102 protein-coding genes and 1 pseudogene (2 of these 103 cut by a window edge) are annotated in these 112861 nt (G+C 63.1%); 54 read left to right on the forward strand and 49 right to left on the reverse strand.

Going from position 1 to position 112861, the window contains the following annotated elements:
- On the forward strand, positions 1–1127 hold the 3' portion of the coding sequence (locus tag ACFY68_RS06860; RefSeq protein WP_387524867.1) for an amino acid permease. Its footprint begins 229 nt before the window's first position; 1127 of the gene's 1356 nt are visible here — the last part of the coding sequence; the start codon falls outside the window, past its left edge; its stop codon occupies positions 1125–1127.
- Between the two features lie 136 nt (positions 1128–1263).
- Here the strand turns inward: ACFY68_RS06860 and ACFY68_RS06865 are convergent, their stop codons facing one another.
- From ACFY68_RS06865 to gatC, 5 genes are all read right to left on the reverse strand, one after another.
- Positions 1264–2307 carry a calcium/sodium antiporter gene (locus ACFY68_RS06865; RefSeq protein WP_387525317.1) on the reverse strand — a complete coding sequence of 348 codons (1044 nt, stop codon included), beginning with the start codon at positions 2305–2307 and terminating at the stop codon, positions 1264–1266.
- A gap of 61 nt (positions 2308–2368) precedes the next feature.
- On the reverse strand, positions 2369–2743 hold the full coding sequence (locus ACFY68_RS06870; protein ID WP_387524870.1) for a septal ring lytic transglycosylase RlpA family protein: 375 nt from the start codon (positions 2741–2743) through the stop codon (positions 2369–2371).
- A 140-nt stretch (positions 2744–2883) separates the two neighbouring features.
- Complete coding sequence (gene gatB / locus ACFY68_RS06875; protein ID WP_346611979.1) at positions 2884–4329, reverse strand: Asp-tRNA(Asn)/Glu-tRNA(Gln) amidotransferase subunit GatB; 1446 nt, start codon at positions 4327–4329, stop codon at positions 2884–2886.
- Between the two features lie 11 nt (positions 4330–4340).
- Positions 4341–5792 (reverse strand): Asp-tRNA(Asn)/Glu-tRNA(Gln) amidotransferase subunit GatA, encoded by a 1452-nt coding sequence (gene gatA / locus ACFY68_RS06880; RefSeq protein WP_387524873.1) that lies wholly within the window; start codon positions 5790–5792, stop codon positions 4341–4343.
- Between the two features lie 15 nt (positions 5793–5807).
- Positions 5808–6095 (reverse strand): Asp-tRNA(Asn)/Glu-tRNA(Gln) amidotransferase subunit GatC, encoded by a 288-nt coding sequence (gatC, locus tag ACFY68_RS06885; RefSeq protein WP_346611977.1) that lies wholly within the window; start codon positions 6093–6095, stop codon positions 5808–5810.
- Positions 6096–6299: 204 nt separating this feature from the next.
- On the opposite strand from gatC, the gene mreB reads away from it, so the two are divergent.
- The 8 genes from mreB to tldD all read left to right on the forward strand — a co-directional run bounded on the left by mreB (position 6300) and on the right by tldD (position 17407).
- Entirely contained in the window at positions 6300–7337 is a 1038-nt protein-coding gene (mreB, locus tag ACFY68_RS06890; RefSeq protein ID WP_003255163.1) for a rod shape-determining protein MreB, read from the forward strand.
- 204 nt (positions 7338–7541) lie between these two features.
- On the forward strand, positions 7542–8558 hold the full coding sequence (gene mreC, locus ACFY68_RS06895; protein WP_387525320.1) for a rod shape-determining protein MreC: 1017 nt from the start codon (positions 7542–7544) through the stop codon (positions 8556–8558).
- Positions 8558–9046, forward strand: coding sequence for a rod shape-determining protein MreD (gene mreD / locus ACFY68_RS06900; RefSeq protein ID WP_346611976.1), 489 nt, complete (start codon positions 8558–8560; stop codon positions 9044–9046). Before mreC ends, mreD begins: the two co-directional genes overlap by 1 nt.
- A 33-nt stretch (positions 9047–9079) precedes the next feature.
- Positions 9080–9691 carry a Maf family protein gene (locus ACFY68_RS06905; RefSeq protein WP_387524881.1) on the forward strand — a complete coding sequence of 204 codons (612 nt, stop codon included), beginning with the start codon at positions 9080–9082 and terminating at the stop codon, positions 9689–9691.
- 54 nt (positions 9692–9745) lie between these two features.
- Positions 9746–11203, forward strand: coding sequence for a ribonuclease G (gene rng / locus ACFY68_RS06910; protein ID WP_346611974.1), 1458 nt, complete (start codon positions 9746–9748; stop codon positions 11201–11203).
- Between the two features lie 88 nt (positions 11204–11291).
- Positions 11292–15101 carry a YhdP family protein gene (locus ACFY68_RS06915; protein ID WP_387524884.1) on the forward strand — a complete coding sequence of 1270 codons (3810 nt, stop codon included), beginning with the start codon at positions 11292–11294 and terminating at the stop codon, positions 15099–15101.
- 12 nt (positions 15102–15113) lie between these two features.
- Entirely contained in the window at positions 15114–15965 is an 852-nt protein-coding gene (locus ACFY68_RS06920) for a carbon-nitrogen hydrolase family protein (protein WP_387524887.1), read from the forward strand.
- Positions 15966–15967: 2 nt separating this feature from the next.
- Entirely contained in the window at positions 15968–17407 is a 1440-nt protein-coding gene (tldD, locus tag ACFY68_RS06925) for a metalloprotease TldD (protein WP_346611971.1), read from the forward strand.
- Positions 17408–17532: 125 nt separating this feature from the next.
- Here the strand turns inward: tldD and yjgA are convergent, their stop codons facing one another.
- Positions 17533–18054 (reverse strand): ribosome biogenesis factor YjgA, encoded by a 522-nt coding sequence (yjgA, locus tag ACFY68_RS06930; RefSeq protein ID WP_346611970.1) that lies wholly within the window; start codon positions 18052–18054, stop codon positions 17533–17535.
- Between the two features lie 265 nt (positions 18055–18319).
- On the opposite strand from yjgA, the gene pmbA reads away from it, so the two are divergent.
- From pmbA to ACFY68_RS06960, 6 genes are all read left to right on the forward strand, one after another.
- Complete coding sequence (pmbA, locus tag ACFY68_RS06935) at positions 18320–19666, forward strand: metalloprotease PmbA (RefSeq protein ID WP_387524892.1); 1347 nt, start codon at positions 18320–18322, stop codon at positions 19664–19666.
- A gap of 128 nt (positions 19667–19794) precedes the next feature.
- Entirely contained in the window at positions 19795–20196 is a 402-nt protein-coding gene (locus ACFY68_RS06940) for a FagA protein (protein ID WP_387524895.1), read from the forward strand.
- A complete protein-coding gene (locus ACFY68_RS06945; RefSeq protein WP_387524898.1) occupies positions 20189–21565 on the forward strand; it encodes a class II fumarate hydratase in 1377 nt (458 codons plus the stop codon). The genes ACFY68_RS06940 and ACFY68_RS06945 overlap by 8 nt, the downstream gene beginning before the upstream one ends.
- A gap of 27 nt (positions 21566–21592) precedes the next feature.
- On the forward strand, positions 21593–22054 hold the full coding sequence (locus ACFY68_RS06950; protein WP_387524901.1) for a hypothetical protein: 462 nt from the start codon (positions 21593–21595) through the stop codon (positions 22052–22054).
- Between the two features lies 1 nt (position 22055).
- Entirely contained in the window at positions 22056–22667 is a 612-nt protein-coding gene (locus ACFY68_RS06955) for a superoxide dismutase (RefSeq protein WP_346611965.1), read from the forward strand.
- A gap of 11 nt (positions 22668–22678) precedes the next feature.
- Positions 22679–23572, forward strand: a complete 894-nt coding sequence (locus ACFY68_RS06960) for a ZIP family metal transporter (RefSeq protein WP_387524904.1) — start codon at positions 22679–22681, stop codon at positions 23570–23572.
- 42 nt (positions 23573–23614) lie between these two features.
- On the opposite strand, the gene ACFY68_RS06965 is transcribed toward ACFY68_RS06960, so the two are convergent.
- The 12 genes from ACFY68_RS06965 to ACFY68_RS07020 form a co-directional block, all read right to left on the reverse strand.
- Positions 23615–23935: a helix-turn-helix domain-containing protein gene (locus ACFY68_RS06965; protein WP_387524907.1), complete on the reverse strand. Its 321-nt coding sequence runs from the start codon at positions 23933–23935 to the stop codon at positions 23615–23617.
- On the reverse strand, positions 23928–24299 hold the full coding sequence (locus tag ACFY68_RS06970; RefSeq protein WP_387524910.1) for a type II toxin-antitoxin system RelE/ParE family toxin: 372 nt from the start codon (positions 24297–24299) through the stop codon (positions 23928–23930). Before ACFY68_RS06970 ends, ACFY68_RS06965 begins: the two co-directional genes overlap by 8 nt.
- 89 nt (positions 24300–24388) lie before the next feature.
- Positions 24389–24661, reverse strand: a complete 273-nt coding sequence (locus tag ACFY68_RS06975; RefSeq protein ID WP_387524913.1) for an HPr family phosphocarrier protein — start codon at positions 24659–24661, stop codon at positions 24389–24391.
- A 20-nt stretch (positions 24662–24681) separates the two neighbouring features.
- Positions 24682–25536: an RNase adapter RapZ gene (rapZ, locus tag ACFY68_RS06980; protein WP_387524916.1), complete on the reverse strand. Its 855-nt coding sequence runs from the start codon at positions 25534–25536 to the stop codon at positions 24682–24684.
- A gap of 2 nt (positions 25537–25538) precedes the next feature.
- The gene (ptsN, locus tag ACFY68_RS06985; RefSeq protein WP_346611960.1) at positions 25539–26003 is read right to left on the reverse strand and encodes a PTS IIA-like nitrogen regulatory protein PtsN; all 465 of its coding nucleotides are present in this window, start codon (positions 26001–26003) and stop codon (positions 25539–25541) included.
- 12 nt (positions 26004–26015) lie between these two features.
- Positions 26016–26324, reverse strand: a complete 309-nt coding sequence (gene hpf / locus ACFY68_RS06990; protein WP_016485037.1) for a ribosome hibernation-promoting factor, HPF/YfiA family — start codon at positions 26322–26324, stop codon at positions 26016–26018.
- Positions 26325–26403: 79 nt separating this feature from the next.
- Complete coding sequence (locus ACFY68_RS06995; RefSeq protein WP_387524920.1) at positions 26404–27897, reverse strand: RNA polymerase factor sigma-54; 1494 nt, start codon at positions 27895–27897, stop codon at positions 26404–26406.
- A gap of 174 nt (positions 27898–28071) precedes the next feature.
- The gene (gene lptB / locus ACFY68_RS07000) at positions 28072–28797 is read right to left on the reverse strand and encodes an LPS export ABC transporter ATP-binding protein (RefSeq protein WP_346611958.1); all 726 of its coding nucleotides are present in this window, start codon (positions 28795–28797) and stop codon (positions 28072–28074) included.
- Positions 28798–29322 (reverse strand): lipopolysaccharide transport periplasmic protein LptA, encoded by a 525-nt coding sequence (gene lptA / locus ACFY68_RS07005; RefSeq protein ID WP_346611957.1) that lies wholly within the window; start codon positions 29320–29322, stop codon positions 28798–28800. It abuts the gene before it with no gap.
- A complete protein-coding gene (gene lptC, locus ACFY68_RS07010; RefSeq protein WP_387524924.1) occupies positions 29309–29881 on the reverse strand; it encodes an LPS export ABC transporter periplasmic protein LptC in 573 nt (190 codons plus the stop codon). The genes lptA and lptC overlap by 14 nt, the downstream gene beginning before the upstream one ends.
- An 8-nt stretch (positions 29882–29889) precedes the next feature.
- Positions 29890–30414 (reverse strand): KdsC family phosphatase, encoded by a 525-nt coding sequence (locus tag ACFY68_RS07015; protein WP_387524926.1) that lies wholly within the window; start codon positions 30412–30414, stop codon positions 29890–29892.
- Positions 30415–30429: 15 nt separating this feature from the next.
- On the reverse strand, positions 30430–31404 hold the full coding sequence (locus tag ACFY68_RS07020) for an SIS domain-containing protein (protein WP_387524929.1): 975 nt from the start codon (positions 31402–31404) through the stop codon (positions 30430–30432).
- Positions 31405–31651: 247 nt separating this feature from the next.
- On the opposite strand from ACFY68_RS07020, the gene ACFY68_RS07025 reads away from it, so the two are divergent.
- The 10 genes from ACFY68_RS07025 (at position 31652) to hisC (ending at position 39604) form a co-directional block, all read left to right on the forward strand.
- Positions 31652–32461, forward strand: coding sequence for an ATP-binding cassette domain-containing protein (locus ACFY68_RS07025; protein WP_043213285.1), 810 nt, complete (start codon positions 31652–31654; stop codon positions 32459–32461).
- Positions 32461–33258, forward strand: a complete 798-nt coding sequence (gene mlaE / locus ACFY68_RS07030) for a lipid asymmetry maintenance ABC transporter permease subunit MlaE (protein WP_346611953.1) — start codon at positions 32461–32463, stop codon at positions 33256–33258. The genes ACFY68_RS07025 and mlaE overlap by 1 nt, the downstream gene beginning before the upstream one ends.
- Positions 33258–33743: an outer membrane lipid asymmetry maintenance protein MlaD gene (gene mlaD, locus ACFY68_RS07035; protein WP_346611952.1), complete on the forward strand. Its 486-nt coding sequence runs from the start codon at positions 33258–33260 to the stop codon at positions 33741–33743. The genes mlaE and mlaD overlap by 1 nt, the downstream gene beginning before the upstream one ends.
- Positions 33744–33752: 9 nt before the next feature.
- Positions 33753–34400, forward strand: a complete 648-nt coding sequence (locus ACFY68_RS07040; protein WP_346611951.1) for an ABC transporter substrate-binding protein — start codon at positions 33753–33755, stop codon at positions 34398–34400.
- The gene (locus tag ACFY68_RS07045) at positions 34397–34699 is read left to right on the forward strand and encodes a lipid asymmetry maintenance protein MlaB (RefSeq protein ID WP_387524934.1); all 303 of its coding nucleotides are present in this window, start codon (positions 34397–34399) and stop codon (positions 34697–34699) included. The genes ACFY68_RS07040 and ACFY68_RS07045 overlap by 4 nt, the downstream gene beginning before the upstream one ends.
- 118 nt (positions 34700–34817) lie before the next feature.
- Complete coding sequence (locus tag ACFY68_RS07050) at positions 34818–35057, forward strand: BolA family protein (RefSeq protein ID WP_019471361.1); 240 nt, start codon at positions 34818–34820, stop codon at positions 35055–35057.
- A gap of 23 nt (positions 35058–35080) precedes the next feature.
- On the forward strand, positions 35081–36346 hold the full coding sequence (gene murA, locus ACFY68_RS07055; protein ID WP_346611949.1) for a UDP-N-acetylglucosamine 1-carboxyvinyltransferase: 1266 nt from the start codon (positions 35081–35083) through the stop codon (positions 36344–36346).
- 117 nt (positions 36347–36463) lie between these two features.
- Positions 36464–37099, forward strand: coding sequence for an ATP phosphoribosyltransferase (gene hisG / locus ACFY68_RS07060; protein WP_387524939.1), 636 nt, complete (start codon positions 36464–36466; stop codon positions 37097–37099).
- Between the two features lie 130 nt (positions 37100–37229).
- Positions 37230–38555 carry a histidinol dehydrogenase gene (hisD, locus tag ACFY68_RS07065; RefSeq protein ID WP_387524942.1) on the forward strand — a complete coding sequence of 442 codons (1326 nt, stop codon included), beginning with the start codon at positions 37230–37232 and terminating at the stop codon, positions 38553–38555.
- 2 nt (positions 38556–38557) lie between these two features.
- Positions 38558–39604, forward strand: a complete 1047-nt coding sequence (gene hisC, locus ACFY68_RS07070; protein WP_387524944.1) for a histidinol-phosphate transaminase — start codon at positions 38558–38560, stop codon at positions 39602–39604.
- Between the two features lie 57 nt (positions 39605–39661).
- Here the strand turns inward: hisC and ACFY68_RS07075 are convergent.
- A pseudogene (locus tag ACFY68_RS07075) lies at positions 39662–40501 on the reverse strand (alkaline phosphatase family protein); the annotation flags it as partial.
- A gap of 141 nt (positions 40502–40642) precedes the next feature.
- On the opposite strand from ACFY68_RS07075, the gene ACFY68_RS07080 reads away from it, so the two are divergent.
- The 4 genes from ACFY68_RS07080 (at position 40643) to ACFY68_RS07095 (ending at position 43498) form a co-directional block, all read left to right on the forward strand.
- Complete coding sequence (locus tag ACFY68_RS07080; protein ID WP_387524947.1) at positions 40643–41293, forward strand: FadR/GntR family transcriptional regulator; 651 nt, start codon at positions 40643–40645, stop codon at positions 41291–41293.
- Positions 41294–41306: 13 nt separating this feature from the next.
- Positions 41307–42584 (forward strand): CynX/NimT family MFS transporter, encoded by a 1278-nt coding sequence (locus ACFY68_RS07085; RefSeq protein WP_387524950.1) that lies wholly within the window; start codon positions 41307–41309, stop codon positions 42582–42584.
- A 119-nt stretch (positions 42585–42703) separates the two neighbouring features.
- Complete coding sequence (locus ACFY68_RS07090; RefSeq protein ID WP_387524953.1) at positions 42704–43174, forward strand: nuclear transport factor 2 family protein; 471 nt, start codon at positions 42704–42706, stop codon at positions 43172–43174.
- A 39-nt stretch (positions 43175–43213) separates the two neighbouring features.
- Positions 43214–43498 carry a GIY-YIG nuclease family protein gene (locus tag ACFY68_RS07095; protein ID WP_387524956.1) on the forward strand — a complete coding sequence of 95 codons (285 nt, stop codon included), beginning with the start codon at positions 43214–43216 and terminating at the stop codon, positions 43496–43498.
- On the opposite strand, the gene yejK is transcribed toward ACFY68_RS07095, so the two are convergent.
- Positions 43499–44506 (reverse strand): nucleoid-associated protein YejK, encoded by a 1008-nt coding sequence (yejK, locus tag ACFY68_RS07100; RefSeq protein ID WP_346611941.1) that lies wholly within the window; start codon positions 44504–44506, stop codon positions 43499–43501. It abuts the gene before it with no gap.
- 393 nt (positions 44507–44899) lie between these two features.
- Between yejK and ACFY68_RS07105 the strand changes: the two genes are divergently transcribed.
- A complete protein-coding gene (locus tag ACFY68_RS07105) occupies positions 44900–45181 on the forward strand; it encodes an HU family DNA-binding protein (protein WP_012316055.1) in 282 nt (93 codons plus the stop codon).
- A 51-nt stretch (positions 45182–45232) separates the two neighbouring features.
- On the opposite strand, the gene rlmF is transcribed toward ACFY68_RS07105, so the two are convergent.
- The 5 genes from rlmF to ACFY68_RS07130 all read right to left on the reverse strand — a co-directional run bounded on the left by rlmF (position 45233) and on the right by ACFY68_RS07130 (position 51743).
- A complete protein-coding gene (gene rlmF / locus ACFY68_RS07110; protein WP_387524961.1) occupies positions 45233–46183 on the reverse strand; it encodes a 23S rRNA (adenine(1618)-N(6))-methyltransferase RlmF in 951 nt (316 codons plus the stop codon).
- Between the two features lie 171 nt (positions 46184–46354).
- The gene (locus ACFY68_RS07115; protein WP_346611938.1) at positions 46355–49201 is read right to left on the reverse strand and encodes a valine--tRNA ligase; all 2847 of its coding nucleotides are present in this window, start codon (positions 49199–49201) and stop codon (positions 46355–46357) included.
- Between the two features lie 183 nt (positions 49202–49384).
- The gene (locus tag ACFY68_RS07120; RefSeq protein WP_346611937.1) at positions 49385–49762 is read right to left on the reverse strand and encodes a DNA polymerase III subunit chi; all 378 of its coding nucleotides are present in this window, start codon (positions 49760–49762) and stop codon (positions 49385–49387) included.
- 5 nt (positions 49763–49767) lie between these two features.
- Positions 49768–50199: a DNA polymerase III subunit chi gene (locus ACFY68_RS07125; protein ID WP_387524966.1), complete on the reverse strand. Its 432-nt coding sequence runs from the start codon at positions 50197–50199 to the stop codon at positions 49768–49770.
- A gap of 50 nt (positions 50200–50249) precedes the next feature.
- Complete coding sequence (locus ACFY68_RS07130; protein ID WP_387524969.1) at positions 50250–51743, reverse strand: leucyl aminopeptidase; 1494 nt, start codon at positions 51741–51743, stop codon at positions 50250–50252.
- Positions 51744–52032: 289 nt separating this feature from the next.
- Here ACFY68_RS07130 and lptF point away from each other — a divergent pair, with 289 nt between their 5' ends.
- Positions 52033–53148: an LPS export ABC transporter permease LptF gene (gene lptF, locus ACFY68_RS07135; protein ID WP_387524972.1), complete on the forward strand. Its 1116-nt coding sequence runs from the start codon at positions 52033–52035 to the stop codon at positions 53146–53148.
- A complete protein-coding gene (gene lptG, locus ACFY68_RS07140) occupies positions 53141–54202 on the forward strand; it encodes an LPS export ABC transporter permease LptG (protein ID WP_346611933.1) in 1062 nt (353 codons plus the stop codon). Before lptF ends, lptG begins: the two co-directional genes overlap by 8 nt.
- 169 nt (positions 54203–54371) lie before the next feature.
- Here the strand turns inward: lptG and ACFY68_RS07145 are convergent, their stop codons facing one another.
- From ACFY68_RS07145 to arcD (ACFY68_RS07205), 13 genes are all read right to left on the reverse strand, one after another.
- Positions 54372–54860 carry an RDD family protein gene (locus ACFY68_RS07145; protein WP_387524975.1) on the reverse strand — a complete coding sequence of 163 codons (489 nt, stop codon included), beginning with the start codon at positions 54858–54860 and terminating at the stop codon, positions 54372–54374.
- Positions 54861–54949: 89 nt separating this feature from the next.
- On the reverse strand, positions 54950–55162 hold the full coding sequence (locus ACFY68_RS07150; RefSeq protein WP_012316046.1) for a cold-shock protein: 213 nt from the start codon (positions 55160–55162) through the stop codon (positions 54950–54952).
- 357 nt (positions 55163–55519) lie between these two features.
- The gene (gcvT, locus tag ACFY68_RS07155; protein ID WP_387524978.1) at positions 55520–56641 is read right to left on the reverse strand and encodes a glycine cleavage system aminomethyltransferase GcvT; all 1122 of its coding nucleotides are present in this window, start codon (positions 56639–56641) and stop codon (positions 55520–55522) included.
- A gap of 27 nt (positions 56642–56668) precedes the next feature.
- Positions 56669–58045: an L-serine ammonia-lyase gene (locus ACFY68_RS07160; RefSeq protein WP_387524981.1), complete on the reverse strand. Its 1377-nt coding sequence runs from the start codon at positions 58043–58045 to the stop codon at positions 56669–56671.
- Between the two features lie 142 nt (positions 58046–58187).
- Positions 58188–61043: an aminomethyl-transferring glycine dehydrogenase gene (gcvP, locus tag ACFY68_RS07165; protein ID WP_387524984.1), complete on the reverse strand. Its 2856-nt coding sequence runs from the start codon at positions 61041–61043 to the stop codon at positions 58188–58190.
- Between the two features lie 10 nt (positions 61044–61053).
- Positions 61054–61437 (reverse strand): glycine cleavage system protein GcvH, encoded by a 384-nt coding sequence (gene gcvH / locus ACFY68_RS07170; protein WP_387524987.1) that lies wholly within the window; start codon positions 61435–61437, stop codon positions 61054–61056.
- A gap of 312 nt (positions 61438–61749) precedes the next feature.
- Positions 61750–62955, reverse strand: a complete 1206-nt coding sequence (gene gltS / locus ACFY68_RS07175; RefSeq protein WP_387524990.1) for a sodium/glutamate symporter — start codon at positions 62953–62955, stop codon at positions 61750–61752.
- A gap of 153 nt (positions 62956–63108) precedes the next feature.
- Positions 63109–64617 (reverse strand): sigma-54-dependent transcriptional regulator, encoded by a 1509-nt coding sequence (locus ACFY68_RS07180; RefSeq protein WP_387524993.1) that lies wholly within the window; start codon positions 64615–64617, stop codon positions 63109–63111.
- Between the two features lie 167 nt (positions 64618–64784).
- Positions 64785–65153 (reverse strand): DUF5064 family protein, encoded by a 369-nt coding sequence (locus tag ACFY68_RS07185; protein ID WP_387524996.1) that lies wholly within the window; start codon positions 65151–65153, stop codon positions 64785–64787.
- A 55-nt stretch (positions 65154–65208) separates the two neighbouring features.
- Positions 65209–66138, reverse strand: a complete 930-nt coding sequence (arcC, locus tag ACFY68_RS07190) for a carbamate kinase (RefSeq protein WP_346611925.1) — start codon at positions 66136–66138, stop codon at positions 65209–65211.
- Positions 66139–66222: 84 nt separating this feature from the next.
- Positions 66223–67233 (reverse strand): ornithine carbamoyltransferase, encoded by a 1011-nt coding sequence (locus ACFY68_RS07195; protein ID WP_012270693.1) that lies wholly within the window; start codon positions 67231–67233, stop codon positions 66223–66225.
- Positions 67234–67302: 69 nt separating this feature from the next.
- Positions 67303–68556: an arginine deiminase gene (arcA, locus tag ACFY68_RS07200; RefSeq protein ID WP_346611924.1), complete on the reverse strand. Its 1254-nt coding sequence runs from the start codon at positions 68554–68556 to the stop codon at positions 67303–67305.
- Between the two features lie 33 nt (positions 68557–68589).
- Positions 68590–70017 (reverse strand): arginine-ornithine antiporter, encoded by a 1428-nt coding sequence (gene arcD / locus ACFY68_RS07205; RefSeq protein ID WP_387525000.1) that lies wholly within the window; start codon positions 70015–70017, stop codon positions 68590–68592.
- Positions 70018–70443: 426 nt separating this feature from the next.
- Between arcD (ACFY68_RS07205) and arcD (ACFY68_RS07210) the strand changes: the two genes are divergently transcribed.
- A complete protein-coding gene (arcD, locus tag ACFY68_RS07210; protein ID WP_387525003.1) occupies positions 70444–71871 on the forward strand; it encodes an arginine-ornithine antiporter in 1428 nt (475 codons plus the stop codon).
- On the opposite strand, the gene ACFY68_RS07215 is transcribed toward arcD (ACFY68_RS07210), so the two are convergent.
- The 6 genes from ACFY68_RS07215 to gap form a co-directional block, all read right to left on the reverse strand.
- Positions 71851–72264, reverse strand: coding sequence for a YbaN family protein (locus tag ACFY68_RS07215; RefSeq protein ID WP_387525006.1), 414 nt, complete (start codon positions 72262–72264; stop codon positions 71851–71853). The genes arcD (ACFY68_RS07210) and ACFY68_RS07215 overlap by 21 nt on opposite strands.
- Positions 72265–72318: 54 nt before the next feature.
- Positions 72319–72912 carry a biliverdin-producing heme oxygenase gene (locus ACFY68_RS07220; protein WP_387525009.1) on the reverse strand — a complete coding sequence of 198 codons (594 nt, stop codon included), beginning with the start codon at positions 72910–72912 and terminating at the stop codon, positions 72319–72321.
- Between the two features lie 204 nt (positions 72913–73116).
- A complete protein-coding gene (locus ACFY68_RS07225) occupies positions 73117–75702 on the reverse strand; it encodes a TonB-dependent receptor (protein WP_387525011.1) in 2586 nt (861 codons plus the stop codon).
- Positions 75703–75828: 126 nt separating this feature from the next.
- Positions 75829–76791: a FecR family protein gene (locus ACFY68_RS07230; RefSeq protein WP_387525014.1), complete on the reverse strand. Its 963-nt coding sequence runs from the start codon at positions 76789–76791 to the stop codon at positions 75829–75831.
- A gap of 90 nt (positions 76792–76881) precedes the next feature.
- The gene (locus ACFY68_RS07235; protein WP_387525017.1) at positions 76882–77394 is read right to left on the reverse strand and encodes an RNA polymerase sigma factor; all 513 of its coding nucleotides are present in this window, start codon (positions 77392–77394) and stop codon (positions 76882–76884) included.
- Positions 77395–77883: 489 nt separating this feature from the next.
- Positions 77884–78885 carry a type I glyceraldehyde-3-phosphate dehydrogenase gene (gene gap / locus ACFY68_RS07240; protein WP_387525020.1) on the reverse strand — a complete coding sequence of 334 codons (1002 nt, stop codon included), beginning with the start codon at positions 78883–78885 and terminating at the stop codon, positions 77884–77886.
- Between the two features lie 264 nt (positions 78886–79149).
- On the opposite strand from gap, the gene edd reads away from it, so the two are divergent.
- The 11 genes from edd to ACFY68_RS07295 all read left to right on the forward strand — a co-directional run bounded on the left by edd (position 79150) and on the right by ACFY68_RS07295 (position 92500).
- Complete coding sequence (gene edd, locus ACFY68_RS07245; RefSeq protein ID WP_346611915.1) at positions 79150–80976, forward strand: phosphogluconate dehydratase; 1827 nt, start codon at positions 79150–79152, stop codon at positions 80974–80976.
- Positions 80973–81932 (forward strand): glucokinase, encoded by a 960-nt coding sequence (locus ACFY68_RS07250; RefSeq protein WP_387525023.1) that lies wholly within the window; start codon positions 80973–80975, stop codon positions 81930–81932. Before edd ends, ACFY68_RS07250 begins: the two co-directional genes overlap by 4 nt.
- Before the next feature lie 165 nt (positions 81933–82097).
- Positions 82098–82823, forward strand: a complete 726-nt coding sequence (gltR, locus tag ACFY68_RS07255; RefSeq protein WP_346611913.1) for a two-component system response regulator GltR — start codon at positions 82098–82100, stop codon at positions 82821–82823.
- Positions 82804–84258, forward strand: coding sequence for an ATP-binding protein (locus ACFY68_RS07260; RefSeq protein WP_346611912.1), 1455 nt, complete (start codon positions 82804–82806; stop codon positions 84256–84258). The genes gltR and ACFY68_RS07260 overlap by 20 nt, the downstream gene beginning before the upstream one ends.
- A gap of 215 nt (positions 84259–84473) precedes the next feature.
- Positions 84474–85700, forward strand: coding sequence for an AGE family epimerase/isomerase (locus ACFY68_RS07265; protein ID WP_387525026.1), 1227 nt, complete (start codon positions 84474–84476; stop codon positions 85698–85700).
- Between the two features lie 104 nt (positions 85701–85804).
- Entirely contained in the window at positions 85805–87091 is a 1287-nt protein-coding gene (locus ACFY68_RS07270) for an ABC transporter substrate-binding protein (protein WP_346611910.1), read from the forward strand.
- 147 nt (positions 87092–87238) lie between these two features.
- The gene (locus tag ACFY68_RS07275; protein ID WP_387525029.1) at positions 87239–88147 is read left to right on the forward strand and encodes a carbohydrate ABC transporter permease; all 909 of its coding nucleotides are present in this window, start codon (positions 87239–87241) and stop codon (positions 88145–88147) included.
- On the forward strand, positions 88140–88985 hold the full coding sequence (locus tag ACFY68_RS07280) for a carbohydrate ABC transporter permease (RefSeq protein WP_387525032.1): 846 nt from the start codon (positions 88140–88142) through the stop codon (positions 88983–88985). Before ACFY68_RS07275 ends, ACFY68_RS07280 begins: the two co-directional genes overlap by 8 nt.
- A gap of 3 nt (positions 88986–88988) precedes the next feature.
- A complete protein-coding gene (locus ACFY68_RS07285; protein WP_387525035.1) occupies positions 88989–90143 on the forward strand; it encodes an ABC transporter ATP-binding protein in 1155 nt (384 codons plus the stop codon).
- 41 nt (positions 90144–90184) lie between these two features.
- Positions 90185–91528: a carbohydrate porin gene (locus tag ACFY68_RS07290; protein ID WP_387525038.1), complete on the forward strand. Its 1344-nt coding sequence runs from the start codon at positions 90185–90187 to the stop codon at positions 91526–91528.
- 117 nt (positions 91529–91645) lie between these two features.
- Positions 91646–92500 (forward strand): D-hexose-6-phosphate mutarotase, encoded by an 855-nt coding sequence (locus ACFY68_RS07295; RefSeq protein WP_387525041.1) that lies wholly within the window; start codon positions 91646–91648, stop codon positions 92498–92500.
- Here ACFY68_RS07295 and hexR read toward each other — a convergent pair.
- Positions 92493–93356 carry a DNA-binding transcriptional regulator HexR gene (hexR, locus tag ACFY68_RS07300; RefSeq protein ID WP_172960401.1) on the reverse strand — a complete coding sequence of 288 codons (864 nt, stop codon included), beginning with the start codon at positions 93354–93356 and terminating at the stop codon, positions 92493–92495. The genes ACFY68_RS07295 and hexR overlap by 8 nt on opposite strands.
- A 211-nt stretch (positions 93357–93567) precedes the next feature.
- On the opposite strand from hexR, the gene zwf reads away from it, so the two are divergent.
- Genes zwf through ACFY68_RS07315 form a run of 3 tightly spaced genes read left to right on the forward strand, consistent with a single transcriptional unit; the run spans position 93568 to position 96435 of the window.
- A complete protein-coding gene (gene zwf, locus ACFY68_RS07305; RefSeq protein WP_387525044.1) occupies positions 93568–95037 on the forward strand; it encodes a glucose-6-phosphate dehydrogenase in 1470 nt (489 codons plus the stop codon).
- Positions 95024–95737, forward strand: coding sequence for a 6-phosphogluconolactonase (gene pgl / locus ACFY68_RS07310; protein WP_387525047.1), 714 nt, complete (start codon positions 95024–95026; stop codon positions 95735–95737). Before zwf ends, pgl begins: the two co-directional genes overlap by 14 nt.
- 17 nt (positions 95738–95754) lie before the next feature.
- Positions 95755–96435, forward strand: coding sequence for a bifunctional 4-hydroxy-2-oxoglutarate aldolase/2-dehydro-3-deoxy-phosphogluconate aldolase (locus ACFY68_RS07315; protein WP_346611902.1), 681 nt, complete (start codon positions 95755–95757; stop codon positions 96433–96435).
- Positions 96436–96668: 233 nt separating this feature from the next.
- Here ACFY68_RS07315 and leuA read toward each other — a convergent pair whose 3' ends face one another.
- The 3 genes from leuA to xseA form a co-directional block, all read right to left on the reverse strand.
- Positions 96669–98342, reverse strand: a complete 1674-nt coding sequence (gene leuA / locus ACFY68_RS07320; protein ID WP_387525050.1) for a 2-isopropylmalate synthase — start codon at positions 98340–98342, stop codon at positions 96669–96671.
- A gap of 320 nt (positions 98343–98662) precedes the next feature.
- On the reverse strand, positions 98663–99490 hold the full coding sequence (locus ACFY68_RS07325; RefSeq protein WP_387525052.1) for a peptidoglycan DD-metalloendopeptidase family protein: 828 nt from the start codon (positions 99488–99490) through the stop codon (positions 98663–98665).
- Positions 99491–99493: 3 nt separating this feature from the next.
- Complete coding sequence (xseA, locus tag ACFY68_RS07330) at positions 99494–100873, reverse strand: exodeoxyribonuclease VII large subunit (protein WP_387525055.1); 1380 nt, start codon at positions 100871–100873, stop codon at positions 99494–99496.
- A 293-nt stretch (positions 100874–101166) separates the two neighbouring features.
- Between xseA and ACFY68_RS07335 the strand changes: the two genes are divergently transcribed.
- From ACFY68_RS07335 to tadA, 5 genes are all read left to right on the forward strand, one after another.
- Positions 101167–101724, forward strand: a complete 558-nt coding sequence (locus ACFY68_RS07335) for a sugar ABC transporter ATPase (RefSeq protein WP_387525058.1) — start codon at positions 101167–101169, stop codon at positions 101722–101724.
- A gap of 86 nt (positions 101725–101810) precedes the next feature.
- Positions 101811–103280, forward strand: a complete 1470-nt coding sequence (gene guaB / locus ACFY68_RS07340) for an IMP dehydrogenase (protein ID WP_346611897.1) — start codon at positions 101811–101813, stop codon at positions 103278–103280.
- A 78-nt stretch (positions 103281–103358) separates the two neighbouring features.
- The gene (gene guaA, locus ACFY68_RS07345) at positions 103359–104936 is read left to right on the forward strand and encodes a glutamine-hydrolyzing GMP synthase (RefSeq protein WP_387525061.1); all 1578 of its coding nucleotides are present in this window, start codon (positions 103359–103361) and stop codon (positions 104934–104936) included.
- A gap of 176 nt (positions 104937–105112) precedes the next feature.
- On the forward strand, positions 105113–106495 hold the full coding sequence (locus ACFY68_RS07350; RefSeq protein ID WP_387525064.1) for a multicopper oxidase family protein: 1383 nt from the start codon (positions 105113–105115) through the stop codon (positions 106493–106495).
- Positions 106495–106974 carry a tRNA adenosine(34) deaminase TadA gene (gene tadA / locus ACFY68_RS07355; RefSeq protein WP_387525067.1) on the forward strand — a complete coding sequence of 160 codons (480 nt, stop codon included), beginning with the start codon at positions 106495–106497 and terminating at the stop codon, positions 106972–106974. The genes ACFY68_RS07350 and tadA overlap by 1 nt, the downstream gene beginning before the upstream one ends.
- Before the next feature lie 110 nt (positions 106975–107084).
- Here tadA and mltF read toward each other — a convergent pair whose 3' ends face one another.
- Positions 107085–108542 carry a membrane-bound lytic murein transglycosylase MltF gene (mltF, locus tag ACFY68_RS07360; RefSeq protein WP_346611893.1) on the reverse strand — a complete coding sequence of 486 codons (1458 nt, stop codon included), beginning with the start codon at positions 108540–108542 and terminating at the stop codon, positions 107085–107087.
- Positions 108543–108845: 303 nt separating this feature from the next.
- Here mltF and purL point away from each other — a divergent pair, with 303 nt between their 5' ends.
- On the forward strand, positions 108846–112745 hold the full coding sequence (gene purL, locus ACFY68_RS07365) for a phosphoribosylformylglycinamidine synthase (protein WP_346611892.1): 3900 nt from the start codon (positions 108846–108848) through the stop codon (positions 112743–112745).
- Positions 112746–112748: 3 nt separating this feature from the next.
- Positions 112749–112861 carry the beginning of a divalent cation tolerance protein CutA gene (gene cutA, locus ACFY68_RS07370; RefSeq protein ID WP_387525072.1) on the forward strand. The gene runs 199 nt beyond the window's last position, so 113 of the gene's 312 nt are visible here — the first part of the coding sequence; it begins with the start codon at positions 112749–112751; the stop codon falls past the right edge of the window.

Raw genomic sequence — 112861 nt, forward strand, 5'->3', positions numbered from 1 at the left:
GTTTCAGCCACTTCGCCCACCAGTACTGGAGCGAGTTCGCAGGCTTCGTCTCGGGCTGGAACTACTGGGTGGTGTATGTGCTGGTGGGCATGGCCGAGCTGACGGCCGTGGGCATCTATGTGCAGTACTGGTGGCCGGAGTTTCCCACCTGGGCCACGGCGGCGATCTTCTTCGTGGTGATCAACCTCATCAACCTGACCCAGGTGAAGGTCTACGGTGAGATGGAGTTCTGGTTCGCCTTGGTCAAGGTGGTGGCCATCGTCAGCATGATCGGCTTTGGTGCCTGGCTGCTGACCAGTGGCCACGGCGGTCCGGATGCCAGCGTGGCCAACCTGTGGCAATACGGTGGGTTCTTCCCCAACGGTGTCACCGGCCTGATCATGGCGCTGGCGGTGATCATGTTCTCCTTTGGTGGCTTGGAGCTGGTGGGCATCACTGCCGCCGAAGCGGACAATCCGCGCCTGAGCATCCCCAAGGCAACCAACCAGGTGGTGTACCGCATCCTGATCTTCTACATCGGTGCGCTGGCAGTGCTGCTGTCGCTGTACCCGTGGCAGAAGGTGGTGCAGGGCGGCAGCCCGTTCGTGATGATCTTCCACGAACTGGACAGCGATTTGGTGGCGACCATCCTCAACATCGTGGTGCTGACTGCCGCGCTGTCGGTCTACAACAGCTGCGTGTACGCCAACAGCCGCATGCTGTTCGGCTTGGCCAGCCAGGGTGATGCGCCACGCCAGCTGCTCAAGGTCAGCCGCAGCGGCGTGCCACTGACGGCGCTGGGCGTGTCGGCCTTCGCCACGGGCATGTGCGTGCTGATCAACTACCTGATGCCGGGTGAGGCGTTTGGCCTGCTGATGGCGCTGGCGGTATCGGCGCTGGTGATCAACTGGGCGAGCATCAGCATCACCCACCTGAAGTTTCGCAAGGCCAAGTTGGCGGCGGGTATCAAGCCGTTTTACCAGAGCTGGGGGCACCCGTTCACCAACTACCTGTGCCTGGCGTTCATCGTGCTGATTCTGGTGGTGATGTACCTGACCCCGCCGATTCGGATTTCGGTAATGTTGATTCCGGGGTGGATTGCGCTGTTGTATGTGGCGTTTCGCTTGAAGAAGGCGCGGCAGGCTTGAGATAGGGGGGGCGAGGCGCATGTCTTGAATGATGTAGCGCTCTTGAGATCGAGCGCCGCCCGCGCGGCGCTGGATTTCATAGGCGCCGAATAACCCAAGGCATGCATTTCGCTGCCGCGACACGACCTTCCCGCTGTTAGTGCTGCCGCCGCCAGGCACGGACGGTGGTGTACAGCAGCACCAGCCCAAGCACTGGCAGAACGTAGAACAGCATCAACCGCTCCAGCCGGCCGGCCAGCGGCATGCCCATGGTAAAAGCCGCCACGTGCAGGCCGTAGGCCAGGTACAGGCACAGAAACACCAGCCCTTCAGCGCGGGTGATGCGGTAGCCGGAGTAGAACACCGGCAAACTCAGCGCCGCGACGCCAAGCATCACCGGCAGGTCGAAACCCAGTGCGTTGGGCGAGATGGTCAGCGGTGCTGGCGTGATTAGTGCCGTCAGGCCAAGCACCGCCAGCAGGTTGAACAAATTACTGCCAATCACCGTACCCACGGCGATCTCGCGTTCGCCGCGCAGGGCAGCGATCAATGCTGCGGCCAATTCGGGCAGGGAGGTGCACACGGCAACCACGGTCAGGCCGATGATGCGCTCAGACAAGCCAAGGTCAGTCGCCACCTCGACCGCCGCTTCCAATAGCAGATGCCCTGCCAGGCTCAACAAGCCGAGGCCGAAGGCGATCTGCAGCAGCGTGCCGGACCAGAAGCGACCGGCGCTGCTGGTGAGTGGGCGCGGGGCAGGGTAGGTGCGGGCATAGTGTCGCGATTGGTGCCAGAGCATGGCCAGGTAGCCCGCCAGGCCAAGCAGCAGCAACAACCCCTCGACCCGGCCGAGGTGGCCGTTGGCTGCCAGCGCATATACCAGCCCGCTGGCGAGGATCATCAGTGGAATGTCCAGGCGCACCAGTTGGCGCGATACCCGCAACGGGATGATCAGTGCTGCCAGGCCGAGAATCACCAGCACGTTGAAGATATTGCTGCCGATCACGCTGCCCACGGCCACGTCGGGCGCGCCCTGGTAGGCGGCCTGCAGGCTTACGGTCAGTTGCGGCGCGGTACTGCCGAACGCCACCAGGCTCAGGCCGATGATCAATGGCCGAACGTGCAGGCGCTGGGCCAGGCGCAGGGCGGCGCGCACCATCAGTTCGGCGCCGCCCACCAGCAACAGCAGGGCTACGCCCAGTTGCAGGAGGCTGAAAGTGGGAAGGGTGGCCAGGTCGAAAATGGTGTGGGCTCCAGTTGGGTCAGTCGCTCAGACCTTGTACCCGGACGCGCGCCGTTCCGCTACGGAGCATGCCGATTTTTTCTGCTGCAGCACGTGACAGGTCGATCAGCCGACCGCGTGTGTGCGGGCCGCGGTCGTTGATGCGGACCACTACGCTGCGCTGGTTGGCGAGGTTGGTGACCAGTACCCGGCTGCCGAAGGGCAGGCTGCGGTGGGCAGCGGTGAGGCCGTGCTGGTTGAACGGTTCGCCGCTGGCAGTGCGTTTGCCATGGTGGCGCGAGCCGTAAAAGGAGGCGGTACCGGTCTGGTTGTAGCCGCGGGGGTCGATGTCGTGGCTGGCGCAGCCGGCCAGGAAGGAGAACAGGGCCAGGGTTGTAAGGGATCTTCTTAGCAAATCGGATGCTCCGGTGCTGCTGTTGGGGCCGCTGTGCGGCCCATCGCGGATAAATCCGCTCCTACACAGGTACAGCGTAATTGCTGGTAGGAGCGGATTCATCCGCGATCGAGGGCAACGCCCTCGCCGCTTTTTTCAGCTCACCCTTCGAGCTTGGCCTTGAGCAATTGGTTCACTTGCCCCGGGTTGGCCTTGCCCTTCGACGCCTTCATCGCCTGGCCGACGAAGAAGCCGAACATCTTGCCGCGCTTGGCCTCGTCGGCGGCGCGGTACTGTTCAACTTGATCGGCGTTGGCAGCGAGCATCTCGTCGAGCATCTTGTCGATTGCACCGGTGTCGGTGACCTGCTTGAGGCCCTTGCTTTCGATAATGCTGTCGGCATCGCCTTCACCCGCGGCCATGGCCTCGAACACGGTCTTGGCGATCTTGCCGCTGATGGTGTTGTCGCGGATGCGCAGCAGCATGCCGCCGAGCTGCTCGGCGCTGACCGGCGCCTGGTCGATTTCGATACCCAGCTTGTTCAGCAGGCTGCCCAGCTCGACCATGACCCAGTTGGCAGCCAGTTTTGCATCGCCGCCAATCTTCACCACCTGCTCGAAGTAGTCCGCCTGTTCGCGGCTGGAGGCCAGCACGTTGGCGTCGTAGGCCGACAGGCCGTACTGGCTCTGGAAGCGCTCGACCTTTTGTGGCGGCAGCTCTGGCAGGCCGGCGCGAATGGTTTCGAGGAAGCTGTCCTCGATGACCACCGGCAGCAGGTCCGGATCGGGGAAGTAACGGTAGTCGTTGGCTTCCTCCTTGCTGCGCATGGAGCGGGTCTCGTCCTTGTTCGGGTCGTACAGGCGGGTTTCCTGGATGACCTTGCCGCCGTCCTCGATCAGGTCGATCTGGCGCTGGATCTCGCTGTTGATCGCGCGCTCGATGAAGCGGAACGAGTTGACGTTCTTGATTTCGCAGCGGGTGCCGAACTCGGCCTGGCCCTTGGGCCGGATCGAGACGTTGCAGTCGCAGCGCAGCGAGCCTTCGGCCATGTTGCCGTCGCAGATGCCCAGGTAGCGCACGAGTGCATGGATAGCCTTGACGTAGGCCACGGCTTCCTTGGCGCTGCGCATGTCCGGCTCAGAGACGATTTCCAGTAGCGGGGTGCCGGCGCGGTTCAGGTCGATACCGGTAGAGCCGCTGAAGTCTTCGTGCAGGCTCTTGCCGGCGTCTTCTTCGAGGTGCGCGCGGGTTACCCCGATGCGCTTGATGGTGCCGTCTTCAAGGGCGATGTCCAGGTGACCCTTGCCGACGATCGGCAGGTCCATCTGGCTGATCTGGTAGCCCTTGGGCAGGTCAGGATAGAAGTAGTTCTTGCGCGCGAACACGTTGCGCTTGCCGATTTCAGCATCGATCGCCAGGCCGAACATGCAGGCCATGCGCACGGCTTCCTGGTTCAGCACCGGCAGTACGCCGGGCATGCCCAGGTCAACCAGGCTGGCCTGGGTGTTCGGCTCGGAGCCGAACGTGGTAGCGCTGCCGGAGAAGATCTTCGACTGGGTGGCCAGCTGGGTATGAATTTCCAGCCCGATCACAACTTCCCATTGCATGTGTGAATTCCTCAGAAGCCGTTGGGGGCGCGGGTGTGCCAGTCGGTGACTTGCTGGTAACGGTGCGCGACGTTGAGCAGGCGGCCTTCCTGGAAGTACGGGGCCAGCAGCTGCACGCCGACCGGCAGGCCATCGACGAAGCCGGCTGGCATCGACAGGCCCGGCAAGCCCGCCAGGTTGGCGGTAATGGTGTAGACGTCCTCGAGGTAGGCGGCGACCGGGTCGCTGCTCTTGGCGCCGAGCTTCCAGGCCGGGTTAGGCGTGGTCGGGCCGAGGATCAGGTCGACGCCTTCGAAGGCGGCCATGAAATCGTTCTTGATCAGGCGGCGGATCTGCTGCGCCTTGACGTAGTAGGCGTCGTAGTAGCCGGCCGACAGGGCGTAGGTGCCGACCATGATGCGGCGCTGCACTTCGGCACCGAAGCCTTCGCCACGGGAGCGCTTGTACAGGTCGGTGAGGTCTTTGGGCTCTTCGCAACGATAGCCGAAGCGCACGCCGTCGAAACGCGACAGGTTGGACGAGGCTTCGGCGGGCGCGATCACGTAGTACGCCGGGATGGCGTGCTGCATGTTCGGCAGGCTGATTTCCTTGACCACCGCGCCGAGCTTTTCCAGCTCCTTGACGCTGGCTTGCACCAGTTCGGCGATGCGCGGGTCGAGGCCGGCACCGAAGTATTCCTTCGGCAGGCCGATGCGCAGGCCTTGCAGCGAGGCGTTGAGGTTGGCGCTGTAATCCGGCACCGGCTCATCGATGCTGGTGGAGTCCTTGGTATCGAACCCGGCCATGCCTTGCAGCAGCAGCGCGCAGTCTTCGGCGGTGCGAGCCAGCGGGCCACCCTGGTCGAGGCTGGAAGCGTAGGCGATCATGCCCCAGCGCGATACCCGACCGTACGTCGGTTTCAAGCCGGTGAGGTTGGTCAGTGCAGCCGGCTGCCGGATCGAGCCGCCAGTGTCGGTGCCGGTGGTGGCCGGCAGCAGGCGCGCGGCGACCGCTGCAGCCGAGCCACCGGACGAGCCGCCAGGTACATGCTCGAGGTTCCACGGGTTTTTCACCGCGCCATAGTGGCTGGACTCGTTGGCCGAACCCATGGCGAACTCGTCCATGTTGGTCTTGCCCAGAGTGACCATGCCGGCTTCGGCCAGCTTGGCGACCACGGTCGCGTCATACGGCGCCTTGAAGTTGTCGAGCATCTTCGAGCCGCAGCTGGTGCGTACGCCGTTGGTGCAGAACAGGTCCTTGTGGGCGATGGGCGCGCCCAGCAGCGCACCGGTCTCGCCAGCGGCACGACGGGCATCGGCGGCACGGGCCTGGCCCAGGGCCAGCTCCTCGGTGACGCTGATGAAGCTGTTGAGTTGCGGGTCGAGTTGCTGAATGCGCGCCAGCAGTGCGCCGGTCAGCTCTTCGGAAGAAAACGACTTGTCGGCGAGTCCGCGAGCGATCTCGGCCAGGGTCAATTGATGCATGGCAGGCTCTATCCCTTACTCGATGACTTTGGGAACCAGGTACAGACCGCTTTCGGTCGAGGGTGCGATGGCCTGGTAGGCATCACGCTGGTTGCGTTCGGTGACCTGGTCGGGACGCAGGCGCTGGCTGGCCTCCAGGGGGTGGGCCAGGGGCTCGATGCCAGTGGTGTCGACCGCTTGCATCTGGTCGACCAGCCCGAGAATGCTGTTCAGTGCATCGGTAATGCGTGGCAGCTCGCCTTCATTCAGGCCCAGACGGGCCAGATGGGCGATCTTTTCCACGTCGCAGCGTTCAAGCGCCATGGGGATCTCCAGAGGATACAAAGAACGGAATAGGGTCCGTGATGAGGAACATGTCGGCATTTTGGCGGTCATACGGCCGCGATCATCTGCTGGCGTGCTCGGAAAAACGACCAATTTAACATATTGGCTCCTTGCCCAAAATCCCTGCCATTGTTAGAGTTTGCCGCACTTTTTTACCCACGCTTTCCCCAGGGTCACTTTCCCATGTTCAAGAAACTGCGTGGCATGTTTTCCAGCGATCTCTCCATCGACCTGGGTACTGCCAACACCCTTATTTACGTGCGTGAGCGCGGTATCGTCCTGAATGAGCCCTCGGTTGTTGCCATCCGTACCCACGGCAACCAGAAAAGCGTCGTCGCCGTCGGTACCGAAGCCAAACGCATGCTGGGCCGTACGCCTGGCAACATTGCTGCCATTCGTCCGATGAAAGACGGCGTCATCGCCGACTTCAGCGTTTGTGAAAAAATGTTGCAGTATTTCATCAACAAGGTTCACGAAAACAGCTTCCTGCAGCCCAGCCCTCGCGTGCTGATCTGCGTGCCGTGCAAGTCGACCCAGGTAGAGCGCCGCGCCATTCGCGAGTCGGCCCTGGGTGCCGGTGCCCGTGAAGTGTTCCTGATCGAAGAGCCGATGGCCGCTGCCATCGGTGCCGGGCTGCCGGTCGAAGAAGCGCGTGGCTCGATGGTCGTCGATATCGGTGGCGGTACCACTGAAATCGCCCTGATCTCGTTGAACGGCGTGGTCTACGCCGAATCCGTCCGCGTTGGCGGCGACCGTTTCGACGAAGCCATCGTCACCTACGTGCGCCGTAATTACGGCAGCCTGATCGGCGAATCCACCGCCGAGCGCATCAAGCAGGAAATCGGTACCGCCTACCCGGGTGGCGAAGTGCGCGAAGTCGACGTACGCGGGCGCAACCTGGCCGAAGGCGTGCCACGTGCCTTCACTCTGAATTCCAATGAAGTACTGGAAGCCCTGCAGGAATCCCTGGCGACCATCGTCCAGGCGGTCAAGAGCGCCCTGGAGCAATCGCCGCCAGAGCTGGCTTCCGACATCGCCGAGCGTGGCCTGGTGCTGACCGGTGGTGGCGCGCTGCTGCGTGACCTCGACAAGCTGCTGGCCCAGGAAACCGGCCTGCCGGTAATCGTCGCCGAGGACCCGCTGACCTGTGTCGCCCGTGGCGGCGGTCGCGCCCTGGAGATGATGGACAAGCACGCGATGGACCTGCTCTCCAGCGAGTGATAACCGCTGCATCTGAGCGCCCGGTTTACAGGTAGCACATGCAGTGCTACCTGTATGTGCTGGGCTGGCGTCCGTTCGGGCGTCGTTTCCGTCAACCCGCAACCAGGCTGGTGCGTTGTCCCATGTCCAATGACCTCCTGAGTCGTCCACGAGGAACGGCCCATTAAACCGCTTTTCTCCAAGGGCCCTTCACTGGGCGTTCGCCTGCTCGTATTGGTGGTGCTGTCGGTAGCGCTGATGGTGGTCGACGCACGCTTCGACATGCTCAAGCCCGTGCGCAGCCAGATGGGCCTGGTGCTGATGGAATCGTACTGGATCACCGACCTGCCGCAGCGCATGTGGCAGGGCGTGGCCGGCCAGTTCGGCAGCCGTACCGAACTGATCGCGGAAAACGAGAAGCTCAAGACCGAAGCCCTGCTCTTGCAGGGGCGCCTGCAGAAGCTGGCGGCCCTGACCGAGCAGAACGTGCGCCTGCGCGAGTTGCTCAACTCTTCGGCGCTGGTCAACGAGAAGGTCGAGGTGGCCGAGCTGATCGGGGTCGACCCCAACCCGTTTACCCACCGCATCCTGATCAACAAGGGGGAGCGCGACGGCGTGTTCCTTGGCCAGCCGGTGCTCGATGCCCGTGGCCTGATGGGCCAGGTGGTCGAGCTGATGCCCTACACCTCTCGCGTATTGCTGCTGACCGACACCACCCACAGCATCCCGGTGCAGGTCAACCGTAACGGCCTGCGCGCCATCGCCAGCGGCACCGGTAACCCGGAGCGCCTGGAACTGCGCCACGTAGCCGACACGGCCGACATCAAGGAAGGCGACCTGCTGGTGAGCTCCGGTATGGGGCAGCGTTTCCCGGCCGGCTACCCGGTGGCTACCGTCAACGAAGTGATCCACGACTCCGGTCAGCCGTTCGCCATCGTCCGCGCCATCCCGACCGCCGCACTCAACCGCAGCCGCTACATGCTGCTGGTGTTCAGCGACCGGCGTTCACCGGAACAGCGCGCCACCGACGCAGCGCTTGCCCAGGAAGAAGCCGACCGCAAGGGGGCAGCGAACCCTGCCCAGCCCGCCGTAAGCGGTGACCAGGCTGCACCTGCCGGCACGCCCGCACCCGCCGCACCCGCCACACCCGCCACACCGGCCCCGGCCGCTGCAGCACCGGCGGCAGCGCCTGCCAGCCCTGCCGCAGCGCCTGCGGCACCTGCACAACCCCGGAGGCAATGATGGCCAAAGCGCGCCGTAATCACGGTTGGGTCATCTGGCTGACGTTCGCCATCGGCCTGCTGCTCAGTGTTTCGCCCATGCCGCAATTCCTTGAAGTGTTCCGGCCAATGTGGCTGGCGATGCTGGTGTCGTTCTGGACGCTCACGCTGCCGAACAAGGTCGGCATGACCACCGCGTTCGTCCTCGGCCTGGCCGAGGACGTGCTTTACGGCACGTTGCTTGGGCAGAACGCGCTGATCCTCACCCTGATCACCTTCCTGGTGCTGTCCCTGCAGCAGCGCCTGCGGATGTTCCCGATGTGGCAGCAGAGCCTGGTGATCCTGGTGATCTTCGGCATTGCCCAGCTGATCCAGCTGTGGCTCAGTGCACTCACCGGCAACCGCCTGCCAACCTTGGCCCTGGTCTGGTCGGCGGTCATCAGCGCCTTGCTCTGGCCCTGGATCAGTTTCGCCCTGCGCGATCTGCGCCGGCGCTTGCATATCAACTGACGGCGCTGCCACCACTGACAGGGAGATGTCTGCATGAAACCACTTTACCTGGCCTCCGGCTCACCCCGTCGACGTGAACTGCTAACCCAGATCGGCGTGCCGTTCACCGTCACCAGCGCCCCCATTGATGAAACCCCGCTGCCCGCTGAAAGCGCCGTGGCGTATGTCGAGCGCCTGGCCAAGGCCAAGGCCGAAGCTGGCCTGGCCCAGCTCGACGGCCCGGCTGTGGTACTTGGGGCAGATACGGCAGTGGTGCTCGATGGTCGTATTCTCGGCAAGCCGGAAAACCGCGAAGATGCCTTGGCCATGCTGGCCGACCTGGCGAACCGTGAGCATCAGGTGCTCACTGCCGTGGCGCTGAGCGACGGCCAGTGCAGCCTGAGCGTCTGCGTCACCAGCAACGTGCGTTTTCGCGCCATCACCGCTGAAGAGGCCACGCGCTATTGGGCCAGCGGCGAACCGGCGGATAAAGCCGGCGGCTATGCCATCCAGGGCCTGGGCGCGGTATTCGTGACCGGCCTGCAGGGAAGCTATTCGGCGGTGGTCGGTTTGCCCTTGAGCGAAACGGCCGAACTGCTCGCCCAATTCGGTATTGCCTGCTGGCAGGTACCGGCGCTTTCGCCAGAGGTAACAAAGCAGCAGTAGCCAGCCCGGCACCCGCGATCCATCATTACCGAAGACCTTTGACGAGAGCCTGCCATGAGTGAAGAGATCCTGATCAACATCACCCCGATGGAGTCACGTGTGGCGGTGGTGGAAAACGGGGTGTTGCAGGAAGTGCACGTCGAGCGTACCCAGCGCCGCGGCATCGTCGGCAATATCTACAAGGGCAAGGTGGTGCGAGTGCTGCCGGGCATGCAGGCGGCGTTCGTCGATATCGGCCTGGAGCGCGCTGCGTTCATCCATGCCTCGGAAATTTCCCAGCGCGAAGGCTCTGCCGTCGAGACCATCACCGCCCTCGTGCATGAGGGCCAGGCCCTGGTGGTGCAGGTGACCAAGGACCCGATCGGTACCAAGGGCGCGCGCCTGACCACCCAGCTGTCGATCCCGTCGCGCTACCTGGTGTACATGCCGCGCAGCAGCCATGTCGGCATTTCGTTGAAAATCGAAGACGAAGCCGAACGTGACCGCCTCAAGCAGGTGGTCAGCGACTGCATGGACAGTGAAGATATCAAGAATGCCGGTGGTTTCATCCTGCGGACCGCAGCCGAAGGCGCGCGTGCCGAAGAGATCCTGCAGGACATCCGCTACCTGCGCCGCCTGTGGGAGCAGATCGGCAGCCAGATCCAGACCTGCGGCGCGCCCACGGTCATCTACGAAGACCTTGGCCTGGCCCTGCGCACCCTGCGTGACCTGGTCAACCCGAAGATCGAGAAAATCCGCATCGATTCGCGGGAAACATTCCAGAAAACCACGCAGTTCGTCGGCGAGCTGATGCCGGAGATCGCCGACCGTCTGGAACATTACCCTGGCGAGCGGCCGATTTTCGACTTGTACGGCGTCGAAGATGAAATCCAGCGCGCGCTGGACCGCAAGGTACCGCTCAAGTCCGGTGGCTACCTGGTGGTCGACCCCGCCGAAGCGATGACCACCATCGACGTCAACACCGGCGCCTTCGTCGGCCACCGCAACCTCGAAGAGACCATCTTCAAGACCAACCTGGAAGCGGCCACGGCCATTGCGCGGCAGCTGCGCCTGCGCAATATCGGCGGCATCATCATCATCGACTTCATCGACATGGAGGACGAGGAGCATCAGCGCCAGGTGCTGCGTACCCTGGAGAAGCAGCTCGAGCGCGACCACGCCAAGACCAACATCATCGGCATCACCGAACTGGGTTTGGTGCAGATGACCCGCAAGCGCACCCGCGAGAGCCTTGAGCAGGTGCTGTGCGAGCCGTGCGTTGCCTGCCAGGGCCGGGGCAAGCTGAAAACCCCCGAAACCATCTGTTATGAAATCTTCCGCGAAATCCTCCGCGAAGCGCGCGCTTATCAGGCTGAAGGCTACCGGGTACTGGCCAACCAGAAGGTGGTTGACCGGCTGCTCGACGAGGAGTCTGGGAACGTCGCAGAGCTGGAAGCCTTCATCGGTCGAACCATTCGCTTCCAGGTCGAGTCGATGTACTCGCAGGAACAATACGATGTGGTGTTGCTCTGAGGCTTTCCGATACGCGCCATAGGTGGGTCGGGCTGGCAAAAGCGGCGCTACCAGCCATCATGGATAAACGACCTGGAGGGCAGTGGCCATGGGACGTCTGAACCGCGTTCTTGTCGCCTTGACCCGCTGGGGCCTGGGTATCTGTGCACTGCTGGCCGTGTTGGTGGCGCTGTACGTGAGCCTCGGGCGCGAGCTGGTGCCACTGGTGGCCGAGTACCGCGCCGACCTTGAAAGCAAGGCCGAGCAGGCGTTGGGCCTGCCGGTGCATGTGGGTGCACTCGAAGGGCGCTGGAGTGGCCTGGCGCCGGTGCTGCGTGTGCGTGACCTGCAGTTGGGCGAGGGCGCCTCGGCGCTGCGCCTGGATGACGTAAAGCTGGTGCCCGACCTGTGGGCCAGCCTGACGTCTCGCGAAGTGCGCCTGGCGCATATCCAGTTGGCTGGCTTGCAACTGATCCTGCGCGAAGACGAGCAGGGCGGCTGGGCCCTCGAAGGGTTGCCGAAAAAGGACGACGCGCCACTGGACCCTGAAGCGGTGCTGCAGCAACTGCGCCAGTTGGGGCGCATTGACGTCTTCGACAGCCAGGTCACCCTGCAGCCCTGGCAGCGTGATCCGCTGACCCTGACCTATGTCAGCCTTGGCCTGCAGGCCGGTCCCTCGCGCCAGGCGCTGGACGTGCGCGCAACTTTGCCAGACGGCCAGCCATTGGCAATCAACCTGCGCAGCCGCGCCACCGCCAAGGCTTGGCGTGACGCCCAGGTCGAAGCGTACCTGAGCCTGCCGCAAAGCGATTGGGCACGCTGGCTGCCACCACGCGTGCTGGGCCAGTGGCAGGCGCAGGCGCTGCGTGCTGGTGGTGAGTTCTGGGTCGACTGGCGCAAAGGCCAACTTGAACAGGCGGTGGTCCGCCTCAATGCGCCTCAACTGCGGGGAGCGTATGCCGAGCGCAAGGCGGTCACCCTGGACAACCTGGCCGTGTCGGCATGGTTCCAGCGCCGTGAGCAAGGCTTCGATGTGGTCGTCGACTCGCTTGCCGCCAGCATCGGCAAAGACCGTTGGGAGTCGCACCTGCAGCTGCGTCAGCGCCCCGGCGAAGACCCCGCAGGCGAGACCTGGCAGGTGCAGGCGGACCGCCTCGACCTCACCCCGCTCACCCCGCTGATCAATGCCTTGGCGCCGTTGCCTGACAACCTCATGGCCGTAGTCGATGCCTTGAAGGTGACCGGTGCCGTGCGCAATGTGCGCCTGGATATCCGCCCCAAGGCTGAAGGCAACGAGCGGCTGCAGTTCGCCGCCAACCTGGAGAAGGTCGGCTTTGACGCCTATCACGGCGCCCCGGCGGCAGGCAATGTGAGCGGTAGCATCAGCGGCGACCTGGGGCATGGCGAGCTGCGCCTGGATACTGACGCATTCATGCTGCACCTGTACCCGATCTTCGCCAAGCCCTGGCATTACCAGAAAGCCAACGCACGCTTGACCTATGCCCTGGACAAAGACGGCTTCACCCTGGTCGCCCCTTACCTCAAGGTACTCGGCGAGGAGGGCAAGATCGCCGGCGATTTTCTGATCCGCCTGCTGTTCAAGGAGGGCAGCGAGAGCTACATGGACTTGCGCGTCGGCATGACCGAGGGGGATGGCCGCTACACCGCCAAATACCTGCCCGAGGTGCTCAGCCCGGCGCTCGACGAGTGGCTGCGCAGCGCCATCGTCAAAGGTAACGTTGATCAAGGCTACTTCCAGTACCAGGGCTCACTGAACCACGGTGCCAGCCCTGAAGCCCGCAGCATAAGCCTGTTCTTCAAGGTGCACGACGCCGCACTGGACTTCCAGCCTGGCTGGCCGCAGGTGCAGCATGTGGACGGTGATGTGCTGATCGAGGACAGCGGCGTGCGCATCACGGCCAGCAAAGGGCTGTTGCTGGATACCCAGGTCAGCGATGTAAGCGTGAATATCCCCCATGTCGACGGCGAGCAGCATAGCCACCTGTACCTCGATGGCAATTTCGACGGCAAGCTTGGCGATGGCCTGAAAATTCTCAAGGAAGCGCCGATCGGTACGGGTGAAATCTTTGCCGGCTGGGAGGGCGAGGGGCCGCTCAAGGGCAAGGTCAAACTCGATATCCCGCTGGCCCATGGTGAGAAGCCGAAGGTGCTGGTGGACTTCGCCACCGCCGATGCCCGGCTCAAGGTGGCACCGCCGAGCCTTGAACTGAACCGCCTGAAAGGCGACTTCAGTTTTGATATCGACAAGGGCTTGAGCGGCAAGAACATCGCCCTGCAGGCATTCGGCAAGCCTGTGACCGCGCAGATCAGCGCCGAAGGGCAGCCCGGCCAGATGCAGACGCGCATCAACGCCAGTGGCCAGGTGTCGCTACAGGCCCTTACCGACTGGTTGAAGTTCAAGCAGAACTTGCCAGCTTCCGGCGATATTCCGTACCAGTTGCAGGTCAACCTGGGCAGCCGCGACAACAGCCTCAGCGTCAACTCGTCGCTCAAGGGCCTGGCCATCGACCTGCCAGCACCGTTCGGCAAGGCAGCGGCCGATACCCGCGACAGCCGTTTCAGCATGAACCTGCAGGGCACGGAGCGGCGTTTCGATGCGGCGTATGCCAACCTTGCCCGCTTTGCCTATGCAGCACCGAGCGACAAGCTGGACCAGGGCCGTGGCGAGTTGCTGCTGGGCACCGGTGAAGCGCAGGTGCCAGCGGGCCAGGGCTTGCGCGTGCGCGGGCGCCTCGAAAGCCTGGACCTGGAACCGTGGCAGGCGCAGATGGCACGGTTTGCTGGTGACGACCCTGGCGGTAATGCCCGGCAGAATCTGCAGAGCGTCGACCTGAGCATCGGCCAACTGAAAGCCTTCGGCATGGACCTCAACCAGGCCGTGGTGCGCCTGGCCCGTGGTGGCCCCGCGTGGGATCTGCGCCTGGACAGCAAAGAAGTCATCGGTAACGCACGCCTGCCGGATGCCAAGGCCGCAGCGATGACCGTGCGCCTGCAAACCCTGCGCCTGCCGGCAGCCGACCCGGCAGAAGCACAGGCCGAAGAAGGCCCCGACCCGCTGGCCTCGTTCGACCCGCGCAAGGTGCCGGCGCTGGACCTGACCATCGACAAGCTGTACCGCGGTGACGACCTGTACGGCAACGTGGCGCTGAAGCTGCGCCCGACGGCTCGTGGTGTGGCGGCGCAGGACATCGACCTCGACTTCAAAGGCCTGCACATCGACGGCAGCGGCGGATGGGAAGGGCAAACGGGTGCCACCAGCAGTTGGTACAAGGGCCGCCTGGATGGCAAGAACCTGGCCGATGTACTCAAGGCTTGGGGCTTCGCGCCCACCGTGACCAGCCGTGACTTCCGCCTGGACGTGGATGGCCGTTGGCCGGGCTCGCCGGCCTGGGTTGGCCTCAAGCGCTTCTCGGGGAGCATGGATGCGGCCCTGCGCACTGGCCAGTTCGTTGAGGTGGAGGGCGGAGCCCAGGCCCTGCGCGTGTTCGGCCTGCTCAACTTCAACTCCATCGGCCGGCGCCTGCGGCTGGACTTTTCCGACCTGTTCGACAAGGGCCTGGCCTATGACCGGGTCAAGGGCCTGCTGGTGGCCAGTGACGGCGTCTATGTCACACGCGAACCGATCAGCGTGACCGGCCCTTCGAGCAACTTTGAGCTCGACGGCACCCTGGACATGGTTCGCGACCGGGTCAATGCCAACCTGCAGGTGTCCCTGCCAGTCACCAATAACCTGCCGCTCGCAGCCCTGATTGTGGGCGCGCCAGCGGTCGGTGGCGCGCTGTTCCTGGTTGATCGGCTGATCGGTGACCGCGTTTCGCGCTTCGCCAGCGTGCACTATCGCGTCGAGGGGCCGTGGAAAGAGCCTAGAATCACCTTTGTGAAACCCTTCAACAAGTAGTCAGGAGTGCCCATGAAGGTAGCGGTCATCCAGATGGTCAGCCAGGACGATGTGCTGGCCAACCTGCAGCGTGCGGGTGCCTTGCTCGAGCAGGCGGCACTCGGTGGAGCGCAGCTGGCGGTGCTGCCCGAGAACTTCGCGGCAATGGGCCGAAAGGACGCTGCCGCGATCGGCCGTGCCGAAGCACTGGGTGAAGGCCCGATCCTGCCATGGTTGAAACGCACGGCACGCGACCTCAGATTATGGATAGTGGCCGGCACTTTGCCGCTGCCGCCTGCCGACCAGCCCGAGGCCAAGGCGCATGCCTGCTCGCTGCTGATCGATGAGCACGGCGATGTGGTGGCGCGCTACGACAAGCTGCACCTGTTCGACGTGGATGTGGCTGATAACCGTGGCCGTTACCGCGAGTCCGACGACTACGCCCATGGCGCTCAGGTAGTGGTGGCCGATACCCCGGTCGGGCGTTTGGGTTTGACCGTATGCTATGACCTGCGCTTCCCCGAGTTGTACAGCGCCCTGCGCGCTGCCGGCGCGGAGCTGATCACGGCACCGGCCGCGTTCACTGCGGTCACAGGGGCTGCGCATTGGGAAGTGCTGATTCGCGCCCGGGCCATAGAGACCCAGTGCTATGTGTTGGCTGCAGCCCAGGGCGGCACCCATCCAGGCCCGCGGGACACCCACGGCCACGCGGCGATCATCGACCCCTGGGGGCGGATCGTCGCCGAACAGGCGCAAGGCGAAGCGGTATTGCTCGCCGAGCGCGACAGTAATGAACAAGCGTCCATTCGGGCGCGCATGCCGGTTGCCTCGCACCGGCGCTTTTTCTCGCAGGACGCCTTGCGGCCTGCGCACACCTCGGAGTGACTATGAGCCAGATGTTATCCACCGTCAGCGATCAGCTCCTGGCCCCAGGCGGACTGACCCTGGACAGCCTGCAGGCTGTGCTGGGCGAGCTGGCAGGCCCCGGCATCGACGCCGCCGACCTGTATTTCCAGGGCCAGATCTCGGAGACCTGGGCGCTGGAGGACGGCATCGTCAAAGAGGGCAGCTTCAACCTCGACCAGGGCGTCGGGGTGCGTGCCCAGTCGGGTGAAAAAACCGGTTTTGCCTACAGTAACGCGATCAACCTCGAGGCGCTGACCTCCGCTGCCCGTGCCGCCCGGTCGATTTCCCGCGCGGGCCAGAATGGCACCGTTCAGGCTTTCCGCAGCCAGGACGTCACGGCCCTGTATGCCCCTGATAACCCGCTGGACGTGCTTAGCCGCGCCGAAAAGGTCGAGCTGCTCAAGCGTGTGGATGCTGCTACGCGCGCGCTGGACCCGCGTATCCAGCAGGTCAGCGTGAGCATGGCCGGGGTCTGGGAGCGCATTCTGATTGCCGCCGCCGACGGTAGCCTGGCTGCCGATGTGCGGCCGCTGGTGCGCTTCAACGTCAGCGTCATCGTCGAACAGAACGGCCGCCGTGAGCGCGGCGGGCAGGGCGGTGGCGGGCGTACCGACTACCGCTTCTTCACCGAGGAGCGGGTCATGGGTTATGCCCGTGAGGCGCTTCGTCAGGCGCTGGTGAACCTTGAGGCGATCCCCGCGCCGGCCGGCACCTTGCCTGTGGTGCTAGGTTCGGGCTGGTCGGGCGTGCTGCTGCACGAAGCGGTCGGGCATGGCCTGGAAGGCGATTTCAACCGCAAAGGGAGTTCGGCGTTCAGTGGCCGGATTGGTGAGAAGGTCGCTTCGAGCCTGTGCACCATCGTCGACGATGGCACCCTCGAAGGCCGCCGTGGCTCGTTGAGTGTCGACGACGAAGGTACCCCGACCGAATGCACCACGCTGATCGAGAACGGTGTGCTCAAGGGCTACATGCAGGACAAGCTCAATGCACGGCTTATGGGCATGGCCGTGACCGGCAATGGCCGGCGCGAATCCTACGCCCACTTGCCGATGCCCCGCATGACCAACACTTACATGCGTGCCGGCGAAAGCGACCCGCAGGAAATCATCGCCTCGGTGAAAAAAGGCATCTACTGCGCCAACCTGGGCGGCGGGCAAGTGGATATCACCAGCGGCAAGTTCGTGTTCTCGACCAGCGAAGCCTACCTGATCGAAGACGGCAAGATCACTGCACCCGTGAAGGGCGCCACGCTGATCGGCAACGGGCCTGAGGCCATGAGCCGGGTATCGATGGTCGGTAACGACCTGGCGCTGGACAGTGGCGTGGGCACATGCGGGAAAGATGGGCAGTCGGTGCCGGTGGGCGTTGGCCAGCCGACGCTGAAGCTGGACGCGATCACTGTGGGCGGCACGGGGGCTTGATGGCGCTGGGGGGCTTTGTGGGAGCGGGCTTGCCCCGCGAAGAAGCTCACGCGGTAGTGGCTGGCACCGGCTTCGCCGGTGTTCGCGGGGCAAGCCCGCTCCCACAGGCCCCCACTTCCCAGGCGTCAGCGCAGGCCGCGCTGAAGCTCGTCGAGGTCGCGGATGTACTTGAAGACCTTACGCGCAGCGGCAGGCGGTTTGTTTCGCGCTTTTTCGTGCTGGGCGTGACGGATCAACGAGCGCAGCTGCTGACGGTCAGTGTCGGGGTACTCGTTGACGAAGCGCTCAAGGTCTTCGTCGTTACCGTCGATCAGGCGGTCGCGCCAGCGTTCCAGGCTGTGGAAGCGCTCGTTGTACTGGCGGCTGGAGCTGTCGATCTGGTCGAGCACCGCGTGGATGGCGTCCAGGTCCTGGTCGCGCATCAACTTGCCGACGAACGACATGTGCCGTTTGCGTGCGCCATGGGCGGTGTGCTTGCAGGCTTCGGCCAGGGCCTTGCGCAGCTCGTCGGTCAACGGCAGGCGTGCCAGGGTATCGGCCTTGACCGTGGTCAGGCGTTCGCCGAGTTCGACCAGCGCATGCAGCTCGCGCTTGATCTGGGTTTTGCTTTTTTCGCCGTCGAAGGCGTCGTCGTATGAATCAACCATGGTGGCAGTCCGCTTGGGTTGTATGAAAAGTCGCCGAGCGGCGTTCAGGCAAGGCGAAAACAGGCGAGGAACGGTCGGAGTCGCGCTCGACTTTACTGATTGTAAATGAGCATTCCGAGCCTGTTTTCAACGCAGCATGAGCGTCGCGCAGGCACTTTTCATACAAGGCATAGAAATTGCCGCCATCATAACCAGTCGGGGGCCGCTTGTCCGGCCCGGTCGTAGAATGACCCCCGCCGAACGCAGAATTTGAGTGGAGAAAACCATGAGTGCAGTCCAGAGCGTAGGCCCGAAAGACCTGCCAGCGTTGCAGGAGCAGGTCGAAGCGATCATCGCCGAGGCGCGCCGGCAGGGCGCCAGTGCCTGCGAAGTGGCGGTATCGCTGGAGCAAGGCCTGTCCACCACGGTGCGTCAACGCGAGGTCGAGACGGTCGAATTCAACCGCGATCAGGGCTTTGGCATCACCCTCTATGTTGGCCAGCGCAAAGGCTCGGCCAGCACCTCGGCCAGCGGCCCGGACGCCATTCGCGAAACCGTTGCCGCTGCCTTGGCCATTGCCAAGCACACCTCCGAAGACGAGTGCTCGGGCCTGGCTGATGCGGCGCTGATGGCCCGCGATATCCCCGACCTGGACCTCTACCATGACTGGGACATCGAGCCTGAGAAAGCCATCGAGATGGCGCTGGCCTGCGAGGCGGCAGCATTCGATGCCGACCCGCGCATCCTCAACGCCGATGGCACTACCCTCAATACGCACCAGGGGTGCCGCGTGTACGGCAACAGCCATGGTTTTATCGGTGGCTACGCATCGACCCGGCACAGCCTGAGCTGCGTGATGATCGCCGAAGGCGAGGGGCAGATGCAGCGTGATTACTGGTATGACGTGAACCGCCAGGGCAACTTGTTGGCCGACCCGCGCAGCATTGGCCAGCGCGCCGCAGAGCGCGCCGCCAGCCGCCTGGGTGCGCGCCCGGTGAAAACCTGTGAAGTACCTGTGCTGTTCTCTGCCGAGCTTGCCGGCGGCCTGTTCGGCAGCTTCCTGTCGGCTATTTCCGGCGGCAATCTGTACCGCAAATCGTCCTTCCTCGAGGGGGCCATGGGCCAGCGCCTGTTCCCTACCTGGCTGACCCTCGATGAGCGCCCACACATCCCGCGTGCCTTGGGCAGTGCCGCGTTCGACGGTGATGGCCTGGCGACTTATGCCAAACCGTTCGTCGACAAAGGCGAATTGGTCTCGTACCTGCTGGGCACTTACTCCGGTCGCAAGCTGGGGCTGCCGAGCACGGCCAACTCGGGTGGGGTGCACAACCTGTACGTCACCCACGGCGTTGAGGACCAGGCAGCACTGATTCGGCGCATGGGTCGCGGCTTGTTGGTCACCGAGCTGATGGGCCACGGCCTGAACATGGTCACTGGCGATTATTCCCGCGGTGCTGCGGGCTTCTGGGTCGAGAATGGCGAGATCCAGCACGCGGTGCAGGAAGTCACCATCGCCGGCAACATGAAGGACATGTTCCAGCAAATTGTCGCAATTGGCAGCGATCTTGAAACTCGTAGCAACATTCATACGGGCTCGGTGCTGATCGAGCGGATGACCGTTGCAGGTAGCTGAACACTCGGCGTTGCGAGCATGCTCCAGAAACCCGGCCACCGCGCCGGGTTTTTTCTTTCATCAATCCACACTTGAAGTGATTCTGTTTATCACTTAATAATGAATATCATTATCCAGTAACTCCGGCGATGATGTTCATGAAAACCGTCCTCCACGAACTGCCCTACCTGGAAAACTGGCGCTGGCTCAGCCGGCGCATCCGTTGCGCGCTCGAACCTGACGAGCCGCGTCTGATCGAGCACTACCTGGCCGAAGGCCGCTACCTGGTGTGCTGTACCGAAACCTCGCCATGGACGGTGGCGCTGACCTCTTTCCGCCTGCTGCTGGATACCGCGTGCGACCGCATGCTGCCGTGGCATTGGCGCTGCCTGTGCCTGGACCAGGCCTGGCGCCCGTTGCTCGACCTGCGCAACCTCGACCGCCGCGAACACAACCTGCGTTGGCAGACCTACGCCCTGCAACTGGCCAACTGCCGGTTGCTGCCATCGATTTCTCCCGATGAACTGATGCAAGGATTTGATGATGAGTGATACCCGTATCGAGCGTGACAGCATGGGTGAGCTGCAGGTGCCGGCCCAGGCCCTGTACGGCGCCCAGACCCAGCGCGCGGTCGACAACTTCCCGATCAGCGGCCAGCGCATGCCGGCCCAGTTCATCCGTGCCCTGCTGCTGGCCAAGGCCGCAGCGGCCAAGGCCAACATCGAACTGGAGCAGATCAGCGCAGGGCAGGGCCAGGCCATCGTCAAGGCGGTCGAGCAACTGCTGGCTGGCGATTTCATCCAGCACTTCCCGGTCGACGTGTACCAGACCGGCTCCGGCACCAGCTCGAACATGAATGCGAACGAGGTGATCGCGACGCTTGCCAGCCGCCTGCACAGTGAGCCGGTCAATGCCAACGACCACGTCAACTGTGGCCAGAGCAGCAATGACATCATCCCGACCACCATTCACGTCAGTGCCGCGCTGGCACTGCATGAGCAGCTGCTGCCGGCACTGGGTCACCTGGTGCAGGTAATCGAGGCCAAGTCGGTGCAGGTGCATCAGTACGTTAAGACCGGCCGTACCCACCTGATGGACGCCATGCCGGTGCGCATGAGCCAGGTGCTCGACGGTTGGGCTGCGCAGGTCAACGCTGCCAAGGCACATATCGAAGCGACCTTGCCGAGCCTGCAGGCCCTGGCCCAGGGCGGTACCGCCGTAGGTACCGGGATAAACGCCCACCCGGAGTTCGCCGCCGGTTTCGCCCGTCAGCTGAGCGCCTTGACCCGGGTCGAATTCACGCCGGGGCAAAACCTGTTCGCCCTGATCGGCTCGCAGGACACCGCTGTTGCGCTGTCTGGCCAGCTAAAGACCACTGCCGTGGCGTTGATGAAGATTGCCAACGACCTGCGCTGGATGAACTCCGGCCCGCTCGCAGGTCTGGGTGAAATCGAACTGCAAGGCCTGCAGCCGGGCTCATCGATCATGCCAGGCAAGGTCAACCCGGTAATCCCGGAAGCCACTGCCATGGTCGCTGCCCAAGTGATCGGTAACGACGCGACCATCGCTGTAGCAGGCCAGTCGGGCAATTTCGAGCTCAATGTGATGCTGCCGGTCATCGCCCGCAACCTGCTTGAGAGCATCGAGCTGATGGCCAACGCCGGCCGCCTGCTGGCCGACAAGGCCATCGCCACCTTCAAGGTCAACGAAGGCAAGCTCAAGGAAGCACTGGCCCGCAACCCGATCCTGGTCACCGCGCTGAACCCGATCATCGGCTACCTCAAGGCCGCCGAAATCGCCAAGACCGCCTACAAGCAGGGCCGGCCGATCATCGACGTGGCGCTGGAGCACACCGACCTGTCGCGCGATCAGCTCGAGGCGCTGCTGGACCCGGAAAAACTCACTGCTGGCGGCATCTGATCCGCGCCAGCGCGCAGGAGGCAAGTCATGCAGCACTGGAAACGCACCACGGAAATCGCCAACCGCTTGTTTGAACAAGGCGAGCTGGTCGATGCGAGGGAGTACTACCTGCAAGCCCTGGCCCTGGCCCAGGTGCTGTTCGAGCGCTGGCATGACATCGACGAAGCGGTGGCGGCGTTCGTCATCGCCCACCACAACCTGGCCGATCTGCACCTGCGGCTGAACCAGCCGCAGGAAAGCGCCGATTACCTGTGCGCCGCTCATCAGCGCCTGCTTCAGGCCAGCCAGGAGGCACGCTTGCCCCAGGCGCTGCGGGATGCCGCGCTGCGCCACAGCGGGCGCACCTATACCGAGTTGCTGAGTTTCATCGCCGACTACGGCCAGTATCCACGCACTGAGCGCCTGCTCAATCGCCAGGCGCCCGCAGCCAGCGAACTGGCTGCGCAGACGGACCTGTTGTCCAGTACCCCAACTTACGGAATCCATTGATATGCCCCATACCTTGCCTGCGTTGCCCTATGCCTACGATGCGCTCGAGCCGCACATCGATACCCAGACCATGGAAATCCACCACACCAAGCACCACCAGACCTACGTCAACGGCCTGAATGCGGCTGTCGAAGGTACCGAGTGGGCCGAATGGCCGGTTGAAAAGCTGGTCGGCGCGGTCAAGCAGTTGCCGGAAAACCTCCGTGGCGCGGTGACCAACCATGGTGGTGGTCATGCCAACCATTCGCTGTTCTGGAAAGTCATGTCGCCACAGGGCGGCGGCCAGCCACAGGGCCAAGTGGCCAAGGCCATCGAGGCCGAGCTCGGCGGTTTCGAGGCGTTCAAGGAAGCTTTCACCAAAGCGGCGCTGACCCGCTTCGGTAGCGGCTGGGCGTGGCTCAGCGTCACCCCGGAGAAAAAACTGTTGGTGGAAAGCAGCGGTAATCAGGACAGCCCGCTGATGCACGGCAATACGCCGATTCTCGGCCTAGACGTCTGGGAACATGCCTACTACCTGAAGTACCAGAACCGTCGCCCGGAATACATCGGTGCGTTCTATAACGTCATCGATTGGGCGCAAGTGGAACGCCGTTATCTCGAAGCCAGCAAGTGAGTCGACCCGGTATGCGTTCTGAGGTGATGTCTGTCAGCAGTGTGCGCCTGTTTCGGCTGGCGGTAGGCACTTTGCTGCTTTTGGTCGGTACGGCCCTGCTGGTGGCCCGGGGCATCGCCTGGCTGGACCTGGAACCGCGCATGTTGCGCGCCCTTGAGGGGGGCGCATTGTGCGCGCTGGGTACGGCGCTGGGCGCAGTACCGGTGCTGGTGATCCGTAACATGCCAGTCGCCCTGGCCGACACCCTCCTGGGTTTCGGTGCCGGGGTGATGCTGGCGGCGACGGCGTTCTCGCTGATCATACCGGGGCTGAATGCCGCTCAGTCCCTGGGCTTCAGCCCATGGGGGGCGGGCGGCCTGATCAGTTTTGGCCTGCTGTTCGGCGCGCTGTGCCTGTTCGCCGTCGATCTGAAAGTATCGGGCGCTTCGCCGGAGGGGTTGGCAGGCAGCGAACATCAGCCGGTGATTGCTGCGCGGATCTGGTTATTCGTGATCGCCATCATCGCCCACAACATTCCCGAAGGCATGGCCATCGGCGTGTCGGCCGGTGGCGGCATGGCCGATGCCGACAGCCTGGCGATGGGCATAGCCTTGCAGGATGTGCCCGAGGGCCTGGTCATTGCGCTGGTACTGGCAGGGGCGGGCATGCCGCGGTTCAAGGCGTTTCTGATTGGGGCGGCATCGGGGCTGGTGGAGCCGCTGGCAGCGGTTATCTGCGCATGGTTGGTGAACGTCGCTGAGTTGCTGCTACCACTGGGCCTGGCCTGTGCGGCGGGGGCGATGTTGCTGGTCGTGACACAGGAAATCATCCCTGAGTCACGCAGCAACGGGCATCACCGGCTCGCCAGCCTGGGGTTGTGCGTCGGTTTCTGTCTTATGATGGTGATGGATACGGCGATGTCTTGAAGTGCTTAGGTGGCAGGAGCCGCTTTGCTATTATGGCCTTGCTCAAGCGAAGATGACTTCCACTCGTCCTTCTCGGCGGGAGCGAGGTGCAGCTTTGACCACGATCTGAACGTCGCGGCCAAGACGAGCAAGGCAATCGATCATCTTGGTTTCACTGATGCCGCGGAACTTGCCTCGCATCATATCGGACACTTTGGGTTGGGGGAGGCCAAGTACTGCCGCAGCCTGCATCTGGGTCAGGTGGCGCGCCTTGAGAATGCTGCAGATCTTGCTGGCCAAGTGCGCTTTCACCAGCATTTCACCTGCATCTGCAGTGTTCAGGTCGGCGTATACGTTGCCGCTACCTTCTTCAATCTCAAACATCTTTTTCACCTCTTGAATGCGCCTGAGCCAGCTTGAGCCGCGACTTGATCATGTCCATGTCGTAGCTCGAGGTCTTGATTCCAGTGGTAGACTTTTTCTGGAAGCAATGCAGAACATAGACCGCGCTGCCAAAGCTGACGGTGTAAACCGCGCGATAGGTACTGCGGTTGAAGTCTTCCACCACTTCCAGTACACCCGCACCGGTGAATCCCTTGAGACTCTTTGCTTGCTGATGCCTGCCACCTTCCTGCGCCTGATGCAGTGCAAAGCCGAAAATGTCCTGAACGTCATCAGGGAGTGCCTGAAGATCTTTTTTGCTGCTCCCTACCCAGTACAGCGCTTTGATTCGTCTTGGAGCATCCATGACATCGCCTCAATTTATACCTATCTAGGTATAAAGACAATCACCCCGGATTGCATCCTGACAATTGGCAGGGGATGTTACTTGAGGGCTTACTCGCCTTCGTCGAAGTAGTTGTTGATCAGCGTCACCAGCGCCTCCAGCGCATCATTGTCCTGCTCACCCTCGGTATGCAGGTGCACCTGAGTACCTTTGCCCGCCGCCAGCATCATCACCGCCATGATGCTCTTGCCGTCTACCAGCTTGTCGGGCGCGCGGCCGACCCGTACCTGGCAGGCGAAGCGCCCGGCGACGCCGACGAACTTGGCTGCCGCCCGGGCATGCAGGCCCAACTTATTGATGATGGTAATTTCGCGGGCGGGCATCGTGGGGCGGATCCTGTGGGCTAGAGGTCGCGGTGGCGGACCTGGACGTTTTTCAGAGACTTTTGCAGCAACTGGCCGAGGCGTTCGGTGATGTACACCGACCGGTGGTGGCCACCCGTGCAGCCAATGGCGATGGTGACGTAGGCGCGATTGCTGGCGGCGAAGCGGGGCAGCCACTTCAGCAGGTAGGTGGAAATGTCCGTGAACATTTCCTCGACATCCGCCTGTGCGGCCAGGTAGTCGATGACCGGCTGCTCCAGCCCGGAATGCTCGCGCAACTCGGGCTTCCAATACGGGTTGGGCAGGCAGCGTACATCGAACACCAGGTCGGCATCGACCGGCATGCCACGCTTGAAGCCGAACGACTCGACCAGAAATGCGGTGCCGGGCTCGGGTTGGTTGAGCAGGCGCAGCTTGATCGAGTCGCGCAGTTGATAGAGGTTCAGGCTTGTAGTGTCGATCTTCAGGTCAGCAAGATCGGAGATCGGCCCCAGTAGTTCGCTTTCAACGCGTATCGCTTCAGCAAGCGAGCGGTCGGCGTTGGTCAACGGGTGGCGGCGACGGGTTTCGGAGAAACGCTTGAGCAGCGTGTCTTCGTCGGCATCCAGGAATAGCACATCGCATTGGATATGGCGGCCACGGGCTTCCGCGAGCAGTTCGGGGAAGCGCGACAAGTGGCTCGGCAGGTTGCGCGCGTCGATCGACACCGCCACTTTCGGCTGCAGCAGCTCGGTATTGATCAGTGCGTTTTCCGCCAACTGCGGCAGCAAGCCGGCGGGCAGGTTATCGATGCAATAAAAGCCGTTGTCTTCCAGTACATCGAGGGCGGTGCTCTTGCCGGAGCCGGACCGGCCGCTGACGATGATCAGGCGCATGTTCAGTGCTCGTTCTGTACGTCCAGGACAACCTGGTACAGGGCCTCGCTGCTGGCGGCGCCACGCAGGCGATCGCGAACCTCCTTGCGATCCAACATGCTGGCAATCTGGCGCAGCAATTCGAGATGGGCGTCAGTGGCCGCCTCTGGCACCAGCAGGACGAACAGCAGGTCGACCGGAGCACCATCGATGGCGTCGTAGTCGATCGGGGCGTCCAGGTGCAACAGGGCGCTGACAGGGGCAGTGCATCCCTGGATGCGGCAATGGGGAATGGCGATGCCATTGCCGAAACCGGTGGAGCCGAGCTTTTCACGAGCGATAAGCTTGTCGAAGACGTCTTGCATCGCCAGCTCGGGTACTTGCTTGGCAATCAGGGTGGCGACCATTTCAAGGGCGCGCTTCTTGCTGCCGCCCGGCACGTTCACGAGGGAACGGCCGGGGGTCAGGATGGTTTCAAGTCGGATCATGGATGAGGGGGATCAGCGGGCAGCTGCACCTTGCAGCAGGCTTTGCTGTTTTTCCTTGTGTTTTTTCAGTTGGCGGTCGAGCTTGTCGGCCAAGGCGTCGATTGCTGCATACATGTCTTGGTCTTCGGCGTTGGCAACCACTTCACCGCCAGGAATCTGCAAGGTCGCTTCGACCTTCTGCTGCAGCTTCTCGACCTTCATGATGACCTGCACGTTGGTGATCTTGTCGAAGTGACTCTCCACCCGGGCGAGCTTTTCAAGCACGTAATCGCGCAGCGGCTGGGTGACTTCTACATGCTGTCCACTGATATTGACTTGCATACAGCTTCTCCTTTGTTGCCCGTGCATAAAGAGGCAGGTCTTGCACCTGCCCCACAAACGCTGTGGCACATCTCAGGCGCTACATCAATCGCTTGCGCTCGCTCGACGGTGCGATGCCGAGGGACTCGCGGTACTTGGCGACGGTGCGACGGGCTACCTGGATGCCTTGTGCCTCCAGTAAACCAGCGATCTTGCTGTCACTCAATGGCTTTTTCTGATTTTCCGCCGCAACCAGTTTCTTGATGATCGCGCGGATAGCCGTAGACGAGCATTCTCCGCCTTCGGAGGTGCTGACGTGGCTCGAGAAAAAGTATTTCAGTTCGTAGATCCCGCGGGGCGTGTGCATGAACTTCTGCGTGGTCACCCGCGAAATGGTCGACTCGTGCATACCCACCGCCTCGGCGATGTCGTGCAGCACCAGGGGCTTCATTGCCTCATCACCGTGGTCGAGGAAGCCGCGTTGATGCTCGACGATCTGCGTGGCCACCTTCATCAGCGTCTCGTTGCGGCTCTGCAGGCTCTTGATGAACCAGCGCGCCTCCTGCAACTGGTTGCGCATGAAAGTGTTGTCGGCGCTGGTGTCGGCGCGGCGCACGAAGCCTGCATACTGCGGGTTGACGCGCAGGCGCGGGATCGCCTCCTGGTTCAGTTCGACCAGCCAGCGGTCGCTGTCCTTGCGCACGATCACATCGGGCACCACGTATTCCGGTTCGCTGGACTCGATCTGCGAGCCGGGCCGCGGGTTCAGGCTCTGCACCAGCTCGATAACCTGGCGCAGTTCATCTTCCTTGAGCTTCATGCGCCGCATCAGCTGGCTGTAGTCGCGGCCCCCCAGCAAGTCGATGAAGTCGGTGACCAGGTGTTTGGCCTCGGCCATCCAGGGTGTGCTGGCCGGCAGCTGGCGCAGTTGCAGCAGCAGGCATTCGCCGAGGTTGCGCGCCGCGATGCCGGCAGGTTCGAACTGCTGGATGCGATGCAGCACCGCTTCGACTTCGTCGAGCTCGATATCCAGCTCTGGATCGAAGCCGGCGCAGATTTCCTCGAGGGTGTCTTCCAGGTAGCCTTGGCCGTTGATGCTGTCGATCAGGGTAACCGCGATCAGGCGGTCGGTATCGGACATCGGTGCCAGGTTCAGCTGCCATAGCAGGTGGCTTTGCAGGCTCTCGCCGGCCGACGTGCGGGTGGTGAAGTCCCATTCGTCGTCATCGTTGCTGGGCAGGCTGCTGGCGCTGGTCTGGTAGATGTCTTCCCAGGCCGTGTCGACCGGAAGCTCATTGGGGATTCGCTCGTTCCACTCACCGTCTTCCAGGTTTTCGGCACTGGCGGTGCTTTCCTGGAAGCTGTTGTCCTGAACTTCGGCGGCCGGTTTGTTCTCGGCGTTGTCCGCCATCGGGTCGCTGTTGTCGAAGTCGTCGCCGTCTTCCTGACGTTCGAGCATCGGATTGGACTCCAGCGCTTCCTGGATTTCCTGCTGAAGGTCCAGGGTGGAGAGCTGAAGTAGGCGGATGGCCTGTTGCAACTGCGGTGTCATCGTCAGTTGCTGGCCCATTTTTAGGACGAGCGATGGTTTCATGGCAGGGGCTTAATACCTTGTTCGCCGGCGCGCATGCGCCATCCACTACACGAGGGCGCCGAAGCGCCAAATTCAAGCAAGTTTTATGCCTTAAATTGTAGCGTTTGCCTAGAGCACTCTAACAACTTAAACCCTGTCAAGCCGCAAAGCAGTGCTCCGGGCACGGCCTGGAGATCAGAGTCGGAACTCGTGCCCCAGGTAAACCTCCTTGACCAGCTCGTTGGCCAGGATGGTCTCTGCGTCGCCTTCTGCGATCAGTTGGCCATCGTTGACGATGTAGGCGGTTTCGCAGATATCCAGGGTTTCACGGACGTTGTGGTCGGTGATCAGTACCCCGATACCTTTGGCCTTGAGGTGGTGGATGATCTGCTTGATGTCGCCTACCGAAATCGGGTCGACACCGGCGAAAGGTTCGTCCAGCAGGATGAACTTCGGTGCGGTCGCCAGGGCGCGGGCAATCTCGACACGGCGGCGTTCGCCACCGGACAGGCTCATCCCGAGGTTGTCGCGGATGTGGCTGATGTGGAATTCCTGCAGCAGGCTTTCCAGCTCTTTGCGGCGGCCGTCACGGTCGAGCTCCTTGCGGGTCTCGAGGATGGCCATGATGTTGTCGGCCACCGACAGCTTGCGGAAGATCGAGGCTTCCTGCGGCAGATAGCCGATGCCGGCGCGTGCGCGACCGTGCATGGGCTGGTGGCTGACATCCAGGTTGTCGATGAGAACGCGGCCCTGGTCGGCCTGGACCAGGCCGACGATCATGTAGAAGCAGGTGGTCTTGCCGGCGCCGTTGGGGCCGAGCAGGCCGACGATCTGGCCGCTGTCGATCGAAAGGCTGACGTCGCGCACGACCTGCCGCCCTTTGTAGCTCTTGGCCAGGTGCTGGGCTTTGAGGGTTGCCATTTACTCGGCCTTCTTCTTCGGCTGGATCACCATGTCGATGCGCTGACGCGGTGCAGTGACATTGCCGCCACGACCGGCGGTCGCCACCTGGGACTTGGTGTTGTAGACGATCTTCTCGCCTTCGGTGGTGTTGCCTTCGTTCTCGACCTTGGCACGGTCGGTAAGGATCACCGTGTCTTTCTGTGCCTGGTACTGGATGGTCACGGCCCAGCCTTTCATCTTGTCGGGCTTGGCGGCGCTCTGCTGTTGCTCGAAGTAGGCCAGGTTGCCCACCGAGGTCACCACGTCGATGTCGCCGTTGGCGGCGCGGGTCATGGTCACGGTGTTGCCTTTGATCATCATCGAACCTTGGGTGATGATCACGTCACCGGTATAGGTGGCCACGCCTTGCTTGTCGTCCAGGTGCGCGTTGTCGGCCTGGATGCGGATAGGCTGGTCACGGTCGGTCGGCAGGGCGAAGGCGCTCGCGCTTCCCAGTGCTGCGCTCAGGCTGAGCAAAAGGGGGAGGGTTTTAACGAGCCTCATACTGTCCTCTTACGTTAGAGAGCAGGTCCATCCTGCCTTCTTTCAAATACGCTTTCATTCCCTTGCCCGTGGTTGTACCACCGGCGCCGTCGATTCTAACGGCTTGCTCGGTCTGCGCATATTGCTTCTGTGGGAATACGGTCATGCGCGAGCTGGTAATGATGGTTTCACGCTGTTTTTCGTCGGTGCGCGCCACGCGAACGTTGTCGATCAGTTCGACCTCGCTGCCATCCGGGTTGACCTCGGCGCGCACGCTCTGCACGTGCCAGGGGTATTCGGTGCCGCGGTACATGTGCAGGTCGGGGGTGGTCACCAGTGTGACCTCGGTGGCCTTGAGGTGTTCGACCTTGTCGGCAGTCATTTCGTATTGCAGCTTGCCATCGGGCAGGAACTGCACACTGTGGGCGTTGATCGCGTAATAGTCGATGGCGCTTTCGTCGACCTGGGCCACGGGCTGGTCGAGGAAGCTTTCGGGGCTGACATTCCAGTAGCCGACCGCCACCAGCAGGGCGGCGATGGCCCCGAGCAGCACGATATTGCGGACTTTCTTGCTGAGCATGGGCAGCCTTACAGGTAGTTGGCGTTGGCAGCGTCCAGGGTGCCCTGGGCCTGCATGATCAGTTCACAGAATTCACGCGCGGCACCTTCACCGCCGCGCGCCTGGGTCACGCCATGGGCGTGCTGGCGGACGAAAGGCGCGGCGCTGGCCACCGCCATGCCCAGGCCCACCCGGCGAATCACCGGCAGGTCGGGCAAGTCGTCACCGAGATAAGCGACCTGCTCATAGCTTAGGCCCAGTTCGGCCAGCAGGCCGTCGAGCACCACCAATTTGTCCTCGCGGCCCTGAAACAGGTGCGGGATACCAAGGTTTCTGGCACGGCGCTCAACGACGGGTGTCTTGCGCCCGCTGATGATTGCGGTGGTCACGCCCGAGGCCATGAGCATCTTGATGCCTTGGCCGTCGAGTGTATTGAAGGTCTTGAACTCGCTGCCGTCCTCAAGGAAGTACAGGCGACCGTCGGTCAGTACGCCGTCCACATCGAATACGGCGAGCTTGATCGCTTTGCCGCGTTGCATCAATTCCTGGCTCATTTGCGTCGTCCTCATTTACATCACCCCGGCGCGCAGCAGGTCGTGCATGTTCAGCGCCCCGGTGGGGCGATCGTCGTGGTCCACGACCACCAGTGCATTGATCTTGTGGTCTTCCATGATTTTCAGCGCCTCGGCGGCGAGCATCTCGGCGCGGGCTGTCTTGCCGTGCACGGTCATCACCTGGTCGATGAGGGTGGTGTGCATGTCGATGTTGCGATCCAGGCTGCGGCGCAGGTCGCCGTCAGTGAAAATACCGGCCAGCTTGCCGTCTGCTTCAAGGACCACGGTCATGCCCAAGCCTTTGCGGGACATTTCCAGCAGCGCGTCCTTGAGCAGTGTTCCGCGCACTACCTGCGGCAGTTCGTCGCCGGCGTGCATGACGTTCTCCACCTTCAGCAGCAGGCGACGGCCGAGGGCGCCGCCAGGGTGCGAGAAAGCGAAGTCTTCGGCAGTGAAGCCGCGGGCCTCGAGCAGCGCAATGGCCAGGGCGTCGCCCAGCACCAGGGCCGCGGTGGTCGATGAGGTGGGTGCCAGGTTCAGCGGGCAGGCTTCATGGGCGACGCGGGCGTCAAGATTGACTTCGGCAGCCTGGGCCAGCGGCGAATCCGGGTTGCCGGTCAGGCTGATCAACTGAATGCCGAGGCGTTTGATCAGCGGCAGCAAGGTGATGATCTCGGCCGTGCTGCCGGAGTTGGACAGGGCAAGAATCACGTCGTCACGGGTGATCATGCCCATGTCGCCGTGGCTGGCCTCGGCCGGGTGCACGAAAAACGCAGGCGTGCCGGTGCTGGCCAGCGTGGCGGCAATCTTGTTGCCGATGTGGCCCGACTTGCCCATGCCGACCACCACGACCCGGCCTTTGCTTGCCAGAATCAGCTCGCAGGCCTTGACGAAGTTGGCGTCGATACTGGCCGTCAAGCCTTGAACGGCCTCGATCTCCAGGCGCAGGGTGCGCTGGGCGGACTGGATCAGCTCACTCGATTGGCTCATGTCGAATAACGATGCCTGATGAAAAGGCGGCGATTATAGCCGCAATGGAAGAAAGGCTCATCTTTTCGATTGCCCTGGGAAATGTCATCAAAGCCTGTCGTTGGCCTGAACGACTGCTGCCATGCCCTTGGGGCGGCACTGCCAGCGGTGCTATAGTTCGCCGCTATTCGGCCCGCCAGGGGCGTGTGTGCCTTCAAGATGAGGGCCGGCGTCAACTAGGACGAGGCTGCACTAGCAAGGAGTCTAGATGAGTGTGGATAGCGCCTACGCGGTCGAGTTGAAGGGCGTCACCTTCAAGCGCGGTTCGCGCAGCATTTTCAGCAACGTCGACATACGTATCCCGCGAGGCAAGGTCACTGGCATCATGGGGCCGTCGGGTTGCGGCAAGACCACGCTGTTGCGCCTGATGGGCGCGCAGCTGCGTCCGTCGAGCGGCGAGGTGTGGGTGGCCGGGCAGAACCTGCCGAGCCTGTCGCGCAGCGACTTGTTCGACGCGCGCAAGCAGATGGGCGTGCTGTTCCAGAGCGGCGCACTGTTCACCGACCTCGATGTGTTCGAGAACGTGGCGTTCCCGCTGCGCGTGCACACCCAGCTGTCGGATGAAATGATCCGCGACATCGTGCTGATGAAGCTACAGGCCGTGGGCCTGCGTGGTGCCATCGACCTGATGCCCGACGAGCTGTCCGGCGGCATGAAGCGCCGCGTGGCGCTGGCCCGGGCGATTGCGCTGGACCCGCAGATCCTCATGTACGACGAGCCGTTCGTCGGCCAGGACCCGATCGCCATGGGTGTTCTGGTGCGCTTGATCCGCCTGCTCAACGATGCATTGGGCATCACCAGTATCGTCGTCTCCCACGACCTGGCCGAAACCGCCAGCATCGCCGACTACATTTACGTGGTGGGTGACGGGCAGGTGCTGGGCCAGGGCACGCCTGACGAACTGATGGGCTCGGACAATCCGCGCATTCGCCAGTTCATGAAGGGCGACCCGGACGGCCCGGTGCCATTCCACTTTCCTGCGCCAGACTACCGCGCCGATCTGCTGGGGGCGCGTTGATGCGCAGAAAATCCTTACTCGAACGTGTCCGGCTGTTCGGTCGCTCGGCGATCGATGTGCTGGCGGTGCTCGGGCGCTCGTGCCTGTTCCTGTTCCATGCGCTGGTCGGTCGCGGCGGTATTGGCGGTGGCTTCCAGCTGCTGACCAAGCAGCTGTATTCGGTGGGTGTGCTGTCGCTGGCGATCGTCACCGTATCCGGTGTGTTCATCGGCATGGTGCTGGCGCTGCAGGGCTACAGCATCCTGGCCAAGTACGGCTCCGAACAGGCGGTCGGGCAGATGGTTGCCCTTACCCTGCTGCGCGAGCTCGGCCCGGTGGTCACCGCGCTGCTGTTCGCCGGCCGCGCAGGTTCGGCCCTGACTGCCGAAATCGGCAACATGAAGTCCACAGAGCAGCTGTCGAGCCTCGAGATGATCGGGGTCGACCCGCTCAAGTACATCGTCGCGCCGCGCCTGTGGGCCGGTTTCATTTCGTTGCCGCTGCTGGCACTGATCTTCAGCGTGGTCGGCATCTGGGGTGGCTCGTGGGTCGCGGTGGACTGGCTGGGCGTTTACGAAGGCTCGTTCTGGGCCAACATGCAGAACAGCGTTTCCTTTACCGACGACGTGCTCAACGGGCTGGTCAAGAGCCTGGTGTTCGCCTTCGTCACCACCTGGATCGCCGTATTCCAGGGGTATGACTGCGAGCCCACCTCAGAGGGGATCAGCCGTGCCACCACCAAGACCGTGGTCTATGCCTCGTTGGCAGTTCTAGGTCTGGACTTTATTCTGACCGCCTTGATGTTTGGAGATTTCTGATGCAAAACCGCACCCTGGAAATCGGTGTCGGCCTGTTCCTCCTGGCCGGGATCCTGGCGTTGCTGCTGCTGGCCCTGCGTGTCAGCGGGCTGTCTGCCAGCCCGAGCAGCGATACCTATAAAGTTTATGCGTACTTCGACAATATCGCCGGTTTGACGGTCAGAGCTAAAGTGACCATGGCCGGTGTGACCATCGGCAAGGTCACCGCCATCGATCTGGACCGTGATTCCTACACCGGTCGGGTGACGCTGCAGCTGGACAGCAAGGTCGACAACCTGCCGACCGATTCCACTGCCTCGATCCTGACCGCCGGCTTGCTTGGCGAGAAGTACATTGGCATCAGCGTGGGCGGTGAAGACCAGGTGCTCAAGGATGGCGCGACCATCCATGACACCCAGTCGGCGCTGGTGCTGGAAGATCTGATTGGCAAGTTCCTGCTCAACACCGTTGGCAAGGAACCGAAAGAAGCGCAACCGGCTAATTAAGGAGTTTCCATGATTTCGATCCTGCGACGTGGCTTGCTGGTACTGCTGGCGGCCTTTCCCCTGTTGACCATGGCTGCGCAGTCGCCCCATGACGTGGTACAGAGCACGACCAACGAACTGCTGGGTGATCTGAAGGCCAACAAGGAACAGTACAAGTCCAACCCACAGGCTTTCTACGATGCCCTCAACCGCATCCTTGGGCCGGTGGTGGACGCCGACGGCATCTCCAAGAGCATCATGACCGTCAAGTACTCGCGCAAGGCCACGCCTGAGCAGATGCAGCGCTTCCAGGAAAACTTCAAGCGCAGCCTGATGCAGTTCTATGGCAACGCCCTGCTCGAGTACAACAACCAGGGCATCGTGGTCGACCCGGCCAAGGCCGATGACGGCAAGCGCGCCAGCGTCGGCATGAAGGTGACCGGCAACAACGGCGCCGTGTACCCGGTGCAGTACACCCTGGAAAACCTCGGCGGCGAGTGGAAGGTGCGTAACGTCATCGTCAATGGCATCAACATCGGCAAGCTGTTCCGTGACCAGTTCGCCGATGCCATGCAGCGTAACGGCAACAACCTGGACAAGACCATCGACGGTTGGGCGGGTGAGGTGGCCAAGGCCAAGCAGACCGCCGACAGCTCGCCGGACAAGGAAGTGAAATGAGTGAGGCTGGCGTAAGCATGGCCGAGCCGGGCGTGATGCGCCTGGCCGGCGTGCTGGACTACCGCAGTGGCCCGGCCTTGCGCAAGCAGGGCAAGGCGCTGATCGGCGCTTCTGGCGAGCCTCGCCTGGTGCTCGATTGCTCGGCTGTCGAAAAGTCGTCGAGTGTCGGCCTGTCGCTGTTGCTGGCGTTCATTCGTGATGGCCAGGCCGCCGGCAAGGCTTGCGAAGTCCGCGACATGCCCGAGGACATGCGGGAAATCGCCGGGGTCTATGACCTGGATGAAGTGCTGGCGAGCTGATGGCTCGCCATTGATGGAGGCCCCTCGGTCAGCGTACGCCCTCGTTGGGCTTCGCAGGCGAGGGGCTTTTTTGTATGATGGCCGACCCGTGCGCATCGGGCGCCGATTGAGGTTGAGCATGCAGGCCCTAGAAGTTAAGAGCTTCCTTGAAGAAAAATTGCCGGGATCCCGGGTAGAAGTTGAAGGCGAAGGCTGCAACTTCCAGTTGAACGTGATCAGCGACGAGTTGGCTGGCCTGAGCCCGGTCAAACGTCAGCAGGCGATCTATGCTCACCTTAATCCCTGGATCGCCAATGGCAGCATCCATGCGGTAACCATGAAATTTTTCAGCAGCGCAGCCTGGGCTGAGCGCACCTGAGCCAACTTGGCGGCGAGACTCCAATGGACAAACTGATTATTACTGGCGGCGCTCGCCTTGACGGCGAGATCCGCATTTCGGGTGCTAAAAACGCAGCCCTGCCGATTCTGGCAGCGACCCTGCTGGCTGACGGCCCGGTTACCGTAGGCAACCTGCCGCACCTGCACGACATCACCACCATGATCGAGCTGTTCGGTCGTATGGGCATCGAGCCTGTGATCGACGAAAAGCTCGCGGTGGAAATCGACCCACGCACCATCAAGACCCTGGTAGCGCCGTACGAGCTGGTCAAGACCATGCGCGCCTCGATCCTGGTGCTTGGCCCGATGGTCGCCCGTTTCGGTGAGGCCGAAGTGGCCCTGCCGGGCGGTTGCGCCATCGGTTCGCGCCCGGTCGACCTGCACATCCGCGGCCTGGAAGCCATGGGCGCGAAGATCGAAGTCGAAGGCGGCTACATCAAGGCCAAGGCCCCAGAAGGTGGCCTGCGTGGCGCACACTTCTTCTTCGACACCGTCAGCGTGACCGGTACCGAGAACATCATGATGGCCGCTGCCCTGGCCAAAGGCCGCAGCGTGCTGCAAAACGCCGCGCGTGAGCCGGAAGTGGTCGACCTGGCCAACTTCATCAATGCCATGGGCGGCAAGGTTCAGGGCGCCGGTACCGACACCATCACCATTGATGGCGTCGAGCGTCTGCACTCGGCCAGCTACCGCGTCATGCCCGACCGTATCGAGACCGGTACCTACCTGGTCGCCGCTGCCGTGACCGGCGGCCGTGTCAAGGTCAAGGACACCGACCCGACCATCCTTGAGGCTGTGCTGGAGAAACTCAAGGAAGCCGGTGCCGACCTGACCACCGGTGAAGACTGGATCGAGCTGGATATGCATGGCAAGCGGCCGAAAGCCGTCAACCTGCGTACCGCCCCGTACCCGGCGTTCCCGACCGACATGCAGGCGCAGTTCATCTCGCTCAACGCCATTGCCGAAGGCACCGGCGCCGTGATCGAGACGATCTTCGAAAACCGCTTCATGCACGTGTACGAAATGCACCGCATGGGCGCGCAGATCCAGGTCGAGGGCAACACCGCCATCGTCACTGGCGTGCCAGCGCTCAAGGGTGCCCCGGTCATGGCCACCGACCTGCGTGCATCCGCCAGCCTGGTGCTGTCGGCGCTGGTCGCCGAAGGCGATACCCTGATCGACCGCATCTACCACATCGACCGTGGTTACGAGTGCATCGAAGAGAAACTGCAGATGCTGGGCGCGAAAATCCGTCGCGTACCGGGCTAGTCGCGCCGCAGGCGCAAGTGTGGGGGCGAGCTTCGACAAGCCTGCTCCCGCACACGAATTGAATGCGGTCGGGCCAACGCCCGGCCGGCAGTAGCTGCTTAAGGACCGACGTTTCCAATGTTGACCATCGCGCTTTCCAAAGGCCGCATCCTCGACGATACCCTGCCATTGCTGGCCGAGGCCGGTATCGTGCCGACCGAGAACCCGGACAAGAGCCGCAAGTTGATCATCCCGACCACCCAGGAAGACGTGCGCCTGCTGATCGTGCGCGCCACTGACGTGCCGACCTATGTCGAGCATGGTGCCGCCGACCTCGGTGTGGCTGGCAAGGACGTGTTGATGGAGTACGGCGGCCAGGGCCTGTATGAGCCTCTGGACCTGCAGATCGCTCAATGCAAGCTGATGACTGCAGGTGTCACCGGCGCCCCCGAACCCAAGGGCCGTCTGCGCGTCGCCACCAAGTTCGTCAACGTAGCCAAACGTTACTATGCCGAACAGGGCCGTCAGGTCGACATCATCAAGCTGTACGGCTCGATGGAGCTGGCGCCGCTGATCAACCTCGCCGACAAGATCATCGACGTGGTCGACACCGGCAACACCCTGCGCGCCAACGGCCTGGAGCCTCAGGACCTGATCGCCACGATCAGCTCGCGCCTGGTGGTCAACAAGGCGTCCATGAAGATGCAGCACGCCCGCATCCAGAGCCTGATCGACACCCTGCGTCAGGCTGTTGAATCGCGACACCGCGGCTAAGACTCTCACTGCGCGCGGCCTTCGCTGTCGCGCCCGTCTATCCGCGTCATAGCCACTTTCTCGGGTGCCCGTGCGGATGGACTGGTAGCCTAGGGCGCCTGAGCATTCGCTAATAATCGAGGCCCTCGCCATGACCGTGTCCACTGCAATTGCCCGTCTCAACGCCGCTGATCCGGATTTCGCCCGACATCTTGATCATCTGCTGAGCTGGGAAAGTGTGTCCGATGATGCGGTCAACCAGCGTGTGCTCGACATCATCAAGGCTGTGCGCGAACGCGGCGATGCGGCGCTGGTGGAATTCACCCAGCGTTTCGATGGCGTCGACGCCACGTCCATCGACGACCTCATCCTTGGCCGTGAGCGCCTGGAGCTGGCCCTGACCCGCATTACCGACACCCAGCGTGCCGCCCTGGAAAAAGCCGCCGAACGTGTGCGCATCTACCACGAGCGGCAGAAACAGGACTCCTGGCAGTACACCGAGGCCGACGGCACCGTGCTGGGCCAGAAGGTCACCCCGCTGGACCGCGCGGGCCTGTATGTGCCGGGCGGCAAGGCGTCGTACCCCTCGTCGGTACTGATGAACGCCATCCCAGCCAAGGTCGCTGGCGTGACCGAGGTGGTCATGGTGGTACCGACCCCACGGGGTGAGGTCAACGAACTGGTGCTGGCCGCAGCCTGCATCGCCGGTGTCGACCGGGTGTTCACCGTAGGCGGTGCGCAAGCCGTCGCCGCCCTGGCCTATGGCACCGAAAGCGTGCCGCAGGTAGACAAGATCGTCGGCCCGGGCAACATCTACGTGGCTACCGCCAAGCGCCACGTGTTTGGCCAGGTCGGTATCGACATGATCGCCGGCCCTTCGGAAATCCTCGTGGTATGCGATGGCCAGACCGATCCGGACTGGATTGCCATGGACCTGTTCTCCCAGGCCGAGCATGACGAAGATGCCCAGGCCATCCTGGTAAGCCCAGACGCCGAGTTCCTCGACCGCGTCGCCGCTAGCATCGACAAGCTGATGCCGACCATGGAGCGCGCCGAGATCATCGAGAAATCCATCAATGGCCGTGGCGCGCTGATCCAGGTGCGCGACATGCAGCAAGCCATCGAGGTGGCCAACCGCATTGCGCCTGAGCACCTTGAGCTGTCGGTCGCCGACCCGCAGGCTTGGCTGCCGCAGATCCGCCACGCCGGCGCGATCTTCATGGGCCGCCACACCAGCGAGGCGCTCGGCGACTACTGCGCCGGCCCCAACCACGTGCTGCCCACCTCCGGTACGGCGCGTTTCTCGTCGCCACTGGGGGTGTATGACTTCCAGAAGCGTTCGTCGATCATCTTCTGCTCCGAGCAGGGTGCCTCCGAACTGGGCCACACCGCCTCGGTTCTGGCCCGTGGTGAATCGCTGACCGCCCACGCCCGCAGTGCCGAATACCGTATCCTGACCCAAGACAAGGGGAACTGAGCATGAGTCGATTCTGGAGCCCCTTCGTCAAGGACCTGGTGCCTTACGTGCCGGGCGAGCAGCCCAAGCTGGCGCGGCTGGTCAAGCTGAACACCAACGAGAACCCCTATGGCCCGTCGCCCAAGGCGCTGGAAGCCATGCGGGGCGAACTCAACGACAACCTGCGCTTGTACCCGGACCCGAACGGTGACCGGCTCAAGCAGGCAGTGGCCGAATATTACGGTGTAACCACCGGCCAGGTGTTTGTCGGCAACGGCTCGGACGAGGTGCTGGCGCACATCTTCCACGGCCTGTTCCAACACGGTGGCCCGCTGCTGTTCCCGGACGTCAGCTACAGCTTCTACCCGGTGTACTGCGGCCTGTACGGCATTGCGTTCGAGCAGGTAGCGCTGGACGAGCAGTTCCAGATCCGTGTGGAGGACTACGCCAAGCCCAATGCCGGGATCATCTTCCCCAACCCCAATGCGCCAACCGGCTGCCTGTTGCCGCTGCAGGCGATCGAGCGGCTGTTGCAAGCCAACCCTGACTCGGTGGTGGTGGTGGATGAAGCCTATATCGACTTTGGCGGCGAAACGGCCATCAGCCTGGTGGACCGCTACGACAACCTGCTGGTGACTCAGACCCTGTCGAAGTCGCGCTCGCTAGCGGGCCTGCGCGTTGGCCTGGCGGTTGGCCACCCCGACCTGATCGAGGCGCTGGAGCGGATCAAGAACAGCTTCAACTCCTACCCGCTGGACCGCATGGCCATTGTCGGTGCAGCGGCAGCCTTCGAAGATCAGGCCTACTTCGAAGAGACCTGCCGCAAAGTGATCGACAGCCGTGAGGCGCTGGTCGCGCAACTGACGGCCAAGGGCTTTGACGTTTTGCCCTCGGCCGCCAACTTCATCTTCGCCCGCCACCCGCAGGAAGATGCTGCGCAGCTGGCCGCACGCCTGCGTGAACAGGGGGTGATCGTGCGCCACTTCAAACAGCAGCGGATCGCCCAGTTCTTGCGTATCACCATTGGTACGCCGGAAATGAACCAGGCGCTGATCGACGCGCTGGGCTAAAACGCATTGGGGCCGCACAGCGGCCCCGACGCTCAATTGTCGGGTGGGCTATTACTGCTCGGCATTTGGGTTGATGCCCATGTGACGGAGCACGATCGGGGCGACCGATGTCTGTGCCGGAAGCGCTTCATCCAGCGGCTTGTTGCTGGCGATGAAGATGGTTCTTTCCCCTTCTGACTGGCCTCCATGGCCAACACCTGATGCATCACGACCGTGGTCGGTACTGACGATCACCAACCAGCCTTCGCGCGGGTACTGTTGCTGGCGCTCGGCCACTTTGTCCAGCAAGCGGCCCAGCTGCGCGTCAGCATTACGCAAGGCTTGCTGGTAGTCGGGGCCAAAGCCGTGCTGGTGGCCCGCAGCATCGGGATCGTCCAGTTGAATGAAGGTGAAGTCGGCCGGGGTATTACCAAGGATTTCCAGGGCGCGTTGCGTGACGAGTTCATCGGACAAGCCGCTTTCGCGCACGTTGCTATCCTGGGCGTCTTCCAGCAGGAAGGCCGTATTGATGGGTGACCAGTTAACCACGCTGGCCAGGTAGGCATTGGGCATCGCGCGTCGCAGCTGTTTGAACAGGCTCGGGTAGTCAGGGCTGACGCGCAGGTGCAGTGCGTTGGAGGTCACACCGTGCTTGTTGGCCCATTCCCCCGTGAGCAGCGTCATCCACCCAGGCCCGCTTATCGTCTGCTGCTCGCTCGCACTGCCGGCAATACCGCCGGTGAACGCCTTGCGATAGTGCAGCCGCTTGAGGTTGCTTGCCTCGCCCAACTTTTCGTACTCGCTGAGTTGAACGCCATCCAGGCCCACGATCAGTGTTTTGGGCTGAAGCACCTGGGGTGTCGGCTCGCAACCCGCCAGCAAGGCACAGAGCAGCAAAAGCGTTCGGTAACGAGGCATCGCTTGGCATCCTGAGTTCACATGACCTCAGCATTGCAGCAGGGCGCCCCGCCCACAACTGGTAAAACTGCCAGGTGATTTGATCCGCGGCCTGTGCTCCCTTAAGCTACGCGTATTCATCGGATGATTGGTTGAATGGACATGAACAGCGAATTGACCAAACGGTCGCTGGTCGAACTCGCCGTGGAGCGCATGCGTGAGCGCATCCTTCAAGGCGACTGGCAGGTGGGGCAGCGCCTGCCCACCGAGCCTGAACTGGCCCTGCAGTTGGGCATCAGCCGTAATACCGTGCGTGAAGCCATGCGCGTTCTGGCCTTCAGTGGGCTGGTGGAAATTCGCCAGGGTGACGGCAGTTATCTGCGAACTTCCCAAGACCCGTTGCAGGCTGTGCAAGCGATGTCGCGCTGCACACTGGAACAGGCGCGGGAAACGCGGCACATCCTGGAAACCGAGGCCATCGGCCTGGCAGCACTACGCCGCACCGATGACGACCTGCAACGCCTGCGCGCGGCCCTGGAGGGTAGCGCCGAGCATTTTCATGGCGATGTCGATGCCTACGTCAGTTGCGACCTGGTGTTTCACCAATGCCTGATCGACGCGGCGCACAACCCGGCGCTTAGCGAGCTATACCGCTATTTCTCGGGTGTAGTGGCGACCGCGCTGCAGCACAACATGACCAGCGTGCCGCGCTGTCAGGCGACCTTCGACCTGCATGGGCAGATCCTCGACGCCATCGAACAACGCGATCCGGAGCGGGCCAAGCGCCTGAGCCAGACCCTCATCGAATCCTGAGAACGAGAAGGCCATGGCCGAACCAATGACCCGCCAAACCCCCGCCCGCGAGCGGGAACTCGATGAACTGCTGATCGATGCCGAAGCCGACGATGCCCAGGTTCAGCAGCCTGTGCTGTTGAAGCGGCCCTGGTTGCTACTGCTGGGGTTGGTGCTGGTGGCGCTGAACCTGCGGCCGGCGTTGTCGAGCATGGCGCCTGTGCTCGGCCTGGTCAGTGAAGGCCTTGGCCTGAGTGCTTCGCAGGCGGGTCTGCTGACGACATTGCCCGTGCTGTGCCTGGGGCTGTTTGCCCCGTTGGCGCCGATCCTTGCTCGGCGCTTTGGCAGCGAACGGGTGATCCTCGGCATCCTGCTGACCCTGGCGCTGGGCATCGTGGTACGCAGCACGCTGGGCGAGACCGGGGTGTTCATTGGCAGTGTGATGGCCGGCGCCAGTATCGGCATCATCGGCGTGCTGTTGCCAGGCATCGTCAAGCGCGACTTCCCAAGGCATGCGGGAACCTTGACCGGTGTCTACACCATGGCCCTGTGCCTTGGTGCCGCCATGGCGGCTGGCGCCACGGTGCCGTTGACTCAGCACTTTGACGGCAGCTGGGCGCTCGGCCTGGGCTTCTGGATGGTCCCGGCCCTGCTGGCAATGCTGGTCTGGCTGCCCCAGGCGCGCCAGGGCCATGGCCTGCACAAGGTGGCCTACAGGGTGCGGGGCTTGTGGCGTGATCCGCTGGCTTGGCAGGTCACCCTGTACATGGGGCTGCAATCGTCGCTGGCGTATATCGTGTTCGGCTGGTTGCCGTCGATTCTCATCGGCCGCGGCCTGAGCCCGACCGAGGCTGGCCTGGTGTTGTCCGGCTCGGTGATTGTGCAGCTGGTCAGCTCGCTCAGTGCACCCTGGCTGGCTACCCGTGGCAAGGACCAGCGACTGGCGATCGTCATGGTCATGCTGATCACCCTGGCTGGCCTGTTCGGCTGCCTGTACGCGCCGCTTTCAGGGCTGTGGGGCTGGGCAGTGTTGTTGGGCTTGGGGCAGGGCGGCACGTTTGCCCTGGCGTTGACGCTGATCGTGCTGCGTTCCAGGGACGCCCACGTGGCTGCGAACCTGTCGAGCATGGCCCAGGGTGTGGGTTACACCCTGGCGTCCATGGGGCCGTTTGCGGTAGGCCTGGTGCATGACTTGACCGGGGGCTGGGCGGCGGTGGGATGGATTTTCGCCGTACTGGGGGTGGGCGCCATCGTGTTTGGGCTGGGGGCAGGGCGGGCGCTGCATGTGCAGGTGAGCAGCGAGAAGGTCTGAGACTGTTTAGCCAGTGCCGGCCCTTGCGCGATCCGGCTTGCCCCGCGCAAGGGCCGGCACTGGCTAAAGCAATCGGGGCAGATTATCGTGCAACCTTCAATCCCAGGACGCACCAGCCCATGAGCGATGCCAACCGCGATCTGATCACCCGCTTCTATCAAGCCTTCCAGCGCCTGGACGCCGAAGCCATGGTGGCCTGCTACAGCGACGACATCGTCTTCAGCGACCCGGTGTTCGGCACCTTGCGCGGCCGCGATGCGGGCGACATGTGGCGCATGCTCACCACCCGCGCCAGGGACTTTTCCCTGGCCTTCGACCAGGTTCGCGCCGACGAGCGCAGCGCCGGGGCACATTGGGTGGCGACTTACCTGTTCAGCCAGACGGGCCGCACGGTAGTCAATGATATCCAGGCGCGGTTCGTCATCCGCGACGGGCTGATCTGCCAGCATGACGACCGCTTCGACCTGTGGCGCTGGTCGCGGCAGGCGCTGGGCGTGCCGGGCATGCTGCTGGGCTGGTCGCCGATGCTGCAGAACAAGGTACGCCAGCAGGCGTTCAAAGGGCTGCGCACGTTCCAGCAGTCGCGTTGAGCGGTTAAGCTGTCGGCTTTGCGATCAGTCAGAAGCCCCGTGAGCGAAGCCGCCGAAACCCCCACTTGCAAACCTTGGTATGTGTACCTGGTGCGTGCCGCCAATGGTTCGTTGTACTGCGGCATCAGTGACGACCCGCAGCGGCGTTTCGTGGCACATCAGAAAGGGCAGGGGGCGCGGTATTTCAAGACCAGCCCGGCGCAGGCTCTGGTCTATGTGGAACAATGGCCGGACAAAGGCCAGGCATTGCGCCAGGAGCGGCTGGTGAAGAAGCTGCGCAAGTCGGCCAAGGAGGCGTTGGTCGCCTCCTATGCCGGCAGCTGATCAGTCCTTGCGACGCTTGAGCTGATCGACCAGCTGCGTGGGCAGGCCCTTGATGATCAAGGTACCGGCCACCTCGTCATATTCAACCTTGTCCCCCAGCAGGTGCGCCTCGAAGCTGATCGACAGGCCTTCGGCCCGGCCAGTGAAGCGGCGGAACTGGTTGAGGGTGCGTTTGTCTGCCGGAATCTCCGGCGACAGGCCGTAGTCCTTGTTGCGGATGTGGTCGTAGAACGCCTTGGGGCGGTCTTCGTCGATCAGGCTGGACAGCTCATCCAGGGCCACCGGCTCACCCAGTTTGGTCTGGCTGGTGGCGTACTCGACCAGGGTCTGGGTCTTCTCGCGGGCGGCTTCTTCGGGCAGGTCTTCGCTTTCGACGAAATCGCTGAAGGCCTTGAGCAGGGTACGGGTTTCACCCGGGCCGTCGACGCCTTCCTGGCAGCCGATGAAGTCGCGGAAGTAGTCCGAGACCTTCTTGCCGTTCTTGCCCTTGATGAACGAGATGTACTGTTTGGAGTTCTGGTTGTTCTTCCACTCCGACAGGTTGATGCGCGCCGCCAGGTGCAACTGGCCCAGGTCCAGGTGCCGCGACGGCGTTACGTCCAGTTCGGCGTTCACGGCCACGCCCTCACTGTGGTGCAGCAGGGCGATGGCCAGGTAATCGGTCATGCCTTGCTGGTAGTGGGCGAACAGGACGTGGCCGCCGGTGGAAAGGTTGGATTCCTCCATCAGCTTTTGCAGGTGTTCAACGGCCACGCGGCTGAACGCTGCAAAGTCCTTTTCCGCATCCAGGTACTGCTTCAGCCAGCCGCTCAGCGGGTAGGCGCCGGATTCGCCGTGGAAGAACCCCCAGGCTTTGCCCTGCTTGGCGTTGTAGCTGTCGTTGAGGTCGGCCAACAGGTTTTCGATAGCGTCCGATGCGCCCAGCTCGGTATCCCGTGCATGGAGCACGGCGGGGCTGCCATCGGGCTTCTTGTCGATCAGGTGAACGATGCAGTGACGGATTGGCATGGAATTCTCGGTGAGTCGGGGGCGCCCAGGCGCCGCGCTGCAAAAGTCGTCAAGTTTAACTCAGACGGCAGGTGATGCAGTGGCCGGATGTTGGCAGAAATGCCGGTTGTTGATTTTTTGTTCAATTTTTTGCGATTTCGGCTAAAACCCCCGAAAAACCTGCACTAAATTGATGCGGGCAGCGGATATTTATCCATTCCTGTGGTAGCTTTGCGCGGTCTTGCGCACCTCGGGTGGCGCATTGCTGGCAGCGTGCTTGCGCCGTGTCGAACCAAACGCCGATTTACGCATCTACATGCCCGATTGGCGCGGCCCTCCAGAATTCAGGGGCTGGCCCGATAACGTCGTAGAGCGCTGCATAACCACTGAATTTGATAGGGAAGGAACACCACCATGGCATTGACCAAAGACCAACTGATTGCCGATATCGCCGAGTCGATCGCTCAGCCGAAAGCCACCGCCAAAAACGCTCTGGAGCAACTGGGCCAGATCGTTGCCGACCAACTGGAAAACGGCGCTGAAATCACCCTCCCAGGCATCGGCAAGCTGAAAGTCTCCGAGCGTCCTGCCCGTACCGGCCGCAACCCTTCGACTGGCGCTGCCATCGAAATCGCTGCCAAGAAAGTCGTCAAGTTCGTCCCAGCCAAATCGCTGACCGACGCCATCAACAAGTAATTTGTTGAAGCTTTGACAAAACCGCGCCCGGCTTGCCCGGGCGCGGTTTTTTCATGCCTGTGATTTACGCGCGGCGTGCCAGGCCTGGCGCGCGCCCGTGTCATGGAAGCTCCAGGCGACCATGCGGCTCTGCTTCTGCCCCTGGCCCATCTCGATGATGCGCACAGCCTTTGCGCCGGCCTTCTTCAGCGCCGCTTCGATGCCGGGCAGGTTACTGGCCTTGGACACCAGGCTGGTGAACCACAGCACCTGCTGCGCGTATTGCACGCTTTCGCCGACCAGTTGGCTGACGAAACGAATCTCGCCCCCCTCACACCACAGCTCGTTGTTTTGCCCGCCGAAGTTGAGCACGGGCAGCTTGCGCTTTGGGTCCTGTTTGCCGAGGTTCTTCCACTTGCGCTGGCTGCCACGGGTGGCTTCCTCGCGTGAGGCATGGAAGGGTGGGTTGCACAGGGTCAGGTCGAAACGTTCCTCCGCTTGCAGCAGGCCTGCGAGGATGTGCCTGGGGTTGTCCTGCTGGCGCAGGGCTATGCCTTTGCTCAGGCCATTGGCCTGAACGATCGCCTTGGCCGAGGCCAGTGCCACCGGGTCGATGTCCGAGCCAAGGAAGCGCCAGCGGTAATCGCTGTGGCCGAGCAGGGGGTAGATGCAGTTGGCACCCACACCGATGTCCAGTGCGCGTATCTGGGCACCCTTGGGCACTTCGCCGGCGTTGTCCTCGGCCAGCAGGTCGGCGGCGACATGCAGGTAGTCGGCGCGGCCAGGGATGGGCGGGCACAGGTAGTCGGCGGGGATGTCCCAGTGCTGAATGCCGTACTGCGCCTTGAGCAGCGCACGGTTGAACACCCGTACGGCTTCGGGGTTGGCGAAGTCGATACTGGGTTTGCCGTGGGGGTTGGTGATGGTGAAGCGGGCCAGGTCAGGGTGCGCCTTGATCAGGCTGGGGAAGTCGTAGCGGCCCTGGTGGCGGTTGCGCGGGTGCAGGGTGGGTTTCTGGGTCATGCTTGAATCCAAATGAGCATCGCTGGCCTTGGGGCCGCTGTGCGGCCCATTCGCGGCACAAGGCCGCTCCCACAGGATAGTGATGTTGGCGATAGCACCACTATCCTGTGGGAGCGGCCTTGTGCCGCGAACGAGGGCGAAGCCCTCGCCGGTCAGATCAGCAATATCAGGTTACAGCGCCGCAATCCGCGCATGCTGTTCGGTGAAGTTGGCCAGGGCCTGCTCGGCCTCAGCCAGCTTGGCGCGCTCTTTCTCGATCACCGCAGGCGGTGCCTTGTCGACGAAGGCGGCGTTGGACAGCTTGCCGCCCACCCGTTGCACTTCGCCTTGCAGGCGCTGGATTTCCTTGTTCAGGCGAGCCAGCTCGGCGTCTTTGTCGATCAGGCCAGCCATCGGTACCAATACCTGCAGGTCGCCGACCAGGGCGGTAGCGGACAGCGGGGCTTCGTCGGCGTCACCGAGCACGGTGAACGACTCGACCTTGGCCAGCTTCTTCAACAGGGCTTCGTTTTCCTGCAGGCGACGCTGGTCGTCGGCGTTGGCGTTCTTCAGGAACAGCGGCAATGGCTTGCCCGGGCCGATGTTCATCTCGGCGCGAATATTGCGCAGGCCGACCATCAGCTCCTTGAGCCATTCGATGTCGCCTTCGGCGGCGGCGTCGATGCGGCTGTCGTTAGCCACTGGCCACGGCTGCAGCATGATGGTCTTGCCGTCGATGCCGGCCAGCGGCGCGATGCGCTGCCAGATTTCTTCGGTGATGAACGGCATGAACGGGTGCGCCAGGCGCAGCGCCACTTCCAGCACGCGCACCAGGGTGCGACGGGTGCCGCGGGCGCGCTCGACCGGGGCGTTTTCGTCCCACAGTACCGGCTTGGACAGCTCCAGGTACCAGTCGCAGTACTGGTTCCAGATGAACTCGTACAGCGCCTGGCTGGCCAGGTCGAAGCGGAACTGCTCGAGCTGGCGGGTCACTTCGGCTTCGGTGCGCTGCAGCTGCGAGATGATCCAGCGGTCGGCCAGCGACAGCTCGTAGGCTTCGCCGTTCTGGCCGCAGTCCTCGCCCTTGTCCAGCACGTAGCGGGCGGCGTTCCAGATCTTGTTGCAGAAGTTGCGGTAGCCTTCGACGCGGCCCATGTCGAACTTGATGTCGCGGCCGGTAGAGGCCAGCGAGCAGAAGGTGAAGCGCAGGGCGTCGGTGCCGTAGCTGGCAATGCCTTCGGGGAACTCGGCCTTGGTCTGCTTGGCGATCTTCTCGGCAAGCTTTGGCTGCATCATGCCGCTGGTGCGTTTTTCCAGCAGGGCGTCCAGGGTGATGCCGTCGACGATGTCCAGCGGGTCCAGCACGTTGCCCTTGGACTTGGACATCTTCTGGCCCTGGCCGTCACGGACCAGGCCGTGCACGTACACGGTCTTGAACGGGACCTGCGGGGTGCCATCTTCGTTCTTGATCAGGTGCATCGTCAGCATGATCATCCGGGCAACCCAGAAGAAGATGATGTCGAAGCCGGTAACCAGCACGTCGGTGGAGTGGAACTTCTTGAGGAATTCGGTCTGCTCAGGCCAGCCAAGGGTGGAGAAGGTCCACAGCCCCGAGCTGAACCACGTGTCGAGCACGTCGTCGTCCTGGCGCAGCACCACATCCGCACCCAGGTTGTGCTTGGCGCGCACTTCGGCTTCGTCGCGGCCGACATAGACCTGGCCGGCCTCGTCGTACCAGGCCGGGATGCGGTGGCCCCACCACAGCTGACGGCTGATGCACCAGTCCTGAATGTCACGCATCCACGAGAAGTACATGTTTTCGTATTGCTTGGGCACGAACTGGATGCGGCCATCTTCCACGGCGGCAATCGCAGGCTCGGCCAGCGGCTTGGTGGATACGTACCACTGGTCGGTCAGCCACGGCTCGATGATGGTGCCGGAGCGGTCGCCTTTCGGCACTTTCAGGGCGTGGTCGTCGATGCTGACCAACAAGCCCTGGGCGTCCATGTCGGCGACGATCTGCTTGCGCGCGACGAAACGGTCGAGGCCAGCGTACTGGGCGGGCAGGCGGGTATCGGCCTGCTCGTTGACGCTGCCGTCGAGGTTGAAGGCCTGGGCGGCAGGCAGCACCAAGGCGTTCTTGTCGAAGATGTTGAGCAGCGGCAGGTTGTGGCGCTTGCCGACTTCATAGTCGTTGAAGTCGTGGGCCGGGGTGATCTTCACGCAGCCGGTGCCGAACTCAGGGTCGCAGTAATCATCGGCGATGATCGGGATGCGACGGCCGACCAGCGGCAGTTCGACGAACTTGCCGATCAGCGCCTGGTAGCGCTCATCGTTCGGGTTGACGGCTACCGCAGCGTCACCCAGCAGAGTTTCCGGACGGGTGGTGGCCACTACCAGGTAGTCTTTGCCTTCGGCGGTCTTGGCGCCGTCGGCCAGCGGGTAGCGCAGGTTCCACAGGTGGCCTTTCTCGTCGTGGTTTTCCACTTCGAGGTCGGAGATGGCGGTGTGCAGTTTGGTGTCCCAGTTGACCAGGCGCTTGCCGCGGTAGATCAGGCCGTCTTCGTGCAGGCGCACGAAGGCTTCCTTGACGGCGTCGGACAAGCCGTCGTCCATGGTGAAGCGTTCGCGGCTCCAGTCTACCGACGAGCCCAGGCGACGGATCTGACGGCTGATGTTGCCGCCGGACTGCTCCTTCCATTCCCAGACCTTGTCCAGGAAGGCTTCACGGCCGAGGTCGTGACGGTTCTGGCCCTTGGCCTCGAGCTGACGCTCGACCAGCATCTGGGTAGCGATACCGGCGTGGTCGGTACCTGGCTGCCACAGGGTGTCGCGGCCTTGCATGCGACGGAAACGGATCAGGGCGTCCATGATCGCGTTGTTGAAACCGTGGCCCATGTGCAGGCTGCCCGTCACGTTCGGTGGCGGGATCATGATGGTGTAGGACTCGCCTGCACCTTGTGGAGCGAAATAGTTCTCGGACTCCCAGGTGTTGTACCAGGAAGTTTCGATGGCGTGCGGCTGGTAGGTCTTATCCATGCGCGGCGGGACCCTGTGCATTTATTCGGGAAAGCCGGGAAGTATAACCAAGGTGGGGGTTTGAGGCGACAGCTGTGCTTGTGTTGCTGCCCTGGCCTCATCGCCGGCAAGCCGGCTCCACACTGGTTGCAGCGCTGCAAATCCTGTGGGAGCCGGCTTGCCGGCGATGGGGCCGGTACAGGCTTACTCAGAGCGCTTGATCAGCCGCTCGATGCGGGCATCGAGGCGGCGTTTGATCTCGGTCTCGATATGCGGGGTAAAGTCATTGATCACGTCTTGCATGATCAATTGCGCCGCGGCGCGCAGCTCGGCTTCCAAGTGCAGCAGGGTGTCCTGGCGGCGGGTCTGCGAATCTTCTTCGGGCGCCGCCTCGGCGGGCGCGGCGATCGGTTCAGGCGCTGGTAAGGTGTTGCCGGCCGGTGTGTCCAGCAACAGCGGGATCTGCTCCACGGTCTCGGTCAGTAGCGGCGGCTGCAGGTCGGAATCGCCCAGCAGCTGGCGAATGGACTCCAGGTCGTCGAGCAGATGGGCGGAATCGGGTAGGGCGGAAGGCTTGTCCATCGTCGTTAAAGTCGCTGTAAGCGGTGGTCTTGCAGAGCATAGCCCTGTTCGCGGTAGAAACGGAATCGTTCGCGGGCTGATTGGCGGATGGTCGCCTCCTCGACAACGATCTCGGCCACCCGCTCGAACTGCCCGACAAAGCCGGGCACATCGGCGCCCAGGTTGATCAGCAGGTCGCGGTGTTCGCCAGCGCTCTCGGCGTTGAGGCCTAGCGCCACCGGCGCATCGGCATGCAGCTCGGCGAGGTCATGCGGCACGAAGGCTTCACCCTTGAAACGCCACAGGCGCAGGTCCAGCTCGCTGCGCTGCTCGGCGTCCTGGCAGTGCAGATAGACCCGGTGGCCGAGGCGCCAGGCCTTCTCGCACAGCTTGCAGGCGAAATCCAGCCGCGCCGACAACGCATCGGTGGGCAGAATGTAGAAATCGACTTTGCTCATGGTTCGGTCTGCCGGCCGGTAGTGCCTGGGGCACCACCGGCCTTATGGCATCACGCGCTGGCGCGATCGAGCAGGTACTGGGTCAGCAGCGGTACCGGGCGGCCAGTGGCGCCTTTGTCCTTGCCACCGCTAACCCACGCGGTGCCGGCGATGTCCAGGTGCGCCCAGTTGTAGGCCTTGGCGAAGCGCGACAGGAAGCAGCCTGCAGTGATGGTGCCGGCCTTGGGCCCACCGATGTTGCCCATGTCGGCGAACGGGCTGTCCAGCTGTTCCTGATACTCGTCGAACAGCGGCAGCTGCCAGGCGCGGTCGTCGGCACGCTTGCCGGCGTCGAGCAGTTGGCTGACCAGGTCATCGTTGTTGCCCATCAGGCCCGAGGTGTGGCTGCCCAGGGCGACGATGCACGCGCCGGTCAGGGTGGCGATGTCGATCACCGCCTGCGGCTTGAAGCGCTCGGCGTAGGTCAGGGTGTCGCACAGCACCAGCCGGCCTTCGGCGTCGGTGTTGAGGATTTCTACGGTCTGCCCGCTCATGGTGGTGACGATGTCGCCCGGGCGGGTGGCGCCGCCGCTTGGCATGTTCTCGGCACAGGCCAGCAGGCACACCAGGTTGATCGGCAGTTGCAGCTCGAGGACCGCGCGCAGGGTGCCGAACACGCTGGCAGCGCCGCACATGTCGTACTTCATTTCATCCATGCCGGCGCCTGGCTTGAGGCTGATGCCGCCGGTATCGAAGGTAATGCCCTTGCCCACCAGCACGAACGGCTTGTCGGCCTTCTTGCCGCCCTGATAGTTGAGCACGATCAGGCGCGGTGGCTGGTCGCTGCCCTGGCCCACCGCGTAGAACGCGCCCATGCCCAGGTCCTTGATCTTCTTGTCGTCCAGCACGTCGACCTTCAGGCCTTTGTGGGCCTTGCCCAGCTCTTTGGCCTGTTCGGCGAGGAAGCTTGGGTGGCACAGGTTCGGCGGCAGGTTGCCCAGGTCGCGGGTGAATGCCATGCCGGTGGCGATGGCGCTGGCATGCTTGACCGCACGCTCGACCTCGGCCAGGCCAGCTTTTTCGGCCAGCAGGGTGATTTTTTTCAGGGCGCGTGGTTCGGCCTTCTGGCTCTTGAAACGGTCGAACACGTATTCGCCGTCGAGCAGGGTTTCGGCCAGCAGGCGGTATTTGCCGTAATGGGCATCGCGGTTGTTGACGGCGATGTCGTCCAGCGCCAGCACGGCGTCGGCGCCGTTCAGGCCTTTGAGCACGCCTGCGACGCTGCCGACCAGTTTGCGCCAGGCGCGGTCACCGAGGGCTTCGTCCTTGCCGCTGCCTACCAGCAGCACGCGCTCGGCCTTGAGGCCCGGCAGGCCTTGCAGCAGCAGGGTCTGGCCGGGCTTGCCGGCCAGGTCGCCACGCTTGAGCACGGCGCTGATGGCGCCGTCGGCAGCCTGGTCGACGGCTTTGGCCACGGCGCCGAGCTTGCGCCCTTCACCGACCGCTATGACCAGAGTGGCGGTTTTTACGGATGCAGCAGCTACGCTTTTTACAACCAGTTCCATGTCAGGGTCCCCGAATGATCTGTGCAGTTGGCGCTTTGAACTCTCGCGCTCTGGGCGGGCCTGGCCGCGTGGTCGCGTACCAGTGGAAAAGCTGCCAGTTTGAGCCTCCGGCAAGTGTGCTGACAACCCCGTTGTCCGCCTTCATGCGAGGCCAAGTGACAGGCGCAGTCAATCACAGGATAATGCGCGCACTTTACATGGAGGTTCGCCCCCGGCGAACCGGCATTGGTCTTGGCTGTCGTAAGCCTTTGTTAGGCAGTCCGCCCCTGACAACCCAGGAGTGTCTGGTTTGATCGTCTTTCGTTATCTGTCCCGCGAGGTCCTCGTGACCTTGAGCGCCGTCAGCGCTGTGCTGCTGGTGATCATCATGAGCGGGCGCTTCATCAAGTACCTGGCCCAGGCGGCCCAGGGCGTGCTCGACCCGAGCGTGCTGTTCCTGATCATGGGCTTCCGCCTGCCTGGCTTCTTGCAACTGATCCTGCCACTGGGGCTGTTCCTCGGCATTCTGCTGGCCTACGGCCGGCTGTACCTGGAAAGCGAAATGACGGTGCTCTCGGCCACTGGCATGAGCCAGCAACGCCTGCTCGGCATGACCATGGCACCCGCTGCGCTGGTCGCGCTGCTGGTGGCGTGGCTGAGCCTGAGCCTGGCGCCGCTGGGTGTTGCCCAGGTGCAGAAGATCATTGGCCAGCAGGACGCCCTGACCGAGTACGACACCCTGGTGCCGGGCCGCTTCCAGACCTTGCGCGATGGTTCGCGGGTGACCTACACCGAGCAGCTGACCGATGACCGCAGCAACCTCACCGGTGTGTTCATCTCCGAAAAACGCTTCAACCAGGACAAGACCAAGGACCGTGCACCGTCTGTGCTGGTGGCCGAAAAGGGCCACCAGGAAGTACAGGCCGATGGCAACCGCTACCTGGTACTGCAGAACGGCTACCGCTATGACGGCAACCCGGGCCAGGCCGACTACCGTGCGATCAAGTACGACACCTACGGCGTGCTGCTGCCCAAGCCGGAAGTGAGCGAGGAAGTGACCGAGCGCGAAGCCATCCCTACCTCGCAACTCATCGGCCAGGAAGGGCTACGTGAACGTGCCGAGCTGCAATGGCGTATTTCGCTGCCGATCCTGGTATTCATCGTGACCCTGCTGGCCGTGCCGCTGGCCAGGGTCAACCCACGCCAGGGCCGCTTCCTCAAGCTGCTGCCGGCGATTCTTCTGTACATGGCCTACCTGACGATGCTGATTTCCGTTCGTGGCGCCCTGGAGAAAGGCAAATTGCCGATCGCCTTGGGCATGTGGTGGGTGCATGGCCTGTTCCTGCTCATCGGCCTTGCGCTGATGTACTGGGAGCCGCTGCGCCTCAAGCGCGCCGCCCGCCGTGCGGAGGTGGCCCATGGTTAAGCTCGACCGCTATATCGGCATGAGTGTGCTGGTGGCCATTCTGGCCGTGCTGGGCATTATTCTCGGGTTGGCGTCGCTGTTCGCCTTCATCGATGAAATGAGCGACCTGAGCGACACCTACACCGTGCTGGATGCCGGCTGGTTCACGCTGCTCACCGCGCCCCGTCGGCTCTATGACATGTTGCCAATGGCGGCCCTGATCGGCTGCCTGATCGGCCTGGGCAGCCTGGCCAGCAACAGCGAACTGACCATCATGCGTGCCGCTGGCGTCTCCATCGGGCGTATCGTCTGGGCGGTGATGAAGCCGATGCTGGTGCTGATGCTGGTCGGCCTGCTGATCGGCGAATACGTGGCACCGGTCAGCGAGAACAAGGCCCAGGCCGATCGTTCGCTGGCCCAGGGGGGCGGTGAGGCACAGAGCTCCAAACGTGGCATGTGGCACCGCCAGGGCGACGAATTCGTGCACATCAACTCGGTGCAGCCAAACGGCCTGCTGCTGGGTGTGACCCGCTATCGCTTCGACGACGAGCGCAAGATCGTCACCTCCAGCTTCGCCCGCCGCGCCCGCTATGAGAACGATCACTGGGTGCTCAACGATGTCAGCACCACTTACTTCCGTGGCGACCACACCGAAGTGATCAAGAGCCCTGAAGAGCAGTGGGATGTCTCGGTCACCCCGCAACTGCTCAACACCGTGGTGCTGGCGCCGGAGTCGCTGTCGATCACCGGCCTGTGGGACTACATCCACTACTTGTCCGACCAGGGGCTGAACAATGCCCGTTACTGGCTAGCGTTCTGGACCAAGGTGCTGCAGCCGGCAGTTACCGCTGCATTGGTGCTGATGGCGATTTCCTTCATCTTCGGCCCGCTGCGTTCGGTGACGCTCGGCCAGCGCGTGTTCACCGGCGTGCTGGTGGGCTTCGTGTTCCGTATTGCCGGCGACCTGCTTGGCCCTTCGAGCCAGGTGTTCGGCTTCCCGCCCCTGTTGGCGGTGCTGATCCCTGCGGGCATCTGTGCCCTGGCGGGTGTCTGGTTGTTGCGACGGGCGGGTTGATGGCCTGAACTGCATGAAGAGCCGACCCCAGGGTCGGCTTTTTTGTGGCTGTGGCCCTATCGCCGGCAAGCCAGCTTCCACAGGAATCACATCGATCCGAATCCTGTGTTGCACCTGTGGGAGCTGGCTTGCCGGCGATAAGGCCATAGCAGGCAACACAAGGCTCAAGTCATTTCTTTTGCTTCGGCACCCGAACCAGCTGGCTCTGCGAATAGATGTCATGCCAGCCGCGCTTGCGCTTGTCGATCAAGGACCAGAAGAAGCCCAGCCCCAGGCACAGCCACGACGCAATCGACACGATAAACCGTAACAGCGCCTGCCACAGGCTGATTGCGCTGCCATCGGCGTTCTGCACACGCACGCCCCATACCTGCATACCCAGGGTCTGCCCGCCATGGGTCCAGAACTTGGCAAAAAAACCAAACAGTGCAAAGAGCAGGATCGTCGACAGCAGCGGATCGCCATCCAATGCGCCGGCATCGGTCAACTCACGCATGCGGGCCTCACCGATGACCGCCATCTGGATCATCTTGTACGCGCCTGCGGTGACGATCAGCAGCGCCGTGCACAGCAGAAAATCGTAGAACATCGCCGCCAGGCGCCGGCCAAGGCCGACCGGGGGGAATTCACCCTGGGGTGACAGCAGAGGTTTGGACATGCAGGACGGCTCCGAGTGGCGAAGCCGCCATTCTACGGGCAAAAAAAAGCCCCTGCACGGGGCAGGGGCTTTCTTCGAAGTCGTGCGGCTTAGCCGAGGACTTGAACCTTGTCAGCCTGCAGGCCTTTCTGGCCCTGGACGGCTTCGAAAGTGACCTTCTGGCCTTCTTTCAGGCTCTTGAAGCCGTTACCTTCGATAGCACGGAAGTGCACGAACAGATCAGCACCGCTTTCTGGGGTGATGAAGCCGTAACCTTTTTCGTCATTGAACCACTTGACGGTACCGTTCTGACGCTCAGCCATTGTCTTATTTCCTATGAAGCTTAAATTTTAATGACAGTTTCTTTCACGTTATTAGATAGTGAAAGATTACTGGGCTGGGTTGCAGGAAAGTAAGTCACGTCGAACGGGTTGTAGCAAATTGCGGCTACTGGCCCAGGTCACGAACTGTTGCGACCCATGCAAACACAGTGCTGTGACTCTACGCCAACTCCCAAGAAAAAAACAAGCCCTGGGTCAACTGGAAAATCGCGCTTTTTTCGGCTAGCGGCTGGCACGTCGCAAACGGCATGGCGCCTGGCCTGGCGGCATGTTCAAAAGTTATTGGGAAGGTTCGAAATCGAATAAGTAGAACCCTCCCGCAAACCTCATGTCATGTCTTCAGCCGCGGTAGTAACGTTGCGCCACAAAAGGCATTTTACTGACTTTCAAGGCAACCTTCTTGCCGCGCACGAGTGCAAACAAGGGTGTGTCGAGCGCGGCATGTTCGATATCGACATAACCCATTGCAACCGGCGCGCCAAGTGTCGGGCCAAAGCCGCCACTGCACACTTTGCCAACGGGTTTATCCGACGCGTCGACAATCTCTGCACCTTCGCGCACTGGCGTACGCTCCTGCGGCAGCAGGCCTACACGCTTGCGCGCCACGCCGGCTTGCTGCTGCGCAAAGATCGCCTCGGCACCGGGGAAGCCGCCCGCGCGCGCGCCGTCTGCGCGACGCACCTTGGAAACGGCCCAGAGCAGGCTGGCCTCGACCGGCGTAGTCTCGGTGTTCATGTCATGGCCATACAGGCACAGGCCCGCTTCAAGGCGCAACGAGTCGCGGGCGCCCAGGCCGATCGGCTGCACTTCTGGCTCGGCCAGCAGGCGCCGGGCCAAGGCCTCGGCAGCGCCAACCGGTACCGAAATCTCGTAGCCGTCTTCGCCGGTGTAGCCCGAACGGCTGACAAAGCAGTCTTCACCCAGCAGGGTCACAGGCCGGAACTGCATGAACGTCATGCCGGCCACTTCCGGTGCCAGGCGCTCCAGCACCTTGACCGCGGCCGGGCCTTGCAGGGCGAGCAGAGCCCGTTTTTCGAACAGCGGTTGAATCTCGCAGCGGCCAGCGATGTGCTGCTGCAGGTGGGCCAGGTCCTGGTCCTTGCAGGCGGCGTTTACAACCAGGAACAGCGTGTCGTCACCCAGGTTGGCGACCATCAGGTCGTCGAGGATACCGCCTTGCTCGTTGGTGAACATGGCATAGCGCTGCATGCCTACCGGCAAGTCGACGATATCCACCGGCACCAGGCTTTCCAGAGCCAGGGCTGCGTCCTTGCCGCGCAGGATGATCTGGCCCATGTGCGAGACATCGAACAGCCCGGCCTGCTCGCGGGTGTGCAGGTGTTCCTTGAGCACGCCCAGCGGGTACTGCACCGGCATGTCGAAGCCGGCGAATGGCACCATGCGCGCGCCCAGTTCCAGGTGCAGGGCGTGCAGCGGGGTCTTGTGCAGTGTTTCGGACATCGGTGACTCCTCAGGTTTAGTGTCGGGTCAACATTCGATGATGTTGACGGCCAGACCGCCGCGGGCGGTCTCCTTGTATTTGCTTTTCATGTCGGCGCCGGTCTGGCGCATGGTGCGGATGACCTTGTCTAGCGACACGTAATGCTGCCCGTCGCCGCGCAAGGCCATGCGCACCGCGTTGATGGCCTTCACCGAGCCCATGGCGTTGCGCTCGATGCAAGGCACCTGGACTAGCCCGCCAATTGGGTCGCAGGTCAGGCCGAGGTTGTGTTCCATGCCAATCTCGGCGGCGTTCTCCACTTGTTGCACACTGCCGCCCATCACTTCGCACAAGGCCCCGGCGGCCATCGAGCAGGCCACGCCGACCTCGCCCTGGCAGCCGACCTCGGCCCCGGAAATCGAGGCGTTTTCCTTGTACAGGATGCCGATCGCCGCAGCGGTGAGCAGAAAGCGCACCACGCCGTCCTCACTGGCACCCGGGACGAAGCGCATGTAGTAGTGCAGCACTGCCGGGACGATGCCCGCCGCCCCGTTGGTCGGTGCGGTGACCACGCGCCCGCCGTAGGCGTTTTCCTCGTTTACCGCGAGGGCGTACAGGTTGACCCAGTCCAATACCGACAACGCATCGCGCAGGTTGGCTTCCGGGTGCTGGCTGAGTTGGCGGTACAGGGCCGGCGCGCGGCGCTTGACCTTGAGCCCGCCGGGCAGGATGCCCTCATGCCGGTAGCCGGCCTCGACGCAGTCCTGCATCACCTGCCAGATCCGCAGCAGGCCGGCACGTGTTTCGGCCTCCGGGCGCCAAGCGGCCTCGTTGGCCAGCATCACCTGGCTCACCGACAAGTGCTGCGCGGTGCAATGCCCGAGCAGCGCCTTGGCCGTGGTGAACGGGTAGGTCAATACGGTGCTGTCCTCGACGATGCGGTCCTGCCCGGCGGCATCTTGGTCGACCACGAAACCCCCGCCGACCGAGTAGTACTCGCGGCTGCGGATTTGCAATCCGGCGGCGTCGAAGGCTCGGAAGATCATGCCGTTGGGGTGATACGCCAGCGGTTTGCGGATCAGCGCCAGGTGCTGCTTCTCGACGAAGGCGATCTGGTGTTCGCCGAGCAGGTGCAGCTGGCCGCTGCTGCGGATGGCCTGCAGGCGGGCGGGGATGGATTCGGTATCGACGGTGTCGGGGTGCTCGCCTTCAAGGCCGAGCAACACCGCCTTGTCGCTGCCGTGGCCCTTGCCGGTGGCGCCCAGCGAGCCATACAGCTCGGCCTTGACGCTGACAGTGCTGGCCAGCAGGCCGTCACGGCGCAGGCCTTCGGCGAAGCGCGCGGCGGCGCGCATCGGGCCGACCGTGTGGGAACTGGAGGGGCCGATGCCGATCTTGAACAGGTCGAAGACGCTCAGGGACATTGCTTGTTCCCTCCGGAGAGTAAAGGCGAGTGCTGCGCACTCGATCGCTGGCAAGCCAGCTCCCACAGGTACTGCACCAGTCTGGGAAGCACTGGAGACCCTGTGGGAGCCGGCTTGCCGGCGATGAGGCCGCAGAGCCTGGTCAGGCGTCCTGATAGCTCTCGATCGACGGGCAGGCGCACACCAGGTTGCGGTCACCAAACACGTTGTCGACCCTGCCCACCGGCGGCCAGTACTTGCTTTCCACCAGGCTCGCCAGCGGGTATACGGCCTGCTCGCGGCTGTAGCCATGTGCCCACTCGCCCACCAGCTCGGCTGCGGTATGCGGCGCGTTCTTCAATGGGTTGTCGTCCTTGTCCAGGCTGCCGTTTTCCACGGCGCGAATCTCTTCGCGGATCTGGATCATCGCGTCGCAGAAGCGGTCCAGCTCTTCCTTGGCTTCGCTTTCGGTCGGTTCGATCATCAGCGTACCGGCCACCGGGAATGACATGGTCGGGGCGTGGAAGCCGAAGTCGATCAGGCGCTTGGCAACGTCATCGACGCTGGTGCCGCTGGTGTCCTTGAGCGGGCGCAGGTCGAGGATGCACTCGTGGGCGACCAGGCCATTGCCACCGGTATACAGAACAGGATAGTGCTCTTCCAGCCGGCGGGCGATGTAGTTGGCGTTGAGGATCGCCATCTGCGAGGCGCGCTTGAGGCCGGCACCGCCCATCATGCGGATGTACATCCAGGTGATCGGCAAGATGCTGGCACTGCCGAACGGCGCGGCGCAGACGGCGCCCTCGCGGTTTTCCAGCTGCGCGTGGCCCGGCAGGAACGGTGCCAGGTGCGACTTGACGCCAATCGGGCCAACGCCTGGGCCGCCACCGCCGTGGGGGATGCAGAAGGTCTTGTGCAGGTTCAGGTGGGAAACGTCGCCGCCGAACTTGCCCGGGGCGCACAGGCCGACCATGGCATTCATGTTGGCGCCATCGATGTACACCTGGCCGCCGTTGTCATGGATGATCGCGCAGATCTCGCCGATCGCCTCCTCGAACACGCCGTGGGTGGACGGGTAGGTGATCATGATTGCCGCCAGGCGTTCGCGGTGCTCGATGGCCTTGGCGCGCAGGTCCTCTACATCGACGTTGCCACGCGCGTCACAGGCGGTGACCACCACACGCATGCCCGCCATGTGCGCAGTCGCCGGGTTGGTGCCGTGGGCCGAAGAAGGGATCAGGCAGATGTCGCGATGGCTGTCGCCGCGGCTGCGGTGGTAGGCACGGATGGCCAGAAGGCCTGCGTACTCGCCCTGTGAACCGGCGTTGGGCTGCAGCGACACGGCGTCATAGCCGGTGGCGGCGCATAGCATGGCTTCCAGCTCGGTGGTCATCTGCTGGTAGCCCTGGCTTTGCTCAGCCGGGGCGAACGGGTGCAGGTTGCCGAATTCGGCCCAGGTCACCGGGATCATTTCGCTGGCGGCATTGAGCTTCATGGTGCACGAACCCAGCGGGATCATGCTGCGGTCCAGCGCCAGGTCCTTGTCGGCCAGGCGGCGCAGGTAGCGCATCAGCTCGGTTTCGCTGTGGTAGCGGTTGAACACCGGGTGTTCTAGGATCGCCGACTGGCGCAGCAGGGCGGCCGGCAGGCGCGAGCCGGTGCTGGCGGCCACGGCGGTGAAGTCGGGTTGCGCCTGTTCGCCCGCGAACAGCTGCCATAGCGCCTCGACATCGGCCTGGGTGCTGGTTTCGTCGAGCGACAGGCCCAGGTGGGCGGCGTCGATCTGGCGCAGGTTGATGCGCTGGGCGCGAGCCTTGTCGTGCAGGCTGGCAGTGGCGCTGCCGGTGGCCAGGGTCAGGGTGTCGAAGGCGGTGTCGCCGACCACCTCCACGCCCAGGGTTTTCAGGCCGGCGGCGAGAATTGCTGTCAGCGCGTGGGTACGCTCGGCGATGCGCTTGAGGCCGGCAGGGCCGTGGTACACGGCGAACATGCTGGCGATGTTGGCCAGTAGCACCTGGGCGGTGCAGATGTTGCTGGTGGCCTTCTCGCGACGGATATGCTGTTCGCGCGTCTGCATGGCCAGGCGCAGGGCAGTCTTGCCGAAGCGGTCGATCGACACGCCGACCAAGCGGCCCGGCATGTCGCGTTTGAAGGCGTCACGGGTGGCGAAGTAGGCCGCGTGCGGGCCACCAAAGCCCAGTGGCACGCCAAAGCGCTGGGCGCTGCCAATGGCCACGTCGGCCTCGAACTCGCCCGGCGGGGTCAGCAGGGTCAGGGCCAGCAGGTCGGCAGCAACGGCCACCAGCGCGTTGGCGGCGTGAAGGCGCTGGACCAGCTCGCGGTAGTCGAACACTTCACCATTGCTGGCCGGGTATTGCAGCAGTGCACCGAAGAAGGCGCTGACGTCGCCCAGTTCACGCTCGTCGCCGACCACGATCTCGATGCCCAGCGGCTCGGCACGGGTACGCAGTACGTCGAGGGTCTGCGGGTGGCAGTGCACGGAGGCGAAGAAGGCATGGCTGGCCTTGTTCTTCGACAGGCGCTTGCAGAAGGTCATGGCCTCGGCTGCGGCAGTAGCTTCGTCGAGCAGGGAGGCGTTGGCGATCGGCAGGCCGGTCAGGTCGCTGATCAAGGTCTGGAAGTTCAGCAGGGCTTCCAGGCGGCCTTGGGAAATCTCTGGCTGGTATGGGGTGTAGGCGGTGTACCAGGCTGGGTTTTCCAGCAGGTTGCGCAGGATCGGTGCTGGGGTGTGGGTGTTGTAGTAGCCCTGGCCGATGTAGTTCTTGAAAAGCTGGTTGTTACTGGCGATGGCCTTCAGTGCGGCAAGGGCATCAGCTTCACTCTGGCCGTCTTGCGAGCCGAGTACGCTGGTGCCTTTGATGCTGTCGGGGATGACAGCGGCGGTCATGGCCTCCAGCGTGTCGAAGCCCAGGGTGGCCAGCATGGCCTGCTCATCAGCGGCGCGTGGGCCGATGTGGCGGGCGATGAATTCGTTGGCGGTGCCGAGGTTGATGGTCATGTTCAGGTCCTCAGGCGTCGTCGTTGGCTTTGATCAGGCGGTCATATGCGTCCTGGTCGAGCAGGGCGGTTACTTCGCTCATGTCAGCCGGGATGAAGCGGAAGAACCAGCCTTCGCCCAGCGGGTCTTCATTGACCAGCTCCGGGCGGTCATTGAGCCCATCGTTGACAGCGACCACTTCACCGGTCAGCGGCATGTATACACCGCTGGCGGCTTTGACCGACTCGACGGTGGAGGCTTCGGCACCTTTTTCGTATTGCTGCAGGTCCGGCAGTTGCACGTAGACCACATCGCCGAGGGCGTTCTGGGCGTAGGCGGTGATGCCTACGGTGACGCTGCCGTCGGCTTCGACGCGCAGCCATTCGTGATCTTCGGTGAAACGCAACTCGCTCATGGGAAATCCTCGGGAAGCAGGGCGTTGGGCGCGGTGGGTACGCGCTCTTGGGTTGAGGTTCCCTAAGCAAAAATGCGGCCACTAAGAAAAAAACGTTAAAAATCAATTAGATAAGACAATCACCTAAGCATGCGATCAATAATTTGGAATGAAAACGCTACAGAACGAGCGAAGACGAAAAGGTTCGGAGGATCAAACCCTTGTCCACGATGACTGGAATAGGGGTGTATTGAATTCGATACGATGTATCGTTTTCGGTACGGCCCTGTGCGCGATGCTTCGCGACAGGGCCCTTGGTCCGAATACCAGCCGTCAAAGGGCGACGAAGAAAGGCAGCGCCAGGTACAGCTTGATCACAATCACATTGATGATATCGATAAAGAACGCCCCAACCATCGGTACCACCAGGAAAGCGATCTGCGACGGCCCGAAGCGCTGCGTCACAGCCTGCATGTTGGCGATCGCAGTAGGTGTGGCACCGAGCCCGAAACCACAGTGCCCTGCTGCCAGGACCGCTGCATCGTAGTTGCTGCCCATGATTCTGAACGTCACGAAAATCGCGAACAGCGCCATCACCAATGTTTGCGCGGCCAGTAGAACGAAGAACGGCAGAGCCAGTGCGGCCAGGTCCCACAATTTTAGCGACATCAGCGCAATAGCCAGGAACAGCGACAAGCTGACATTCCCCAGTACTGAAACTTCACGCTCGAAGACCTGATACACACCTAGCAATGAAAGCCCGTTGCGCAACAAGACCCCCACGAACAGTACGCAAACGAATGTCGGCAACTCCAACGCTGTACCGTGGAGCATGCTGTTCAGCAAGGAGCCTCCCATCAGGCTGACTGCGATCAGCGCAAGGGTTTCGATCATTGTGGAGGGCGTGATCAGACGTTCTGTGTTGGGCTGTTCAAAGCCCTTGGGAGTACGCGGTATTTCCTGTTCCATGCCTGGGGTTTGCACGCGCTTGATGAGCAGCCGTGCGACCGGCCCGCCAATCAGGCCGCCCAGCACCAGGCCAAACGTGGCTGCCGCCAGTGCCAGTTCACTGGCAGACGCCAGGCCGTATTTCTCACTGAAGGTGGCACCCCACGCAGCGCCCGTGCCGTGGCCGCCCGACAAGGAAATCGACCCGGACAGCAAACCCATCAAGGGATCGAGCCCCAACGCTTTTGCCAGGGCAATGCCCATCGCGTTCTGCGCCAGCAGTAGCCCGGTCACCGCCAGCAGGAATATACCGACAATGCGGCCGCCTTTTTTCAGGCTGGCGATGTCGGCACTCAAACCGATGGTGGCAAAAAACGCCAGCATCAAGGGTGTTTGCAATGAAGTATCAAACTGCACGTGCAGGTCCAATGCACGCAGGCCCAATAGCAGCAGGGCAACCACCAAACCTCCGGCGACCGGTTCGGGAATGTTGTAGGTACGCAAGAAACCAACGCGTGTAACAAGGCCACGCCCTAGTAGAAGCACCAGGGAAGCGGCCACCAGTGTGCCGTAGAAATCGAGTGCAAGCATTCAGGTTACTCTTTGCTCTATATAGAGGCGAACACTGCAGGGGGTCGCCTGGGGTGGGCGAGTTTAGGGGCAATGTCAGCACGCTACGGCTAGGAGAATTCTGAATAACGTCGGGATTTCACCTTGTTGAAATGAAGGCGTGCATCAGGCACTTCAGGCTTTGCCTGGAATACCGTACTTGCGCAACCGCTGGGCAATGGCGGTATGAGAGGTCTGCAGCCGCCCGGCCAACTGGCGCGTAGAGGGGTAACTGGCATACAAGCGCTGCAACAGCTCGCGCTCGAAATCACCCACTGCCTGCTCCAGGCTCCCCACCTCACCCTCCACCCCACGCGCGACCGAGGTGCCGGCAATGTCGAGGTCACCGATGTCCACCAGGTTGCTTTCACAGATGGCCGCCGCGCGGAAGATCACGTTCTGCAGTTGGCGCACGTTGCCCGGCCAAGGGTTGGCCAGCATTGCCGAGTGGGTCGCCGGGGTCAGGCGGCAGGCGGGGCGCTGGATTTGCGTGCAGGCCTGCTGCATGAAGTAGTGCGCGAGCATGAGGATGTCCTGGCCGCGGTCACGCAGCGGTGGCACCTGCAGGTTGAGCACGTTGAGGCGGTAGAACAGGTCCTCGCGGAAGGTGCCCTCGGCGACCATGCGTTCCAGGTCGCGGTGGGTGGCGCTGATGATGCGTACATCGACCTTTACCTCACGGTCGCCGCCCACGCGGCGGAAGCTGCCGTCGCTGAGAAACCGCAACAGTTTGGCCTGCAGGTACGGCGACATCTCGCCGATCTCGTCGAGAAACACCGTGCCCTGGTTGGCCAGCTCCATCAGCCCGGGCTTGCCACCCCGCTGGGCGCCGGTGAAGGCGCCTGGGGCGTAGCCGAACAGTTCGCTCTCGGCCAGGCTTTCGGGCAGCGCGGCGCAATTGAGGGCGAGGAATGGCGCGGCGTGCCGGCTGCTGATGGCATGGCAGGCGCGGGCTACCAGCTCCTTGCCGGTGCCCGTCTCGCCATGCACCAACAGCGGTGCGTCGAGGGCGGCCACGCGCATCGCCCGGGCCTTGAGGGTGCGAATCGCCGGGGAATCCCCGAGCAGTGCATCGAAGCCTTCGGCATGGTCGTGGTGCAGGGCCGACAGGCGTTCGCCCATGCGGTTGGGCGGGTACAGGGTCAACAGGCCGCCGGCGTTGGTGATGGGCGTGGCATCCAGCAGCAGGCTCTGGCCGTTGAGCTGCATCTCGCGCATCGGCAGGTGGAAGTTGTTGTCCAGCAATGCCTGCAACAGGCCGGGGTCGCCGAACAGTTCGCCGACTGAACGCCCGGCAGATTCGCGGCCGCACAGGGCGATCAGTGCGGGGTTGGCCAGCAATACCTGGCCGGCACTGTCCACAGCCAGCACCGGGTCACTCATGGCGGCCAGCAGGGCGTCCAGCTGCAGGTGGCGGCGCTGGCCGGGGAGGATGTCGACCACGTCCACCGACTGTACGCCCCGCACTTCGAACAGTGCGTCGTGCAGCTCTTCGAGCACGGCGGGGCTGAGGGTCGGGGCGTCGATGTAGACGTTCGGCGGGACCATCTCCACGGCGTCCAGGTTGAGGTTGCGGGCACCGAGCAGGGCGAGGACTTCCTGGGTGATGCCGACGCGGTCGATGAAGCTGACGTGGATGCGCATGGGGGAGGTGGGTTGTGGCCGGGGAGGGCCTCAGTATGCCCTGATACGGGGTTCTGGCCAAAGCTGAGCGGTGGTCCCTTCGCGGGGCAAGCCCGCTCCCACAGGTACTGCGCTGTATTCAAGTGCAGCGGAGTATCTGTGGGAGCGGGCTTGCCCCGCGAAGGGGATCACTCGAGATGTTCTGGCTTGATCGAGTCGCCAGACTTCACATCCAGCTTGGCGCGGATGTCTTCGAACATCGCGTCGTAGATCTTGTGCGGTGAGCTGAGGGTTTCGAATTTCTTGGGCGGGGCGAGGTGGGCCTGGGCCTTGCGGCTCATCACCATCAGGAAGCTGGGCAGCACCTGGTCCTTGGGCAGAAAGAACTTTTCATCAACCGTCTTGCTTTCGATGCTGCCATGCATGTGGAACTGTATGCCGCGGCCTTCTTTGGGATCTTGCGTCGCTTCGTACTCGATGTTGAGGTCGTAACTGTGGTCGGCGCTGTTCAGCGCCGTGCGCTCGATATGCACGTGACCGGGTTGAAACTGAGCCATGGCGGCGTCCTCCGGAGGTCGAAAATGGCGGGCAGCCAGCGCCCGCCTACTGCATTCAACGGTAGCTCAGACCTGGCTTGGCCGTGGAAACGCGTGTGCCGGCGGTGCCTTTGACGATGTCCTCGATGTTTTCCAGCGAGCTGATCACCGCCACTTTGCCGGTGGCGCGGGCAAAGTCACTGGCAGCCTGTACCTTCGGCCCCATGGAGCCGGCGGCAAACCCTAAGCGTTCGAGTTCGTCGGGGTGGGCTTGGGCAATGGCCTTTTGTGTAGGCTTGCCCCAGTCAACGTACGCCGCATCGACGTCGGTGGCGATTATCAGAAGGTCGGCTTCCAATTGCTCGGCCAGCAGTGCCGAGCACAGGTCCTTGTCGATCACCGCTTCGATGCCTTTGAGCTTGCGGTTCTCATCGTACATGGTGGGGATGCCGCCACCGCCTGCGCAGATCACGATGCTGTTTTTTTCCAGCAGCCACTTGATCGGGCGGATCTCGAAAATGCGCTTGGGTTTCGGGCTGGCCACCACGCGGCGGTACTTGTCGCCGTCAGCCTTGACCACCCAGCCCTTTTCCTTGGCCAGGCGTTCGGCTTCTTCCTTGCTGTAGACCGGGCCGATGAACTTGGTTGGGTCCTTGAAGGCCGGGTCGTTGGCGTCGACTTCAACCTGGGTGAGCAGGGTGGCGAACGGCACTTCGAACGCCAGCAGGTTGCCCAGTTCCTGTTCGATCATGTAGCCGATCATGCCTTCGGTTTCGGCACCGAGCACGTCCAGCGGGTAGGCTTCATCGGGTTTATAGGACAGCGCCTGCAGCGACAGCAGGCCCACCTGGGGGCCGTTGCCGTGGGCGATGACCAATTCGTTGCCCGGGTGAATCTTGGCGATCTGCTCGGTGGCGGTGCGGATATTGGCGCGCTGATTGTCAGCGGTCATGGGCTCGCCGCGGCGCAGCAGGGCGTTGCCGCCCAATGCAACAACGATACGCATGGGAATGTCCTTTGCGAAGATGGGGGTAGCGCCTCGTTTCTGTGTGGGAGCCGGCTTGCCGGCCCCACGCTATCGAGGTGCTTATCAGAGATCAGCCAGGGTTGAAACCAGGATCGCCTTGATGGTGTGCATGCGGTTTTCCGCCTGCTCGAAGGCGATGCATGCCGGCGATTCGAACACGTCGTCGGTGACTTCGATGCCATTGGCCAGGTCCGGATACTGCTCGGCGATCTGCTTGCCGACCTTGGTCTCGGAGTTGTGGAAGGCCGGCAGGCAATGCATGAACTTGGTCCGTGGGTTGCCGGTGGACTTCATCAGTTCGGCGTTCACCTGGTAAGGCTTGAGCTGCTTGATACGCTCGCCCCAGGCTTCGATCGGCTCACCCATCGACACCCAGACGTCGGTATGCACGAAGTCCACGCCCTTGACCGCGGCTTTCGGGTCTTCGGTGAGGGTGATACGAGCGCCGCTTTCCTCAGCGTACTTCTTGCAGCGCTCGACCAGGTCGTCATGCGGCCACAGCGCCTTGGGCGCGGCAATACGCACATCCATGCCAAGCTTGGCACCGATCAGCAGCAGCGAGTTGCCCATGTTGTTGCGGGCGTCGCCCAGGTAGGCGTAGCTGATGTCGTGCAGCGGCTTGTCGCTGTGCTCACGCATGGTCAGCACGTCGGCGATCATCTGGGTGGGGTGGTATTCGTCGGTCAGGCCGTTGAACACCGGCACGCCGGCAAACTTGGCCAACTCTTCGACGATTTCCTGCTTGAAGCCACGGTACTCGATGGCATCGTACATGCGCCCGAGCACGCGGGCGGTGTCCTTCATGCTCTCTTTGTGGCCGATCTGCGAGGAGTTGGGGTCGATGTAGGTGACGTTGGCGCCCTGGTCATAGGCGGCGACTTCGAAGGCGCAGCGGGTGCGGGTGGAGGTTTTTTCGAAGATCAGGGCGATGTTGTTGCCCTTCAGGTGCTGCTGCTCGGTGCCGGTGTACTTGGCGCGCTTGAGGTCGCGGGACAGGTCCAGCAGGTAGCGCAGTTCGCGCGTGGTGTGGTGTTCGAGGCTGAGCAGGTTGCGGTTATGGATGTTGAACGCCATGACTGTATCTCCTTGAATTCGGTGAGGGCCCCGGCCGCCGCTTCGTGGGCGCGGCCGGGCGTATGGTCGTTAGTAGTCGATTGGGTCGCGGACGATCGGGCAGGTCATGCAGTGGCCGCCGCCACGGCCCCGGCCAAGCTCGCCGGCGCTGATGGTGATGACCTCGATCCCGGCCTTGCGCAGCAGGGTGTTGGTGTAGGTGTTGCGGTCGTAGCCAATGACCACGCCGGGCTCCATCGCCACCACGTTATTGCCGTCATCCCACTGCTCGCGCTCGGCGGCGAAGCTGTTGCCGCCGGTCTCGACCACCCGCAGCTTGACGCCCAGTTGCTCGCCCACCACCTCGATGAACGACTTGTTCACGCGGCGCACATCCATGCCGTACGGCTTGCTTTCGTCCGGGCGGATGATGAAGGGCACGATTTCGTTGACGACTTCGGGGAAGACGGTCACCAGATCGCGGTCGCAGAAGCTGAACACGGTGTCCAGGTGCATGGCCGCACGAGATTTCGGCAGGCCGGCGACGATGACTTCCTTGACTGCGCCTTTGGCGAACAGGTTTTGCGCCAGCTGGCCGATGGCTTGGCGCGAGGTGCGCTCGCCCATGCCGATGAGCACGATGCCTTTGCCGATCGGCATCACGTCACCGCCTTCGAGGGTGGCGTTGCCGTGCTCCTTGTCCGGGTCGCCGTACCAGACCTCGAAGTCGGCATTGGTGAATTCCTTGTGGAACTTGTAGATGGCGGTGGTCAGCAGGGTTTCCTGGCGTCGCGCTGGCCAGTACATCGGGTTCAGCGTCACACCACCGTAGATCCAGCACGTGGTGTCACGGGTGAACTGGGTGTTGGGCAGTGGCGGCAGAATGAAGCTGGAGTGGCCCAGGTAGTCGTTGTACATCTTGACCACATCGGCGCCTTCGCTCTGCGGCAGGTCCTGGCCGGCCACGCCGCCGATGAGGAACTCCGCCAGGTGGCGAGGTTCGAGACCTTCAAGCCAGCTGCGCACTTCGTTGGTCAGGCCGACACCAACGGTGTCTGGGGTGATCTTGCGGTCGAGGATCCACTTCAGTGCTTCCTTGTCCTGCACGATGTCGGTCAGCAGGTTGTGCATCTCCAGCACATCCACGCCGCGCTCGCGCATCTTGGTGACGAAGTCGAAATGGTCACGCTTGGCCTGATCTACCCAGATCACGTCATCGAACAGCAGTTCGTCGCAGTTGCTTGGGGTCAGGCGCTTGTGCGCCAGGCCCGGCGAGCAGACCATCACTTTGCGCAGCTTGCCGGCTTCGGAATGGACACCGTACTTCTGTTTTTCAGCGGACATTGTTCAATCCTCCATTTGGTGCAAAGACGTGGGTCACAGGGTCAGGAAACCGTCGTACAGACCATAGGCCGCCACCAGGGCGCCGATGACCACGGCTGCGAAGATCAGTTTTTCCACGTTGGTAAAGATCGGTTGGCCGATTTCATGTTTGGCCTTGGCGAACAGGATCACGCCAGGGGCATACAGCAGGGCCGAGAGCAGCAGGTATTTGGTGCCACCGGCATACAGCAGCCAGATGGCATACACGAGGGCGACAGCGCCAATGAACATGTCTTTGCTGCGCTCGCCGGCAGCGTTTTCGTAGGTTTCGCCGCGCAGTGCCATCAGGAAGCCGTAGGCCGCCGACCACAGGTAGGGCACCAGGATCATCGAGGTGGCGAGGTAGATCAGCGACAGGTAGGTGCTGGCCGAGAACAGCGTGATCACCAGGAAGATCTGCACCATGGCGTTGGTCAGCCACAGCGCATTGGCCGGTACCTGGTTGGCGTTTTCGCGGCGCAGGAATTCCGGCATGGTGTGGTCTTTGGCTGCCGCGAACATGATCTCGGCGCACAGCAGCACCCACGACAGCAGGGCACCCAGCAGCGAGATGATCAAGCCGACGCTGATCAGTACCGCACCCCAGTGGCCAACCACGTGCTCAAGCACAGCCGCCATCGATGGGTTCTGCAGCTTGGCCAGTTCCGGTTGGGTCATCACGCCCAGCGAGAGCACGTTGACCAGTACCAGGAACAGCAGCACGGTGATGAAGCCGATGACCGTGGCCTTGCCGACGTCGGCGCGTTTTTCCGCACGGGACGAGAAGATGCTCGCGCCCTCGATGCCGATGAACACCCAGACGGTGACCAGCATCATGTTGCGCACCTGGTTCATCACGCTGCCAAGTTCCGGCGTGCCGGTGCCCCAGATGTCGGCGGTGAAGATGTCGAGCCTGAAGGCGAACAGGCAGATCAGCGCGAACAGTACCAGCGGCACGACCTTGGCCACGGTGGTGACCAGGTTGATGAACGCCGCTTCCTTGATGCCACGCAGTACCAGGAAGTGCACGGCCCACAGCAGGATCGACGCACCGATGATGGCGGCCGGGGTGTTGCCTTCACCGAAGATCGGGAAGAAGTAGCCGAGGGTGCTGAACAGCAGTACGAAGTAACCGACGTTGCCCAGCCAGGCACTGATCCAATACCCCCAGGCTGATGAGAAGCCCATGTAGTCGCCGAAGCCGGCCTTGGCGTAGGCGTAGACACCCCCGTCCAGGTCAGGCTTGCGGTTGGCCAGGGTCTGGAACACGAACGCCAGTGTCAGCATGCCGACGGCAGTGATCGCCCAGCCAATCAGTACAGCACCCACGCCCGCGCTGGCCGCCATGTTTTGTGGAAGCGAGAAGATGCCGCCGCCAATCATGGAGCCGACGACGAGGGCAACTAGTGCGCCAAGTTTTAGTTTTCCAGATGAATCAGACATTTAACAACTCCGTACCAGGAGAAAGTTGACAACAGAATAAATCCGTCGCCCGAGCCATAACCTGACGTGGATCAGTTCATGGCGTGTGAAGTAGGAAATTTCCTTCACATGACTCCTGGAGAGTGCCGACAGCCTTGCTACAGGCCACGTGCGCTGGCACCTCCATGTACATCTAGAGCAAACGCTCTGTTTCAGCCTGCGAGCTTTAGAAGCTAGTCGCTTCTGCCGTTTTCGCAAATATTTCTCAACAAATCCGGAAGATAAAAGTTGCCTGAAGGACATGCGTTTTTGTCAGCAGGCAGGTATAGACAAAGGAGTTATGAGTGCTATAGCTTTAATGGCTTTGTCTCTTATAAGTAGCCTTGTTTATATGCAGATAAAGCTGTTTCAGGCGTGTGACAACACACACAAAAGATGGGGATTTACATGAGCGAACCAGGACAGAAGCTCCGTCTAGGCGCGTTGATCGCACTGGTAGTTGGTTCGATGATTGGCGGCGGGATTTTCTCGTTGCCACAGAACATGGCGGCACGCGCCGATGTCGGCGCCGTGCTGATCGGCTGGGGTATCACCGCGGTGGGCATGCTGGCGCTGGCCTTCGTGTTTCAGACCCTGGCCAACCGCAAACCGGAGCTGGACTCGGGTGTCTATGCCTATGCCAAGGCCGGCTTTGGCGACTACATGGGCTTTTCTTCGGCCTGGGGGTACTGGATCAGTGCCTGGCTGGGCAACGTCGGCTATTTCGTGCTGCTGTTCAGTACCCTGGGCTTGTACTTTCCGGTATTCGGCGAAGGCAATACGCCGATCGCCATCGGCTGTGCCTCGCTGCTGCTGTGGGCCGTGCACTTTCTGGTGCTGCGTGGCATCAAGGAAGCGGCGTTCATCAACCAGGTGACCACCGTTGCCAAGGTGGTGCCGCTGCTGATCTTCATCGTCATCGCCGCTTTTGCCTTCCGTGCCGACATCTTCACCCGTGATATCTGGGGCTTGAGCAACCCGCAGTTCGGCGATGTGCTGGACCAGGTGCGCAACATGATGCTGGTCACCGTGTTCGTGTTCATCGGCATCGAGGGTGCCAGTGTCTACTCGGGCAGGGCACAGCGCCGCTCGGATGTCGGCAAGGCCACGGTCATCGGCTTTCTCGGCGTGCTGGCGCTGCTGGTGCTGGTCAACGTGCTGTCACTGGGGGTCATGACCCAGCCGGAACTGGCCGGGTTGCAGAACCCGTCGCTGGCGTCGGTGCTCGAGCATATCGTCGGCCCATGGGGGGCCTTGCTGATCAGCATCGGCCTGGCGATTTCGCTGCTGGGTGCACTGCTGTCATGGGCGTTGCTGTGCGCCGAAATTCTCTTTGCCACAGCGCGGGACAAGACCATGCCGCGCTTTCTGGCCAAGGAAAACGCCAACCACGTGCCGGCCAATGCCTTGTGGCTGACCAACTGCATGATCCAGGGGTTCCTGCTGATTACGCTGGTTTCGGCTGGCACCTACACCAGCCTGATCTACCTGGCGTCGTCGATGATTCTGGTGCCGTACCTGTGGTCGGCCGCTTACGCGGTGCTGTTGGCGCTGCGCGCAGAGGGCTATGGCGGGCAGCAGGCGCTGCGGCGCAAGGACCTGCTGGTTGCGGCGGTGGCGCTGCTGTATGCGGTGTGGCTGCTGTACGCCGGTGGGCTCAAGTACCTGTTGCTGTCGGCGTTGCTGTACGCCCCTGGGGTGATCCTGTTTGCCCGGGCCAAGCACGAGCAGGGCCAGGCGCTGTTCACCCCGTGGGAAAAACTGATTTTCGCAGCGGTGCTGGCGGGGGCGGCACTGGCGGCCTATGGGCTTTATTCAGGGCTGCTGAGCTTGTGAGGCAGGCGGGCAGGCGGGCTCTGGCCGCGACCAGATCCACAGGTTGCCCAGGGCCATGCCGGCGATGGCCAGGAACACCGGCCAACGGTGGTCGAGGAAGGTCAGCATCACGCCTGCACACACCAGCATGCTGATGGTCGCGCTGACCTTGGCCCGGCGCTGGATCAGCTTGCCGTTGCGCCAGTTGTACAGGATTGGCCCGAACAGCCGGTGGTTCTCCAGCCACGCCGACAGGCGCGGTGAGCTGCGTGTCGCCGCCCAGGCGGCCAACAGGATGAATTCGGTGGTCGGCAGGCCAGGGATGACAATGGCGACCAGGCCGATGCCCAGGCTTACGTAAGCCAGGATGCCATATAGCAGGCGCGACAGTTTCGAGCGGGCAGGTCGGGTCATGGTCTCACTGCGAAAAACGGTCCGGCCACCGGAGGGGTGGCCGGGTAAAGCGTATCAGGCCAGCGCGCTGTCGGCAGCGTAGGCATGCTTGAGCAGTTCGGTGAAGCGCTCGAAGGCGGCGACAGCGCCACGCTCGGCAGCAGCGTCTTGCTCGGCCGTCAGCTCCAGGCCATCAAGAATACGGGTGAACTGCTTCCAGCCTTCGGCGCGGCCACCGGCTGGCTCGCCCAGGTGGCGAGCACCAAAGCTGTCGGACAGTTCCAGCGCCACGGCACGCTTGATCAGAAACGCAGCGCCCAGTTTGGAGCCTTCGGAGACGAAGATCCAGCCCAGTGCCTCGGCAAGGCTCAGGTTCTGCGGTGCGCCGGCGATGGCGGCGGGTACTTCGGTGTCGAGGTCGGCAAGGTCCAGGCGGGCTTGCTCGGCGCGGCAACGCTCGGCCAGGTCGGGGACGATGGCGATCAGTTGCGGGTCGGTGTACAGGGCCTGCAGTTCGGACTGGAACAGGTACTGGGCAACGACGAAACGGGCGAAGCTTTCGCGGCTGTCGAACGGCGCGTGGGATTTGACCAGGGCGTCGAGCTCGGTGTGCGGCGCGTGGGTGACCTGGTTGAGGCGTTGCGAGCGCAGGGCTGGGCGGTCGGTCATGGGGGCTTCCTTGGAAAATGGGGGCGTCTAGTGACAAGACGAAACAGCGGGGGTGGGAGAGTAAAAAAACTGGGTTTCCTGTTGAATGTACCGGCCCCATCGCCGGCAAGCCGGCTCCCACACGTGTTCCACTGAACCTGAGGGCAGCGGGGTACCTGTGGGAGCCGGCTTGCCGGCGATGGGGCCAGTACCGATCAGCTCAAATCAGATATCCCACACCACATTGATGGCGAAGTTGCGCCCTGGCATGGTCAGGCGGTCCAGGTTGGCTGGCTGGGTTACGCCTGCCTCACCCTGGCCGTCGTAACCGCGCACCGAGTCCCACTGCCAGTATTTCTTGTCGGTCAGGTTGTACAGCCCAGCGTTGACCGTGACGTCGTCGGTCACCTTGTAGAAGCCGCTCAGGTCCAGCACGCCGTAGCCTGGTGTGCGGAACTGCGAGCTCTGCCCGTCCGGGGCGAAGAACGTGGTGTCGTCGACGCGGGTCTTGCGCTTGACCACGGTCCAGCTGAGCAGGCCGCCGTAGTTCGGCTGCTCGTAACCCAGGCCGAACACGCCGGTCAGCGGGTTGACGCTGTTCAGCGGCTGGCCGTTGTCATCGTTGCGGCCGTTGGCGTAAGCGATCGAACCCTGGGTGTACAGGCCTTCGGGCGCACCGAAGTGGTCGAGGTTGAGGCGTCCTTTGACTTCGGCGCCCTTGATGGTGGCGTGCTTGATGTTGTTGGCCTGGAAGGTGGTTTCCAGGTTGGCCGACTGCACGGCATCTTCGTCGATGAAGTCGCGGTACTTGTTGTAGAACACCGCAGCGCTGAAGTTACCGGCATCGAAGTTGCCACGCAGGCCGGTTTCGTAGCTCTTGCTCTTCTCGGGCTCAAGGCCCGGGTTGCCTTGCACGCTGTAACCCAGCGTCGGGTTGTCGAAGCGGCCGTACATCGACTTGGCAGTCGGTGTGCGGAAGCCCTCTGCGTACTGGCCATACCAGGTGTAGTTGTCGTTGAACGCGTAGGTCAGGCCAAATTTGGGCGACACGCGGTGCCACTTCTTGTCCGAGTCGTCCAGGCTGCCAGGCGCTGCGCCCGAGCCTTGGATGCCACGCAGAAACTCGTCGGTGAACTTCGGCTCCATGCGCGTGTAGTCGTAACGCGCGCCTGGCAGGAAGGTCCAGTTGTTCCAGCGAATTTCATCCTGGGCGAACAGGCTGTAGGTGTTGACGGTCGGGTCCGGGAAGTCGCTGACCAGCGCCTGTGCATCGCTGGCGCTGACCTGGCCGATGGCGCGGCAGGTGCCGCCGACTGCCAGGCAGGTGCCGGTGCCGCTGCGCGAACCGGTGACTTTTTCGTGCTTGAGGGTGGTGCCGTAGGTCAGCAGGTGGTCGGTGGCGCCGATGCTGAAGGCTTTGTCCAGCTGGGCGTCGAAGACCCACTGGCGGTCCTTGTAGGTGGTGTCGCGGGTACGAAAGACCGTGCGGCTGAACGGAAAGTAGACTTCCTCGGTGTGCTGGTCGGTCTTGGCGATCTGGTAGTTAAGGCTCCACTTGATGTGGTCGGCCACCAGCGAATCCAGGCCGAATTCGTGGTTGATGCCGAAGCGCTCGCGGGTCACGGTGTCGTTGCCGGTACGGCTGCGGTACATGCCCATGCCGGCGCCATTGGCGAACGGGCCGCCCACGGCGCTGAGGATGTCCTGGTCTCGGTCATCCTTGTAGCGCTCGTAAGTGAAACCCAGGCGGGCGTCGTCGGCGTAGTTCCAGCCAAGCTTGGCCAGCACGTTGGTGGTGCGCACGTCTTCCGGGTTGGCTTCGGTACGCGACAGGCCGGTGCCGCCGTGGCCCCCATACGACTCTGTTTCGTGGCCGTTGCGCTGGCTCACGTGCAGCAAGCCGTCGAAGTCGCCCTGGCGGCCGGCCACGGTGGCGGAGGTCAGCCAGCTGTCATCGGCCGAGCTGTAGCCGGTCTTCAGCCGAGCACCCACATCCTTGCCAGGCTTGATGATGTCTTCGGGGTCGAGGGTGAAGTAGCTCACGGCGCCGCCGATGGCGTTGCTGCCATACAGCACCGAGGCGGGGCCGCGCAGGATCTCGACGCGCTTGACGATTTCCGGGTCGACATAGTTGCGCTGGGTCTGGGCGTAGGGGCCGTAAAAGAAGCTGTCGGGGATCGATACACCGTCGATCTGGGTCAGCACGCGCTCACCGTCGATACCGCGGATGTTGTAACCATTCAGGCCGCTGCGCTGGCCGGTGCCGCCGACCGACACGCCCGGCTCGTAACGCACCAGCTCCTGGATGTTGCTGACGTTCTGGCGGTCCAGCTGTTCGCGGGTCTGCACGCTCACGGTGCTGGGCACCTGGCTGACGTCCTGGGCGCTACGGGTAGCACTGACGGTCATTTGCTGCAGGGCGATGGCGTTGCCCGCCGACTGGCGTTCGAGCACCACATTGCCGTTGCCTATCTTGCGATAGCCAAGGCCGGTGCCTTGCAGCAGGCGCTTGAGTGCAGCCTCTGGCGCCAACGAACCTTGCACACCTGGCGAAGCTACGCCCTCTGCCAGTTCGGCGCTGAAACCTACCTGCCACCCGGTCACCTGGCTGAAGGCATTGATGGCCTCGACCAAGGGCTGCTGGGCGATACTGAAGCGGTAGTCGCCCATGCGTGGGCTGCTCGCCTGGGCTGGCTCTGTGGCCAGCGCAGGCAGGCTGCAGGCTCCGCTGGCGAGCAGGGCCAGGGTCAGCAGGGACAGTTGGCCGGTACGGCGGGGAAGGGTGGACGGGCGAGTTGTACCTGTGGACATCGAAAGCGCTCCCAGACGCGCGAACTGTTATAGGTGATGACCGTTCTTGTTTTCAAACAAGAATCAGTTGCATTGGCTATAACGAGACGGGCGGGGTAGCGCGATCGCGTAAAAATAATTGGCAGGTCAGTTGAGAATGACCACGGCGGGGTATTCGTGCAGCTGCGCCGAAGTGATGTGAGCCAGCGCGCGCAAGGTCTCCAGCGGCTGGTCGAGGCGGTAGTTGCCGGTCACCGCCATGTCGTCGAGGTTGGCGTTGCGGTTGATGATCCAGCCTGGGTAATAGCGCCGCACTTCGGCCAGCACCTGGCTCAGCGGGCAGTTTTCGAATACCAGGCGGCCGTCGACCCAGGCCAGGTCCTTGTGCATGTCCGGGCGCTGGCGCTGGCCGAAGCCTTGCGGGCCGACGCTGATGCTGTCACCAGCGCTGAGGCGGATGCGCTGGTCGCTGGCCGCCTGCAGGTCAACGTCACCGCGCTGCACGCGGACCTGCGCCTCGCCATCGAGGTAGCGCACGGCAAAATCGGTGTCGCGTACCTGGGCTCGCAGCGGCCCGGCCTGCACTTCCAACGGCAGTTGGGCGCCCGCCGGTACCTGGAAAAACGCCTCACCCTGCAGCAGGCGCGCCACCTGGCGGCCGTCACGCAGGTCGCTGGCGAAGGCTGAGTTGGTGTTGAGCAGCACCTTGGCGCCGTCATCGAGTTGCAGGCGCTGACGTTCGCCCACCACGGTCAGGTGATCGGCCTGCAGGCGCACCGGCAGGTTGCCCACGGTGAACAGCCCGACCAGCAGCACGGCAGCGGTCGCCAGCGGTTTCCAGTGTGCACGCAGGCGCCCGCGCACGGAGCGGCGCCGGCCTTGGTGCATCTGCGTGGCGGCCTGGCGCAGCGGCGTGCCGTTCCACAGGGCTTCGGCTTCGACGTAGGCCACGGCGTTTTCCGGCGCGGCGCCAAGCCATTGCTCGAAGGCCAGGGTGTCGGCTTCAGTGGCGCATTGCAGGCGTACCAGCCAGTCCAGCGCCTCGTCCATCGCACGGGCGCGGGCGTCGGGCCCGGCGGTCGGCGGGCGAGGGACGGGGCTGTCGGTCACGGTGAATCCTTGAAATGATTTTCCCGAATGATCACGGCTAAGGCGGGGCGTGGCAAGCGCTTAGCCTCACTCTGCTGGCCGGCGGTCGTCTCACTTGAGGCGATCGGCCACACCTATGCAGATGGCCATGATCAGTTTCAGTTCCTTCTGCACGGTGCTGGCCGAGACATCCAGCTGTTCGGCGATTTCCAGGTAGCTGGCGCCATGCAGGCGGCTGAGGATGAAGATGCGTTGCTGGCGCTCGGTCAGCTGGTTGAGGCTGACGCTGAGGTGCTTGAGCAGTTGTTCGGCATGTGCGGCATCTTCGCTGCTGCTCAGGGGGGCGGCGACGTTGTGCAGGATTTCGTCGGGAACATCGTCGACCAGCATGCGCGATTGCACCCGGCGTGTGCGCAGGTGGTCCAGGGCCAGGTTGCGGGCGGTCTGGAACACGAACGGTTCGAGGTGGTCGATAGGCCGCTCGCCCAGGGCACGGGACACCCGCAGGTAGGTTTCCTGCAGCAGGTCCTCGGCGGTGCTGGGGTTGCCGACCATGCGCTGCAAGGTGCGCAGCAGGGAAAGGCGCTGGACGAGGAAGACGGAGTTGAACCGGGACTGACTCACGGGGGGACCTGGCCGACAGAAGGTTAATGATAATGCTTATCATCTTGCCTATTGGTCAAGCGCGGAAGTGTTAGGGAAAGGTAAAGATTGTGAGTGGCGGCTGTGGGGGGCATGTCTTGGCATCTTCAGCGCTCATGAGATCGAGCGCCGCCCGCGCGGCGCTTCGCGGGGCAAGCCCGCTCCCACATTTGTTGCAACGTGCCATGGCCTGATAGGCCATAGTTGTCAGTCTTGTTGGCCCGACGAGATATTTCGGCTGGCACTGCCGCCGCCTCACCTGTCTTCAGTCATGCGCCAGGGCGGACAACCATGGCCTGACTGGAATGGCACGTTGCAACAAATGTGGGAGCGGGCTTGCCCCGCGAAGCGCCGCGCGGGCGGCGCTCGATCTCAAGGACGCTAAAGATCCCAAGGCAAGCGCCCCGCGATGCGCCGCGCGGGCGGCGCTCGATCTCACAGGCGCTAAAAAATCCCCCGCCAGGCGCCCCCTCACCGCGCGCTGCACAGCGCCAGGCAGTTATCCAGCATACGGTTGGAGAACCCCCACTCGTTGTCATACCAGGCCATCACCTTGAGCATCTTGCCGTTGCTGCGGGTGTGGTTGGCATCGAAGATCGACGACAACGGGTTGTGGTTGAAGTCGCAGGACACCAGCGGCAGGGTGTTGTAGCCCAGCACCTTGGAATGCCGGCTGGCCTCGAGGAACAGCTGGTTGACCTGCTCGGCCGTGGCTTCGCGCTTGAGGTTGAGGGTGAGGTCGACCAGCGAAACGTTGATCACCGGCACCCGCACGGCCATGCCGGTCAGTTTGCCGGCCAGCTCCGGCAGCACCAGGCCCACGGCTTCGGCGGCGCCGGTCTTGCTCGGGATCATCGACTGGGTGGCCGAGCGCGCACGGTAAGGGTCGCTGTGGTAAACGTCAGTCAGCACCTGGTCGTTGGTGTAAGCATGGATGGTGGTCATCAAGCCCTGTTCGATGCCGAACTCACGGTGCAGCACCTGGGCGATCGGCGCCAGGCAGTTGGTGGTGCAGGACGCGTTCGAAATGACCTGGTGGGATGCGCGCAGGATGTCGTGGTTGACCCCGTACACCACCGTGGCGTCGGCGCCTTTTGCCGGGGCCGAGACAATCACCTTGCCGGCACCCGCCGCCAGGTGTGCCGCGGCTTTGGCCCGGTCGGTAAACAGCCCGGTGCACTCGAACACCACATCGATCGCTTCGGCCTTCCAAGGCAGCTCGGCCGGGTTGCGGATGGCGCTGACCGCGATGCGGTCGCCATTTACCGTCAGGCTTTCATGATCGGCCTCCACCGATGCATCGAATGTACCGTGCACACTGTCGTATTTGAGCAGGTGAGCATTCATGGCGCTGTCGCCCAGGTCGTTGATGGCGACGACCTGCAGGTCCTGGCGGTAGCCTTGGGTATACAGTGCGCGCAGAACATTGCGCCCGATGCGGCCGAATCCGTTGATGGCGATGCGTAGGGTCATGGCAGTACCTCTGGCAGTCCGAGTGAAACCTGTGGCACAAAGAAGCTTCACTGAAACGGTTTTGTTGTTGGAATTACAAGATTATTCACTTAGCGATAGAAAACAAGCCTTTTTACTGGCAGTATTTTGTTTAAATATACAACGAGTGGTCGGGTGAGCCGCCTCCTCGATGCGCAGGGCCCCTTACACTGGAGCCTAGGCCGCAATCGTTTGGAGGGGAAATGCCCGGTAAACCGCCCTTACCGTTAGCCTGGAGTCCCGTACATGCACCCGCGCATCCTTGAGGTCACCCAACGGCTGGTTGAACGCAGCCGTGCCACCCGTGAACGCTACCTGCAGCTGATTCGCGGCGCGGCCAGTGACGGACCCATGCGGGCCAGCCTGCAGTGCGCCAACTTTGCCCACGGCGTCGCCGGGTGTGGCGCCGACGACAAGCAGAGCCTGCGGCTGATGAACGCTGCCAACGTGGCCATCGTCTCGGCCTACAACGACATGCTCTCGGCGCACCAGCCCTACGTGCACTTCCCCGATCAGATCAAGCAGGCCCTGCGCGAGGTCGGCTCGGTCGGCCAGTTCGCCGGCGGCGTGCCGGCCATGTGCGATGGCGTGACCCAGGGCGAGCCGGGCATGGAGCTGGCGATCGCCAGCCGCGAAGTCATCGCCATGTCCACTGCGGTAGCGCTGTCGCACAACATGTTCGACGCCGCGTTGATGCTGGGTATCTGCGACAAGATCGTCCCCGGCCTGATGATGGGTGCGCTGCGCTTCGGCCACCTGCCGACCATTTTCGTGCCGGGCGGCCCCATGGTGTCTGGCATCTCCAACAAGCAGAAGGCCGATGTGCGCCAGCGCTATGCCGAAGGCAAGGCCAGCCGCGAGGAGCTGCTGGAATCGGAGATGAACTCCTATCACAGCCCGGGTACCTGCACCTTCTACGGCACCGCCAACACCAACCAGTTGGTGATGGAGGTGATGGGCCTGCACCTGCCGGGCGCTTCGTTCGTCAACCCGTATACGCCTTTGCGCGACGCGCTCACTGCCGAGGCTGCGCAGCAGGTCACGCGCATGACCAAGGCCAGTGGCAGTTTCATGCCGCTGGGTGAAATCGTCGACGAAAAGGCGCTGGTCAACTCCATCGTCGCCCTGCACGCCACCGGCGGCTCGACCAACCACACCCTGCACATTCCGGCGATTGCCCAGGCGGCGGGTATACAGCTGACCTGGCAGGACATGGCCGACCTGTCCGAGGTGGTGCCGACCCTGTCCCACGTGTACCCCAACGGCAAAGCCGACATCAACCACTTCCAGGCCGCCGGCGGCATGTCGTTCCTCATCCGTGAGCTGCTCGACGCTGGCCTGTTGCACGAAGACGTCAACACCGTGGCTGGCCACGGGTTGCGCCGTTACACCCAGGAACCGTTCCTCGACAACGGCAAACTCGTGTGGCGCGAAGGCCCACAAGACAGCCTTGACGAAACCATCCTGCGCCCGGTGGCGCGGCCATTCTCGGCCGAGGGCGGCTTGCGGGTGATGGAAGGCAACCTCGGCCGCGGGGTGATGAAAGTGTCTGCAGTCGCCCCCGAGCACCGCGTTGTGCAAGCCCCGGCGCGGGTGTTCCAGGACCAGCAGTCGCTGGCCGATGCGTTCAAGGCCGGCGAGCTGGAGTGCGATTTCGTGGCCGTGGTGCGCTTCCAGGGGCCGCGTTGCAACGGCATGCCCGAGCTGCACAAGCTGACGCCATTCCTCGGTGTGCTACAGGACCGCGGCTACAAAGTCGCGCTGGTCACCGACGGGCGCATGTCGGGCGCATCGGGCAAGATCCCTGCCGCCATTCATGTCTGCCCCGAAGCATTTGACGGCGGCCCGCTGGCGCGGGTGCGCGAGGGTGATATCGTGCGCGTCGATGGTGTCGAAGGCACGCTGCAGGTGATGGTGTCGGCCGAAGAACTGGCCAGCCGCGACCTGCCGCCAGCGCCTCTGGGTAACGACCTGGGCTGCGGGCGCGAGCTATTCGGCTTCATGCGCATGGCGTTCAGCCCGGCCGAACAGGGCGCGAGCGCCTTCACCTCGGCTTTGGAGAACCTCAAATGAAGGACCTGCTGGTTGGCGACATCGGTGGCACCAATGCCCGTTTTGCGTTGTGGCGTGACAACCAGCTGTACCAGGTGAAGGTCTTCGCCACTGCCGACTACACAAGCCCCGAGCAGGCCATCGAGGCCTACCTTGACGATCAGGGTATCGCCCGTGGTGGTTTGGCAGCTGTGTGCCTGGCAGTCGCCGGGCCCGTCGATGGCGATGAGTTTCGCTTCACCAACAACCATTGGCGGCTGAGCCGCAGCGCATTCTGCAACACCTTGAAGGTCGAGCGGCTGCTGCTGATCAACGACTTCTCGGCCATGGCCCTGGGCATGACCCGCCTGCAACAGGGCGAGTACCGCCAAGTCTGCCCCGGCCAGGCCGACCCGTTGCGGCCTGCACTGGTGATCGGGCCGGGCACCGGCCTAGGTGTCGGCAGCCTATTGCGCCTTGGCGAGCAGCATTGGCAGGCGTTGCCGGGCGAGGGTGGGCATGTCGACCTGCCGGTCGGCAATGCCCGTGAGGCGGCGATCCACCAGCAGATCCACAGCCAGATCGGCCATGTAAGTGCCGAAACCGTGCTCAGCGGTGGTGGCCTGGTGCGCTTGTACCAAGCCATCTGCGTGCTGGATGGCGCCGTACCGCGGCACAAGACCCCTGCGGACATCACCGATGCGGCCTTGGGCGGTGAGCCACAGGCGTTGGCGGTGGTCGAGCAGTTCTGCCGCTTCCTGGGCCGCGTGGCTGGTAACAATGTGCTGACCCTGGGGGCGCGTGGTGGGGTTTATATTGTCGGCGGCGTGATCCCGCGCTTCGCCGAGCTGTTTCTGCGCAGTGGTTTTGCTGCGAGTTTTGCCGACAAGGGTTGCATGAGTGGCTACTTTGCCGGCGTGCCGGTATGGCTGGTGACGGCGGAATTTTCTGGACTGCTGGGCGCTGGGGTGGCATTACAGCAAGCGCTGGATCACTGAATTGTGAACGGGGCCGCTTCGCGCCCCAATCGCCGGCAAGCCGGCTCCCACAAAAAACGTGCGCAATCACGATCCCTGTAGGAGCTGGCTTGCCGGCGATTGGGGCGCGAAGCGGCCCTTGCAGCAGGCACTGAAGACCTGCGACAAACAAGAGGGCGGGACACCTTGAGCACTGCCGGTAAATCGATTTTGATGGTCGACGACGATCAGGAAATCCGCGAGCTGTTGCAAACCTACCTGAGCCGCGCCGGCTTCCAGGTGCATGCCGAAGCCGACGGCCAAGGCTTTCGTCGCGCGCTGGAAAACACCCCCTGCGATCTGGTTATCCTGGATGTGATGCTGCCTGACGAAGACGGCTTCAGCCTGTGCCGCTGGGTGCGCCAGCACCCGCGCCAGTCGCGGGTGCCGATTATCATGCTGACCGCCAGCTCAGACGAGGCCGACCGGGTCATCGGCCTGGAACTGGGTGCCGACGACTACCTGGGCAAACCTTTCAGCCCGCGCGAGCTGCAAGCGCGGATCAAGGCCCTGCTGCGCCGTGCAGAGTTCGGCCACGCAGCGCCGGCCAGCGCCGTGCTCGCCTTCGATGATTGGCGCCTGGACACGATCAGCCACCGGCTGTTCCACCGTGATGGCGAAGAAGTGATCCTCTCAGGGGCCGACTTTGCCCTGCTCAAGCTGTTTCTCGACCACCCCCAGCAGATCCTCGACCGCGACACCATCGGCAACGCCACCCGTGGCCGTGAGCCCATGCCGCTGGACCGCATTGTCGATATGGCGGTCAGCCGCCTGCGCCAGCGTCTGCGCGACACCGACAAACCGCCGCGGCTGATCCGCACTGTACGCGGCAGTGGTTACCTGTTGGCCGCGCATGTCTGCTGCGCTTCCTGAGCGGCGCTGGCGCCTGCTGCCGCGCTCCTTGCTGGGGCGCATGCTGCTGCTGACGCTGCTGGTGGTGTTGCTCGCCCAGGGCCTTTCGAGTGTGATCTGGGTCGCCCAGCTGCGCGCCAGCCAGTTGCAGGGGCTGCGCGCCAGTGCCAGCAGCCTGGCGCATTCGATGAGCGCCAGCGTCAGCTACTTCCGTTCGTTGCCAGTGGCCTACCGGCCAATGGTGCTGGACCAGTTGCGCAGCATGGGCGGCACACGCTTTTTCGTTTCGCTCAACGACAAGCCGCTGGACATGCCGGTACTGCCCATCACCCCGCGCAAGCAGGCGGTCATCGATGTGTTCCAGCAGGTGCTGCACGAGCGCCAGGGCGCGCAGATGGAAATATCGGTGGAGTTCGTCGGGCCCGATGACCTGCGCATCTTCAACAGCGGCCTGAAGCTCGATGAGCTGCCACGTTCCTGGGCGCATTATTCGCTTACCCTGGAGCCACTCAAGCCACCGGTGCTGGTCACCCAGATTCGCCTGGGCGAAGGCGAGTGGCTGTATATCGCCTCGCTGCTGCCCGAACCCTACACCAGCCTGGAAGCCGAGCGCCTGCCACGCCAGCAGATCGGCTTCATCGTGCTGACCACCGCCTTGCTGTTGCTGTTCATCGGCCTGCTGGTGCACTGGCAGAGCTGGCCGCTCAAGCGCCTGGCTAGGGCCGCCCGCGAGCTGTCGCTGGGTGCTGACGTGGCGCCGGTGGCCGAGGGTGGCGGTAGTGAGGTGGTCGAGGTTGGGCGGGCGTTCAACAGCATGCGTGAACGCATCAGCCGTTACCTCACCGAGCGCAGCCAGTTGTTCAGTGCCATTTCCCACGATCTGCGCACGCCGATCACGCGCCTGCGCCTGCGTGTGGAGCTGCTGGAGGACGAGCATATGCAGGCCAAGTTCAGCCAGGACCTGGATGAGCTGGAGCTGCTGGTCAAGGGCGCCTTGCAGTGCGTTAAGGACACCGACATCCACGAAAACATCGAACCTGTCGACCTCAACCAGGTATTGGAAATCCTTGCAGAGCCCTACGTGCGTGACGGCCGCATCACTGTCGAAGGCCAAGCCTTGGCGCCGTACCCGGGCAAGCCGCTGGCGTTGCGCCGCTGCATCGGCAACCTGATCGACAATGCCATCAAGTACGGCGAGCGGGCCCGTTTGCGCATCATCGACAGCGCCGACGGCTTCGTCCTGCAGGTGGATGACCAGGGGCCGGGCGTGCCGCAGCAGCAACAGGAGCAGGTGTTCGAGCCGCACTTCAGGCTGGCCGGGCAGCAGCAGGGCTATGGGCTGGGGTTGGGGATTGCGCGCAACATTGCCCATAGCCATGGCGGTGAAGTCAGTCTACTGAACTTGCGCGAAGGTGGGTTGCGGGTGACTTTGTACTTGCCACGCGGCTTTGATTGAGGCCACTGGCTCCATCGCCGGCAAGCCGGCTCCCACAGGAAGTTCACCGCTTTCGAGAACAGTGGGGTACCTGTGGGAGCCGGCTTGCCGGCGATGGGGCCAGTGCAGGCAAAGCAAGTGTCACTTTCTGGTGACATACCCGCAGGCGTTCGTGACATCCCAGCCAGGACGGCTGGCTAGAATCTGCAAACCTCAGGCATGGAAGGTACGGGTGCATGGACTACATCGATTCCCCCGAACACGGCGAATGGCTCAGGGCTGAAGGCCGGCGCCTGCTGTCGTTTGCCAAGGCTTCGCAGGTGGCTGAAGGCTTCGCCGCTCTAGACGCACAAGGCAGGCTGCTGCCCGTCGCCTGCGCCGAGACCATTATCACGGCGCGCATGACCCACAGCTTCGCCCTGGCCCATCTGCAGGGTGAACCTGGCTGCCTGGGATTGGTCGAACACGGCGTGCGCGCGTTGCGCGGGCCGTTGCACGATGCCACCCATGGCGGCTGGTTCGCCCGCCCGCATGGGCAGGGCGACGACGGCAAGGCGGCGTACCTGCATTCGTTCGTCGCGCTGGCCGCCAGCTCTGCGGTGGTGGCGGATGCTGCCGGTGCACAGGGCTTGCTGGCGGATGCAATCCGGGTGCTCGAACAGCGCTTCTGGTGTGAGGAGGAGGGCGCGTTGCGCGAGTCCTTCTCCAGCGATTGGCAGCAGCCCGAGGCCTACCGCGGTGCCAACAGCAACATGCACGCCACCGAGGCGTTTCTTGCCCTGGCGGATGTCACCGGCGATACGCTGTGGCTGGAGCGCGCCCTGCGCATCGTCGAACGCATCATTCAAGGCCATGCGGCCGCCAACGGCTACCGGGTCGTCGAGCATTTCGATGCGCACTGGCAGCCCGTGCCTGAATACAACCGCGAAAACCCCGCTGATCACTTCCGGCCTTATGGCACCACGCCCGGGCACGCGTTCGAATGGTCGCGGCTGCTGCTGCATCTGGAGGCGGCGCGGCGCTTGGCCGGGTTACCCACGCCGGATGGGTTGCTGGCCTGCGCCCGTGGCTTGTTCGCCAGTGCCTGCCAGCATGCCTGGGGCGTTGAGGGTGCAGTGGGCATAGTCTACACCCTCGACTGGCACGACCAGCCCGTGGTGCGTGAGCGCCTGCACTGGGTGCACGCCGAAGCGTGCGCCAGCGCTGCAGCCCTGCTTCGGCGTACCGGCGAGCGTGACTACGCGCACTGGTACCGTCGCTTCTGGGCGTTCATCGACACTCATTTCATCGACCGCGCCGCCGGCAGTTGGCACCACGAACTCGACCCTGCCAACCGGCCCGCTGCAACCATCTGGGCCGGCAAGCCCGACCTCTACCACGCCTACCAGGCGGTGTTGCTGCCTACACTGCCGCTAGCACCCAGCCTTGCCACCGCGCTGGCGCGCAATGTAACCAAACGATGACATTCACGCATCGCTTCGTTACCTGGCGCAGCGAGCACTCTGATTAGACTCCATGCAATGCAAGCGACCGACTTGCCCGGCATAACAACAAGAAAGGTATTCCGATGAATTCGACTCTCCGCCTCGCTGCCGCGATCTCCCTTGCCTCCCTGTTCCCGCTCAGTGCCTTCGCCGCCGACTCTAAAGGCAGTGTCGAGGTGGTGCACTGGTGGACATCCGGTGGTGAAAAAGCGGCTGTCGATGTACTCAAGGCCCAGGTCGAGAAGGACGGCTTCACCTGGAAGGATGGCGCGGTTGCCGGCGGCGGTGGCGCCACTGCCATGACCGTGCTCAAGAGCCGCGCCGTGGCCGGCAACCCGCCGGGCGTCGCGCAGATCAAGGGGCCGGACATCCAGGACTGGGCCGCCACCGGCCTGCTCGACGCCGATGTGCTCAAGGACGTCGCCAAGGAGGAGCAGTGGGACTCGCTGCTCGACAAGAAAGTCGCCGACACCGTGAAATACGAAGGCGACTATGTGGCTGTGCCGGTGAACATCCACCGCATCAACTGGTTGTGGATCAACCCCGAGGTGTTCAAGAAGGCCGGCATCGACAAGGCGCCGACCACCCTCGACGAATTCTACGCCGCCGCCGACAAGCTCAAGGCCGCCGGCTTCATCCCGCTCGCCCATGGCGGCCAGCCGTGGCAGGACAGCACTGTGTTCGAGAGCGTGGTGCTGTCGGTGATGGGCGCGGACGGCTACAAGAAGGCGCTGGTCGACCTTGACGAAGCGACGCTGACCGGCCCGCAGATGGTCAAGTCGCTGACCGAGCTGAAAAAGGTCGCCACTTACATGGACCCGGACGGCAAGGGCCAGGACTGGAACCTGGAGGCGGCCAAGGTCATCAACGGCAAGGCCGGCATGCAGATCATGGGTGACTGGGCCAAGAGTGAATGGACCCTGGCCAAGAAAACTGCCGGCAAGGACTACCAGTGCGTAGCATTCCCGGGGACCGACAAGGCCTTCCTGTACAACATCGACTCGCTGGTGGTGTTCAAGCAGAACGACAAGGGCACTGCCGCTGGCCAGCAGGACATCGCCCGAAAGGTGCTCGGCCAGGACTTCCAGAAGGTCTTCAGCACCAACAAGGGGTCCATCCCGGTGCGTAACGACATGCTCGCCGACATGGCCGCGAACGGCTTCGATGCCTGCGCCCAGACCTCTGCCAAGGACTTCCTGGCTGACGCCAAAACTGGCGGCCTGCAGCCGAGCATGGCGCACAACATGGCCACCACGCTGGCCGTGCAGGGGGCGTTCTTCGATGTGGTGACCAACTACATCAACGACCCCAAGGCGGACCCTGCTGACGCGGCGAAGAAGCTGGCGGCGGCGATCAAGGCGGCCAAGTGAAACCCTGATGGCCTCATCGCCGGCAAGCCGGCTCCCACAGGCCTTTCACTGCCCTTGAAACTGTGGGGGTATGTAGGAGCCGGCTTGCCGGCGATGAGGCCAGTATCGACACCACAAGGGGCTGCCTAGGCTCCCGGTAATCACACCATGACTACAGCAACCGCCCGACTGCGGGCCTCACCCCTGGACGCTCTGCAGCGCTGGCTGCCCAAACTGGTGCTGGCGCCGAGCATGTTCATCGTGCTGGTGGGCTTCTACGGCTACATCCTGTGGACTTTCGTCCTGTCCTTCACCACGTCGACCTTCCTGCCAACCTACAAGTGGGCGGGCCTTGCGCAATACGCCCGGCTGTTCGACAACGACCGCTGGTGGGTGGCCAGCAAGAACCTGCTGGTGTTCGGTGGCCTGTTCATCGCCATCAGCCTGGCCATTGGCGTGCTGCTGGCGGTGTTGCTCGACCAGCGCATCCGCCGCGAAGGCTTTATCCGCACCATCTACCTGTACCCCATGGCACTGTCGATGATCGTCACGGGCACCGCCTGGAAGTGGCTGCTCAACCCCGGCATGGGCCTGGACAAGCTGCTGCGTGACTGGGGCTGGGAAGGGTTTCGCCTGGACTGGCTGATCGACCCCGACCGCGTGGTGTATTGCCTGGTGATCGCTGCCGTGTGGCAGGCCTCGGGCTTCATCATGGCGATGTTCCTTGCCGGCCTGCGCGGCGTCGATCAGTCGATCATCCGCGCTGCTCAGATGGATGGCGCCAGCCTGCCGCGCATCTACTGGACCGTGGTGCTGCCCAGCCTGCGCCCGGTGTTCTTCAGCTCGCTGATGATCCTTTCGCACATCGCCATCAAGAGCTTCGACCTGGTGGCGGCCATGACCGCTGGTGGCCCGGGGTACTCCTCCGACCTGCCGGCGATGTTCATGTACTCGTTCACCTTCAGCCGCGGCCAGATGGGCATGGGCTCGGCCAGCGCCATTCTGATGCTCGGGGCGATCCTGGCGATCCTCGTGCCTTACCTGTATTCGGAGCTGCGGAGCAAACGTCATGCATAGCCCTGCCGACAAACCGGCGCTGAGCATCAGCCGCATCGCCATCCATGCGGTACTGCTGATTGCCGTGCTGCTGTACCTGGTGCCGTTGGTAGTGATGCTGCTGACCAGCTTCAAGACCCCAGAAGACATCAGCAGCGGCAACCTGCTGAGCTGGCCGACGGTGATCAGCGGCATTGGCTGGGTCAAGGCCTGGGGCACCGTGAACGGGTATTTCTGGAACTCGATCATGATCACCGTACCGGCGGTGCTGATCTCCACCGCCATTGGTGCGCTTAACGGCTATGTGCTGTCGATGTGGCGGTTCCGGGGTTCGCAGCTGTTCTTCGGTCTGCTGCTTTTCGGTTGCTTCCTGCCGTTCCAGACTGTGCTTCTGCCAGCCTCGTTCACCCTCGGCAAACTCGGCCTGGCCAGCACCACCAGTGGCCTGGTGCTGGTGCATGTGGTCTACGGCCTGGCCTTCACCACGCTGTTCTTCCGCAACTTCTACGTGAGCATTCCCGATGCGCTGGTCAAGGCTGCACGCCTGGACGGTGCCGGGTTCTTCACCATCTTCCGCCGCATCATCCTGCCGATGTCGACGCCGATCATCATGGTCTGCCTGATCTGGCAGTTCACCCAGATCTGGAACGACTTCCTGTTCGGCGTGGTGTTCTCCAGCGGCGACTCGCAACCGATTACCGTGGCCCTGAACAACCTGGTCAACACCAGCACCGGGGCCAAGGAATACAACGTCGACATGGCGGCGGCGATGATCGCCGGCCTGCCAACCCTGCTGGTCTATGTAGTGGCAGGCAAGTATTTCGTCCGCGGCCTCACGGCCGGCGCCGTCAAGGGGTAAGTCATGGCAACGCTTGAAATTCGCAATGTGAGCAAGACCTACGGCAGCGGCCTGCCCGACACCCTCAAGGACATCCAGCTGTCGATCAAGGACGGCGAGTTCCTGATCCTGGTCGGCCCTTCGGGGTGTGGCAAGTCGACCTTGATGAACTGCATCGCCGGCCTTGAGCAGATCACCGGCGGCGCGATCCTGATCGACGAGCAGGACGTCAGCGGCATGAGCCCCAAGGACCGCGACATCGCCATGGTGTTCCAGTCCTACGCGCTGTACCCGACCATGAGCGTGCGCGAGAACATCGAATTCGGCCTGAAGATCCGCAAGATGCCCCAGGCGGCCATCGACGAAGAAGTGGCGCGGGTGGCCAAGCTGTTGCAGATCGAGCACCTGCTGGCGCGCAAGCCAGCGCAGTTGTCCGGCGGCCAGCAGCAGCGTGTGGCCATGGGGCGGGCGCTGGCCCGGCGGCCGAAGATCTACCTGTTCGACGAGCCGCTGTCCAACCTCGACGCCAAGCTGCGGGTGGAGATGCGCACTGAAATGAAACTGATGCACCAGCGCCTGAAGACCACCACGGTGTATGTCACCCACGACCAGATCGAGGCCATGACCCTGGGCGACAAGGTGGCGGTGATGAAGGACGGCATCATTCAGCAGTTCGGCACCCCGCAGCAGATCTACAACGACCCTGCCAACCAGTTCGTCGCCAGCTTCATCGGCTCGCCGCCGATGAACTTCATCCCGGTGCGCCTGGCCAAACAGGACGGCCGCCTGCTGGCGCTACTCGATAGCGGCCAGGCGCGTTGTGAGTTGCCATTGGGCGTGGCAAGCGATGAACTGGATGGCCGCGAGATCATCCTCGGCATCCGCCCCGAGCAGATCGCCCTGGGTACCGGTGAGGGTAATGGCCTGCCAGGCATTCGCGCCGAAGTCCAGGTGACCGAACCCACCGGGCCTGACCTGCTGGTATTCGTCACCCTCAACCAAACCAAGGTGTGCTGCCGCCTGGCGCCGGATGTCGCGTGCCGGGTGGGTGACAGCCTGAACCTGCAATTCGACCCGGCACGGGTGCTGCTGTTCGATGCCAGCAGTGGCGAGCGCCTGGACCTGAACACTGCCAACGCTTCAGTGAAGGACAACGTCACCCGCTTCAAGGGCCGTTGAATCGTCTACACCATCAATAAGAAAAAAGAGGACGCAAAGGGATGGAACAGCGCAATCGTATCAAGACCTTGGGCTCACTGGCCTTGCTTGCCGTAGTGGGTAGCAGCGGGGCGCAGGCTGCCGAGGCCTTCTCCAGCGAGTCGAAATGGATGACCGGCGACTGGGGCGGCGCCCGCACCGAACTGCTGGAAAAAGGCTATGACTTCACCCTGGACTATGTAGGCGAGGTCGCCGGTAACCTCAACGGCGGCTACAACGACGACAAGACTGCACGCTACAGCGACCAGTTCGCCCTTGGCGCGCACCTGGACCTGCAAAAGATTTTTGGCTGGCACGATGCCGAATTCAAACTGGCGATCACCGAGCGCAGCGGCCGCAACCTGTCCAATGACCGTATCAGCGACCCGCGTGCTGGCCAGTTCAGCTCGGTACAGGAAGTGTGGGGCCGTGGGCAGACCTGGCGCCTGACGCAGATGTGGGTCAAGCAGAAATACTTCGACGGTGCCCTGGATGTGAAATTCGGCCGCTTTGGCGAAGGTGAAGACTTCAACAGCTTCCCGTGCGACTTCCAGAACCTGGCCTTCTGCGGGTCGCAGGTGGGCAACTGGGTGGGTGGCATCTGGTACAACTGGCCAGTCAGCCAGTGGGCGCTGCGGGTCAAGTACAACATCACGCCGGAGTTCTTCGTCCAGGTCGGCGCCTTCGAGCAGAACCCGTCGAACCTGGAAACCGGCAACGGCTTCAAGCTCAGCGGCAGCGGCACCAAGGGTGCGATCCTGCCGGTGGAGGCGGTGTGGTCGCCACAGGTCAATGGCCTGCCGGGTGAATACCGCCTTGGTTATTACTACAGCACCGCCGATGCCGAAGACGTTTACGAGGACATCAATGGCAACCCGCAGGGCATCAGCGGCGCAGGCTTCAAGTCGCATTCGAGCAAGCATGGCTGGTGGGTCGTGGCGCAGCAGCAGGTGACCGCCCACGGTGGCGACGCCAGCCGGGGCCTCAGCCTGTTCGCCAACTTCACCGTGCATGACAAGGCCACCAACGTGGTCGACAACTACCAGCAGGTTGGCCTGGTGTACAAGGGCGCCTTCAACGCACGGCCGAAGGACGACATCGGTTTCGGCATCGCTCGCATCCACGTAAACGACGATGTGAAGAAGCGCGCCGAGCAACTCAATGCGCAAAATGGCATCAACGATTACGACAACCCGGGCTTCGTGCCGCTGCAGCGCACCGAGTACAACGCCGAGCTGTACTACGGCTTCCATGTGACCAACTGGCTGACCGTGCGGCCGAACCTTCAGTACATCAAGAGCCCCGGCGGGGTGGATGAGGTGGACAACGCGCTGGTCGCAGGTTTGAAGATTCAGTCGTCATTCTGAGCCTGTTTGTTGTAAATTTACGCCAATCCAATTTCGGCTCCCGGCACCACTGGCTTGCAGTGGTTGTCGGGAATAGACCGAGACAGCGCTATCTCAAACAACAAGAGCTTGGAACCCATGCCTGAACATCCGCTACATCGCTTCTTTTCCGCACAGAGGCCCAGGCCGACATTCGAGTGGGAGCGTTACCAGCAGCGCGATGTGCTGATCATCGATCACCCCCGTTGCCAGGCAGTGTTCAGCCGCCAGGGCGCGCAGTTGCTGCACTTCCAGCCGGCCGGCGAGCGGCCCTGGTTGTGGTGCGCCGAACAGTGGCCACAAGTGGGTGCGATCCGTGGAGGCGTGCCAGTGTGCTGGCCGTGGTATGGCCGCCATCCCAGCGAAGACCTGTGGCCGGCCCATGGCTGGGCGCGCCTGCTGGACTGGAAGCTGGTGGACAGCCGCGAGGACGAGGAGGGCGTCAGCCTGAAATGGCGCCTGGACCTGTGCGATTGGCAGGTCGACCTGCATGCCCGGCTGGGCAGCCGCATGGAGCTGAGCCTGAGTACCGAACACCAGGACAGCGAACCCTGCCAGCTGAGCCATGCGCTGCTGGCCTACTGGCGTATCAGTGACGTAGCCGAGATAGCGCTGTCTGGCCTTGAAGACATCGAAGGTTATGACCGCCTGAACCGGCAAGCCTGCCGCCAGGACGGCGCCTTGAAGCTCAACGGCGGCTGCCAGAAGGTCTACCCCGGCACGCCGCGGGTGCAGCTGCAGGACCCAGCATGGCAGCGCGAACTGTGCATCGACACCGGTGACAGCGACGACACCGTGGTCTGGCACCCCGGCAACCGGCCACTGATGGGTGTGACGGGGCGCGAGTGCCAGGGGTTCGTTTGCGTGGAAGCGGCCAGCGGCAGTGGCGAGGGCCTGAGCCTGGCGCCAGGCCAGCGCGCCCACCTGCGGCTGCAGGCGCACCGGCTCAGTTGAGCTCGTCGTCCTCGATTGGGTAGCGGCTGGCGTTGAGGCTTTCCTTGATCTTGCGCAGGTGCGGCTGGAAGTCCACGCCACGGCGCAGGGTCATGCCGGTGGCCAGTACGTCGAGCACGGTCAGCTGGATGATGCGCGAGGTCATCGGCATGTAGATGTCGGTGTCTTCCGGTAGCGGGATGTGCAGGCTCAGGCTGCAGGCCTGGGCCAGCGGTGAACCGGCTGCAGTCAGGCCAAGCACCGAAGCGCCGTTTTCGCGGGCCACGCGGGCCACTTCGACCAGTTCGCGGGTACGCCCGGTGTAGGAGATGATCACGAACAGGTCACCGGTGTGCGCCACCGAGGCCAGCATGCGCTGCATCAGTACGTCGGCATGGGCCGAAACCGCCAGGTTGAAGCGGAAGAACTTGTGCTGCGCATCCAGCGCCACCGGGGCAGAAGCACCCAGGCCGAAGAAGTGAATCTGCCGGGCCTGGATCATCATGTCCACGGCGCGGCTGACCTGTTGCGGGTCGAGTTGTTGGCAGGCGCTGTCGAGCGAGGCAATGGCACTGCCGAATATCTTCTGGGTGTAGGCTGCAGGGTCGTCGTCGGCCTCGACCGCGCGGCTGACGTAGGCAGCGCCGCTGGCCAGGCTTTGCGCCAGTTGCAGCTTGAGCTCGGGGTAGCCGCTGACACCGAACGAACGGCAGAAGCGGTTGACGGTCGGCTCGCTGACCTTGGCCGCCTGGGCCAGCGCGGCAATGCTGAAGCGGGTAGCTTGTTGCGGGTTGAGCAAGATGACTTCGGCGACTTTGCGTTCGGCCTTGTTCAGCTCGTCGAGGCGTCCCTGGATCTGCTCCAGGAGGTTTCGCACGCGGTCCATGGGTGTGTCCTTGGGTCGGGAAGACAGCCGGCCGCCGGAGCAGCAGGCTTTTTGCACGGTCGTCTATCGTACTGGCGGTGCGTGTGGCGCACCACTTGTCTGTAACACTAGTGTGTAATGTTGTGGTTTTTACTACATTATCCCTTGAAAACCGTATGTGAAAGCGGTATTCCTAGACCAACTTTAGGAAAGAACCAACATCATGGCTGCGATCAGTGTCGAACCTTGCACCTTTGCCCTTTTCGGCGCCCTCGGCGACCTGGCATTGCGCAAGCTGTTTCCTGCGCTTTACCAGCTCGACCGCGCCAATTTGTTGCACGCGGATACCCGCTTGCTGGCCCTGGCCCGCGAGGCGGGTAGCGCGCAGGAGCACCTGAATACCATCGAGGCACACTTGCGCAAGCATGTGGCGGAGGGTGACCTGGAGCCGGCAGCGCTGGGGCGCTTCCTTGGCCGCCTAAGCTATCAACACCTGGATTTCCTGCAGCCGGAGGGCTATGAGGCCCTGGCCGAGCAAGCGCCTGCCGAGCTGCCGTTGATTGCCTATTTCGCGACTGCGGCGGCCGTGTACGGCGCCATTTGCGAAAACCTCGACACGGCGGGCCTGGCTTCGCGCACTCGGGTAGTGCTGGAAAAACCCATCGGCCATGATCTTGAGTCATCGCGCCGGGTCAACGATGCCGTGGCGCGCTTCTTTCCGGAAAGCCGTGTCTATCGCATCGACCATTACCTGGGCAAGGAGACGGTGCAGAACCTGATCGCCCTGCGCTTTGCCAACAGCCTGTTCGAAACCCAGTGGAACCAGAATTCCATTTCCCATGTGGAAATCACCGTGGCTGAAAAGGTGGGTATCGAAGGCCGCTGGGGGTATTTCGACAAGGCTGGCCAGCTGCGCGACATGATCCAGAACCACCTGTTGCAGCTGCTGTGCCTGATCGCCATGGACCCGCCCAGCGAACTGTCGGCCGACAGTATCCGCGACGAGAAGGTCAAGGTGCTCAAGGCGCTGGCGCCGATCACCGGTGAGGGGCTGACCACCCGCGTGGTGCGGGGCCAATACATCGCCGGCTACAGCGATGGCAAGCCGGTGCCCGGCTACCTGGAAGAAGACAACGCCAACGCCCAGAGCGACACCGAAACCTTCGTCGCCCTGCGCGCCGATATCCGCAACTGGCGCTGGTCCGGCGTGCCGTTCTACCTGCGCACCGGTAAACGCATGCCGCAGAAGCTGTCGCAGATCGTCATCCACTTCAAGGAAACGCCGCACTACATTTTCGCCCCGGAGCAGCGTTTGCAGGTCGGCAACAAGCTGATCATTCGCTTGCAGCCAAGCGAAGGTATTTCCTTGCGGGTGATGACCAAGGAGCAGGGCCTGGACAAGGGCATGCAACTGCGCAGCGGCCCGTTACAGCTGAATTTTTCCGACACCTGGCGCACAGCGCGTATTCCGGATGCCTACGAGCGCTTGCTGCTTGAAGTGATGCGCGGCAACCAGAACCTGTTCGTGCGCAAAGACGAAATCGAATACGCCTGGAAGTGGTGCGACCAGTTGATCGCTGGCTGGCAAAGCGCCGGGGATGCACCCAAGCCCTATGCGGCTGGGTCGTGGGGGCCGATGAGCTCGATTGCACTGATTACACGAGATGGGAGGGCGTGGTATGGGGATATCTGAACTGCAATTGCCGGCAACGGTAAAGGCGCATCAACTGGATGATGCCAAGGCGCTTTCGTCGACGTTGGCCGTCGATGTTGCCCAACGCCTGCGTGCAGCCATTACCGCGAAAGGGCAGGCTTGCCTGGTGCTGTCCGGTGGCCGCAGCCCGGTGCCCTTCCTTGAGAAGCTGGCAACCGAGGCGCTGGACTGGTCGAAGGTAACCGTCAGCCTGGCTGACGAACGCTGGGTGCCGGTTGAGCACGCCGATAGCAACGCCGGCCTGCTTGCCCGCCACTTGTTCCAGGGTGCAGCGGCCAAGGCCCGCTTTGTCGGTTTGTATCAACAGGCGGAAAACCTCGACGCGGCAGCGCTGAAAACTGACCAGGCGTTGGCCGAATTACCCGCCATCGACGTGCTGGTGCTGGGCATGGGTGACGATGGCCACACGGCCTCGCTGTTCCCTAACAGCCCCAACCTGGCTGAAGGCCTTGACCTGAACAGCAAGCGCCGCTGCCTGCCATTGCTGGCGCCGAGCGTGCCGCACCAACGCCTGTCCCTGACCCGTTCGCTGCTGGCCAGCGCCGCCTTCACCGCGTTGTCCGTCCAAGGCGCAGGCAAACTCGCTACCCTGCGCGCCGCGCTGGCGGGCAACGACTTAAACGAAATGCCGATTCGCGCCTTTCTTCACGCCCCCCTGGACATCTACTGGTGCCCATGAGCAAAGGATCCACTGTCATGACCACCCTTGAACGCCCACAGCCTCTGCTCTCGATGGCCGACAAAGCCGCCCGCATCGACGCGATCTGCAAGAAGGCGCGCATCCTGCCGGTGATCACCATCGCCCGCGAGGAAGACATCCTGCCCCTGGCCGATGCCCTGGCCGCCGGCGGTATCCGTACCCTGGAAGTGACCTTGCGCTCGCAGTATGGCCTCAAGGCCATCCAGGTGTTGCGCGAGCAGCGCCCGGAGCTGTGCGTGGGGGCAGGTACCGTACTCGATCGCGGCATGTATGCAGCGGTCGAAGCCGCTGGTGCGCAGTTCGTGGTAACCCCGGGCATTACCCAGGACATTCTCGAAGCCGGCGTGGACAGCGACATTCCGCTGCTGCCGGGTATCAGCACGCCTTCGGAAATAATGATGGGCTATGCCCTGGGTTATCGCCGGTTCAAGCTGTTCCCCGCTGAAATCAGCGGCGGCGTGGCGGCGATCAAAGCCTTTGGCGGCCCATTCGGCGATATCCGCTTCTGCCCGACTGGCGGCGTCAACCCGGCGAACGTGCGCAACTACATGGCGCTGCCCAATGTGATGTGCGTGGGCGGGACCTGGATGCTGGACAGTAGCTGGATCAAGAACGGTGACTGGGCGCGAATCGAAGCGTGCAGTGCGGAGGCGATGGCACTGCTGGACGCCAACTGAATTTGTTGTGTGCTTTACGGCTTATGGGGCGCTTGGTCGGCGCCCCTTTTTTTGTCTGCAGGTTTTGTACTGATTGTACGGCCCTATCGCCGGCAAGCCGGCTCACACAGGTACTCCACAGTTCTTGGAACCTGTGGCGATCCTGTGGGAGCCGGCTTGCCGGCGATAGGGCCGGTACCGGCAATAAAAAAGCCCGCATCATGGATGCGGGCCCTGGGCCATCAATTCACAGCTTACGCCGCTTTGGCCTCTTGCTGGCTCAGCGAGCGGTTCAGCGCACTGAACAGTGCCTTGAAGCTGGCAGTGGTGATGTTCTCATCGATGCCCACGCCATGTACCGGGCGGCCACCGGCCACACGCAGCTCGATATAAGCCGCCGCCTTGGCGTTGGTGCCGGCGCCGATGGCGTGTTCGTTGTAGTCCATGATCTCCACGGCAATCGGCAAACCAGCCACCAGGGCTTCCAGGGCGCCGTTGCCCTTGCCGCGCCAGTGCAGGGTGGTTTCGCCTTCACCGGCGACTTCCACTTCCACGGCGCTGTGGCCGTTTTCTTCCTGCAGGCGGTGGCTGACCAGCGCGTACGGGGCGTTGGCCTGCAGGTATTCCTTCTGCAGCAGGCTGTAGATCTGCTTGGCGGTCATTTCCAGGCCCAGGCGGTCGGTTTCGCCCTGTACCACCTGGCTGAACTCGATCTGCATGCGGCGCGGCAGGCTGATGCCGTATTCCTGCTCGAGCAGGTAGGTGATGCCGCCTTTGCCCGACTGGCTATTGACGCGGATCACTGCCTCGTAGCTGCGGCCGATGTCGGCCGGGTCGATTGGCAGGTACGGCACTTCCCACAGTTCGCTATCCTGCTGCTTGGCGAAGCCTTTGCGGATGGCGTCCTGGTGCGAGCCGGAGAACGCGGTGTGAACCAGGTCGCCGACGTACGGGTGACGTGGGTGGACCGGCAGCTGGTTGCACTCTTCGACCACCTTGCGCACACCGTCGATGTCGGAGAAGTCCAGTTGCGGGTCGATGCCCTGGGTGTAGAGGTTCAGCGCCAGGGTCACCAGGTCGACGTTACCGGTACGCTCGCCGTTGCCGAACAGGCAGCCTTCGGCACGGTCGGCGCCGGCCATCAGGCCCAGTTCGGTGGCGGCGATGCCAGTGCCACGGTCGTTGTGGCAGTGCAGGCTGATGATCACGCTGTCACGGCGGCTGATGTTGCGGCAGAACCACTCGATCTGGTCGGCGTAGATGTTCGGCGTGGCGACTTCCACGGTAGCCGGCAGGTTGAGGATGAGCTTGTGCTCAGGCGTCGGGTTCCACACTTCAATGACCGCGTCGCAGACTTCCTTGGCGAACTCCAGTTCGGTTGCGCTGAAGGTTTCAGGCGAGTACTGGAAGGTCCACTGGGTTTCCGGCTGCTGGGCGGCGTATTTGACGAACAGCTTGGCCGCGTTCACTGCGATGTCTTTCACGCCTTGCTTGTCCTGGTTGAAGACGATGCGGCGGAACGACGGGCTGGTGGCGTTGTACAGGTGGACGATGGCCTTCTTGGCCCCGCGCAGCGACTCGAAGGTGCGTGCGATCAGGTCTTCACGGGCCTGGGTGAGCACTTGGATGGTGGTGTCGTCCGGGATGTGGCCGTCTTCGATCAAGGTGCGCACAAAGTCGAAATCGGTCTGCGAGGCGGACGGGAACGAGGCCTCGATTTCCTTCACGCCAACCTGCACCAGGGTCTTCCAGAAACGCAGCTTTTTCTCCGAGTCCATCGGCTCGATCAGCGACTGGTTGCCATCACGCAAGTCCGAGCTGCACCAGATCGGCGCTTCGGTGATGGTCTTCGACGGCCAGGTACGGTCAGGCAGGTCGATGGTCGGGAAAGCGCGATACTTCTTCGATGGGTCTTTGAGCATGGTCATGGAAGCAATCCTTTTGTGTGCGGCCGAGATCGGGCCTGCCGAGCAGTAACGAGGTAGAAGGGCGAGGCGACGCGATTCAGCCTGGTAGTCGAGCGCTGACCAGGCAGAGGCTGCGATGTTGTCGGAGCAGGATGAGGGTGCTGAAGGTTTTCATGCCTTCAACCCTAACCAGTGGGGTCAGGGATGGCAAGTGTTCGCGGAAAATTGAGAGGAATGCTTAAAAAGTGCAATCAACCGAGATTTTATTGCTGAATTTTTAAGGGGTGATCTTGTTGTTTGCGCGAGTCTTTTCACCCGCGCAACACAGCGGCAGCCCATTTTCAGGGCTGGAACGCGCCAATGAAGATGGCCGGATCCACGCGGGCGTCATTGAGGCTGACGTTCCAGTGCATGTGGGGCCCGGTCGCCCGACCGGTCGAACCCACCCGGCCTACCACATCCCCCCGACGCAGCGTCTGCCCCACATTTACATCGATCTTCGACATGTGGCAGAACATGCTGATGAAGCCCTGGCCGTGGTCCACGAACACCGTGCGGCCGTTGAAGAAGTAGTCGCCGACAAGGATCACCTTGCCATTGGCCGGCGTCTTGATGGGCGTGCCTGCAGGCACCGCGAAATCCAGCCCGGCGTGGGGGTTGCGTTCTTCGCCATTGAAGAAGCGACGCACGCCGAACTTGCTCGACAGCGGCCCGCTGACCGGCTTGTCGAGGACCAGGTTGCTTGGCAGGTTGGGGCTGAAGCTGCGGTAGGCCTTGATCTGCTCGGCCAGCTCGCGGTCGATGCGCTTGAGGTCGGCCGGGTCGGGGTTGACCTGGCGCTTGTTCTTCAGGGTGATGTGCTGTTCCGGGTACTTCTTGCTGCCCACGCTGAACGGCAGGTTGCGCCCACCCTCGGTCAGCACGGCGGTGCCGGGCTTTTGCGTCAGCGGGATGCCGACGATGGCCAGCCAGTTGCCCTGCTCCTGCACCACCAGCACCGGCTTGCCATCGAAGCGCGCGCGCGGGGCGGCAGCCGCAGGGCCCAGGTCGACCACAGCGACACCGCCGGGTACCGGTTTGTTGAGGGTGCGAGTGATATAGCTGGCCTGGGCGCCGCCGGCCAGCAACAACAGGGAAAGGGCGAGCAGGGGCGCGAACAGGCGGGGCATGTGTCAGTCCAGTAGAGAAAGGGTGACCGGAGTCAGGTGGTTGTCCTCGACCCGCACCTGCAGCTCACCTTCGTTCAGGCGGGCAGTCAGGCGTTGGCCGTTGCGGGTCTGCTCGGCGCTGCGAATGGCTTGGCCATGCTCGTCGAGGAGGATGCTGTAGCCGCGCGCCAGGGTCGCCAGCGGGCTGACCACCTGTAGCGTCTGCAACTGGGCCTGGAAGCGTTGGCGACGATCCTTCAGCACGTCGCGCATGGCGCGCGGCAGGCGCTCGGCGAGGCTGTCCAGGCGTTGGCTGAGCAGTTTCAGCGTACGCCCGGGATGCTGCGCGGCCAGCCGCGTGTCCAGGCGTGCCAGGCGCTCGCGGCGCTGGTTGAGGTTGAGCGTGAATGCCCGGCGCAGGCGCATGTCCAGGTCGTCCAGGCGCTGGGCCTGTTGGCGCAGGCGCTCGCCGGGGTGGCGCAGGCGCCGGGCCAGCGACTCCACGCGCAGGCGGTCGTGGCTCAGGCGGTTTTGCATGCGCAGCAGCAGGCGCCGTTGCAGGCCTTCGAGGCGTTGCCGCAGGCCACTGCTGTCGGGGGCCAGCAGTTCGGCGGCGGCCGATGGCGTGGGTGCGCGAACGTCAGCGACGAAATCGCTGATCGACACGTCGGTTTCATGGCCGACGGCGCTGACGATGGGCGTGACGCAAGCGGCCACGGCGCGGGCCACGGCTTCCTCGTTGAAACTCCACAGGTCTTCCAGCGAGCCACCGCCACGGGCCAGGATCAGCGCATCGAAACCGAGGCTGTCGGCCAATTGCACGGCGCGTACGATCTGCGCGATGGACTCGCGGCCCTGCACGGCGGTGGGGATGAGGCTCAGCTCCACCTGCGGGGCGCGGCGGCCGAAGACGCTGATGATGTCGCGGATCACTGCGCCGGTGGGCGAGGTGATGATGCCGATGCGCTGAGGATGGGCTGGCAGCGGTTTCTTGCGTTCGGTGCTGAACAGGCCCTCGGCGCCGAGTTTTTCCTTCAGCGCCTCGAAGGCCAGGCGCAGGGCGCCGTCACCGGCGGGTTCGACGCTGTCGAGAATCAGTTGATAGTCGCCACGCCCTTCGAACAGCGATACCTTGCCGCGCACCCGCACCGCCAGGCCGTCCCGCAGTGCCTGGCGCACGCGCGCAGCGTTCTGCCGGAACAGTGCGCAGCGCACTTGAGCGCCGCTGTCCTTGAGGGTGAAGTACATGTGGCCGGAGGCCGGGCGGGCGAGGTTGGAAATCTCGCCTTCCACCCAGACGCTGCGGAACACGTCTTCCAGCAGTACGCGGGCGCGGCCGTTGAGCTGGCTGACGGTGAGGACCTCGCGGTCCAGGCCGAGTCGTTCGAAGGGGTCTTTGATCATGGGGGCATGATAAGGGGGGAGGGTGAGGGCGCCAAGTGCATGGGGGAGATTTCTGGTTCTGGTGGGGGTAGGCGATGTTGTGGGCGCACGCCTTCAATTTTTCAGGGCGTTTGAGATCTAGCGCCGCGCGGGCGGCGCTCGATCTTTAGGCCGCTCTAAACATCAAGGCATGCACCTGTTCGCCCACATACAATCCCGCGGCATGCTGGCCAGCCTGGCGCTGATCGGTCGCTACCTGAGCGCGTGAGCGGTAGAATCAGCCGATTACCGCAGTTGGCAGGCCTGTTTGACCCATGAACACCCAGAGCATCATCGTTCCGAAACTTTCCACCGTCCCGGTGCACGAGGCCCGCGCTCGGGCCATCCTGCGCTGGCTGGTGCGCGAAAAGGTGGTCGAGGAGCAACTGACCACATGCGGGCGCTCCGGCAACCGCATGGGCCATGCCTTGGCAGAAGGCGCGGGCAAGGTCGCCTTGCACCCTGAAAAGTTGCCGTTTGGCGCACCGGTCAACGGGCTGGAAGTGATGCTCAAGCGCTGCATCTATACCCCCACTGCCGGTTTCCTCGAAGAAGCCGGTTGCCCCGAGTGCCGTCGCGAGGTGGGCGAGCCGTTGTTCGAAAGCCTGGAAGAATGGATGCCGGGGGTGAGCGACAACTTCACCTGCCCGTTGTGCGGCTTCGAAGACGACATCAATGGCTTCATTTACCTGCAGCCATGTGCCTTTTCCAACCTGGGGTTCATCTTCAACAACTGGGGCGAGGCCGGTTTTACCCAAGCCTTTCTCGACAGCTTCGCCGACTGGCTGGACCAGCCAGTGGCAGTGGTGCAGGTAAAACTGCCAGAACGCTGACCGAAGGCCCTTATTTTGCATTGAGCGGCGCGCCGTGGATGAGTATAATGGCGCGCTTCCATTTTTCCCGCCCGGGAGCCCCCGCGATGCTGCGTATCAGCCAAGAAGCCCTGACTTTCGACGATATCCTCCTTGTACCTGGCTATTCCGAGGTACTGCCCAATGAAGTCAGTCTCAAGACCCGTTTGACTCGTGGCATCGAGCTGAACATCCCTCTGGTTTCCGCTGCAATGGATACCGTGACCGAAGCGCGTCTGGCCATTGCCATGGCTCAGGAAGGCGGCATCGGCATCATCCACAAGAACATGACCATCGAGCAGCAGGCCGGCGAAGTACGCAAGGTCAAGAAGTTCGAGGCTGGCGTGGTCAAGGACCCGATCACCATCGAAGCCGACGCCACCGTGCGCGACCTGTTCGACCTGACCCGCCTGAACAACATCTCGGGTGTTCCGGTGCTGGAGAACGGTGACCTGGTCGGTATCGTCACCTCCCGTGACGTACGCTTCGAAACCCGCCTGGATGCCAGGGTGCGCGACGTGATGACGCCCAAAGAGCGCCTGGTCACCGTGCGCGAAGGCGCCGACAAGAACGAAGTTCGCGAGCTGCTGCACAAGCACCGCCTGGAAAAAGTCCTGATCGTCGACGACAAGTTCAGCCTCAAGGGCATGATGACCGTCAAGGACATCGAAAAAGCCAAGGCCTACCCGCTGGCCAGCAAGGACGACCAGGGTCGCCTGCGCGTCGGCGCTGCGGTCGGCACCGGCAAGGACACCGGCGAGCGCGTTGCTGCCCTGGTTGCCGCCGGCGTTGACGTGGTGGTGGTCGACACCGCCCACGGTCACTCCAAAGGCGTGATCGACCGCGTTCGTTGGGTCAAGGAGACTTACCCGCAAGTGCAGGTGATCGGCGGCAACATCGCCACCGGCGCTGCGGCCAAGGCCCTGGCTGAAGCCGGCGCCGACGCGGTCAAGGTCGGTATCGGCCCTGGCTCGATCTGCACCACCCGCATCGTCGCTGGTGTCGGCGTACCGCAAATCAGCGCCATCGCCAACGTCGCCGCCGCACTGGAAGGCACTGGCGTGCCACTGATCGCCGACGGCGGCATCCGCTTCTCGGGTGACCTGTCCAAGGCCATCGTCGCCGGTGCTTCGTGCGTGATGATGGGTTCGATGTTCGCCGGTACCGAAGAAGCGCCGGGTGAAGTCGAGCTGTTCCAGGGCCGCTCCTACAAGGCATACCGCGGCATGGGCTCGCTGGGTGCGATGGCGCAGGCGCAAGGTTCGTCCGACCGTTACTTCCAGGACTCCTCGGCCGGCGCCGAGAAGCTGGTACCGGAAGGCATCGAAGGCCGTGTTCCTTACAAGGGCGCCCTGGCCGCGATCATCCACCAGCTGATGGGCGGCCTGCGCTCGTCCATGGGCTACACCGGCAGCGCGACCATCGAAGAGATGCGCACCAAGCCGGAATTCGTGCGCATCACCGGTGCCGGCATGGCCGAGTCCCACGTGCATGACGTGCAGATCACCAAAGAAGCCCCTAACTACCGCGTAGGCTGAGGCTTCCAGCAACATCAGCATGCGGGGCTGTCACGACAGCCCCGCGTCGTTTCCGATTTCCACTGACGAGATTGAGTCATGGCCCTCGACATTCACGCTCACCGCATCCTGATCCTCGACTTCGGTTCCCAGTACACCCAGCTGATTGCCCGCCGCGTGCGCGAGATCGGCGTGTACTGCGAACTGCACCCGTTCGACATGGACGATGAAGCGATCCGCGAATTCAACCCGCGCGGCATCATCCTCGCCGGCGGCCCCGAGTCGGTGCACGAAGCCAACAGCCCACGCGCGCCGCAGGCCGTATTCGACCTGAACGTACCGCTGCTGGGCATCTGCTACGGCATGCAAACCATGGCCGAGCAACTGGGCGGCAAGGTCACCGGTTCCGACCTGCGTGAATTCGGCTACGCCCGCGTTGACGTGGTCGGCAAGAGCCGCCTGCTGGACGGCATCGAAGACCACGTCGATGGTGACGGCGTACTGGGCCTGGACGTGTGGATGAGCCACGGCGACAAGGTCACCCAGATGCCGGGCGACTTCCACGTGCTGGCCAGCACCCCGAGCTGCCCGATCGCCGGCATGTTCGACGATGCACGCGGCTACTACGGCGTGCAGTTCCACCCGGAAGTGACCCACACCAAACAGGGCGGCCGCATCCTTTCGCGCTTCGTCCAGGACATCTGTGGCTGCGAAGCTCTGTGGACCCCGTCCAACATCGTCGAAGACGCCATCGCCCAGGTGCGCGAGCAAGTCGGCTCGGCCAATGTCCTGCTCGGCCTGTCCGGCGGCGTCGACTCGTCCGTGGTTGCCGCCCTGCTGCACCGCGCCATCGGCGACCAGCTGACCTGCGTCTTCGTCGATAACGGCCTGCTGCGCCTGCACGAAGGCGACCAGGTGATGGCCATGTTCAAGGAGAACATGGGCGTCAAGGTGATCCGCGCCGATGCCGAGGCCCAGTTCCTGGGTAACCTGGAAGGCGAAGCGGACCCGGAGAAGAAGCGCAAGATCATCGGCCGCACCTTCATCGACATCTTCGATGCCGAAGCCAGCAAGCTGGAAAACATCCAGTTCCTTGCCCAGGGCACCATCTACCCGGACGTGATCGAGTCGGCTGGCGCCAAGAGCGGCAAGGCCCACGTGATCAAGTCACACCACAACGTCGGTGGCCTGCCGGAGGAGATGAACCTCAAGCTGGTCGAGCCGCTGCGTGAACTGTTCAAGGACGAAGTACGCAAGATCGGCCTGGAGCTGGGCCTGCCGTACGACATGGTCTACCGCCACCCGTTCCCGGGCCCGGGCCTGGGCGTGCGGATCCTCGGTGAAGTGAAGAAGGAATACGCCGACATCCTGCGTCGCGCCGACCACATCTTCATCGAAGAGCTGCGCAAAGCCGACTGGTACCACAAGACCAGCCAGGCCTTCGTGGTGTTCCAGCCAGTCAAATCGGTTGGCGTCGTTGGCGACGGCCGTCGCTACGCCTGGGTCGTGGCCCTGCGTGCCGTCGAAACCGTGGACTTCATGACCGCGCGTTGGGCGCACCTGCCGTACGAGCTGCTGGAAACCGTCAGCGGCCGTATCATCAACGAAATCGAAGGCATCTCGCGCGTCACCTACGACGTGTCGAGCAAGCCGCCGGCCACTATCGAGTGGGAATGAGTTGAGCCACAAGGGCGCCGCAAGGCGCCCTTGTTGTATCTGGCCGTGACAGACTGCGTACCATCCTGCGACAAGACTTCACTTAATCTTTCGCATTTGCAGGTGTATCGTATTCGCCCTTCATCGCCAGGCACTGCTGGCAGACTGATTGCGCAGAACACGAGGTACCCGCACCGATGTCCTTCACCCGTCGACAAATGCTCAAAGGCCTCACCGGCCTGGTTGTGGTAGGCCTGGGCGCCGGAGGCGCGGCGCGGTACTGGCTGGGCAAGGTCGAGGACGAGAACGCGGGGCATGACTACGAGCTGATCGCAGCGCCCCTGGACGTAGAGCTGGTGCCGGGCTTCAAGACCGAGGCCTGGGCGTTTGGCCCCTCGGCGCCGGGCACGGAGCTGCGGGTACGCCAGGGCACCTGGTTGCGGGTGCGCTTCATCAACCACCTGCCGGTGGAAACCACCATTCACTGGCATGGCATCCGCCTGCCGCTGGAGATGGACGGTGTGCCGTACGTGTCGCAGCTGCCGGTGAAGCCTGGCGAGTACTTCGACTACAAATTCCGCGTGCCGGACGCCGGCAGCTACTGGTACCACCCGCATGTCAGCAGCTCCGAAGAGCTGGGGCGCGGGCTGGTCGGGCCGCTGATCGTCGAGGAGCGCGAGCCTACTGGCTTCCTGCATGAGCGCACCATGAGCCTGAAGAACTGGCACGTGGACGAGCAGGGCGCCTGGCTGCCGTTCAGCATCCCCCGCGAGGCGGCGCGCAACGGCACGGCCGGGCGGCTGATTACCATCAACGGCCAGGCCAATTCGGTGACCGAACTGCCGGCCGGGCAAGTGGTGCGCCTGCGCCTGCTGAACCTGGACAATACCTGGACCTACCGCCTGAACCTCAAAGGCAACTTCGAGGCGAAGATCTACGCCCTCGATGGCAACCCGGTCACTCCGCGTGATCTGGGCGACGAATACTGGCTGGGCCCTGGCATGCGTATCTGCCTGGCGATTCGCATTCCCGAGGCGGGTGAGGAAATCTCCCTGCGCGACGGCTTCGTGCGCCTGGGTACCTTGCGTTCGGTGGCCAACAATGATGCGCCCAGCGACTGGCCACCCGCGTTGCCGCCCAACCCTGTGGCCGAGCCGGACCTGGAGAATGCCGAGAAGCTGAACTTCAATTTCGAATGGGTCGGCAAGGTTTCGGTCAACACCGAGAACGGCAAGCCGCCGAGCCTCTGGCAAATCAACGGACAGGCCTGGGACATTACCGACAAGACCTGCGCCGACCGGCCAATCGCCACGCTGCAGAAGGGCAAGAGCTACATCTTCGAGCTGAAGAACATGACCCAGTACCAGCACCCGATCCACCTGCACGGCATGAGTTTCAAGGTGATCGCCTCTAATCGCCACGATATCGTCGAGCCGTGGTTCACCGATACCTATCTGCTGGGCAAGAACGAACGCGCCCAGGTCGCGCTGGTGGCGGATAACCCAGGCACCTGGATGTTCCACTGCCATGTCATCGACCACATGGAAACCGGCCTGATGGCCGCGATTGCGGTGGTCTGATGCGCCCGCAGATCATCGATCGCAGCCGCGATCAGGAATTCATGCGCCTGGCCCTGGCCTTGGCTGGCGAAGGTGCAGCCCTGGGCGAGGTGCCTGTCGGTGCGGTGCTGGTGCAGCACGGCCAGGTGATAGGGCAGGGTTTCAATCGACCCATTCTCGACAGTGACCCCAGTGCCCACGCCGAAATGGTCGCCATCCGCGCGGCGGCGAAATCGGCCAGTAATTACCGGCTGCCTGGCAGCACCTTGTACGTCACGCTGGAGCCTTGCAGCATGTGCGCAGGGTTGATCGTGCATTCGCGGGTGGCGCGGGTGGTGTACGGTGCGCTGGAGCCTAAAGCGGGGATCGTGCAGAGCCAGGGGCAGTTCTTCAGCCAGGGCTTTCTGAACCATCGGGTAATGTTCGAGGGTGGTGTGCTGGCTGAAGAATGCGGGCAGATCCTCAGTGACTTCTTCAAGGCTCGGAGGGCCAAGGGTTAGCCTGTTCTGGCCTCATCGCCGGCAAGCCGGCTCCTACAGGGTCAGCGCAAACCATATGACTTGCGCTGACCCTGTGGGAGCCGGCTTGCCGGCGATAGGGCCGTAAGGGTTCACATCGGCGGCGACTGTTCTGCCGGTTTGTCCTTGTTCACGCCAGGCACATGCAGGTTGCCCTCGGCCACCTGGCCTTCAAGCTGCGGCTGGGTCACCCAGGTGAGGATGTCGTAGTAGCGGCGGATGTTGGCCACGAAGTGCACCGGCTCGCCGCCGCGGGCGTAACCGTACTTGGTCTGGCGGAACCACTGCTTCTGCGACAGGCGCGGCAGCATCTTCTTCACGTCCAGCCACTTGTTCGGGTCGAGTTTCTCGCGCCTGGCCAGGGTGCGCGCGTCTTCCAGGTGGCCGCTGCCGACGTTGTAGGCTGCCAGGGCAAACCAGGTGCGGTCCGGCTCCTTGATGCTGTCGTCGAGCTGTTCCTTGATCAGCATGAAGTACTTGGCGCCACCCTGAATGCTCTGTTTCGGGTCCAGGCGGTTGGACACGCCCATGGCCTGGGCGGTGCGCTGGGTCAGCATCATCAGGCCGCGTACGCCGGTCTTGGAGGTGACTTCCGGCTGCCACATCGATTCCTGATAACCGATCGCCGCCAGCAGGCGCCAGTCCACCTGCTCGACCTTGGCGTAGCTCTTGAAGTGCTTTTCGTACTTGGGCAGGCGCTGCTGCAAGTGCTGGGCGAAGGTGTAGGCACCGACGTAGCCAAGCACGTCGACGTGGCCGTAGTAACGGTCTTTAAGGCGTTGCAGGGTGCCGTTCTTCTGCGATTTGTCGAGAAACTCGTTCACTTCGTTGAGCAGGCTGTTGTCATCGCCAGGAGCCACCGCCCAACGCTGATCGCGGGCGTCGCCCAGGTCGAAGGCAACCCGCACGTTGGGGAAGTACACCTGGTTCATCGCAAGTTCGTTGGAATCGACCAGGGTCAGGTCGATCTGCCCTTCATCGACCATGCGCAGCAGGTCGACCACCTCGACGGCGTCGGACTCTTCGTATTCCAGGCCCGGATACCGCCTTTTCAAGTCGGCCAGCTGGTCGGCATGGCTGCTGCCTTTGAGCACCATGATCTTCTTGCCGACCAGCCCTTTGGGCTCGGTGGGGCGGGAACGGCCATTGCGGTAGATGACCTGCGGGGTCACTTCCAGGTACGGGTGCGAGAATTTCGCCTGGGTCTTGCGCCGCTCGCTGCTGACCAGGCCGGCCGCCGCCAGCACCGGGCCGGACGGTTTGCTCAGGTCGTCGAAGATTTCGTCAAGGTTATCGGCTGTCTCGATCTCCAGCTTCACGCCCAGATCATCGGCGAAACGTTTGACCAGCTCGTATTCGAAGCCGGTTTCGCCGTTACGGTCCTGGAAGTAGGTGGCCGGGCTGTTGCGGGTAATCACGCGCAGCACGCCATCCTCCTTCACGCGCTCGAGGGTGCTGGGTTTTTCAACGCAGGCACCGAGCATCAGAAAGAGACCGGTTGCTAAAAGCCATTTGGCGCAACGCTGGCGCAAAGCAGTGTGGGCGAACATAGCTTGCAGTATACGCAAAGGATGGAGCCCGCCATATCTCGACAACTGATAGCTTGTCTGGTAGCGCAGTCTGTGTTGCACCGGCCCCACCGGACCCGCCACATACTCAAGGTTGGCGCAGTCCCTGTGGGAGCCGGCTTGCCGGCGATGGGGCCGGGGCAGGCAAAACAAGTCAAAATTTTTTGACCCGAAAGTCCGGTTCCACCGCCCGGCAGGCTTGGCTTAGAGCAGGTGCCGAAAGCGGTTGAATTAGGCTAGAATGCACGGCCTCTAAGCACACCCCTTCCTGAGGCTGTCCCGACGATGTTGATCCTGCGCGGCGCTCCTGCCCTTTCTGCCTTTCGCCACGGTAAATTACTCGAGCAACTGAGCCAGAAAGTCCCCGCTGTTACTGGTTTGTATGCCGAATTCGCCCACTTCGCCGATGTCGACGGCGAGCTGACCGCCGACCAGCAGCAGGTGCTGGGCCGTCTGCTCAAGTACGGCCCGAGCGTGCCGGTGCAGGAGCCAAGTGGCCGCCTGTTCCTGGTCGTGCCGCGCCTGGGCACCATTTCGCCCTGGGCCAGCAAGGCCAGCGACATCGCCCACAACTGCGGCCTGCAGTCGATCCAGCGCCTGGAGCGCGGCATCGCCTACTACGTCGCCGGCGACCTGAGTGATGCCGACGCCGCGGTTGTCGCCGCCGAGCTGCACGACCGCATGACCCAGCGCGTGCTGGCCCAGCTGGAGCAGGCATCCGACCTGTTCAGCCACGCCCAGCCCAAGCCGATGACCTCGGTCGATATCCTGGGCGGTGGCCGCGATGCGCTGGCCAAGGCCAACATCGACCTGGGCCTGGCCTTGGCCGAAGACGAGATCGACTACCTGGTCAATGCCTTCCAGAACCTGGCACGCAACCCGAACGACATCGAACTGATGATGTTCGCCCAGGCCAACTCCGAGCACTGCCGCCACAAGATCTTCAACGCCAGTTGGGATATCGATGGCGAGGAGCAGGAAAAAAGCCTGTTCGGCATGATCAAGAACACCTACCAGATGCACAGCGAAGGCGTGCTGTCTGCGTACAAGGACAACGCTTCGGTGATCGTCGGCAGCGTTGCCGGCCGTTTCTTCCCGAACCCTGAAACCCGCCAGTACGGCGCGGTGAAGGAGCCGGTGCACATCCTGATGAAGGTCGAGACGCACAACCACCCGACCGCCATCGCCCCGTTCTCCGGCGCCTCCACAGGCTCCGGCGGCGAGATCCGCGACGAGGGTGCTACTGGCCGTGGCGCCAAGCCCAAGGCCGGCCTCACCGGCTTTACCGTGTCCAACCTGCGCATCCCGGGCTTCGAGCAGCCGTGGGAGCAGGCGTACGGCAAGCCGGAGCGTATCGTTGACGCCCTCGACATCATGATCGAAGGCCCACTGGGCGGCGCTGCGTTCAACAACGAATTCGGTCGCCCGGCACTGACCGGTTACTTCCGTACTTTCGAGCAGGCCATCAATACCCCGCACGGTGAAGAAGTGCGCGGCTACCACAAGCCGATCATGCTCGCAGGCGGCATGGGCAACATCCGTGAAGACCACGTGCAGAAGGCCGAGATCACCGTCGGCGCCAAGCTGATCGTGCTCGGCGGCCCAGCCATGCTGATCGGCCTGGGCGGCGGCGCGGCGTCGTCGGTTGCCACGGGCGCCAGCTCCGCCGACCTGGACTTCGCCTCGGTGCAGCGTGAAAACCCGGAAATGGAGCGCCGTTGCCAAGAGGTCATCGACCGTTGCTGGCAGCTGGGCGACCACAACCCGATCGCCTTCATCCACGACGTCGGCGCCGGTGGCATCTCCAACGCCTTCCCTGAGCTGGTCAACGACGGTGGCCGCGGTGGCCGCTTCGAACTGCGCAACGTGCCCAACGACGAGCCGGGCATGGCCCCGCACGAAATCTGGAGCAACGAATCGCAGGAGCGTTACGTCCTGGCCGTCAGCGCTGTCGATTTCGAGCGCTTCCAGGCCATCTGTGAGCGCGAGCGCTGCCCGTTCGCCGTTGTCGGCGAGGCGACCGAAGCGCCGCACCTGACCGTCACCGACAGCCACTTCGGCAATACCCCGGTAGACATGCCGCTGGACGTGCTGCTGGGCAAACCGCCGCGCATGCACCGCTCGGTCAGCCGCGAAGCCGAGCTGGGCGATGACTTCGACCCGAGCCAACTGGACCTGGACAACGCCGTGCAGCGTGTCCTGAACCACCCGGCCGTGGCCAGCAAGAGCTTCCTGATCACCATCGGTGACCGCACCATCACAGGCCTGGTTGCTCGCGACCAGATGGTCGGCCCGTGGCAGGTCCCCGTAGCTGACTGCGCCGTCACCGCCACCAGCTTCGATGTCTACACTGGTGAAGCCATGGCCATGGGTGAGCGTACCCCGCTGGCCTTGCTCGACGCCCCGGCGTCCGGCCGCATGGCAATCGGCGAAACCCTGACCAACCTGGCGGCTGCGCAGATCGAAAAACTGTCCGACATCAAACTGTCGGCCAACTGGATGTCCGCTGCCGGTCACCCGGGTGAAGACGCCCGCCTGTACGACACCGTGAAGGCTGTCGGCATGGAGCTGTGCCCAGAGCTGGGCATCACCATCCCGGTCGGCAAAGATTCGATGTCGATGAAAACCCAGTGGAGCGAAGAGGGCGTCGACAAGAGCGTCACCTCGCCGATGTCGCTGATCATCACCGGCTTCGCGCCGGTCACCGACATCCGCAAGACCTTGACCCCGCAACTGCGCATGGACAAGGGCGAAACCGACCTGATCCTGATCGACCTGGGCCGTGGCAAGAACCGCATGGGCGCCTCGATCCTGGCGCAGACCTACGGCAAGATCGCTGCCCAGGCACCTGACGTCGACGACGCTGAAGACCTCAAGGCCTTCTTCGCCGTGATCCAGGGCCTGAACGCCGACGGCCACCTGCTGGCGTACCATGACCGTTCCGACGGCGGCCTGCTGACCACCGTGGTGGAAATGGCCTTCGCCGGCCACTGCGGCCTCGACCTGCAGCTCGACCCGCTGACCGACAACCGCAATGACGTCCCCGCCATCCTCTTCAACGAAGAGCTGGGCGCGGTCATCCAGGTTCGCCAGGACGCCACCCCGGACGTGCTGGCGCAGTTCAGCGCAGCTGGCCTGGGTGAAGGGTGCGTGGCCGTGATCGGCAAGCCGGTCAATAACGCTGAAGTGTCGATCAGCCTGAATGGCGAAGTGCTGTTCGACGACGACCGTCGCATGCTGCAGCGCCAGTGGGCCGAGACCAGCTACCAGGTGCAGCGCCTGCGTGACAACGCCGACTGCGCCGACCAGGAATTCGACGCGCTGCTCGAAGAAGACAACCCGGGCCTGTCGGTCAAAGTCGGCTTCGACGTCAACGACGACATCGCAGCGCCGTACATCAAGAAAGGCGTGCGCCCGCAAGTGGCGATCCTGCGTGAGCAGGGCGTCAATGGCCAGGTGGAGATGGCAGCCGCCTTCGACCGCGCCGGCTTCGCTGCCATCGACGTGCACATGAGCGATATCCTCGCCGGGCGTGTCGATTTCGAAGCCTTCAAAGGCCTGGTCGCCTGCGGTGGCTTCTCTTACGGTGACGTGTTGGGCGCCGGTGAAGGCTGGGCCAAGTCCGCACTGTTCAACGCCCGTGCCCGCGATGCCTTCCAGGCCTTCTTCGAGCGTACCGACAGCTTCGCCCTGGGCGTGTGCAACGGTTGCCAGATGATGTCCAACCTGCACGAGCTTATCCCGGGCACCGAGTACTGGCCGCACTTCGTGCGCAACCGCTCGGAGCAGTTCGAGGCCCGCGTGGCCATGGTCGAGGTGCAGAAGTCCAACTCGATCTTCCTGCAGGGCATGGCCGGTTCGCGCATGCCGATCGCCATCGCCCACGGCGAAGGCCATGCCGAGTTCGCCAGCGAAGAAGCACTGCTGGAAGCCGATGTGTCCGGTTGCGTAGCCCTGCGCTATGTCGACAACCACGGCAAGGTGACCGAAGCCTACCCGGCCAACCCGAACGGCTCGCCGCGTGGTATCACCGGCCTGACCAGCCGCGACGGCCGCGTGACCATCATGATGCCGCACCCGGAGCGAGTGTTCCGCGCCGTGCAGAACTCCTGGCGCCCGGATGAGTGGCAGGAAGATGCCGCGCTGATGCGCATGTTCCGCAACGCGCGCGTCTGGGTGAACTAAGGCGTGTACAAGCTCGCCTTCTTCGTCCCGGCCAGCCACGTCGACGCGGTCAAGGCCGCCGTATTCGCCGCCGGTGGCGGGCGTATCGGCGACTACGACCACTGCGCCTGGCAAAC

The sequence above is a fragment of the Pseudomonas sp. NPDC012596 genome (assembly GCF_042902325.1).
GTDB lineage: Bacteria > Pseudomonadota > Gammaproteobacteria > Pseudomonadales > Pseudomonadaceae > Aquipseudomonas.

What these genes read in the sequence shown, in the direction of transcription:
- gatB (WP_346611979.1), bottom strand. Translation starts at nt 4,329, where the DNA reads ATGCAATGGGAAGTTGTGATCGGGCTGGAAATTCATACCCAGCTGGCC.
- gatA (WP_387524873.1), bottom strand. Translation starts at nt 5,792, where the DNA reads ATGCATCAATTGACCCTGGCCGAGATCGCTCGCGGACTCGCCGACAAG.
- gatC (WP_346611977.1), bottom strand. Translation starts at nt 6,095, where the DNA reads ATGGCGCTTGAACGCTGCGACGTGGAAAAGATCGCCCATCTGGCCCGT.
- mreB (WP_003255163.1), top strand. Translation starts at nt 6,300, where the DNA reads ATGTTCAAGAAACTGCGTGGCATGTTTTCCAGCGATCTCTCCATCGAC.
- mreD (WP_346611976.1), top strand. Translation starts at nt 8,558, where the DNA reads ATGGCCAAAGCGCGCCGTAATCACGGTTGGGTCATCTGGCTGACGTTC.
- ACFY68_RS06905 (WP_387524881.1), top strand. Translation starts at nt 9,080, where the DNA reads ATGAAACCACTTTACCTGGCCTCCGGCTCACCCCGTCGACGTGAACTG.
- rng (WP_346611974.1), top strand. Translation starts at nt 9,746, where the DNA reads ATGAGTGAAGAGATCCTGATCAACATCACCCCGATGGAGTCACGTGTG.
- ACFY68_RS06915 (WP_387524884.1), top strand. Translation starts at nt 11,292, where the DNA reads ATGGGACGTCTGAACCGCGTTCTTGTCGCCTTGACCCGCTGGGGCCTG.
- ACFY68_RS06920 (WP_387524887.1), top strand. Translation starts at nt 15,114, where the DNA reads ATGAAGGTAGCGGTCATCCAGATGGTCAGCCAGGACGATGTGCTGGCC.
- tldD (WP_346611971.1), top strand. Translation starts at nt 15,968, where the DNA reads ATGAGCCAGATGTTATCCACCGTCAGCGATCAGCTCCTGGCCCCAGGC.
- yjgA (WP_346611970.1), bottom strand. Translation starts at nt 18,054, where the DNA reads ATGGTTGATTCATACGACGACGCCTTCGACGGCGAAAAAAGCAAAACC.
- pmbA (WP_387524892.1), top strand. Translation starts at nt 18,320, where the DNA reads ATGAGTGCAGTCCAGAGCGTAGGCCCGAAAGACCTGCCAGCGTTGCAG.
- ACFY68_RS06940 (WP_387524895.1), top strand. Translation starts at nt 19,795, where the DNA reads ATGATGTTCATGAAAACCGTCCTCCACGAACTGCCCTACCTGGAAAAC.
- ACFY68_RS06945 (WP_387524898.1), top strand. Translation starts at nt 20,189, where the DNA reads ATGAGTGATACCCGTATCGAGCGTGACAGCATGGGTGAGCTGCAGGTG.
- ACFY68_RS06950 (WP_387524901.1), top strand. Translation starts at nt 21,593, where the DNA reads ATGCAGCACTGGAAACGCACCACGGAAATCGCCAACCGCTTGTTTGAA.
- ACFY68_RS06955 (WP_346611965.1), top strand. Translation starts at nt 22,056, where the DNA reads ATGCCCCATACCTTGCCTGCGTTGCCCTATGCCTACGATGCGCTCGAG.
- ACFY68_RS06960 (WP_387524904.1), top strand. Translation starts at nt 22,679, where the DNA reads ATGCGTTCTGAGGTGATGTCTGTCAGCAGTGTGCGCCTGTTTCGGCTG.
- ACFY68_RS06965 (WP_387524907.1), bottom strand. Translation starts at nt 23,935, where the DNA reads ATGTTTGAGATTGAAGAAGGTAGCGGCAACGTATACGCCGACCTGAAC.
- ACFY68_RS06970 (WP_387524910.1), bottom strand. Translation starts at nt 24,299, where the DNA reads ATGGATGCTCCAAGACGAATCAAAGCGCTGTACTGGGTAGGGAGCAGC.
- ACFY68_RS06975 (WP_387524913.1), bottom strand. Translation starts at nt 24,661, where the DNA reads ATGCCCGCCCGCGAAATTACCATCATCAATAAGTTGGGCCTGCATGCC.
- rapZ (WP_387524916.1), bottom strand. Translation starts at nt 25,536, where the DNA reads ATGCGCCTGATCATCGTCAGCGGCCGGTCCGGCTCCGGCAAGAGCACC.
- ptsN (WP_346611960.1), bottom strand. Translation starts at nt 26,003, where the DNA reads ATGATCCGACTTGAAACCATCCTGACCCCCGGCCGTTCCCTCGTGAAC.
- hpf (WP_016485037.1), bottom strand. Translation starts at nt 26,324, where the DNA reads ATGCAAGTCAATATCAGTGGACAGCATGTAGAAGTCACCCAGCCGCTG.
- ACFY68_RS06995 (WP_387524920.1), bottom strand. Translation starts at nt 27,897, where the DNA reads ATGAAACCATCGCTCGTCCTAAAAATGGGCCAGCAACTGACGATGACA.
- lptB (WP_346611958.1), bottom strand. Translation starts at nt 28,797, where the DNA reads ATGGCAACCCTCAAAGCCCAGCACCTGGCCAAGAGCTACAAAGGGCGG.
- lptA (WP_346611957.1), bottom strand. Translation starts at nt 29,322, where the DNA reads ATGAGGCTCGTTAAAACCCTCCCCCTTTTGCTCAGCCTGAGCGCAGCA.
- lptC (WP_387524924.1), bottom strand. Translation starts at nt 29,881, where the DNA reads ATGCTCAGCAAGAAAGTCCGCAATATCGTGCTGCTCGGGGCCATCGCC.
- ACFY68_RS07015 (WP_387524926.1), bottom strand. Translation starts at nt 30,414, where the DNA reads ATGAGCCAGGAATTGATGCAACGCGGCAAAGCGATCAAGCTCGCCGTA.
- ACFY68_RS07020 (WP_387524929.1), bottom strand. Translation starts at nt 31,404, where the DNA reads ATGAGCCAATCGAGTGAGCTGATCCAGTCCGCCCAGCGCACCCTGCGC.
- ACFY68_RS07025 (WP_043213285.1), top strand. Translation starts at nt 31,652, where the DNA reads ATGAGTGTGGATAGCGCCTACGCGGTCGAGTTGAAGGGCGTCACCTTC.
- mlaE (WP_346611953.1), top strand. Translation starts at nt 32,461, where the DNA reads ATGCGCAGAAAATCCTTACTCGAACGTGTCCGGCTGTTCGGTCGCTCG.
- mlaD (WP_346611952.1), top strand. Translation starts at nt 33,258, where the DNA reads ATGCAAAACCGCACCCTGGAAATCGGTGTCGGCCTGTTCCTCCTGGCC.
- ACFY68_RS07040 (WP_346611951.1), top strand. Translation starts at nt 33,753, where the DNA reads ATGATTTCGATCCTGCGACGTGGCTTGCTGGTACTGCTGGCGGCCTTT.
- ACFY68_RS07045 (WP_387524934.1), top strand. Translation starts at nt 34,397, where the DNA reads ATGAGTGAGGCTGGCGTAAGCATGGCCGAGCCGGGCGTGATGCGCCTG.
- ACFY68_RS07050 (WP_019471361.1), top strand. Translation starts at nt 34,818, where the DNA reads ATGCAGGCCCTAGAAGTTAAGAGCTTCCTTGAAGAAAAATTGCCGGGA.
- murA (WP_346611949.1), top strand. Translation starts at nt 35,081, where the DNA reads ATGGACAAACTGATTATTACTGGCGGCGCTCGCCTTGACGGCGAGATC.
- hisG (WP_387524939.1), top strand. Translation starts at nt 36,464, where the DNA reads ATGTTGACCATCGCGCTTTCCAAAGGCCGCATCCTCGACGATACCCTG.
- hisD (WP_387524942.1), top strand. Translation starts at nt 37,230, where the DNA reads ATGACCGTGTCCACTGCAATTGCCCGTCTCAACGCCGCTGATCCGGAT.
- hisC (WP_387524944.1), top strand. Translation starts at nt 38,558, where the DNA reads ATGAGTCGATTCTGGAGCCCCTTCGTCAAGGACCTGGTGCCTTACGTG.
- ACFY68_RS07080 (WP_387524947.1), top strand. Translation starts at nt 40,643, where the DNA reads ATGAACAGCGAATTGACCAAACGGTCGCTGGTCGAACTCGCCGTGGAG.
- ACFY68_RS07085 (WP_387524950.1), top strand. Translation starts at nt 41,307, where the DNA reads ATGGCCGAACCAATGACCCGCCAAACCCCCGCCCGCGAGCGGGAACTC.
- ACFY68_RS07090 (WP_387524953.1), top strand. Translation starts at nt 42,704, where the DNA reads ATGAGCGATGCCAACCGCGATCTGATCACCCGCTTCTATCAAGCCTTC.
- yejK (WP_346611941.1), bottom strand. Translation starts at nt 44,506, where the DNA reads ATGCCAATCCGTCACTGCATCGTTCACCTGATCGACAAGAAGCCCGAT.
- ACFY68_RS07105 (WP_012316055.1), top strand. Translation starts at nt 44,900, where the DNA reads ATGGCATTGACCAAAGACCAACTGATTGCCGATATCGCCGAGTCGATC.
- rlmF (WP_387524961.1), bottom strand. Translation starts at nt 46,183, where the DNA reads ATGACCCAGAAACCCACCCTGCACCCGCGCAACCGCCACCAGGGCCGC.
- ACFY68_RS07115 (WP_346611938.1), bottom strand. Translation starts at nt 49,201, where the DNA reads ATGGATAAGACCTACCAGCCGCACGCCATCGAAACTTCCTGGTACAAC.
- ACFY68_RS07120 (WP_346611937.1), bottom strand. Translation starts at nt 49,762, where the DNA reads ATGGACAAGCCTTCCGCCCTACCCGATTCCGCCCATCTGCTCGACGAC.
- ACFY68_RS07125 (WP_387524966.1), bottom strand. Translation starts at nt 50,199, where the DNA reads ATGAGCAAAGTCGATTTCTACATTCTGCCCACCGATGCGTTGTCGGCG.
- ACFY68_RS07130 (WP_387524969.1), bottom strand. Translation starts at nt 51,743, where the DNA reads ATGGAACTGGTTGTAAAAAGCGTAGCTGCTGCATCCGTAAAAACCGCC.
- lptG (WP_346611933.1), top strand. Translation starts at nt 53,141, where the DNA reads ATGGTTAAGCTCGACCGCTATATCGGCATGAGTGTGCTGGTGGCCATT.
- ACFY68_RS07145 (WP_387524975.1), bottom strand. Translation starts at nt 54,860, where the DNA reads ATGTCCAAACCTCTGCTGTCACCCCAGGGTGAATTCCCCCCGGTCGGC.
- ACFY68_RS07150 (WP_012316046.1), bottom strand. Translation starts at nt 55,162, where the DNA reads ATGGCTGAGCGTCAGAACGGTACCGTCAAGTGGTTCAATGACGAAAAA.
- gcvT (WP_387524978.1), bottom strand. Translation starts at nt 56,641, where the DNA reads ATGTCCGAAACACTGCACAAGACCCCGCTGCACGCCCTGCACCTGGAA.
- ACFY68_RS07160 (WP_387524981.1), bottom strand. Translation starts at nt 58,045, where the DNA reads ATGTCCCTGAGCGTCTTCGACCTGTTCAAGATCGGCATCGGCCCCTCC.
- gcvP (WP_387524984.1), bottom strand. Translation starts at nt 61,043, where the DNA reads ATGACCATCAACCTCGGCACCGCCAACGAATTCATCGCCCGCCACATC.
- gcvH (WP_387524987.1), bottom strand. Translation starts at nt 61,437, where the DNA reads ATGAGCGAGTTGCGTTTCACCGAAGATCACGAATGGCTGCGCGTCGAA.
- gltS (WP_387524990.1), bottom strand. Translation starts at nt 62,955, where the DNA reads ATGCTTGCACTCGATTTCTACGGCACACTGGTGGCCGCTTCCCTGGTG.
- ACFY68_RS07180 (WP_387524993.1), bottom strand. Translation starts at nt 64,617, where the DNA reads ATGCGCATCCACGTCAGCTTCATCGACCGCGTCGGCATCACCCAGGAA.
- ACFY68_RS07185 (WP_387524996.1), bottom strand. Translation starts at nt 65,153, where the DNA reads ATGGCTCAGTTTCAACCCGGTCACGTGCATATCGAGCGCACGGCGCTG.
- arcC (WP_346611925.1), bottom strand. Translation starts at nt 66,138, where the DNA reads ATGCGTATCGTTGTTGCATTGGGCGGCAACGCCCTGCTGCGCCGCGGC.
- ACFY68_RS07195 (WP_012270693.1), bottom strand. Translation starts at nt 67,233, where the DNA reads ATGGCGTTCAACATCCATAACCGCAACCTGCTCAGCCTCGAACACCAC.
- arcA (WP_346611924.1), bottom strand. Translation starts at nt 68,556, where the DNA reads ATGTCCGCTGAAAAACAGAAGTACGGTGTCCATTCCGAAGCCGGCAAG.
- arcD (WP_387525000.1), bottom strand. Translation starts at nt 70,017, where the DNA reads ATGTCTGATTCATCTGGAAAACTAAAACTTGGCGCACTAGTTGCCCTC.
- arcD (WP_387525003.1), top strand. Translation starts at nt 70,444, where the DNA reads ATGAGCGAACCAGGACAGAAGCTCCGTCTAGGCGCGTTGATCGCACTG.
- ACFY68_RS07215 (WP_387525006.1), bottom strand. Translation starts at nt 72,264, where the DNA reads ATGACCCGACCTGCCCGCTCGAAACTGTCGCGCCTGCTATATGGCATC.
- ACFY68_RS07220 (WP_387525009.1), bottom strand. Translation starts at nt 72,912, where the DNA reads ATGACCGACCGCCCAGCCCTGCGCTCGCAACGCCTCAACCAGGTCACC.
- ACFY68_RS07225 (WP_387525011.1), bottom strand. Translation starts at nt 75,702, where the DNA reads ATGTCCACAGGTACAACTCGCCCGTCCACCCTTCCCCGCCGTACCGGC.
- gap (WP_387525020.1), bottom strand. Translation starts at nt 78,885, where the DNA reads ATGACCCTACGCATCGCCATCAACGGATTCGGCCGCATCGGGCGCAAT.
- edd (WP_346611915.1), top strand. Translation starts at nt 79,150, where the DNA reads ATGCACCCGCGCATCCTTGAGGTCACCCAACGGCTGGTTGAACGCAGC.
- ACFY68_RS07250 (WP_387525023.1), top strand. Translation starts at nt 80,973, where the DNA reads ATGAAGGACCTGCTGGTTGGCGACATCGGTGGCACCAATGCCCGTTTT.
- ACFY68_RS07260 (WP_346611912.1), top strand. Translation starts at nt 82,804, where the DNA reads ATGTCTGCTGCGCTTCCTGAGCGGCGCTGGCGCCTGCTGCCGCGCTCC.
- ACFY68_RS07265 (WP_387525026.1), top strand. Translation starts at nt 84,474, where the DNA reads ATGGACTACATCGATTCCCCCGAACACGGCGAATGGCTCAGGGCTGAA.
- ACFY68_RS07270 (WP_346611910.1), top strand. Translation starts at nt 85,805, where the DNA reads ATGAATTCGACTCTCCGCCTCGCTGCCGCGATCTCCCTTGCCTCCCTG.
- ACFY68_RS07275 (WP_387525029.1), top strand. Translation starts at nt 87,239, where the DNA reads ATGACTACAGCAACCGCCCGACTGCGGGCCTCACCCCTGGACGCTCTG.
- ACFY68_RS07280 (WP_387525032.1), top strand. Translation starts at nt 88,140, where the DNA reads ATGCATAGCCCTGCCGACAAACCGGCGCTGAGCATCAGCCGCATCGCC.
- ACFY68_RS07285 (WP_387525035.1), top strand. Translation starts at nt 88,989, where the DNA reads ATGGCAACGCTTGAAATTCGCAATGTGAGCAAGACCTACGGCAGCGGC.
- ACFY68_RS07290 (WP_387525038.1), top strand. Translation starts at nt 90,185, where the DNA reads ATGGAACAGCGCAATCGTATCAAGACCTTGGGCTCACTGGCCTTGCTT.
- ACFY68_RS07295 (WP_387525041.1), top strand. Translation starts at nt 91,646, where the DNA reads ATGCCTGAACATCCGCTACATCGCTTCTTTTCCGCACAGAGGCCCAGG.
- zwf (WP_387525044.1), top strand. Translation starts at nt 93,568, where the DNA reads ATGGCTGCGATCAGTGTCGAACCTTGCACCTTTGCCCTTTTCGGCGCC.
- pgl (WP_387525047.1), top strand. Translation starts at nt 95,024, where the DNA reads ATGGGGATATCTGAACTGCAATTGCCGGCAACGGTAAAGGCGCATCAA.
- ACFY68_RS07315 (WP_346611902.1), top strand. Translation starts at nt 95,755, where the DNA reads ATGACCACCCTTGAACGCCCACAGCCTCTGCTCTCGATGGCCGACAAA.
- leuA (WP_387525050.1), bottom strand. Translation starts at nt 98,342, where the DNA reads ATGACCATGCTCAAAGACCCATCGAAGAAGTATCGCGCTTTCCCGACC.
- ACFY68_RS07325 (WP_387525052.1), bottom strand. Translation starts at nt 99,490, where the DNA reads ATGCCCCGCCTGTTCGCGCCCCTGCTCGCCCTTTCCCTGTTGTTGCTG.
- xseA (WP_387525055.1), bottom strand. Translation starts at nt 100,873, where the DNA reads ATGATCAAAGACCCCTTCGAACGACTCGGCCTGGACCGCGAGGTCCTC.
- ACFY68_RS07335 (WP_387525058.1), top strand. Translation starts at nt 101,167, where the DNA reads ATGAACACCCAGAGCATCATCGTTCCGAAACTTTCCACCGTCCCGGTG.
- guaB (WP_346611897.1), top strand. Translation starts at nt 101,811, where the DNA reads ATGCTGCGTATCAGCCAAGAAGCCCTGACTTTCGACGATATCCTCCTT.
- guaA (WP_387525061.1), top strand. Translation starts at nt 103,359, where the DNA reads ATGGCCCTCGACATTCACGCTCACCGCATCCTGATCCTCGACTTCGGT.
- ACFY68_RS07350 (WP_387525064.1), top strand. Translation starts at nt 105,113, where the DNA reads ATGTCCTTCACCCGTCGACAAATGCTCAAAGGCCTCACCGGCCTGGTT.
- tadA (WP_387525067.1), top strand. Translation starts at nt 106,495, where the DNA reads ATGCGCCCGCAGATCATCGATCGCAGCCGCGATCAGGAATTCATGCGC.
- mltF (WP_346611893.1), bottom strand. Translation starts at nt 108,542, where the DNA reads ATGTTCGCCCACACTGCTTTGCGCCAGCGTTGCGCCAAATGGCTTTTA.
- purL (WP_346611892.1), top strand. Translation starts at nt 108,846, where the DNA reads ATGTTGATCCTGCGCGGCGCTCCTGCCCTTTCTGCCTTTCGCCACGGT.